Genomic DNA, 115,343 nt, shown 5'->3' with positions numbered 1-115,343 from the left:
CACCAACCCCCAATAGTTTAACTCACTGGTTAAAGTATAGGCAACTCACGTGGTATCTGCTTATCCATACCACGTCTCAATTTCTAGATGAGCAACGCAATAATACCGCCAATGGTCCCCGCGGCTTTTAACACTTGTCCTGCCGTGTAAGCGCCATCATCATTGTCTTTCACCGCGTCTGGGTGATCCATACCAAGCGCACCGTAAGTGAAGGACTTCACCTGCTTTTTACCTTCTTCACCCTCAACGCCTTCTGCACCTTTGGCTTTATCAGCGGCTTCGAGTTCAGCAACTTTGCGTTGCAACTCTGCGGAATCGGGCAGTTTATTGCTTGTTTCGACGGCTTTCTCTTCACCACTCGCAGGCTTCACCGTCGGCGTGCTCGTTGACGGTGTATATAGCGTAGATGATCCATTGACCGAATTAATCGTCATGACCCCGACACTCCTTCTTCAAAGCGACTCGTTAAAGTTTATCGACAACTGGGCTCATAAATTGAGAAAAAAGTGCCAACAAACTCCAATTAATGACATCAACACTGCGTTAACGTTGCGATTACGCTTGCAAAGGTAATGCCAACTAGCTGCATTTTTCATCACATCAAAGGCGACTTTCTGTCATGAAAGCCCGCAGCGCCTCAACGAACTCATCGGGATGTGAAATAAAGGGGGCATGCGAGGCTGCCTTAAAGACAACGGAGCGCGAATGCACGAATTCAGTATCCAGCTCAGCCGCGACTTTTACTGGCACCAAACCGTCTAAGCGACCATACATGCGTAACCAAGGCAAGTTGATGGCATCTAACTGGTTTCTAAGATCAATATCTGAAAGCCAATTCAAACCATGCTGCAACGCATCCGGGTGAGGTTGAGGGTAATCGAGTACGGCAGTTTTTAACAACTTGATGTCTTGACGCGCCGTTCGGCTCCCCATCGCTTGAATCGCCATAAATCGCTCAATTAAGGCTTGATAATCCTCTGCCAACTGCGATTTAAAGGTACCCAGTACATCTTGTTTGATGCCACGCCAGTCCTCTTGCTCCGCAAAACATGGGCTACTCGCAACCGTCACTAATCCAGCGAGTGCTGACGGATTCATGAGTGCTGCCTGCTTAGCAACCAGCCCACCCAAAGACCAACCAACCCAAACAGCCCCTTTGGGTAGCTCGGCCAATAATAGCGCGGCGACGGCTTCAATATCTTCCATCACTAAATGATGGTTATGCCCATACCCCGGCAAATCCACCAGATGTACCCGATAGTGTGGCGTTAAACTAGGCAGTAAATGCTGCCAAACCGCGGCATTCATTCCCCACCCATGAATGAGAACCAGATCGGAACCTTCTCCTTCTGTTCGCCAATTAAACGCCGTTGTCATCTACACTTTTCCTTTTCATTTCAATCTAGAAGGCTAGCAAGCGGCATGCTTACACTGCAATCGCAGAAAAACGTTCGCCATCAAGAAACTGGTTGCCACCTCTGCGATCAACCCTTACAGCAGCATGAATCCTTTTGCTGTAAACCGTGCACATCGCATATCACTGGCAGTGAACATTGCCAGCGTTGTGGGCTTCCTGCAACAGGCAATCCGTTGCAGTGTGGCGAATGCATAAGTTTGCCGCCAACATGGCAAACTTTAACCGCTTTGGGCCATTATCAGTTCCCACTCGATCAATTGATAAAACGCTACAAATATCAACACCAACCTTGGCTGGCTAAACCACTTGCACGCATGCTCGCAGACAAGATTACAGCGCCCGCGGAAATGCTTATCCCTGTCCCTATGCATTGGCGACGGCGATTACAACGCGGATACAACCAAAGCACCTTACTGGCACAGGCACTTGGTCAAGTGTTACAAATCCCAGTGAATGCCAATGTACTGAAACGCCAACGCCATACAGCGCCGCAACAGTCCCTCGATAAGAAAGCCCGATTAACCAATCTCAAGCGGGCTTTTCGTCTTCACTGTTCAACTGGGATAGCGAAACACGTGGCAATTGTCGACGATGTTGTCACCACAGGCACTACCGCGAATCAACTCGCTGGCCTGCTCCATGAAGCGGGGGCGCAGCGGGTTGATGTCTATTGTTTAAGCCGTACCCCAGCACAATAGTCTCGTCACGGATAGCAACAATAACCTGAGCAATTTAGGGGTGATAGATGGCTGACTTAGGAGTAGAATGGGTATAAAACATACTGGAAAAGTCAGGTATTCGTCGTGTCACAGATTATTATTACCGAAGAGGCTCAGGCCCATTTTGCAAAACTACTGGCGCAGCAAACTGAAGGCACAAACATCCGTGTTTTCGTCGTCAATCCAGGTACTCAAAGTGCTGAGTGCGGTGTCTCTTACTGTCCTCCAGAAGCCGTAGAAGCGTCGGATACAGAAATCAAATATGAGCACTTCTCCGCGTTTATTGATGAAACCAGTCTTCCGTTCCTAGAAGATGCGGAGATCGATTTCGCTACGGATAAGATGGGTTCACAGTTAACCTTGAAAGCGCCAAACGCGAAAGTGCGCCAAGTGGCTGATGATGCATCACTGATCGAACGTGTTGATTACATCATTCAGACAGAGGTAAACCCACAACTTGCAGGTCACGGCGGTAACGTGCGTGTCGTTGAAATCACCGAAGATGGTGTCGCAATTTTGCAGTTCGGCGGCGGCTGTAACGGCTGTTCTATGGTCGATGTCACCCTGAAAGAAGGGATTGAAAAGCAGTTACTTGCGCAGTTCGAAGGCGAGTTAACCGGTGTGCGTGATGTGACTGAGCACTCTCGTGGTGAGCACTCCTACTACTAATGCCCATTCGATTTAAAAAGCGCTGAGTTTTCAGCGCTTTTTTTGTAGGCAGATTACCGCTCTGTCACCAAAAAGGTATCAGCCTGCCAATGACGCCAAAAGACCCAAGCCAGCGTTAACCCGCGCATCGCCATAAAGCTCAGCATCGCTGCCCATAACGCATGATTCCCCCACGCGCTGCAAAGCCACCACACCAAGAAAAAACAACAGCTCGCCAAAAACATACTGTTGCGCATTTCTCTGCCTCGTGTTGCGCCAATAAAGATACCATCGAGGAGAAAACACCACATGGACACTAGCGGCATGGCCACTAACCATGGCAAATACTGACTAGCTTGCTGCTGCACCACATCAATCGACGAGATCAAGCCAATAATCGCTTGCCCCTGTAGACCAAAGACCAAGGCAATACCCAGCGCAATCACACCGCTCCATAACGTGGTGATCACCATGGCATACCAAAGTTCACGCCGATCTTTCGCCCCAACGGCTTTGCCCACCATCGCCTCGATGGCATAAGCGAATCCATCCATAGCAAAAGAGATGAGCATTAAAAAGCTCATCAGTACGGCATTGGCCGCAACAATGTCATCCCCCAGACTGGCACCTTGGAAGGTCATAAAGGTGAAAGCCGCTTGTAAGCTTAAGCTGCGTAAAAAGATATCGCGATTGAGTCTAACAAAACGACCTAGCCCTTCCACACTGTGACTGACCAATTGTGAAATTTTGGGTAGATTCAACCTGCGCCATTCACCTAATGCAAACCGCATCCCTATCAAGAAACCCAGATACTCAGCACAGACCGACGCTGCCGCCGCACCTTCAACCTTCCAATCGAAAACAAGCACAAACAGCAAATCGAAAACGATGTTAGCCGCATTGGTGATGATCAATAGCCACATAGGAACACGCGCATTTTGCAACCCAAGCAACCACCCCATTAACACAAGGTTTGCAAGCGCTGCCGGTGCTCCCCAAATACGGATAGAGAAGTAGGACTCCGCATGTAACTTCACCGCCTCACTGGCATCTGAGAAGTACATAACCGCATCCGCGACCCAAGGGTGAATCAGCAGTAAGGCCAAGGCAAAGCCCCATGCCATGATCAAACCCTGTACTAACACTCGCCCCTGCTGGTGACCGTCTCTCGCGCCAAATGCTTGGGCGCTGAGTCCTGTCGTCGCCATCCGTAGAAAGCCTAACAACCAAAACGTTACGCTGATCATGGTGCCGCCGACGGCCACACCACCTAAATACCAACTGTGTTCAAGGTGCCCAATCACAGCCGCATCGACCAAGCCAAGTAACGGCACAGTGATGTTAGAGAGCACCATAGGTAACGCTAAGACAAACACCTGACGATGCAGTGAGAGTTGAGATAAGAATGCGAAGTTTGCCAAGTTCTTCTCAGCCATGCGTAGTAAAGATGGCGCATAGTGTACTGAATCAAACCGAGATTATCAGGCAGAATTGTCGAACAGAGATAAATCGCGCTAAGCGCGAGTTGGAATGAGAAAACCCAGACGCCATTGAGAGAGCGGACTCGCTCCTCAGTCCCATACTCGCGCCTCAACATAGATAATCAGTGAGGCGCTGTTTTAAGGGTTTCGCGACCAAATCAAAGATAGTGATCACCCAATAGGGCGATAAACAAAATCATCAGATGCCAAATAGAGAACTTGAACGTCGGCCACGCATACGCATTATCACTGGCAAGCTTCAAGCGGAGTGCATAATAGATAAAGGCAAGGTTAGCACCACTCGCCACTACAAGGTAAAACAGACCACTCATTCCCGTCAGCCAAGGCAATAATCCAACCGCAAACAGAATCAAGGTGTAGAGCAAGACCATGGTCTTAGTAAAGTGAATACCGTGTGTCACCGGCAGCATAGGCACACCCGCCCGCGCATAGTCATCACGGCGGTGAATCGCTAACGCCCAAAAATGGGGTGGCGTCCAAGTGAAAACCAGCATCACGAGAATCAACGCATAGGAATGGATCTCCCCGGTCACCGCTGTCCACCCCAATAGAGGTGGCGCTGCACCGGCCAATCCACCAATCACAATATTCTGTGGGGTAGCATGCTTAAGCCAAACGGTATACACCAATGCATAGCCAATCAAACTGGCAAACGTTAACCAAGCGGTCAGTGCATTTAAACTGTATAGCAGCACAAACCCCAATACCATCAAGCCCACACCAAACGTGACTGCATTGCTAGTCGCCACACGTCCTTTGGCTAATGGGCGATGGTGGGTACGCGCCATCTGCTTATCAATACGCCGATCGAGGACATGGTTAAACACCGCAGCGGCGGCCGACTGAAAGCCGATACCCAACAGGCCAATCACCATGACGTGCCAAGGCGGCAATGCTGGCATCGCGAGACACATCCCAACCAAAGCGGTCAGTAATAGCATGGCAACGACTTTAGGTTTCGTCATCGTCAGATAATCACGCCACCCCATTGAAGTGGGAAGAAGTAGGGAATCAGACTTTGCCATAAGCACCTCCTTTTAATGCTGTTACCGACTGAGAGAGCCGAAGAGGATGAAAGGTGTAAAGCACGCTCAACAACAGTCCAAGCCCGACCACATTGTGAGCAACGGCATTGGCGAGTGGGAGAATAGAGACGACATTATTGATGCCCAAGCCTATCTGAACAGCTAACACCACAGACGGGATCACCCAGACCGAAGGGGAAGTCTGTTGTCGACTCAACAAAAACAGATACCCCAGCATCACCAGCAAGGTCACCCCAGCACCAATACGATGCGTGACATGAATCGTGACCCGTTGACCATAATCGAGCACTCCATATTGATAGGTATCATGCGGCGGTTGTACAAGAGCAAACGCGCTAGGATCATACATGGTTTGCCAATCCGCCTCGCAAAGCGGGAGCTGAGTGCACACCAAGGCCGCATAGTTGGTGGATGTCCAAGCACCCAGCGCAATCTGCGCAATGACAACAAACAGTGCCGCAAATCCGACATTTCTCACACGCGAAGGCGGTGGCTTTTGTTGTTTCTCATGGCACCTCAACCACTGCCACCACAGCAGAGAGACTGTGGCAAAGCCACCAAGAAGATGCGCCATCACAATGAAAGGGTTGAGGTTCATGGTCACCGTCCACATCCCCAGCATGGCTTGAAAAACCACAAGACCTAATGTGCTCAAGGGCAATAACAGAGGTTTTCCAGTACGCCATGCCACCACAGCCAACCCCAACACCAACAGCCCCAACATGCCTGCAAAGTAGCGGTGAATCATCTCGTACCAAGCTTTACTCGCTTCAACGGGCACCTCAGGATAGCGCGCCGCCGCCTGCTCTAGCTGAGCAGCACTGCTTGGGACAGTGAGAAAGCCATAGCAACCCGGCCAATCTGGACAGCCTAAACCCGCTTCAGTTAACCGCGTAAATGCGCCGAGTCCAACCACAATAACGCCGAACAACACACCAATAAGCAACCAATGACGATAGAGAGCCATATTGCCTCCTAGCCGATTTTCGAGACTTTCAGTAACCGCTTTAAATCACGCACGATATCTTTACCTTGGCTCAAGATGGCTTCTTTGCCTTCCACTAAGGGATAAGCCATCATGATATTGCCAAGAGGATCAACGATATAAATCGCCTCAGCCCCAAAGGGTAGGGCCGCCCATTCAACCTGCTGGGTTTCGGTCATCGCTTTGACTTGCGCCGCGCTTAACTCAGTCGATGCCGCGCTTGTCGCAGCCTCTGTCTCACCCAGTAGCAAGGTACTTTGTAATCGCTGCTCACTTTCACCAATCACTTGGGGAACTTGGCGCAAATTAAACAGCGCGCCTTGGCACAAAGGGTCGCAAGCTTGTGGTTGTTGATACACAAGTTGCCATTGCGGTTGTTCTGGCTGCAGCCAGCTCATTGCGACAGGCGATGGCAGCAAGTTACCGCGATTAGTCACGCCGCCTTCATACCATTGGAAACGCAACATCGCCCATGCGATTGCAATAGGGGCAACAAAGGCCAATAACAACAGCCACAAGTTCAACGATCGTCTCATCGAGATCTCCTTAACCAGATGAAGCCCGACACAGCCACAGCGAGTGACATCAAAAACCACTGCACTGCATAACCAATATGCTTTTGAGCTGACATCACCGTCGGCTGCCAGATAGGTTGTTGCGCAATAGGATGCGCACCATCGATATGCAACAAATAAGGCAACAGTGATATGTCTAAACGCGCCGCTAAATCAGCAATATCGACGCGCTGTACTCTTATCCCATCGACAAACCGCTCGTCTGTTTTCTCCGCCAACACAACATTCGCGCTAGGAGGCGAAAGTAAACCGCTTACCTTGAGGCTTTTTTCGACCGCGCGGCTCACGTTGTCAGGCAAAGTCGGCAGCCTATCCCGTGATGTGGGTGCGGCAACCCAGCCTAAATTAATCAACAACCAACCATCCGCAGTTTGAAAAGGAAAAAGTAACTGATAGCCAACTCGCCCTTGGAAAATCTGATTATCTAACCAAATGGGCGTCACGCCCCTCAATGCCCCTTCAACCTCGAGCCGATAAAAGGCCGCATCTTCCGGCAACAGAGAGACATCACGATAAACTTGCTCTGAACGCGCATTGAGCTGAGACGACAGCCGCGCTTTTTCTTCAGCGCGTGATAATTGCCACATCCCTAGCTTGACGAGCAGTGCAACCGCAACCAGAGTGAAAAGAGCAAACGTCAATTTCCTCAATGGAGTGCCTGTGTGGATTAAAGCCTTACTCATCATCTTGCTCGTGTTTGTTATCCTGAATCTGTTTCGCGCCCTACCCGCGTTACTGAAAGGAAAACAAGCCCAACCCCTCTCTCACTTTCTTGGCAAACGCCTGATTTTTTCAGTGCTTATATTTGCCCTGTTATTGGTTGCGATGGCGACAGGCATGATCACGCCAAATCCGCGGCCGTATTAACGCTTTATAAGATGTAAACAAAGACAAAAAGGCCCAACCAAACCACATCAACAAAGTGCCAATACCAAGCGCCTGCTTGAAACGCGAAGTGATTCTCGGTGGTAAAATGGCCTTTCACGACACGTAGCCAAACAATGAAGAGAATCAAGGTGCCCATGGTGACATGAAGACCATGAAAACCTGTGAGTAGATAGAAGGTGTTGCCATAAATGCCCGAGTCCAGTTTCAGGTTCATCTCTTGATAAGCGTGAATGTACTCTTCGGCTTGAAAGTAAACGAACAACGCGCCAAGCAACACAGTAAGCAACAGGAATAAGGTTAGCCGTTGGCGATTGCCTTTCTCGATCGCCACATGCGCAATGTGGACGGTCACCGATGACGTCAATAGAATCAGGGTATTAATCAGCGGCAAACCCATCGGCCCCATTCCTTGCGTCTCCGTCCCATCAGGGGTTGTGGTTAACGGCCACATCGCAATGAAATCCGGCCAAAGTACTGCATGCGTCATCGCATTGTTACCGGCTCCGCCTAACCATGGCACCGCAATCATCCGCGCATAAAATAGCGCGCCAAAAAAGGCGGCGAAAAACATCACCTCAGAAAAAATAAACCAGCTCATTCCCTGACGAAATGAACGATCCATTTGGGCACTGTAGAGCCCCGACATCGACTCATGAATCACATCACGAAACCAACCAAAGAGCATGATGAGCAGAATGCCGACGCCAGTGACCAACACCCACGGGCCATTACCGCCAAACATGCCGCCAACGGTGGAGCCAGCCCCCAATGCAATCAGAAATAGTGCAACCGCGCCAACAATAGGCCAGATGCTTTGCGCGGGAACATAATAGTGTTCATGCTGGTTCGACATAATTAACCTCGTTCATTACTCAGATGACGGCGACTCAAATAAGGTATAAGCCAGCGTCAACGTCGATATCTCTTCAGGTAGTTCAGGATCAATATAAAAAATCAGTGGCAATGAGGCAGACTCCCCTGCTTGCAAGGGCTGCCGATTAAAACAGAAGCATTCAATTTTATTGAAGTGTTTTGCCGCCAGACCCGGAGACACAGAAGGCACCGCTTGTCCTACTGCATCCTGACTACCGATGTTCTTGGCCGCATAAGCGATCGTGTGCGTTTCGCCGGGATGCACCGTCAAGCGTTTCACTTCAGGACCAAACTGCCAAGGCAAGCTGGGGTTGGTATAGGCAACAAACTCCACGGTTACCTCACGACTCGTATCAATCTCTTGGCTGACCACACTTGGCGCATCTTCTGTTTTTCCATTGATGCCAGTCACTTCACAAAACACGTCATAAAGCGGTACTAAGGCATAGGCAAAGCCAAACATCCCTAGTGCTGCAAAGACCAGTTTCCATGTGGAGCGTCGCGTGTCGTTCGCCATATCCGTGCCTACTAATCAATCTTGGGTGGCTTTTCAAATGTGTGTAGCGGCGCAGGCGATGGTACCGTCCACTCCAATCCTTCAGCGCCGTCCCAAGGTTTCGCCGCCGCCTTCTCACCCCCTCGCGCGCACTTAATCACGAGCCAGAGGAAGATCAGTTGCGAGAGGCCAAAGGCAAAGCCGCCAATACTGACAACAGCATTGATATCTGCAAACTGCAATGCGTAATCTGGAATACGGCGTGGCATGCCAGCAAGACCTAAGAAGTGCATCGGGAAAAACAGTACATTGACCGAAATGATCGAGCACCAGAAATGCCACTTGGCCAATCGCTCGTCATACATATACCCAGTCCATTTCGGCAACCAATAGTACGCCGCCGCCATAATCGAAAAGATGGCGCCAGAAACGAGCACATAGTGGAAATGCGCGACGACAAAATAGGTATCATGATATTGAAAATCTGCAGGGGTAATTGCCAGCATCAGTCCGGAGAAGCCACCAATGGTGAAGAGCACGATGAAGGCAATCGCAAACATCATCGGCATCTCAAAGGTTAGCGAGCCGCGCCACATGGTCGCTACCCAGTTAAACACTTTCACCCCAGTGGGCACCGAAATCAGCATGGTGCAATACATAAAGAACAACTCAGCTGCGACGGGCATACCTGTGGTAAACATATGGTGTGCCCACACCAAAAAGCTCAAGCCCGCAATCGACGCTGTTGCGTAAACCATGGAGGCGTAACCAAATAGCTTTTTGCGAGAAAAGGCAGGGACAATGGCTGAAATGATACCGAAGCTCGGCAGTATCATGATGTAGACTTCAGGGTGTCCAAAGAACCAGAAAATATGCTGGAAAAGGACTGGGTCTCCCCCACCTGCCGCATCGAAGAAGCTAGTCCCAAAATACTTATCTGTCAGCACCATGGTGACCGCACCTGCTAGCACTGGCATGACGGCAATCAATAAAAACGCCGTGATGAGCCACGTCCAAACAAAAAGCGGCATCTTCATGTAAGTCATGCCTGGTGCCCGCAAGTTCATGATGGTCACAATCACATTGATCGCGCCCATGATGGAACTGATTCCCATGATGTGAATAGCAAAAACAAACAGACCTGTGCTCTCCGGGCTATACGTCGTCGAGAGGGGCGCATAGAAGGTCCAACCAAAGTTTGGCCCTCCCCCTTCCATGAAGAGCGACATCAACAGCATCAAAAAGGCAAACGGCAGAATCCAGAAACTCCAGTTGTTCATCCGTGGCAATGCCATGTCTGGCGCACCGATCATCATCGGAATCATCCAGTTAGCGAGCCCTGTAAAAGCCGGCATCACCGCGCCAAACACCATGATCAAACCGTGTACCGTGGTCATCTGGTTAAAAAAGTTGGGTTCGACAAGTTGTAGACCAGGCTGAAACAGTTCTGCGCGAATGACCATCGCCATCGCACCACCGACCAGAAACATCGCAAAGCTGAACATCAAGTAGAGCGAACCGATCTCTTTGTGGTTTGTCGTTAGCACCCAGCGCATGATGCCAGTGGGTCCATGATGATGGTGGTCATCGTGATGATCATCCACGATGGTACTTTGCTGGCCGTCTTTTCCTATTGCTTCATTTTCAGGCAATGTATCGCTCATCACGTTGCTCCCTATAAAGAATCGCCATTTAACACTGCCTGCACTTCTGCAGCCTGCACCGTATCGCCCGTGTTGTTCCCCCAAGCATTGCGCTCATAGGTGATAACGGCGGCTAACTCTTTCAAACTCAATTGCGGACCAAATGCCTGCATCGCTGTGCCCGGCTTGCCATGTATCACAACACTCAGGTGCTCAAGCTTGCCATTGGGATCCACTGAGACCCCTTGGCCAGCAAGCCCTGGGAATGCGCCCGTTATCCCTTGTCCATTGGCTTGGTGGCACACCGCGCAGCGTGCGACATAAGTTTTTTCACCCAGCGCCATCAGCTCATCCATCTCCATGTTCATCGAGAGTAGACGTTGTTCTTCCTCGCGCGCTTGTTGTTGCTCTGCTTTGGTCTGTTGTAGCCATGCTTGATAGTCATCGGGCGCTTTGGCTATCACCACAATCGGCATGAAACCGTGGTCCTTACCACAAAGCTCGGCACACTGACCCCGATAGATCCCCGGCTCATCAACCCGTGTCCATGCTTCATTAATAAAGCCGGGGTTCGCGTCTTTCTTCACGGCAAAATCTGGCACCCACCATGAGTGGATGACATCAGTCGATGTGATGAGGAAACGAATTTTCTGCCCAGTAGGGACAACTAAGGGTCTATCGACTTCCAGCAAATAGTTCTTTCGCTTGTCTTTGTCGTTTTCGATTTCGGCAGTTTGTGTCGCGAGGAGAGAGAAGAACTCGACTTCATCGTCGAAATAGCGGTAATGCCACTTCCATTGCGAGCCTGTTACTTGAATCGTCATGTCAGGGTCAGTGGTATCTTCCATGGCGAGAAGGGTTTTCGTGGCGGGAATCGCCATCCCAATCAAGATGACAAAGGGAATCACGGTCCACAATATCTCCACTTTTGTGCTCTCATGGAAGCTCGCTGCGACCGCACCCCGCGATTTCCGATGATGAAATATCGCCCAAAACATCGCGCCGAACACCACCACGCCAATCACGACACAAATATAGAAAATCGTCATGTGCAATTCGTATACTTGCTGGCTCACCTGTGTGACACCCGGCGTCATGTTTAGGCGCATTTCCTCACTGAGCGCTGGAAAGCTAACCAATACAGTCGCGAATAACGCGGACAATTTCCAACGCCATTCCCCAATAAACAGACGACACACTCTCACCCCAACCTCCCTATCCTTCCCACCAAAATGCGTGAGTTAGAACATGAAAAGCCCGCACAAACAGGCAATTCAGTGCATACTTGCCTTAACTAACAAGAAACACACTTAGTAAATTTAACACTTTATTTACATTCAACTTAGGTCAGGAAATTGAAAAAGGACAACTTGAAGCGGGCAAAAAATCACCAAATCAAACACAAACAGTGATCTTAATTGCAGATACCAAAAGAGAATAATGAGAAATGGAAATCTATTTGCACATCCTTTGATAGCCATCTAGGCAGGAGAAAAAGAGACTTAACTTCTATCGATGTGGGAGAGATGACGAAGGGTCACTTGGCATAATCGCCAACTGAGTGCAAAAAAGGCAAAAGTAACGAGAAACTGACCCATTCAAGCCATATCACTCTGAAAAATGCAGTGATTAGCCTTGGATACCTCAAGAGACGGTGATGAGCAACACTTACCAGCGCAGATGCACCATCACGGGGGTAATTCGGTGTTTACAGCGCATTGCAAGCCAACGACGCCAAGGCTGCCAACGGCTGCAATCCACTGACAATGGCGATGCCACATCAACCAAAGACGCCCAAGGCAGCATCTGCAATAACTGTTGACCGGGCTTATTAAAGCCATGTTGGTAACTTTCGCAGCCCAGTGTTTTTCCTAATCGGGTATGGCACCAATCACCAGCTACCACCAACGCCGCTTCACCATGATCAAAATGACGACCAAGTTGGGCCATCAGAGCCGCAATTTGAAGTTTATCCATCTGCAATAGCGCTTGATCAATCAAGACGAGAACTGGGGCATCATTTGGCACAGAAATGGTAGATGGCCAATCTGGGGAGCTAATATCGATAGGTTGTGTATAGTAGCGCTCATTACGATGGAAAAGGCGCTGACGCCATACCAGAGTTTCACTGTTCTCTAGCTCTAACCAGCGACACAGACCGTTATCAAGGCGATAAAAGCGGGTATCCAGACCTGCGCCAATATTAATGACCCAACCTTTGGGGTGCTCGGTCAGAAATTGAGCGACGCGCTGATCGGTCAACTTGGTCAAGGTAGCATGGAGCAGTTGGCGTCCATTAACGTTGCCATCTAAACATTCACTGGCAAGCTCACAACGACGGCAAGCAGAGGCCGCCATAGGATCGTAAATAACGGCATTATCTACCAGGCTTTCTCGGCTACGTAGCCAAAGCGGTGCGATCAATTTGGCAGGAATTTTATAACGCGAACTCCGAGCGTCCCGGCCTTCGACGGGACGACCTTGATTCTGTTCACCACACCGCGGTGGGGATTGGGTCGCTACTGCCTTGATTTCACGTTTCATTAACATCCTCCAATGAAGATGATAATGACTATCATTTAGCAATGCAATAGCTTATCGCATTACATCCAGTCAGTATTGCGAATAACCCCTACTGCAATCCCTTCAATGTTGAACTGCTGGTGCTCCAGATCAACCACGATAGGCGCAAACTCATCGTTTTCGGCATGCAATAAAACCTGCGCGCCTTTGTGTTCAAGGCGCTTAACCGTCACGTCGTCTTCAACACGCGCAACCACCACCTGACCATTTCGGACATCTTGTGTTTTATGCACGGCAAGCAGATCGCCATCTAAAATACCAATGTCTTTCATACTCATCCCATTAACACGTAATAGGAAATCGGCAGAGGGCTTGAACAGGCTCGGATCCACTTGGTAATGGCTCTCGACATGTTCTTGCGCCAAAATCGGCTCACCTGCGGCCACGCGGCCGATCAGAGGCAGGCCTTCTGCATCATCATCGTTATCAGCTTCTAGTAGTAATCGAATACCACGAGACGCTCCCGGAATAATTTCAATCGCCCCTTTTTTTGCGAGGGCCTTTAAATGTTCTTCAGCAGCATTTGCTGAGCGGAAACCTAACTGACGCGCGATCTCTGCGCGCGTTGGTGGCATCCCTGAAGAGTCAATGTGTTCTTTGATTAGATCAAAAACTTCTTGTTGTCGCGGCGTCAACGGCTTCATAACTCACCTGTTTTTTTATACAGTTAGCTGTGAGTATATCCAGTGTATTGGCAATTGCAAAGTGATTAATTCGCCATCAATGCAAAAAAGACCGCGGACATGCCTATCAAATCCAACTCATGGCCGCTAACCGCGCCACAAGCTCCAAAGCGCTTCAGCCCACACATACGCCGCTAAAGCCAACGAGACCATGACCGCGGCCGAGCCTGTATCTTTTGCGCGGCCTGCCAACTCATGGTGTTCATACCCCACCCTATCCACCACCGCTTCCACTGCCGTATTGAGCAACTCGACGACCATCACGATCACCAACACGCTGACCATTGCTACCCGCTGCCAAGGTTCAACGTCTAAATAAAACGCCACTGGAATCAGGACTAATGCGAGGGCACACTCTTGACGAAAAGCGGCTTCAAATTGCCATGCACTGAGCAACCCTTGCAGGGAATATCGAGTAGCATTTACAACACGTTTTATTCCTGTCTCTTTCTTGATCATCATATCTTCTCGCGAGTTTGATAAGGCTCAATAATTGTTTAACTAAATCTAGTTCATATGACTATCCCTGCGATTTATTGCCATTTGACTGCAAACTCGACTTATTTTTCTGCTATCCTTGCCGCGCATAGAGCAACTGAGGCACGTCAATCCATGTCACGCGGGCTATCCCTTTATCACGCTTTACTGAAACTCCCATTGTCACTGTTGGTTAAACCCAATGCGGTCCCTACCGACCCAGTGAATGACTTAGGACTCGATCTCACCAAACCGATCGTGTACGTCCTACCGTTTCAGTCATCTACCGACTTACTGACATTACGTACTGGCTGTCAATCGCTAGGATTACCCGATCCACTTGAGCCACTCGACCTACATGGCACCCAAGTGCACCGGTATGTCTTTGTGGCGAAAGGGCCGAGCATTTTTGGCGATGATAACGCCTTACCTGCGGCATCTCTGCAGCGCTTCCAAACCTTGTTAGAACAGCACCGTTCAGACTCAGAGTTGGATGTGCAGCTGGTGCCTGCCTCTGTTCTTTGGGGACGCAAACCCGGCCGAGAGCAAGACCAAAGCCCACAATTGCGACCCTTAAACGGTCCTGAGAAGGCGTACAACATTCTGACTCAAGGTCGCGATACCTTGGTGCGTGTGAGTACACCCGTATCATTACGCTACATGGCTGATAACCACGGTACCGATGAGTCGATTGCTCATAAACTTGCCCGCGTTGCTAAGATTCATTTCTCTCGCCAACAGCTCGCCGCTTCTGGCCCTAAATTGCCAGACCGCCAAGCACTGTTTAAGCGTTTACTGCAATCCAAAGCGATTGAAAAAGTCATCCAAGACGAAGCGGCTAGCCGCAATGTCAGTGAAGATAAGGTCCGCAAAGAAGCGGTCGATATGATGGAAGAGATCGCCGCCGATTTCTCATACTCCTTGGTGAAGCACGGTGAGCGGGTTCTGGGTTGGTTGTGGAATCGCCTCTATCAAGGCATCAATGTGCAAAATGCCGAGCGTGTTCGTAAACTGGCTCAAGATGGCCAAGAGATTGTTTACGTGCCCTGTCACCGCAGCCATATGGACTATTTGTTGCTTTCCTACGTGCTTTACAAGCAAGGATTAGTCCCTCCGCATATCGCCGCGGGTATTAACCTAAACTTTTTCCCTGCTGGGCCGATTTTCCGTCGCGGCGGTGCATTCTTCATTCGTCGCAGCTTTAAGGGCAATAAGCTCTATTCCACCGTGTTTCGCGAGTATCTCGCCGAGCTGTTTGCGAAAGGGTACTCCGTTGAGTACTTCAGTGAAGGTGGCCGCTCACGCACAGGACGTTTGCTACCCGCAAAAACCGGTATGCTCTCCATGACGATTCAGGCCATGCTGCGCGGTTTGAAACGCCCAGTGACCTTAGTACCCGTATACATTGGGTATGAGCATGTCATGGAAGTCGGTACCTATGCCAAAGAGTTGCGCGGAAAGCGCAAAGAAAAAGAGAATTTTGGCCAAGTACTGCGCATGATTCGCAAGCTACGCAACCTTGGCGAAGGTTACGTTAACTTTGGTGAGCCTATTTCCGTTAACCAATTCCTCAATGAGGAAGTCCCAGCATGGCGTGAGGATATCAATCCGATTGAGCCTGCCAAGCCTCAATGGATGTCACCCGTGGTGAACAAGCTAGCGGTGAAAATGATGACAAACATCAATGACGCTGCCGCCACCAACGCCATGACACTCTGCGCAATGGCGTTGCTGTCATCACGCCAACGTGCCTTAAGCCGTGAGTCTTTGGAAGAACAAGTAGAATGCTACTTACAACTTCTGAAACATGCCCCTTATTCGAGCGAAGTTACCGTCCCCGAAGAGCCTGCAAGTAAGCTGGTTGCGCATGCCGAAGAGATGGATAAGTTTGTCGTTGATCGAGATAATCTCGGCGACATCATCTCGCTTGATCGTGAACAGTCGATTTTGATGACCTATTATCGCAACAACATTATCCATTTGTTTGCGATCCCATCATTAATCGCGCATGTCATTGTTCAGCACCACAGCTTGACCACAGACGAGCTCCAAGAGCAGGTCGAACTCCTCTACCCCTTCCTAAAAGCGGAACTGTTCTTACGGTTTGAAACAGATGCGATCAGCCCGCTCGTCGAAACGACGCTTAAAGAGCTTCATCGCCAACGCTTGATTGAGATAGATGGTATGCATGTCAGCCTCAATCAAAGCCGTATTGGCCCATTACAGCTCCTTGCACGCACGATCAGCGAGACATTGCAGCGTTACGCAATTACCGTAACACTTCTCAATGTCGAGCCTGAGATGCAGCGCAGTGATCTTGAACAACAAAGCCAAGTGCTCGCTCAACGACTCAGTCGACTGCATGGCATCAACGCCCCAGAGTTCTTCGACAAAGGGGTGTTCGCTATTTTAGTCCGCACACTGCGTCAACAGGGCTATCTCAATGACGAAGGCCAAGCATTGGCGAAGCCTGTAGCGAACCTCGCCACACTGCTAGGCGCACTGGTCTCGCCGGAAGTAAAACTGACTATCCAAGCGGTGATGAATAGAGAGCTGAGCCAAAAAGAGGAGCAGTAGCCTCCTCTGCTTTCAACCCTATAAAGCGTGCCTCTTGGCGCGCTTTTTTTATATGGCGTGACCAGCATGAAATCAACACCGCACAGCTTTTGACTTATGGTGTACCAAAAGCGCAATACGCTGTACGAGGCAGGCTGAGGAGCTTTTGGTCTACGGCAGCCCACCAACTCCAGAAGCTGCACAACATAAAATTAACCATAAAAATCAAACAGTTAATAAGTCCGACTTTTGAAGCGTGCACCTTTTAGAGTAGTTGATACATGGGTACACTAAAGCCCTAAGTGCTGTACAGCCATAAAAAAACGCACCCTGAGGTGCGTTTATCAAGCATAGAGAAAGCGCTGTTAATCCAGCAAACGGTCATCCGGCGTCAGAATCGCTCCCCAAGGCAACGTTTCGTCTCCGAGTGTAATGAAGTTAGGATTCTCAAGAGTCTCACGTTCATTGTAAGAAAGCGGGTTTAGGTGCGTGTTTAAAATGCGCCCCCCAGCTTCTTCAACAATGCACTGTGTAGCTGCTGTATCCCATTCCCCTGTCGGGCCTAGGCGCAGATAACAATCGACAGCCCCTTCTGCAACGAGACATGATTTTAATGCTGCTGAGCCCAATGGGACGAGATGGTAGTTCCACGCGGGATCAAGCCGATCGGTAATGGCGTTAATGTTTTGGCGACGACTGATCGCAACGGCAATATTGCGCGTGTCTTGACGGTGACGATGAGTAGAAATAGGAATAGTGCCCTCATCCGGCGTTATCTTAAACGCACCATCGCCTTCAAATGCGTAATAGACCACATCGGAAACCGGCCCATAGACAACCCCCATCACGGGACGATTGTTATCAATCAAAGCAATGATCGTGGCAAAATCACCACTGCCCGCAATAAACTCTTGGGTTCCATCCAGCGGGTCCACCAGCCAATACGTTTGCCACTGAGATCGCTCATGTAGCGGAATCCCCGCGGCCTCTTCAGACAGCACTGGAATATCGGGAGTCAATGCGCTAAGACGCGCGGTAATATGTTTATGTGCCGCAATGTCAGCACTTGTCACAGGGGTGTCGTCAGTCTTCGTTTCTGCGACATAATCCCCTTGCTCATAGATGTCGAGAATCAGTTTTCCGGCTTCTCGAGCAATCTCGACAACAGAAGGTAAATGTTGCTTCAAACTCATTCTGCCTCCTTCTGAGAGAAAAAACGTTGTGCTAGCACCAGGCCTACGATACTGCGGGCTTCAGCAAAGTCAGCATGACTTATCAACTCGTCGGCTTGGGCAAGCGGCCACTTCACTAACTGTAGCGGCTCAGGCTCATCCCCTTCCAGTTTTTCTGGATAAAGGTCTTCCGCGAGCAAAATTGTCATCGTACTGGAGAAATAGGAAGGCGCTAACACCACTTCTTTCAGCGGGGTCAGCACATTGGCACCAAAGCCGATCTCTTCCTTGAGTTCACGATTGGCGGCTTCTGCTACCGTCTCACCCGGGTCGATCAGGCCTTTCGGAAAACCCAGTTCATAGTTTTCCGTCCCCGCGGCATATTCTCGAATCAGCAACAGATCTCCATCCGTTGTCACCGGAACAATCATCACGGCATTGCGGCCCGAAGGCTTCATCCGCTCATAGGTGCGCTCGACACCGTTAGAAAACTGGAGGTCTAATGCTTCGATTTTAAATAGTCGCGACTGCGCGACGACTTGCTTTGAAACGATACGGGGTTTTTTATCTGCCATGCCACTTCCTGTCGCTTTGCCTATGCCAACATTTAAGGGCATGTCAGCGTTGAAATAAAGCTATTTTTACAAAAATGATCAAAGATGTGAGACTTCGAAACATTCACCAAACCCATCATCCGTTCCCCTGATTGGCGAAACCGTGCACGGTGAGATATTTGGCGCACAAACAAAACCCCCCGCTCAGTAAGCGGGGGGTTTTCAAAGCTTTCCCAGACTGCGTGTTATAAACGACCGGTAAACTTGATGGGGTAACGACCATTACTGTCAGGCCGCCCGACAAAACCTAACTGACCGCGTAAGGTCTCTGGAAACTCTGCGCCCGGCGTAAATCCGCCTTCAAGTTCATAACGCTGGTCAGGCTTTAATGTCACCGCCCAGTCACTAGCGATAGCGTCTGACTCTTGGTTTGCTTGCGCTTTCACCGAGCCGCTTTGACAATCGAGTGTTGCCATCGCCAAGCCCGGTGGAATATCACCCAGCGGCGTCCCAATTGCCCCAGATTGCCATGTCAAACGACCATCAAGTTCCTGACAGTAAGGCATTGCCCAAACATAAGACGGCACTGATAACTCCAAGTTACCTTCCAAAGTCACTGGCAAAGGCATTGGGGAGTAATCCATTAACTTGGCAATAGGCATAGAAGCAAACACATTCTCAGCATAAGCACCAGACAAGCCATAGCCCACAACACCACGGCCAGTCACGTTAAGATCACTGCCACGGCCAAAGCGCACATTGAACTCTGCTTTTCCAGTCAGTAATTTTGCTGGTGCCAACTGCCAATTCACTTGGCCCAAATTCTGTCGTTGCCAGCGGATGTTACTCGCACGCCCTTCAAACAAGGTGCCTTGTAGCCCTTCGATCTCAAGACCACGCACTGGAGGCACTTGCTGCATTACCCAAGACACAGGCATGTGTACAACCGCACTCACTAGCAAAACGATGACAAAGCTAAATGTGGTAAAGAGTTTAAATTTCACCTTAATTGCGCCCCAACTGAAGACGGTTTACTTCTATCAACCCATTGCGTTCACCACGGTTGATATCCAAGAACTGTGCATCAATGCCATGCACTTCACGGAGATGTGCTAACCAGTTAAGCAGGTCGTTGTAGGCCAAAGGTTGAATCCAGACTTGTAACTCTTCATTACGCGGCTGCATTCGAATCACACTCACCTTGTAGCGTCGCGCCGTTTCATTCACAACTTGGCTCAAGCCCTTGTCACTGAATGTGGACGCACCACCTTGTCCTCGATTAGCGATAATTTGGTTAGCCTTCTCTTGCACCCAGGTCAGCTGATTGCGTTGGCTAGACACGTTATTTTCAGCACTCGTCGCACGTTCAGTAACCGGTTGCCAGATCCCCCAATAGAGAATACCGACAACCAACACCAAGCCCATACCTAGCACTAATCGCTGTTCGCGCTCACTAATACTGCTCCACCACTGCTTCATGATTTCCTCCGCAGGGTCAGCATCCCTTGCACTTTCTCGTCGCGACGATTCAACTGGCCTTGCTCTACTTCATATTGCTCAGAGAGCAAGACGCGCATCTGTTCAAATGGCGCAAAATCATTTGCCTCACCTTGCAGACGCAGTTCACTGCGATTGTGGTCAAAACGCAACGAGGTCAAAGAAAATTGTGGCACTTTCTTAAAGCTAGGTTCCAGCTCCGCCAACCAAGGTAGAATGCCTTCACCACTGTCTTCACCCGTGAGACGAGACAGCTCACTCTCCATCTGACGGCGCATCCAAGATTGAGTCGGAATGCGGTTTACTGAAGGGAATAGACTGCGGAAGATGCGCTCACTTTCCGCTTGATATTGTGACGCCAACTGTTCACTGCGATAGATGCTAAGACCAAAGTCACCCGCAACCACTGCAAGCCAAAGCCCGACGACCACCGCCACTTTTCGCCAAGGCTTGAGGTGCTTCTTCCAACTTGGCGTTTGACGGTACGCACCGCTCAGCAGGTTCACCCCGCTATCGATCGCCCCCAGTGTCAGTAACTGCATGACAAGTTCTGGTGTCTCAGCCTTCCATTCACCCACCGCATTCGCAGGCTTAGGCGTGAAGTGGGCAACCACATTGTCTTCATGAAGCCACAAAGGTAACCACTCGCTATCTAGCGCCGCACCATGGTGTTCCTCAGTACGAACTAACCACTGCCCATCTAGCTCAGCGGCACTAAAAGCCTCTTCTCTTTTGGGCAAGCAGAGACAATCAGGCACAAACTTTTTCGCGGTTAACCCCGCGTCTTGCAGCGCTGCAATCCACGATGCCATCAATGTATGCTCAACGATAGCCACATCGCCTTGATCACCACGCTTCGCCAACAATTGGATATGTAGGCTATCAATATCTTGTGCTAACTCTTCTTCAAGCAAAAACGGCAACACTTGACCAATTTGACGTCCGCTTCCCGGCGGTAACGTTACCGAGGTTAACACCATTGCCGCAGCATCAACGAGAACGATGATCTGGCGCTGTGGGGCATACTCTTTCAGCTCGTCGAGCTGAGTAATAGAGCCCAAAGTGCCAGATGCGATCACTTCCTTCTGCTGTGGCGACCAGACAAGCCATGGCACCGCAGCATCACTGCGATTGCTCAGTCTTATCGTCAGAAATTCGCTCACTAAATCCTCCAAATCGGCGGCGTACTACCGCGACTTTATCAGCACTGTCTCGTTGTAACAGCGCTGCTATACGAAGTCGATTTCGTTCGACTTCCACTTCAGCGTCCAACTGAAAAAACTGGCTCGTAACAGCAAGTAAACCTGTCGCTCGCTCGCGGGTTTGCTCACTCAAACTTCCCAATTCACTCTGTGAAAGCACATCCTCAACACTTTGCCAGCCATCATAAGGGCGACCCTCGATAAGCCGAGTTGCATTATCTAAAGAGAGATCTGGCTGCAGTAACCCCACCAGAATTGGCGCTTGAGTCACGTGCAAAGTGTTGACATTAATTTTGAGTTCATCGCTTGGCACGGCGCATAGCAATGTACTGACTTTGTTATAAATTTCAGCAGTGACACCTGACACCGCGCGAAACTCCGTTTTATCTGCCATCCATCCGTTAGGCGGCAAGTAAGGGGGTTGCATACCTTCATAGGTACTGTCACCCGCTCCGAACGCGGATTGTGTTGCGGAGTCACCATTGACAAACTCCCAACTCGAATCAGCAATCACTTCAGCTTCGTAGCTTTCTACCCCTGCCTCTTCCAACAGTACCTGCAAACTGCGTACTTCAGGAGGGCGTTGATTCCCATCATTCGGAGGCTGCACATTCGCGAGTGCATTGAGGTTGAAACAGGCCTGATAGTCGTAAATTTGTCCCGTCGCCATGCCGTTATCAAGTGGGTACTTCTGATCTGGCGTTGCCCAGGCTTGACTCAAATTAACCACATCATCGTCATCAATACTCTGTTCAATCGCGACTCTCGCGAGCTCTTCAATGCTTAATGCATACCAATAGCTTTGTTGGCTAAACACCTGATTCTCAGCGCGGAAAAACGTGAGTCGTAATCGCTGTGTCATCGATAAAGCAATGGTGGTCATTAAAGCCAAAACGCTCAACACCAAGATCAATGCGACCCCTTTTTGGCGCTTCATCATGTGGTTGGCTCCTCAGTCTGCACCACCGACTTCGGTAATACGTAAATACGTTCAATCTCACCGTAGTCTTCAAGGGTCAAGGTGACACGCACCCCTTCAGGTAAGCTCCCCCCCTCGCTTAGGTTCGCCGACCAGTCATCGCCCTGATAAAATGCGAATTTCACTTCCGTGACCTGTTGAAGTAGCGGCGTCACCAAGGGCTCTTCACCGACCACACTATCCGGGTAGCGAAAATAAACGCGCTCCAGTGTGTCCTCAATAATGCGGTATCCAACCCGAACGACTTCACCGCGAGAAAACATCGCATTGGGGTTTTGCCAGCCACCACGGGTAAACATAATGCCGTTACTGCTCGAGTCGATAAGGTATTCACCGGCCAGTATTAATTCATTACTCGGTTTTTCATCACCCGGCATGCGCACTTTTCGCGCCACGATTTGCCGAAAGTCGTTATCCATCATCACCAGTGCGCGTTGCATCTCTTCAAGACGCTCACCACGCTCTTGCGAAATCTGATTACTCTTCTGCACACCACTGAGCGTTTGAAAGACCATTAAGCTCAACATCGCCATCACGGCAATGGCGACCAAGACTTCGATCAAGGTAAAACCTATCTGACGCTTCATTTAGCCTCCCAGATAGGTTCGTACAGAATGGACACTGTTCTTACGCTGTGAATCGGTATAGACAGTGACATCCACGGCTTTTAGCAGCCCTTCAGCGGTATCGACGCTCTGTACTCGCCAATACCATTCTACGCCCGCCAACTCTGTCTTCCCTTGTCGGGTCGAGCTTGGCGCACGTCCATCAATTTTTACCAGTGCCATCTGGTTATCCGCGACCATGGTCGCAAACATCTTTTGTTCAATATGGCTCATGCTGTTTAAGTGCTGGCCAACAGCAAACTGCACACCCAGTGCGGCCGTTGCAAAAACAACCAGCGATAGCATCACTTCCAGCAGTGTCATTCCCCGGCTACGGCGCATCTTCTTCAGGCTCCTCTCCCGGTGCCAACAACTGCAAGCGTCCTACTTCATTACCCAACAAACGCCATGGTGGCTCGGTGTTCGACCACTCTAACGTAATTTCAAACGGGGTGAGCTCCCCACTCGCCATGACAACAATTTGCGGGTCGTTTTTTCGTTCCTCTTCTTCATCGCGGAACATATCTTCATCAAAGAGCGAGCCCGGCTTAAAAAGTGTGCCACGCTGCTCCCAAGAAAAACCGAGCATATCCACACCCAGTTTCAAGTCTTGGTCTTCAAACTCAACCCGAGAAAAATAGGCTGAATCTTCAATGTTTTCCCAGCCATCTCGTGTCAAACGGCGAAACTCATACCCTTCGCGTCCCACCCAAATACCAAAATCGGTACCCGTTAACACCGCCTGCTCACCGAGTAAGCGGGTTAACTGATACATACGTCGCGCTTCTTCTTCGACGTTGTCTTCCTGACTCTGCGGGATCATCACTACCGCCGCCATGGCGATGCTGGCCATCAAGATAACCACGAGCATCACTTCAATCAGGGTAAACCCCGCCGAACGCGATCGCATTAGAAGTCCAACATATTCCAGTTGCCGATGTCAGTATTGATGCCTTCACCGCCCTCTTGGCCATCCGCGCCTAGGCTAAAGATATCAACCGCACCATGCTCACCCGGGTATACGTACTGGTAGTCGTTGCCCCAAGGGTCTTTCGGCAAACGGCGAATGTAGCCACCTTCGCGGTAGTTACGCGGCTCAGGGCTAGAACTCGGTTTAGAAACCAATGCATCCAGACCTTGGTCCGTTGATGGGTACACGCTGTTATCAAGACGATACATATCCAACGCACCTTCAAGTGCACTGATATCTGTGACCACTTTCTGTTGGTCGGCTTTCTCTTTGTTACCCAGCAGGTTAGGAACAACCATACTGGCTAGCACTCCTAAGATGACAATGACGACCATCACTTCTAAGAGTGTGAAGCCGCGTTGCTTTCGACGTTGCATGTTTTTCTCCAAAATAAACATCCCAGAGGGATTAAAAACCAACCATATTATTCATTTCAATAATCGGCATCAGTGTTGCGAAGACAATGAATGACACCATGCCAGCCATCAAGATAATCATTGCTGGCGTCAAGATACCAATCGCCATATTCACGGTAGCGTCAAACTGCTGATCCTGATTGTCCGCCGCACGCACTAACATCGATTCAAGTTCACCGCTTCGTTCACCACTGGCGATCATGTGCAGCATCATAGGCGGAAACAGCTTGGACTGGTCCAGTGCAAGTCGAAGACTTGAGCCCTCTCGCACCTTATCCGCCGCTTCCTCAATCTTCTGTTTTACGTAGCGATTTGTCATCACGTCACTGGCGACTTTCATACCATCCAACAATGGAATGGCGCTGGAGGCACAGATAGCCAGAGTTCGCGCAAAACGAGAGGTGTTTAAGCCTCGAGTCACTTTACCGAGTACAGGTACCGACAAGGTCGTTTTGTCCCAACGCAAGCGATTTTTCGGCACACGCAGCCAGAAGCGAAACAGCATGAATGCCACTAAGCCCACGACTAGCAGGATGGCACCCCAGTTTTGAACAAACTCACTCATCGCCAATAGCAGCTCAGTCAAAGGCGGCAACGCCTGACCAGACTGCAAAAACTGCTCAATGATGGGAGGAACAACAAACGCTAAGAGAATAGAGACAATCGCAATCGCAACAACCACTAGCACCACGGGATAAACCATGGCCTGAACCACTTTACTGCGGTTCTTTTGACGGTTCTCTACGTAGTCAGCAAGACGATTAAGAATGGAATCAAGATGACCGGATTTCTCACCGGCAGCCACCATAGCGCAGTACAGCTCATCAAAAGAGCCGGGATAGTCGCGCAGGCTATCCGCAAGGGTATATCCTTCAACGACGCGTGAACGGATACTCAAGATCATATTGCGAATACGGATCTTCTCACTCTGCTCTGCGACGGCTTTTAAGCACTCTTCAAGTGGCATACCCGCTTGAACTAGCGTTGCCAGCTGACGCGTCACCAAAGACAACTCATTGGTACTGATACCACGCTGGAATCGTACCGCCGATTTGCTTGACTGCTGTGCAATCGCTTTTTCGCGACCTTGTTGCACATCAACAGGCACAAGGCCTTGTTCGCGCAACTGCTGGCGTGCTTGACGAGCATTATCCGCTTCAATCACGCCTTTCTTGTTGCGCCCTTTACCATCCAGAGCTTTATATTCAAACGCCGCCATTAGCCCTCCCTGGTCGCTCGCATCACTTCTTCTAGGGTGGTAATGCCTTCACGCACTTTTTTCAGGCCATCATCACGGATGCTTGGTGTATGAGCTCGAATCGCGCGCTCAATCTCCAACTCACCCGCATCATTGTGGATAAGCTCTTGAACTTGATTATCAATAAGCAATAGCTCGTGAATACCAGTACGGCCACGGTAGCCCTTACCATTACAGCATTCACAGCCTTTCGCTTGATACAGTGTCAATGGCTCATGTGGCGCCAGTCCAAACATGGCTTTTTGCGTCGCGTCGGCTTCATAGGGTTCACGACAATCTTTACACAAGGTGCGGATTAATCGCTGAGCTAAGACGCCGAGCAAAGATGAAGAGACCATAAACGGTTCAATACCCATATCACGCAAACGGGTAATCGCACCGATCGCCGTGTTGGTGTGCAAGGTCGACATCACCAAGTGACCCGTTAGAGACGCTTGCACGGCAATTTGCGCCGTTTCTAAATCACGAATCTCACCCACCATCACCACATCAGGGTCTTGACGTAGAATCGCTCGCAGCCCCCGCGCAAAGGTCATATCCACCTTGGTATTCACCTGTGTTTGACCAATGCCATCAATATCAAATTCAATCGGGTCTTCAACCGTTAAGATATTGCGTTCTGCGCTATTAAGCTCTTGCAAGCCCGCATACAAGGTGGTCGATTTACCCGAGCCCGTGGGACCTGTCACCAAGATAATTCCGTGAGGACGCTGAATAATATGCTCAAAATCTTGGTGAATTTTTGGTGTCATACCGAGGCTGAGCAGATCCAGGCGCGTTGCATTCTTATCAAGTAGACGCAACACCACACGCTCACCGTGTGACGATGGCATCGTAGAAACACGCACATCCACCGCACGACCACCGATACGCAATGAAATACGGCCATCTTGCGGTACACGTTTTTCAGCGATATCCAACTTAGCCATGACTTTAATACGTGACACCAATAACGGTGCAAGTTTACGGCTTGGTGACAACACCTCACGTAACACACCATCGATGCGGAAGCGGATAGACAGGACTTTTTCGAATGTCTCGATATGGATATCCGACGCACCTTCTTTGATCGCTTCCGCCAGCATGGCGTTAATCAATTTGATGATCGGTGCGTCATCTTCTGATTCTAGTAAGTCTTCACTCTCTGGCAGCTCTTCTGCCAGCGCAAAGAAATCATCACTGTCAGAGCCAATGTCTTCCATTAACTGGCGAGCCTCAGACGAGTCGCGCTGGTACGCGTCAGTGAGGCGACTATCGAAAGTCTCTTCATCAAGTTGATGCGGCACAAAGGTCGTCGTCAAGAAACGACGCACCTCAGCTAACACCGCCGGTGGCGGCGTCTCTACATAAAGAAGCTGCCAGCCTTTCTCATCTTGCTCAAGCACCACGCGATGCCGCTTTGCAAAGGAAAACGGCAATCTGACGACGCGCTCATCAGCAAATGCGGAGATGTCACTCATTATTGATCCTTCAACTGCGACATAAATGCCTTCACTTCCGGCGGTAGGTCAATGTCTTGACCATACTCAGGTAGCACTGGTGTATCCGTGTTCGGCATTAAGCGTAGTCCTTGCTCTTGCTTATAAAGCTGCTCAGCACGGATATAGTTGTATTTACGTTGCGTAATACCATCCGCAGAAATACCATCACGAATAATGGTTGGCTTGATGAACACTACAAGGTTGGTCTTCGATTTCGTCGTATTGGTCGATTTAAACAGATGCCCTAAGACTGGGATATCACCAAGTAGCGGAATCTTGGATTCACTCTCGTTGGTCTCTTCATTGATCAAGCCGCCCAGAGCAATCAGTTGACCATCTTCCACTAAGACTTGCGTACTGAGCTGACGCTTAGCAAAACGGACGTCCACCGCACCATTGGCACCCAAGACATTCGATACTTCTTGCTCGATATCGAGCTTAACCGAGTTACCCTCGTTAATTTGTGGTACCACGTTAAGCTTGATACCCACTTCCTTACGCTCAACGGTCTGGAAAGGGTTTGAATTGCTTGAGCTGGCGGTCGAGCCGGTCACGACAGGCACTTCTTCACCGACGATGAATGACGCTTCACCATTATCAAGCACGGTAATACTCGGTGATGACAGAATGTTAGAATTACGATTGGTCGATACGGCGTTCACCAATACCGTCCAGTCTCCGGCAACTAACCCTAGGAACGCACCATTCGCACCGGCGAGCGCTGAAGCGAGAGTAGTAAAATCACCGGGTTCGTTAATCGTAACATCGTAATATTCATTTGTGGTCGAGTTGTAACGCGTTTCCGTTCTAGTCGTATCTCTTGCTTCCTCTAAACCAATCATGTACTGAGACACAGGTACAGAAGAGTTGCCAAACTGCATTACTCCGCCGCCATCGGTTGAGCCCACCTGAACACCAAGATTCACTCCATCACCTTCGGCGATTTCAACAATCATGGCTTCAATCAGGACCTGTGCGCGGCGAATATCCAATTGCGCAATGATTGATTCAAGAGAACGCATGATATCTGGCGGCGCGGTCAAAATAAGGGCATTGGTATCAGTATGAGCAGAGATAAGTACTTGACCATTACTGGTTGTTGGCGCTGCATTTCCGGCGGTTTTTTCTGCTTGAAGGTTATCAGAGACCCCTTGCAGTACGCTCACCAACTCTTCTGCATTGGCATACTTCAAATACACCACGCGGTTATTCCCCGTGGTCTGCATCTCTTTATCGAGCTGCTCAATTAAACCACGAAGACGTTTACGGACACTTGGCTCACCAGACAGCAGAATACTGTTAGTACGCTCATCGGCGACAAGCTTAGGTTGTAGGAAGTCAGGTTCACCTTTGTTGCCTGACTTATTCAGCGCTTCGACAATCCGCACCATTTCAGCCGCAGAGGCATTTCTTAGCTCAACCACTTCTACTTCATGGTCACCGGCTTGGTCGACACGTTCAATAATGTCAGCAAGGCGATCCACAACCTGGGCGCGACCTGTGATCATAATGACGTTAGATGGCTCATAGTGCACAACGTTACCTGCACCTGCATTATCATTGAGCTGGCGAAGTAGCGGTGACAGTTCACGTACCGAGACATTGCGCACTGGAATAACACGGGTGATCACCGCATCGGTTGGCGCGCTATCACCTTCCCCCAACACGGGAATCCCCGATGTTTTCGCATCTTTATCACGAATAACTTTGAGCACGCCGTTGTTCATCTCAACAACAGCAAAACCATAGACTTCAAGAACGTTGAGGAAAAAATCGTAGTACTGGTCTTTGGTTAGCGTATCGTAACTGCGCACATCCACGCGGCCACGTACCGCGGGATCAACAATGATTGTTTTTTGTAGGTTGTGACCGATTGTGGCGATGAACTCCTGAATATCAGTCCCTTTGAAGCTGGCACTAAACTCATCTTGAGCCCATGCAGAACTCATCATCAGTCCCGCAATCAGCAGAGCAGCTGTGCTCTTCCATTTTTTCACTCGAATCTCCTGCTTACGCATCGGTTATCGCTTGCTTTACTGCAAGTCGATGTAAATATCATGAAGTTGTCCATCACGCTCCACGCTCAACGACAAGCTCGTCGCTTGCTGCAATTCTTGGAACAGGGTTGCCATGGTAGAAGGATCGGTAAGGTCACTGCCATTCAGAGTCACCGCCAAATCATTTGGCATCAGTCCTACCGCATCAAACAGGGTTCGCTCTTTACCCGGGTTCACTCGATAGCCGAGTAAAGCACCCTCTTTCTTCACTTGTGACAGACGAATGTAATTAAACATATTTTGCGGATTTGCCATGATCTCCGCTTTAATCGCGCCCAGTTTTTCACCAAGTTGATCGACGTCATTGGCAGGTGCAGTGGCCGCGCGTTGAACTGGTCGCGATGGTGCCGCACTTTGCGAAGTAAACTTGTTACCGTCAAGCATCAAGGTTTCGTCGCGACCGCTGTTGCGAATAATGACACGATCAGCAAACACCGCCACTAACGTCGCACGCGTACCTTCAATCGGGTCATCAATTTTATAGGTGTTCTGTTGGTTGCGGTTGGCAATAATGGCAAGACTAGTCGTTGGGTTTGTACTGGCGACAACCCCAACGAGGTTCAAATTCAGTCGCGTCTCCGGTGCATTTTGCACCACTTCTTGTTTCACTGGCTCGGGTTTCGCTTGTGCTTCATATTTCCCGAACAACTCCATCTGTTGTAGCTGTCGAAGATTATATCGCGGCCCCGAGGTATTAGAGGCTGTCGCGACCGCGGTCGGTGACCATTTTGCGATCGGTTCTACGGGCTGTATCACTTGCCACACGAGTCGGCCCAGCAACCAAGCCAACATGACGACCACCAGCCAAGTCAACAGCCGAGCGATCGCCGCAAAAGGGAGTTGTGACGGATTTTGAAGCGCAGCGCGCCATTGTGTTGCCAACATATGGGTCTCAATTCGTATTTACATGTAATTCGAGGGCATAGTGCAGTGTGCATCAATGATCACTGGATTGCACTTCGACCCTCTAGGATAACGCGTTACGATGACGTTTGTGGGACTGATATGACGATAAATGCGTCAATAGTCTAGCCGATCACGGAAAAACTTTGATGTTACTTCAATGCGTTACGCTTTTTCATCATTTTTTTATCACAGAACCATTGAAAAAGCCTATTAGGGGCACAATTTCAGACCATCAATAGACAGAAAAATTTGGTCTTTGGCTAGACTAATTATGTGATCTTAGTCGCCATTAGTACCGAAACTGCAATCAAAACTCTCTGAAACTGAGGATTACCCCGTTGAAAGACAGCAATACCTTGCAAGTTCGTCTTGATAAATGGCTCTGGGCTGCACGTTTTTATAAAACACGTTCCATTGCCCGCACCATGATCGACGGCGGGAAAGTGCACTACAATAACCAACGCGCCAAGCCAAGTAAAATGGTAGAATTAGGCGCTGTGATCAAACTCCGTCAAGGTAATGACGAAAAGTCGGTCATCGTCGAAAAACTCTCTGATACCCGACGCGGCGCACCGGAAGCCCAAACGTTATACTCAGAAACCCCTGATAGCATTGCGCAGCGCGAAAAAAATGCGCAACTGCGCAAGATGAACGCTCTTGGCAGTCCGAGCCCGGCAAGCCGCCCGGACAAGAAGCAGCGTCGAGACATTATTCGCTTTAAAAGCAGTAACTAAAAGCTGGAGACACCCCATGGCAAAAAACAGCCTGCATCGTTACCTGTTTAACGATATTTCCGTGCGTGGAGAGCTGGTACAACTGGATAAACCTTACCAAGAAATCCTCAGCTCAAACGACTACCCTGAAGCCATTCAAAAACTGCTTGGTGAATTGCTGGTCGCTACTAGCCTGCTCACAGCAACGCTAAAATTTGAAGGTTCTATCACAGTACAATTGCAAGGGGATGGCCCAGTACGTTTAGCGGTTATCAATGGCAACCATAACCAACAAATGCGCGGTGTAGCGCGCTTTGAAGGCGATGTTAAAGACGGCACGATTCAGTCCCTGATGGGTAAAGGCCACTTAGTCATTACCATCGATCCAGTAAAAGGTGAACGTTACCAAGGCGTGGTTGGCCTTGAAGGGGAAACCCTTTCAGAGGTATTGGAAAACTACTTCGCAAACTCTGAGCAACTTCGCACTCGCCTTATCTTACGTACCGGCCAACACGACGGCCAAGCGAATGCGGCAGGCATGTTGCTGCAAGTACTGCCCGACGATAAAGGTAGCGAAGAGGACTTTGACCACTTGCTACAACTGACAGAAACCGTCAAAAACGATGAGCTGTTTGGCCTAGACGCGGAAGATGTGCTTTATCGCCTCTATCACCAAGAGAGTGTTCAGCTCTTTGAACCTCAACCTGTCGCCTTTAATTGCAGTTGCTCGCGTGAGCGCAGCGCATCGGCGATTCGTTCCATTGATCGTGCAGAAGTCGATCAGATTTTGGCGGAAGAAGGTGAAATTGCCCTTCATTGTGATTACTGCGGTACAAGTTACAAATTTGATAGGATTGATGTTGCCGCTTTATTCGAAAGTCCAATTAGCCAGACATCAGGCAATCAAGCACACTAAGCAAGACCATACATATAACATTCCCTAATGGAATACTAAAAAACCGACCAAAAGGTCGGTTTTTTATTTTGCGATAATAAAAAACCTCAAAACTTTCCGCCACATTCAGCCCGTGAATTCATTATAAATTTGCGCTGAGGCACATTTTTACCCCACCAAAGCCACTGATTTACCAGACTTATTTTTGAATAAATATTAATCAAATACGCTGGCGTATCCCTTTATGACAATTGTAAACTAAACAAGGGAAAAACAACGATAAAATATTACTTTCCCTTAACAAATTTGTGGTTATTTTTTGACTGGCCTCCCTGAAATTCCAGATTTTGGTTGCTAGCATGGATACCAGATAATGATTCTTACAACATCTTACCCAAGTTACCCTAAGGAGCACCTATGACAATTACAAACGTCGACAACAAGGTTGCAAATGCGCTGGACTTATCTCGCTATGGTATTGAAAATACTGTTGAAATCGTAAGAAACCCATCCTACGACATGCTGTTTGAAGAAGAGACTCGCAGTGACCTAGAAGGTTACGAGCGCGGTGTCATCACCGAGCTTGGTGCGGTGGCTGTCGACACAGGCATCTTTACAGGACGTTCGCCGAAGGACAAATACATTGTCAAAGACGCAACAACCGAGGAACACATGTGGTGGACCTCAGACGCTGTTAAAAATGATAACAAACCGATAAAACAAGATGTTTGGGATGACCTGAAAGCATTAGTCACAGGCCAGCTGTCTGGCAAGCGTTTATTCGTGATTGATGGATACTGTGGTGCCAATCCAGACACGCGCTTAAGCATTCGCATTATTACCGAAGTGGCATGGCAAGCTCACTTCGTGAAGAACATGTTCCTTCGTCCAACAGAAGACGAACTCAAAACCTTCGAGCCTGATTTTGTTGTCATGAATGGCGCTCGTTGCACCAACCAGAAATGGGAAGAGCATGGCCTGAATTCTGAAAACTTCACCGTATTTAACCTCACCGAACGTATGCAGTTGATTGGTGGTACTTGGTACGGTGGCGAGATGAAGAAAGGGATGTTCGCGATGATGAACTACTTCTTGCCGCTGAAAGACATAGCTTCAATGCACTGTTCGGCCAACATGGGCAAAGACGGTGATGTTGCGATCTTCTTCGGTCTATCTGGTACCGGGAAGACAACCCTCTCCACAGATCCAAAACGTGCGCTTATTGGTGATGACGAGCACGGCTGGGATGACGATGGTGTCTTTAACTTCGAAGGCGGCTGTTATGCGAAGACCATCAAGCTATCGAAAGAAGCTGAGCCAGACATCTACAATGCAATTCGTCGTGATGCGCTGTTAGAGAATGTGACCGTTCGTAATGATGGCTCTATCGACTTTGATGACGGTTCGAAAACGGAAAACACCCGTGTGTCTTACCCGATCAACCACATCGATAACATTGTCAAACCTGTCTCCAAGGGCGGTCATGCCAATAAAGTCATCTTCTTATCAGCCGATGCCTTTGGCGTACTTCCTCCGGTATCAAAACTGACACCAGAGCAAACCAAGTATCACTTCTTGTCTGGCTTCACCGCGAAACTTGCCGGTACCGAACGTGGCATTACTGAGCCAACACCAACGTTCTCGGCGTGTTTTGGCGCAGCGTTCTTGACCTTACACCCCACCAAGTATGCAGAAGTGCTCGTTAAACGCATGGAAGCCGCGGGTGCAGAAGCCTATCTGGTCAATACCGGCTGGAACGGTAGCGGCAAACGTATCTCTATCCAAGATACGCGCGGCATCATTGATGCTATTCTCGATGGCTCTATCGAAGAAGCAGAAATGAAAGACATCCCGATCTTCAATCTGCAAGTGCCAACATCGTTGCCAGGTGTAGATCCTGAAATCCTTGACCCGCGTGACACCTACGTGGATCCACTACAGTGGGAAAGCAAGGCAGAGGACTTGGCGCAACGCTTTATCAATAACTTCGAGAAGTACACGGATAACGCAGAAGGCAAGTCGCTTGTCGCTGCTGGCCCTCAACTAGACTAATCCGATTCTGAGAGTCTACTCACGGCGCGATCACTCATCGCGCCGTTTTTCTTTTCTGCCTATCCAACAGTTCATAGACTATTCTCTTGATATAGCGCTATTTTTACTTCAGTCTAATCGATGCCTTATATCAATAGGCAGGACTCAGAAGCGAGTTTGCCACAAGGAGAGTTGATGAAGTGGTTGTTGAAAGTCGTCGCGACGCTAGTAATCTTAACTTTCACCTCAATGGCCATCATAGTGGCAGGCCTTCACACAGCATATGCTCCTCAAATGGTCAATCAAGCGCTTGCTTGTCTCGGATACACCGATGTAAAAGTAAAACAGGTCGAGTATCATATTCGTCGCCCTTGGCATATCACCCTCACTCAGCTCCAAACAACCCAACATAACATTCCCCAAGTTAAAATCTGGCTAGATCCTGCTTCTCTGTGGCACAGGGAATGGCGCTTAGACGGTTTAAAAGTTGAAGGGAAACAGAGTACCGGATGGCTGACGCAGCTGCCGTCCATTCAAATAAAACGCTTAGCGCTCAAGAACACCAGTTTAGGCTTTCCTTCGTTAACCCTGACCAATGCCAATGTCGAGGTCGATAACTGGCACTTTGACGCTGAAACTGGACAGCACCAGTTTCAAGGGGCGTTCCAACTCACCGCGCCTCAGTGGCAATGGCGCCACTGGCAAGGTGAGCAATTGGTTGTCAGCGGTAGCTTCAATGATAACTTGTGGCGTATCCGTGCCCTTACCAGCCAATGGTTAGAAGGCGAGGTCAGTTTAAGCGGTGACATAGATAAACAGCAGGGTGGTTTCATTGATCAACTGACGCTGTCTAACCTAAAACTGCGCAATGATGAGGTGGTAAACACACTGCGATCAGCAGTTGATGAGCTGCGTGACTGGCCGATTGGCATCAACCGCGTTGATATAGTGCATAGCCATATCGACACGCCTGATCTCGTTGTCCAAAACATCAACCTGTCACTGCAGAAATGGCAATGGCCAGCGCCTTGGCATCAACAACAACGCGCAAAAGTCTCATTTAATGCCGATAGCATTCGCTATCAACAATGGTTAATCGAATCACCTCTGCTTGAAGCCAGTTATCAACCGCAGCAAGCAACGATAGATATCGCCACCGCGCGCACCATGGAAGGCTTCGCGTTAATGCGAGGCGCTTTCACACCGAATGAGTTGCTCGTTGATGAGCTTCGCCTTAATAATATTGACTGGATAATGTCAGAGACCCCCTACCAGCCGCTTCAATCCTGGTGGAGCAAGTTCCAAACCATCACTGTCGGTCAACTGCATGTCGGACAAAGTATGGTGACGGCCAATAACCCTGAATGGCCCGTGCAAATTCTTGGGGTTAACGCGAGTGGACAAGACCTCGTACTCAAAAATGAGGGTAAGTCTGGCTTGTGGCAAGGCGATCTCGAAATCAGTGCCGCACGCGCTAACCTCAATCATGTAATTACACAATACCCCAAGTTGACCATGCAGAGCCAAGCAGGCCATTGGCAACTCACCCAACTCGTGATGCCGTTTACCAGTGGGATTTTAGAGGGAGATGCAGATATTGATTTGCTTCAGGAAGGTCAACCATGGAGTGTGTCACTGCTCGGACAGAATATCCCGCTGACCATTGCCCATCAGTGGCTTGATCTCCCACTGGCAATCCAAGGTAGCAGCGATATTAGTCTCGTTGCCGCTGGGCTGGCTAACTCAAAGCTGCTAGCGCAACATAGTCTTGATGCCAGTGTTCGAGCCACGTTCAGAGATACCCAAGCCGACAATCAACAGCTCTTCTCACAATGGCAAAACAATCACGATACGACGGAAAAGAAGCAAGTTGAAGCGATCACCTTAACACCATTGCGTCTAAGCAGTGATCGTGGCCGTATTCAGCTCGCCCCGTGGCGCATTAGCAACCGCAGCCTGGATGCCACATTTGAAGGAAACTGGGATCTTGCCAATGACCAAGCACAGCAGCTTAGCCTAAAAGCAACATTAGGATGCCAAGCACTGACGCGTACTTGGCCTCAAGATGGCGTGTCGGTCTCTTCAGACTGTAGCGGCAATATCAAATAGTCACCAGTAAAACGGGTCACCACTTCATCACCGCTGTAAACGGCGATATCTAAGCTGACACGCACTTTTCGGCCGCGTTCCAAGCGGTCGAGGTCACCACTCATATTATCAAGCCCTACAACGGCTCGCGGGCGCTCTGCAACGGGCTGATGGTAACGAATATGGCTATCAACCAGCATAATTTCCCCGCTCAGTCCGCGTTCTTTCATCAGCATCCACATAAAGCCCCAGCCTGCGAGAGTGGCCATACTAAAGATGCTTCCCGCGAACATGGTCCCTTGCGGATTCAAATTCGCATTCAATAGCGCGCCAACTTCAAAACGGTAACCCGTGTATTGGTTGATTTTCATCCCCATCTTTTCACTGATCGGGATGGATTCACTCCAACGCTGCTGCAATTCAGCACACCATTCAGGGTGGCGGGCGACTTCATGATGCTCATCCAGTCGTTTCAGCATCTGCTGATGACGAACTGGGCCACGTTCATCACTCAGCTCACCTTGACTGGTGAACTTGTTCCGCACGTAAAATGGGATGGCATCTTCACGTGCATTACAGACGAGACGTTTTGCACCTTCTTGGCAAGCTAACGACTCCAGTGACATCAGCACTAAGGTCCCCATTCCTTTCTCACGATAATCGGGACTCACCGCCATATAGCGAATTTGACCATCATTATCCGGGGTCAAGTACAAACGTCCAACGGCAACCACATCACCTTTACCGTCAACAATCATCCGGTGATGACTCGCAACATCGTAAGCATCACGCTCCGAACCTAGCGGCATATTCCATGGCTCACGTAACATCTGCCAACGAAAATGATAGTACTTCTCCAACTCCATCTCAGAGTTTGGTGTGACTAATCGAAACATCGTATCCCTCAGTGTTTTATGCCGCCATTGCGACGGTGTAATTAGACCTGTAGCCAGAACGTCACTGGGCCATCATTAACCAATGCCACTTTCATGTCAGCACCAAATTGACCCGTCTCGACCTGAATCCCTGTCTCTCTGCATGCATCATTAAAAACTTCATAGAGACGGTTCGCCTCAGAAGGTTCAGCGCCCGCGGAAAAACCAGGACGCATACCCTTTTTCGTATCCGCAGCAAGCGTAAACTGCGACACCACTAACACACTGCCGCCAGCTTGCTGGACATTTAAATTCATCTTTCCCGCATCATCTTCAAAAATACGGTATCCAAGCACGCGCTCACGTAGGCGGCGCGCTTTTGCTTCATCATCGCCCTGCTCGACGCCTAGCAGAACCAATAACCCCTTATCAATTGCTCCGATGGTTTCTCCATCGACGTTTACACTGGCTTCACTGACCCGCTGAATCAAGGCTATCATTCTGTTTTTCCTCTAAGTTATCCGAGGCAATCTTCTCAGCTTGTCCACAGAGATGCAACGGCCGCCACGCTTCGCTCAACGATGCCGTGATTTCCGCACCAATAAGCACAATGCACCAACTCAGGTAAACCCAAACAAAAAGAATCGGGATAGCCGCCAGAGCGCCATAGATCACTTGATAAGAGGGGAAGTGCGCGAGGTAAAGAGCAAAGCCTTTTTTACTCACTTCAAACAGCAGTGTAGCAATCAACGCCCCAATGACCGCATGCTTTATCTGGATTTTTCTATTCGGCACCACCAAATAGAGGCCCGTGAACGCCAGTAGGGACATTAATGCGGGGAGATAACTCAAGCCTGTCCGCAGTGCATCCGTGGCCATTTCACTCCCCAACAGTGACAACGAGCCCAAGTAAGAGCTAATCGCTAAGCTACTGCCGACTAAAACAGGGCCGAGCGTGAGGATCATCCAATAAACAGAAAAGGATACCGCGATACGGCGTTTTTTCGTCGAACGGAAAATAAAGTTAAACGCATTGTCGATATTGAAAATCAGCATCATAGCAACGACAAACAGCGCGCTCACCCCAACAGCGGTCATACGTCCTGCATTCGACACAAAATAATCTAAATACTCACTGACCACCTGCCCAGCAGCCGGAACGAAGTTATCAATCACAAAGTTCTGTATCAGCTCACCAAACGCGGCAAACACCGGTGACGCTGACAAGGTGGTCAACACTACGGTCAGCAAAGGAACCAATGACAATAAAGTGACATACGCCAATGAACCCGCCGTGACAGTGAGGCGGTCCTCTTTAATACGGTGCAGTAAATGAAGGGCGAATGCCAATGCCACACGCGCGACAACGATAATTCTTTCTAGATATAATTTATTGCTCAAAGCGATATCCCTATCTATAGTGACAACGATATGTTAACAAGCTGGATGTCACGATGCGATTAGTTGTCTCCATTTTAGTTGTCTGGAGTATTCTCACTGGCTGTAGTTCTACTTACTATGCCGCCATGGAAAAAGTCGGCGTTCACAAGCGCGAAATCATGGTTGACCGCGTCGCGTCTGCCAATGAAGCACAACAAGATGCGCAACAGCAGTTTACAAGTGCCCTCGACGCGCTCCAACAACTGACTGGCCAACAAACAAGTGACTTGCAAAGCTGGTATCAACGTATCAGCCGTGAATATGATGCCAGTGTCGATGCGGCGGATGAAGTATCAGAAAGAATTGATGCGATCGAGCACGTAGCAGAAGCCTTGTTTGACGAATGGTATGAAGAGTTGTCGCTATACAGCGACTCAGCTTTGCGCAGAGACAGTGAGGCAAAGCTCAAACAAACTGAGAAGAATTACGGCTACATGCTAGAGGCAATGCGCCGCGCTGAACAGACCATGCAGCCTATCCTCGTTACCCTGCTCGACAATACTCTTTATCTTAAGCACAACCTCAACGCGCAAGCCATTGATGCATTGGAGAGGGAGTTTTCTTCCCTTGAACGTGACATCGAGTTAGCGATTAAACGGATGGAAATCGCCATCAATGAATCTAACCGATTTATCGCTGGACTTAAGTAGTAGTACGCCCCCCCTTGTTCAGCAATCAACATAAAAAAAGGCGAGCCAGAGGCTCGCCTTTCGCTATCAATCGTTAAGCAGTCAGTAATGACTTACTTATCCAGCATTACTTCGCAGCACGGCTCGCGCGCTTACGGTCCGTTTCAGTCAGAAGCTTCTTACGAATACGGATGCTTTCTGGTGTTACTTCTACCAGCTCGTCATCATCGATGAACTCTAGCGCTTGCTCTAGGGTGTAGATGATTGGCGGTGTAAGCACCTGCGCGTCATCAGTACCTGAAGCACGTACGTTAGTAAGCTGCTTACCTTTCAGTGCGTTAACGGTTAGGTCGTTGTCACGGCTGTGGATACCAATCACCATACCTTCGTACACTTCAACACCGTGGCCGATAAATAGGCGACCACGATCTTGCAGGTTAAATAGGGCGTTAGTTAGCGCTTTACCCGCCGCATTGGCAATCAATACACCATTGATACGTTGACCAATCTCGCCGCCTTTGTGAGGGCCGTAATGATCAAACGTGTGGTACATCAAGCCAGAACCTGAAGTTAGGGTCATGAATTCCGTTTGGAAACCAATCAAACCACGAGAAGGCATGACAAAGTCCATACGTACACGGCCTTTGCCATCTGGAGACATGTCTTTCAGCTCACCTTTACGTAGGCCGATGTTCTCCATGATGCCACCTTGGTGCTCTTCCATCACGTCGATAGTCACAGTCTCAAACGGTTCCATCAGCTGATCATCTTCTTCTTTGATGATAACTTCAGGACGCGATACCGCGAGCTCAAAGCCTTCACGACGCATGTTTTCTATCAAGATAGAAAGGTGAAGCTCACCACGGCCAGAAACGCGGAACTTATCTGGGTCTTCTGTCTCTTCTACACGCAGTGCAACGTTATGCACTAGCTCTTTTTGTAGACGCTCAAGGATATTACGTGAAGTTACGAACTTACCTTCTTTACCCGCGAACGGCGACGTGTTTACTTGGAAGGTCATGGTCACGGTTGGCTCATCAACAGAAAGCGGTGGTAAAGCTTCTGCATTGTTGATGTCACAGATGGTGTCAGAAATTTTCAGTTCACCTAGACCGGTAATCGCAATGATGTCACCTGCCGTTGCTGAGTCCACATCGTGACGCTCAAGGCCAAGGTAACCCATAACCGTACCGACTTTACCGTTGCGGGTTTTACCGTCTGCACCAACAATGGTCACTTGTTGATTTGGCTTCACACTACCGCGGGTAACACGGCCTACACCGATAACACCAACGTATGAGCTGTAATCTAACTGAGACACCTGCATCTGCAGTGAGCCTTCAGTATCAACTTGCGGCGCTTCAACTTCTTCAACGATAGTTTGGAACAGTGGTTCCATGTCATCGCCTACAGCACCTTCTTCTAGCGTCGCCCAGCCATTTAGCGCTGAGGCATAGACCACTTTAAAGTCTAGCTGCTCGTCAGAAGCACCTAGGTTGTCGAACAGGTCAAAGACTTGATCCATAACCCAATCAGGACGCGCACCTGGACGGTCAATTTTGTTGATAACAACAATCGGCTTCAAACCGTGTGCAAACGCCTTCTGTGTTACAAAACGCGTCTGAGGCATTGGGCCATCTACCGCATCAACAATCAGTAGTACTGAGTCAACCATCGACATGATGCGCTCAACTTCACCACCGAAGTCGGCGTGCCCCGGGGTATCAACGATATTAATGCGGTAGTCATTCCAGTTAATGGCGGTGTTTTTCGCCAAAATGGTAATGCCACGCTCTTTCTCGATGTCATTCGAGTCCATTACGCGCTCTTCGGCTTCACCGCGCGATTCAAGGGTGCCCGATTGTTGCAGCAGTTTATCAACCAAGGTGGTTTTGCCATGGTCAACGTGCGCAATAATAGCGATATTGCGTAGTTTATCGATCTGTGGAGTAGACATGTGGATTTGATTCACTCAGAACGTGCAGCGGCTACCAACTCGGCAACACAGCTACTGTGGTTAAAAAAACGGCTCATAATCTAACAGATTTTACGCCAAAACCAATCAAAGATGTGATTTAAGTCACCGCAAAGTCGCTTTTTTTACGTTTTCCCTTAGAAAAGGTCACTTTACTGGCGCACCTTTCCGTTTTCGGCACTTTTTTTCGCGCGCAGGAATTGACAAATTCCTTGCAAGAGTCCTGAATAGAAATGCACCTGAAGAATGCACTTGCACCATTAAGATCCGCAATTGCACCACAATAGTGCACAGAAGGAACTAAAACGGTGCTCAAGTGCGCTAATTCAGCGCATTTCAGGACTTTTAAAATTGGCACGATAATCGCATTAAGCTAATTAACTTATTGTAAAGCTTTGTTTCGCGCCTTTTGCCAAACTAACACCGGAGGTTAACCACCATGTCAGTAGAAAACGTATTAGCTATGATTCAGGAAAACGAAGTTAAGTTCGTTGACCTACGCTTCACAGACACTAAGGGTAAAGAGCAGCACATCTCTATCCCAGCTCACCAAATCGACGCAGACTTCTTCGAAGAAGGTAAAATGTTCGACGGCTCTTCTGTAGCTGGTTGGAAAGGTATCAACGAATCTGACATGGTGATGATGCCTGACGCGTCATCTGCAGTACTTGACCCATTCACTGAAGAAGCAACGCTAAACGTACGTTGTGACATCCTAGAGCCTGCAACGATGCAAGGCTACGACCGTGACCCACGCTCAATTGCAAAGCGTGCTGAAGAGTTCATGCGTGCGAGCGGTGTTGCAGATACCGTTCTTGTTGGTCCAGAGCCAGAGTTCTTCCTATTTGATGACGTGAAGTTCGCGACTGACATGTCGGGTTCTTTCTTCAAAATTGATGACGTAGAAGCAGCATGGAACACAGGTTCTGACTTCGAAGGCGGTAACAAAGGTCACCGTCCAGGCGTGAAAGGCGGTTACTTCCCAGTCGCACCTGTCGATTCATCACAAGACATTCGTTCTGCAATGTGTCTAGTAATGGAAGAGATGGGCCTTGTTGTTGAAGCTCACCACCACGAAGTCGCTACTGCAGGTCAGAATGAAATCGCAACGCGTTTCAACACTCTGACAAGCAAAGCTGATGAAATCCAAATCTACAAGTACGTAGTCCACAACGTTGCGCACGCATTTGGCAAAACGGCAACCTTCATGCCTAAGCCACTTGTTGGTGACAACGGTTCTGGTATGCACGTTCACATGTCTCTTGGTAAAGATGGTCAAAACCTGTTTGCTGGTGACAAGTACGGCGGCCTTTCTGAAACGGCACTTTACTACATCGGTGGTATCATCAAGCACGCGCGTGCGATCAACGCCTTCGCGAACGCCTCTACTAACTCTTACAAGCGTCTTGTTCCAGGCTTCGAAGCGCCAGTTATGCTTGCTTACTCAGCACGTAACCGTTCTGCTTCTATCCGTATCCCAGTGGTACCAAGCCCGAAAGCGCGTCGTATCGAAGTACGTTTTGGTGACCCAACAGCGAACCCATACCTTGCATTCTCTGCAATGCTAATGGCTGGTCTTGACGGTATTAAGAACAAGATCCACCCAGGTGAAGCAATGGACAAAGACCTGTACGACCTTCCTGCGGAAGAAGCGGCAGAGATCCCAACCGTTGCTGAATCACTACAGCAGGCGCTACAGGCACTGAGTGATGATCGTGAGTTCCTAACCGCTGGCGGTGTATTCTCAGACGATTTCATCGATTCTTACATCGATCTTAAAGGTCAAGATGTTGCTCAAGTTAACGCAACGACGCACCCACTTGAGTTTGAACTGTACTACTCAGTTTAAGCAACAAGCTGAAACAACAGCGTAATTCTACGGCCCACCTCACAGGTGGGCCGTTTTTTTATATCAGCTCAAATTCTGTAGTTAACAGTACACTCGCTCTCACGCTATAAACGTTATTATCCAATGCGCTTCATTTGAATCTCAACGACTTAGCAGTGCGGAAGCCCACAATGAAAATGATAAAAATCGGCACTACCCTCATCGCATTAACCCTGATGCCTGTCGCGGTTGCAACGACGATCTACTCGTGGAAAGATGCCAATGGTAAAACCGTCTTTTCCGATCACCCGCCGGAATCCGGCCAGTACGATCAACAGCACTATGACGATCCCCCGCCACCGCCGCCAGTGCTCGACGCCGAGGCTGAGCCATTGCCCCAACCTAGTGCAGAACCTGAACTGAAAAACCCACCACCGAGCAAAGTGTCTTTACTTACCCCAAACCACGAGCAAACAGTGCGCGACAATGCGGGTCGGTTAAGTGTCAGTGTATCGACAGATACACCGCTAAGAGAGCATTACCAAGTGCAGCTTTATGTTGCCGGGCAACCCTTTGGTCCACGTTCTTCGGTGAATCAATGGCAAGTGGAAAATGTCGATCGCGGGGCACATGAACTCAGCGTGAAGCTATTGAAAAACGGCAAGATTATTGCATCAACTAGTCCAGTAACCGTGTTCATGCACCGGGCGTCAAAAGGACAGCTACCTAGCCTCCCTAAAGTTGGGCAACCACCCGCAGAAGCTCTCTAGTCCTTTTCCCGTCGGTCACTATCACGTTACACTACTTGCACCATGTTGGTGCAAGTGGCAAGGAGGCAATCCCGTGACGATAGATCTGACGCAGGCAATACTGAACAATCAAACCACCGCACTGCTGCTGCTCGATGAAGAAATGAACATTAACTTTGTCAACAGCGCGGCAGAGCAGCTATTTTCGCTTAGTCAGCGAAAATTGAGCGGCCATAACTTTCGACAGCTTTTTCAACATACGTCGCTCGACTTGAGCCTGATTGAAGACACCTTATCTTCTGGTCAAGGGTTCTGCGATGGTGAAGTCACCTTTGTCATTGACGGCCAACCCACCATTGTTGAGCTCAACGCTTCACCGATGTCGTGGAAAAAACAACTCATGATTTTGCTGGAGCTAAAACCGATCGTAAAACAGCGCCGTATCAGCCAAGAGCTGGTGCAACATGCCCAGCAACAAGCAGCCAAAGAGCTCGTTCGCGGTCTTGCCCATGAAATAAAGAACCCGCTCGGCGGTTTGCGTGGTGCCGCTCAATTGTTAGAAAAGATGCTCCCAGACCCGAGTTTGAAAGAGTATACCCAAATCATTATCGAGCAGGCCGACCGCTTACGTAACTTAGTGGATCGCCTCCTTGGCCCACAACGCCCAGGGCAAAAGTCGCTCCACAACATTCACCAGATTCTTGAAAAGGTCCGCCAACTTGTCAGTTTGGAAGCGGGCGAACGCATTCACATTGTTCGCGATTATGACCCGAGCCTGCCAGACTTTGAGATGGATGATGATCAAATTCATCAAGCCTTGCTCAATGTCGTCAGCAATGCGGCGCTGGCACTCAAGCAAGTGAGTGGCGGCACCATCACACTCAAAACTCGCACGGATTACCAAACCTTGATTCATGGCACCCGCTACCGCTTGGCTGCCAAGATTGAAGTGATAGATGATGGCCCCGGTATTCCTCAAGACATTCAAGATACCCTGTTCTACCCCATGGTGACCGGGCGAGAAGGTGGTACTGGCCTCGGCCTTTCCATCGCACAGAATTTGATAGACCAACATAAAGGCAAAATTGAAGTGACGAGTTGGCCCGGCCATACCAAGTTCACTTTCTACCTGCCAATAAAATAATAATGACAAACACAAGGATTCACTATGAGTAGAGGGATTGTTTGGGTCGTCGACGACGACAGTTCAATTCGCTGGGTTTTAGAGAAAACGCTCTCCGCAGCCAATATTCTCTGCGAGACATTTGCCGATGCCGATAGTGCCATTGATGCACTCGAACGCAGCGTACCCGATGTCTTGGTCTCCGATATTCGTATGCCGGGCACCGACGGCTTATCACTCCTCAAGCATTTGCAAAGCCAGTATCCCACGTTACCCGTCATCATCATGACGGCACACTCAGATCTCGATGCTGCCGTCAACGCGTACCAACGTGGTGCATTTGAATACTTACCCAAACCCTTCGATATCGATGAAGCCCTCACCCTCGTCGAACGGGCCCTCACCCATAGCCAAGAGCAAAAACGCCAACAACAACCGAATAAGGATGAAAAGGCTGCACCGGAGATCATTGGCGAAGCCCCTGCCATGCAAGAAGTATTTCGTGCAATTGGCCGCCTCTCGCGCTCATCTATCTCAGTGTTGATTAATGGCGAGTCTGGTACAGGTAAAGAACTCGTTGCCCACGCACTGCATCGTCACAGCCCGCGTGCCAAGAAATCGTTTATCGCCCTGAACATGGCGGCGATACCAAAAGATCTGATTGAGTCTGAACTCTTTGGTCATGAGAAAGGCGCATTCACTGGCGCCAACAACGTTCGCCAAGGGCGATTCGAGCAAGCCAATGGCGGTACACTGTTTTTAGATGAAATTGGGGATATGCCCCTCGATATTCAAACCCGATTACTTCGCGTGCTTGCTGACGGCCAATTCTATCGGGTGGGCGGCCACTCGCCTGTCGAAGTGGATGTGCGTATCATTGCCGCTACCCACCAAAACCTCGAGAAGCAAGTGGCCGATGGCGATTTTCGTGAAGACCTCTTCCACCGCCTCAATGTCATTCGCGTTCATCTGCCTGCGCTCAAAGATCGTCGTCAAGATATTCCTCAACTCACAGAACACTTCTTAAAACGGGCTTCAAACGAGCTAGGGGTGGAAGTGAAATCCCTTCATCCCGACACCAGCGTGTTGCTTTCAGAGCTGGATTGGCCAGGCAATGTGCGTCAATTGGAAAACACCTGTCGGTGGTTAACGGTCATGGCAAGTGGCAATGAGATATTGCCTAACGATCTCCCCCCTGAGTTACTCAACCCTGCGCCAGCTCCCGGAGAAGATGCAGCGGGCGAAACTTGGCAACAGTTGTTGGCACAGTGGGCCAATCAGGCGTTACACAAGGGGCAAGATAACCTGTTACATGACGCACTGCCTGAGTTCGAGAAAATACTCCTATCGGTGGCGTTAGACTATACTCATGGACACAAGCAAGAAGCGGCGAAATTACTTGGCTGGGGCCGCAATACACTCACCCGTAAATTGAAAGAGCTCAATTTAGAGACAGATTAGGGTGTAAAAGGTCTGCCCTCAGTTGTTAATTTATGGTAAAAATGTGCCGCACTAACTCTGAGAGATTATCCTTATTCGATGAAGTATCCTCGCCTACTCCCATTGCGCACAGCCGTCATGCTACCTTTTGTTGTTCTTCTGGTAGTCACTCTCGGCATTATTGCCGCTGCTCAACACAGCAGTAATCAGCGCATGTTGGATGAGATGAGTACGCGGTTACTTCATTCCTATGCCGACAATATCACTACCGAGCTCAACGCCTTTCTATTTGCGCCATTTGCGGCCAACAACGCCATGCGCGACTCCATCGAGCGCTTCGGTTTACATACGCAAGATAGCCTCGAGAAACTCGATGGCTATCTTCTCAATATGTACAAAGACTACCGCGAAGAGTTTCCGCAGATCAGCGTGATCAGTTATGGCACCGAAGATGGGCTCTATCTCGGCTATCGAATTAACGATGACGACTCCATCTCGTTAATGTTGAAAGATAAACGCACTGACATGTCGCTCAACATTTACAAAGGGCTCGAACTAACACCGACTCCGAGTTTCCAGTATGAAGGGTATGACCCCACAATACGCCCTTGGTATGTCCCCGCAGCCACCTATCTCAGCTCAAAATGGTCATCGATTTACACCAATGCTGATGAAAAGCAGGAAATCACCATCACAGGCTCATCACCTGTCTTCAAAGACGACAAGTTCGCGGGTGTCCTTGCCACAGATATAAAGCTGAATCACATCAACCGTTTCCTTGCCGACCACAGCATTAGCTACAGTGGACTCACCTATATCATGGATCATCAAGGGCGCTTAATTGCCAGCTCTAAAGATGGCTATGGGATGATCAATGATGGCCAGCGACGCCATGCGAAAGAGAGCAACAACGCTGTCATTGCGGCGACAGGGGCACACATTGAGTCTCTGTTAGGAGCACCACTGTATGACGTTCAAGAGTTTGACCTCATCATTGACGAAAAACGCTTCTTCAATCTGCTAGTGCCTTATAAAGATAGCCATGGACTGAACTGGTATATCTTGGTGAGCATCTCTGAAAAGGCACTTTTGGGTGAAGTACCTGCAATTCAACGCGCAGGCTTGGCATCGGTTGCAGTGTTTGCTGTCATTGGCCTGTTGACCGCATTGATGCTCATATCCCGCTTGACTCAACCCGTGATTGAAATCGCCAACGCGGCACGCCGTCTTGCCGATGGCAGTTGGGAGTACCAAATTAAATCCAATGTGCGACTCAAAGAGACGGCAATGCTGACCTCTGCATTCCGAGACATGTCCGCACGTTTGCAGCACTCCTTCTTCACACTCCGCAAGCAAGTGCTTTATGATTCACTGACCGAGCTCTTCAGCCGCGAAGGTTTGCTCGATGAAATGCGCAAACCATCACTGAAAAAACAGTATTCTGCTCTCTACTTACTCGACCTCAATGCGTTTCGTAGCATTAACGATAGCCTGGGACATCTCACCGGTGATCGGTTACTGGTGGCCATTGCGCGCCGCCTCAAGGCGCGCTTACCGACTGATGTCACTTTAGCCCGTATCGGTGGGGATGAGTTTGCAGTTTTCCATCCCGACCTCGCCACGCCAGCAGCAACAGAAGAGTTCGCCCGCGCCTTAGTCGATATGTTTATTCAGCCGTTTCGTATTTATGATGATGAGGTGGTGATTCAAATTTCGATCGGTCTGGTGTCTGGCACACTCAAACCCAATACCGAAGTAGAATGGTTACGCAATGCGAGTTTGGCACTGAGCAAGGCCAAATTCCAAGAAAGCAGTCGAATCAGCAGCTTTGAACCCTTTATGGCTGATGAAACCATGGCGAAGACACGTCTGACAACGGAGATGAGTCGAGCGATCGAGAACCATGAGTTCTGCAATTTTTATCAACCCGTGGTGTCATTGAAAGATGGCTGTATTCATGGTGCCGAAGCCTTAGTACGTTGGCAAAGTCCTAGCCGAGGCCTTGTTCCACCAGGCAGTTTCATCCCCCTTGCGGAGGAGAATGGGATGATTGTCGACATCGGTCGACAAGTGCTACTTAAAGCTTGTCAGGACACCCAGCAAAACATAGACAGTGGCGAGTGGCCGCAAGACTTCTCCATGCACGTCAATCTCTCAGTACGCCAACTGATGCAGTCAGATTTTGTTGAGCAATTAAAGGATGTCATTCGACAAACGGAGATCAGCCCACAATCTTTGACCTTGGAGATCACTGAGTCACGTTTGGCCAGCAACAACAGTCAAATGATCACCGTCCTTCATCAAATTCGTCGCCTCGGCGTTAAAATAGCCATCGATGACTTTGGTACCGGTTATTCATCACTCGCCTATCTCAATCAATTGCCGTTTAACAAGGTGAAAATCGATCGCTCCTTCATTAGCGATTTGAACGACGATGCCCAGCGTCGAAACATCGTCAGTGCGATCATCAATATGACTAAAGGCTTTGGGGCAGAAATTGTCGCCGAGGGGGTAGAAACCCCTGCACAAGCCGCATTACTGAATAAACTGGGGTGTCATAACGCGCAAGGCTTCCTCTACAGTAAGCCGCTACCTCTCTCTCAATGGCCAACACTTAAAGTAAACATTGGCAGAATATCTCCGTATAACGACCAAATGTAAGCCCAAAGCCGCTGATTTATCACTACAGTTTATCTATACTCAGGCGCCAATCCCTAGTTGGTATAAAGGAAGCACAACGATGAACTACAAAGACCTCCCTATCACTGACCTGCATCGCCACCTTGATGGCAATGTTCGCAGTCAGACCATTCTTGAACTTGGTCAGCAATTTGGTATTGCGCTTCCTGCCGATAACTTAGAAGCCTTACGCCCTCACGTACAAGTGGTAGAAAACGAGCCCAGTTTGGTGGCTTTCCTCTCAAAACTAGATTGGGGGGTTGCGGTATTGGGCGACTTAGAGGCATGTCGCCGCATTGCTTACGAAAACGTGCAGGATGCGCTCAACGCGAGCATTGATTATGCAGAACTTCGCTTCTCACCCTACTACATGGCAATGAAGCACAACTTACCTGTTGCGGGTGTTGTTGAAGCCGTGGTTGATGGTGTTCAGGCGGGTAGCCGCGATTTTGGCGTGAAAACAAACCTTATCGGTATCATGAGCCGCACATTTGGTATTGATGCTTGCCAGAAAGAACTCGACGGCCTACTGACCCAAAAAGATCACCTTGTAGCGATTGATTTAGCCGGTGACGAACTCGGTCAGCCTGGTACACAGTTCGTTTCACACTTCAAACAGGTGCGTGATGCAGGCTTACGCGTTACCGTGCATGCGGGTGAAGCTGCGGGTGCAGAAAGTATGTGGCAAGCCATTAAAGAACTGGGTGCCGAGCGTATCGGTCATGGTGTAAAAGCCATCGAAGATCCCGCTTTGATGGATTACCTTGCTGAGCAAAAAATTGGTATCGAGTCCTGCCTGACATCTAACTTGCAAACCAGCACAGTGGCAAGCTTAGACGCACACCCGATCCGTCAATTCTTAAGTCATGGTATTCGTGTCAGCCTAAACACGGATGATCCTGCCGTTGAAGGCATTGAATTACCGCATGAGCTTGAAGTCATGGCGCCAAAAGCCGGACTGTCTGACGCTGATATCCGTCAATGTCTGCTGAATGGCGTTGATATGGCCTTTTTATCTGAAAGCGAGAAACAAGCGCTTCGAAAGATGGCTGCCGCTCGCTAGTTGACATTTCCCTAGACACAAAACGATGAATAATTGACCGATCTCAGTTTTTAACCTCTGTTTTGTGGCACAATAAAGCCGTTTACAATATTGCTTTATTTTCATCAGGCGCATTTCGATGCGCCTGATGTCGTCTTCACGCACAGCCGGAGAATACCCATGCTAGAGGGATTATTTTCATTATCAACGCAAGCCCCAGCGATCAGTGAGGCCGCAATGGCGAGCCCGAATCACTTAGTGGCGGGGACACTTGCCTTGGTAGCCGCCATCACAATGACAGGCTGGTAAGCCCGACATCGTGAGTGCTGATGGCAAGGATGACATCACACCGTTAGCAAAGAGGCGCTCAATGAGCGCCTCTTTTAATTCCTTTGCATGATAGCGTTCATTATATGACGCGTGAAAACTGCTGCTGACGCGCCTGTTTACGCAGGTATTTATCGAAACACATACAGATATTGCGGATCAGTAAACGTCCCTTCGGCGCAACCTCAATGTACTGCTCAGTCATCACCACTAACCCATCATCAATAAACGTCTGTAACAGCGCTAAGTCTTCTGCAAAGTAGTCTTTAACCTCGATACCAAACTCAGTCTCAATCTGAGCAATATCCAGTTGGAAGTTACAAATCAACGATTTGATCACTTCTCGGCGCAACTTATCATCCTCATCCAGCGACACACCTCGCCAGAGCGCGTGCTGATGAGATTCGACATCAGCGTAGTAATGCTTCAACTCTTTCTGGTTTTGGCTGTAGCTATCGCCAAGCATCGAAATCGCAGAGACACCCAAGCCCAGCAAGTCACACTCACCCTGCGTGGTATAACCTTGGAAATTTCGATGCAGTACACCTTCACGCTGCGCGACAGCGAGCTTATCCTCTGGCTTAGCAAAATGGTCCATACCAATAAACTGATAGCCAGCCTTTGTCAGCGTTTGAATGGTCTGCTGTAAGATAGCCAGCTTTTCTGTCGCACCCGGCATTTCTTCATCCTTCAACTTACGCTGCGCAGCAAACATACGTGGCATGTGGGCGTAATTGAACACAGACAAACGCCCCGGATCCAATGTCAGTACTTGCGATAACGTCTCAGCAAACGAGCTCGCGGTTTGCATTGGTAACCCATAGATAAGATCGAGGTTCGTCGAACGAAAACCCAAGGTCTTGGCGCGGGCGACCATGTCTCGAATAAACTGCTCATCTTGCGTACGGTTGATACGCGCTTGTACAGTTTTATCGAAGTCTTGTACGCCAATACTGATGCGGTTAAACCCTTCTTGGCGCAGATGGTCGAGCATCTCTAACTCAATCTCACGCGGATCGATTTCAATACTGATTTCAGCATCAGGTTGAATGCGAAAGCGCTGGCGCAATTGCCCCATTAAACGGCTGATCTGCACCGCGTCGAGAAACGTCGGTGTACCACCGCCCAAGTGAATTTGGGTGACTGAACGCTGGCCTAATTGTGTGGCGCGTAAATCAATCTCTCTGCTTAGCGCGTCAAGGTAGTGATCTGCTTTATGGCGATGACGTGTCACCACTTTATTACAACCACAGTAGTAACAAAGCTGATGGCAAAAGGGGATATGCAGATACAAAGATAATGGACGCTCGGGATAGCGCTGGCACTCTGTATCAAACTGCTCCGCCATAAAGTCGGTAGAGAACTCTAGAGCGGTTGGGTAAGAGGTATAACGTGGACCAGAGTAGTTGTACTTCTCAATCAGAGCCTGATCCCATTCAATGTTTGCGATATCCATACACGCGCGTTCAGTTACGAAAAAAGGCCTACAGTGTGCCATAAACCTCACACTCTGTAGACCTTTAGGATCACGCCCTGTGTAACCGACTGTGACCAAATATCGCGAATTTGTAGATTGGCGACGTGCAATGATTACGCGGCAAACGGTGCCAACTGCGCCATCGTCTCTTCACGTCGAGCGAGAATCACATTCAACTCTTCGTGAATGCTGTCTTGTAACTCCGCTTCTAACTTCATCCGAGTCACATCATTTCGCATCCGTTCTTTCTTCGGCTGCGCTTTACGCGCATCGCCACGGGGCATGTCACGCACACCCTCATACAAGGTGTTCAAGTTCGGATAAGCCTCAGCAAAATCGATACGTAAATCGCCTTGGACCAAATCAAACAGGACGCCTAAACGAATGGAAGCTTCCGACAAATCGCACTGCGCTTCTCGACCGGCATGGGCAATAATGAAGATACTGTCAAACAGCTTAAAATTACGCTGCCCAATGGCTTTCTCTTCCATTGCGGCTTGGCGCTTTGTTTGCTGGTGCAACTTCGCCAGCAGCATGCCCGCGTATCCCGCGAGCACAGCGACAACGATGCAACCTGTAATCCATAACCATGTCGGCATTGCGTTTACTCCTTGTCGAAGTCATCCACATCAAGTTGATTAAACTGCTCGAATCGTTCTTCATCAGTCAACGGTGCTGATGGGAAAAACTCGTCTTCGCTTTCCTCTTCCGGCGCGTCCTCAAGCAGGCCCAGTTGCGCCATGAGTTGCTCGATGCGATCCAGTTTTTCATCCACAGATTTCTGTAGGCCAGCCCCTAAGTTTTCACCTTCCTCAATGCGATCAAGCAATGCATTCAGTTGTGCATCATTCTCTAACTGCATCAACTCTTGCTCTGCACTTAGCTTACGTTGGCGCTTCGCTTCGTTTGATTTTGGATGCGGCTTGTCTTCAATCACCAAAGGGATCGGCTTCTTGCTGCCTAAACGTGGGTCACGCTTTTGGCCTTGTGCCTTCAGTTGGGTCACTTCTTCCGCTGAGTGACGGCTACCTGCTTTCAGCCCTTTACGTTTACGCGCTTTCTTACGCACTAGACCATCTTGGTCTTTCTGAGAAACAGATTTTTCTACAAATTGAGCTGGGCCTTCTGCGCCAAGCTTGCGTGTCTTTTTCTTACGTGACATTACTGGGGTTTCCTCAGCAAAATTACATCATTTCCAACAAACTCAACGTCTAAACCATCTCGCTCAGCCAGATAACTGAACGTCGCTTGGCTAAAGAAGCTGACGTGGGTCGGGTCATTCTTATAGTGCCAACGTGCAAAGGCATCATAATCCAGTGCGAGCTTCGTCATAATACCAAGCCAGCCACCGGGCTTTAACATACCAAGCAGTTGTTGCCACTCTTGATAAGGCGTATAGAAATGCTCAATCGCCTCAGTACAAGTAATAAAGTCATACGTTTGTGCCAGCACCGAGCGATCTGGCGCAAAGTACGGGTCGTATATCGCAACCTGATGCCCTGCTTCTGACATCATTACCGACAAAGTGGGTCCGGGCCCACTACCAAAATCGAGCCCCTTTAATGACTCTGCTGGCAGTTTATCCAAAAGCGGAGTGGCCACTCGGGATAAAAAGCGTCGATAACCGAGATCTTCACTGTTGTTTTCGTGTTGATCATAGACCTCTTTTTCCATCGCAGGATCCAGCCGTTTATCTGGATCAGCAAAAATCAATGAACATTGCTGACACTGAAAATAATCACGGCGAGCATCTTGATGATAGTGTGCGACGTCAGCCGCCTCACAGAGAGGACAGGTGTGCATCTCAATACCTCATTTGGTGCAGTGGCGGGAATGTACCAGATCCACCGCGAATAAAAAAGCGGCGCTGTCCACCAGCCCCGCTTTCTTTTTGTTCAGATTTCTTGTCGCCGTTACATCAGTGCAAACCACCAAGATAGCCTGCCAGTGCTTCTATCTCTTCATCGGTTAATTTTATCGCGACTGAACGCATCATTTCATTCATGTCATTGGCGCGCTCACCCGCTCGGAATTGCATGAGCTGCGCTTTGATATAATCCGCATGCTGCCCTGAAATACGTGGAAAACCGGACGATGCGGTACCATTACCCCGAGGGCCGTGACACGCAGTACACGCAGCAAGGCCTCGCTCTGGATCACCAGCGTAATAGAGTTGGTGTCCTACCTCGACTGAAGATTCTGGCGTCGTGCCGTCTGGTGGCGTTAGGCTTGCATAAAAAGCCGCGAGATCAGCAATGTCTTGATCGCTCAAACCAATCGACATTCCCCCCATCACCGCATTTACTCGCCCTTCCTTGCCACCACTGCTCATGCCGAGTTTGAATTCATGTAACTGCTTAGCCAAATAGTTCTCATGTTGACCAGCAAGGTTCGGATTTTCAGGAATCAGGCTTACACCATCACTACCGTGACAGGCAACGCACGTTTTCGAGGTTGCTAAAGCTTTGCCTGACTCTATGTCTCCTGCAGCCAGCACCGAGTGCGATGCAGCAAGAGCCAATATCAGCGCTAATTTCTTCATGACATTCCATTTATAATTATATCAATGCTTCCAGTACCACATCCATCGCCCTGCATCATGGTATAATGGCTGACCAATTGCTGAGCACTTGTACAGTTTACACCCTTTTACATAAAAGTAATCAAACGACTACACAAAGACATGACGGAGTTAACAGTGAATCAAACTCTCAACTACAGAAAGACAAAATTTATTATTAGTGCGCCGGATATCCGTCACCTTCCGGTCGATTCAGGGGTTGAGATTGCGTTTGCTGGCCGCTCCAACGCAGGTAAATCGAGCGCCCTCAATCGCCTAACGGACCAGAAAAGTTTAGCGCGTACGAGTAAAACGCCTGGCCGAACACAGCTCATCAACATGTTTGAAGTTGAAGAAGGCTGCAATCTGATCGACCTTCCCGGTTATGGCTATGCCCAAGTTCCTTTAGAAATGAAGAAGAAGTGGCAGAAATCGTTAGGGGAATACCTTCAGAAGCGAGAAACCCTGATCGGCTTAGTGGTATTGATGGATATCCGCCATCCGCTTAAAGATCTTGACCAACAAATGATCGACTGGGCTGTCGACAGCGGTTTACCGGTTTTAGTCCTGCTAACGAAAGCCGACAAACTCAAGCAGGGCGCGCGCAAATCAACCGTATTGAAAGTGCGCAAAGCACTGGCTGATATCGAAGGCGACATACAAGTAGAAGCCTTTTCCTCATTGAAAGGTGTCGGTGTTGATGCCGTGCATCGCAAACTGAATGCGTGGTTTTTTGAACACGTAGAATTTGTCGATGAAGATGAGCAATCTGACGTAGATAGCGGCTCTGAAGCGAGCTAATAATCGTACTCACCGTAACATAGAAACAAAAAACCCCACCTTAGGGTGGGGCAACGGGAGAGAAATTAGGAGGTTTCTTATTGTAATTGTTATTAAATGATCATTTATTTACCTGCTGGAAGCAAGTTTTTTGTGCTGTGAATGTTGCGAGATGTTAGCTTGCTCTACTTCCTCTGATTTTTCTCCTTACTTTCCCTCTTCCTATCTCTGTTTCTGACTGCGTACTGAAAACACCACACACCTTAGATCAACGAAAACCTTCTTCACTGCATGATTACGCAGCGCTTATGATCACCAGATACAGAAAAACGGACAAATTCTGGAATAAAATTACATTCTAGTACCTTAAAAACAAAAAAAAGCCGAGACCACTATGGGGCTCGGCTGAGTAGATATTTGCGGCGGCGCTCTCACCGTAAATAGACAGTGATCACGCAGCGGCAAGAACAAGAAGCAATATTCAGTATACTTATAATTTGCGCACTTTAAAGTAATAGCTCTAAAAAACCACCATTAAAAAGTGATGGTGATCTTTTTTTGAAAAGGTTTTTTAGAAGAAGTGTGATGGGAATAGACTTTTCTTTGGCGCAATAAAAAACGCCCCAGTTCATAGAACTGGGGCGGCTGAATCAGCCAAATCCAATAACGTGAAACAAAAGGTCTGAAAGATAGAACATCTTACCTCTGTACCCTACGCCAATTAATGTATAACAACTGCTCAGAAATTGAAAGTCATTTATGTAGTTTTTTTTCATTTATTCGCCAATCTAATCGACACAGCAACACCAATGTCACATAGCAATAATATTTCAAGGCGAAAAATAAAAAGCGCCATCATACGACGGCGCTTTTTAGTTAAGATAAACTTCTGTTTTATATGGCAAACTGTAGGTTAATGTGCTTCATCCCAGCTGTCGCCATGACCCGCTTCAGCGACCAATGGCACATCCAAATTCGCTGCGGAAGCCATGATCTCACAGATCTTCGCTTCGATATCAAGCAGCTTCTCTTCCCTAACTTCAAACACCAGTTCATCGTGAACTTGCATCAGCATCCGTACGTCGTCACCCTGCTGATCGACCCACTCAGCAACAAGGATCATCGCCTTCTTGATGATATCAGCGGCGGTACCCTGCATCGGTGCATTGATCGCTGCACGCTCTGCCGCCTTACGGCGCATACCGTTACGTGACTTAATTTCTGGCAGGTAGAGACGACGACCAAATAGGGTTTCAACATAACCCGTCTCCGTTGCTTGCGTACGCGTTCGCTCCATGTATTCCATCACGCCAGGATAACGCTGGAAGTAAGTATTCATGTAATCCTGCGCTTCTCCGCGAGGAATGCCCAGCTGCTTAGCAAGTCCAAAAGCTCTCATGCCGTAAATCAAACCAAAGTTAATCGCTTTCGCACGACGACGCTGTTCACTTGAGACTTCAGCAATATCCACCCCCATCACTTCCGCTGCGGTCGCTGAGTGAATATCTTTGCCATGAGCAAATGCATCAAGCAGGGCTTGGTCACCAGAAAGGTGTGCCATGATACGCAGTTCAATTTGCGAGTAGTCGACAGCCAGTACTTTGTAACCCTCAGGCGCAACGAACGCCTGACGAATGCGGCGTCCTTCTTGATTACGGATCGGGATATTCTGCAGGTTTGGATCGGTCGAAGATAAACGCCCTGTAGCGGTTACCGCTTGGTGGTAAGAGGTATGCACTCGTTTGGTTGCTGGATTAACCATCTTCGGCAGCTTGTCGGTATACGTCGACTTCAGCTTCGCCAAGCCACGGTACTCAAGAATACACTTAGGTAATGGATAATCTAACGCGAGTTCTTGCAACACTTCTTCATTTGTTGAGGGTGTACCTGATGGCGTTTTCTTCAGCACAGGCAGCCCCATCTTCTCGAACAAGATAGCCTGTAGCTGTTTGGGCGAACTCAAATTAAATTCTTCACCCGCGATGTCGTAAGCCTCTTTCTCAAGCTCTTTTAAACGCGTATCTAACTGCGCGGACTGCTCAAGTAGCTTGGCAGAATCAATCAAGACACCAGTACGTTCCATTTTCGACAACACAGGCACCAGCGGCACTTCAATGTCATCATAGACAGTGCGTAATGATGGTGTTGCTGACAATTTTTTATCTAACACATTATGAAGACGCAATGTTACGTCAGCATCTTCAGCGGCATAAGGCCCCGCCACATCTAAATCGATCTGGTTAAACGTTAACTGCTTTTTGCCTTTACCTGCGATTTCTTCAAATCCAATCGTATTGTGATTTAGATAACGCTGCGCCAAACTGTCCATATCATGACGACCATTGACGCTATTAAAGACATAAGAAGCCAGCATGGTGTCGTAACGAATCCCCGCCATCGCAATGTCATAACGCGCCAGGATACTCGCATCAAATTTTAGATTCTGGCCCACTTTTGCTTTTGTCGGACTTTCTAGAAGTGGCTTAAGCTTTTCAAGTACCCAGTCGCGATCGAGTTGTGCTGGCGCATCGAGATAATCGTGAGCAACCGGGACATACGCCGCTTTCCCCTCTTCTACAGCGAAAGAGACACCGACCAAGTTCGCCGTCATGTAGTCGAGGCCGTCGGTCTCGGTATCGAAGGCCACCACATCGGCTTTCTCTAGCGTTTCAAGCCAAGCGTTGAACGCCGCTTCTGTCAGAACAATCTCGTAGCCGCTGCGATCAATCGCGGCAATCTCAATCTCTTCTTCATCCTCGCTCGCGTCAGCTGTTGCTGATACGGTAGTTTCACTTCCGCCACGTTTTAACTCATCAATCCAGCGCTTAAAGGCCAGTTTGGTGTAGAGTGACATCAAGGTGTCCGTATCCGTGTCCCCTTTCACAAGCTGCTCGGGCGCTAAGTCCAAAGGGACGTCCAACTTGATTGTGGCTAAGGTGTAAGAAAGGTAGGCATTCTCTTTGTGCTCGACTAATTTCTTCGCCATGGTCTTTGAACCACGGAACCCAAGAGGCGCAATCGCATCTAAATTGGCATAGATCTCATCAAGGCTACCGATGCCTTGAAGTAGCGCTTTCGCTGTCTTCTCACCGACACCCGGCACACCTGGAATGTTATCGACCTTATCTCCCATCAGCGCAAGGTAGTCGATGATCAGTTCAGGGCCAATCTCAAACTTATCCACAACACCTTGTGGATCCATTATTACATTGGTCATGGTGTTGATCAGGGTGACATTCTCATCCACCAGCTGCGCCATGTCTTTATCACCTGTCGAAATCAGTACTGGCATCCCGGCTTTAGAGGCTTGGGTGGCTAACGTACCAATCACGTCATCGGCTTCTACCCCTTCAATCGCGATCAAAGGTAACCCCATCGCTTTGATCAATGCGTGTAATGGCTCAATTTGGCTACGAAGATCATCCGGCATAGGCGGTCGATTCGCCTTGTACTCAGGATAAATGTCATCGCGAAATGTCTTACCCTTCGCATCAAAAATAACCGCAATATGATCGGTTTCTACCTGACGAAGCAGGCTTTTTATCATATTAATGACGCCATACACCGCCCCTGTCGGCTCACCGTCAGCATTAGTGAAGTTGGGCGCAGCATGATAAGCACGATAAAGATAAGATGAACCGTCAATCAGAATGAGCGGCTTTTCTGGGATAGAGGCCATGGTGAGGAGAATTCCTTAGGTTTTTAGAATGGTGTCTAGGATGCCACGAGATCAATTTACTGTTAAGTGATCACGAAGATTTGTCAGACATAAATCGCACACCACCCTGTGGATAAGTATGTGTGTATTTATTTTAGATGAAAAGATCCTTTCAGACACCAGCAACCCCAGAGCATATAAAACTCAATATAATCATAAATTTGCAAGATCGCCTTTTGCTCGATCTCAGATCGAAAGATGATCAATTAATGTGGAAAAAGTTAACATGTCGCTCAATCAAGCATGATCTAAACTCATTAAAAATAGCAGAGACAAGGAGTCAGATATGAAAAAGATCGCCGTAATTTTGTCCGGTTGCGGAGTATTTGATGGTGCGGAGTGCAATGAGGTCATACTCAGCTTACTCGCTATCGAGCAGCAAGACGCCAAATGGGACTGTTTTGCACCCGATAAAACGCAGCATCATGTACTCAATCATCACAGCGGAGAGGAAATCGCAGAGCCTCGCAATGTCATGGTTGAGGCGGGTCGCTTAGTGCGAGGGAGCATTGCACCACTTTCGACACTTGATGCCAATGACTACGATGCTCTGCTTGTGCCAGGTGGATTCGGCGTGGCTAAAAACCTCTCCGACTTTGCCTTTAAAGGTGCTGAGTGCCAGCTTGACCCCGACTTCAAACGTGCGACGAAAGCCTTTGCCAGTGCAGAAAAACCCGCCGGTTATCTCTGCATCGCACCGGCGCTCCTCCCCTTGATTTATGGACCCGGTGTAAAAGCGACGTTGGGCAACGATGACGATGAGGCTGTTGGCGCATTTACTCAGCTAGGTGGCGAGCATGTCGCCTGTCCCGTCAACGATTTTGTCTTAGACCAAAGCCGACGCTTGCTGAGTTCACCCGCCTACATGCTGGCTGGTAGCATTAAAGAAGCACAAACAGGAATCAGTAAATTGGTAGAAAAACTGGTGGCGTTGGCGTAACTAGCGCCTAAGGTTCGGTATAAAAGGGCGTGGGGCGATTTTCCATACGCCAGAAAGAAAAAAGCGGCATCCCTATTTTGAGATGCCGCTCAGCATATGAGCAACGATAACAGCCTAGCGGCGATATCCTTATCAGCCAATGCTGAATTACACTGGAAGCAATGTGAGCAATGTCGTGCCTTCAGAGCCGCCTCACCTTGGTGAGGTTTCCCCCTCAGGACAGGGTTAATAATAAGCATTCTCATTTAATATGCAAGCACTAATTGAGAATAATTTTCATTTTCTTTTAAATTATTGATTTGCTGAAGTAAATTCGGTTAAATTCCACCCGCTCTTTGACCTCACAGTGTGTAATGACATAGCCGTTTCGCAATAATAAGCGCAACATTGCAGGGTAACGGTTCTGAGATTTTACAGTGAGAGCTTGATAACCTTGTTCAACAACCCACTTCTCTTGCACTTCGAGCAGTAGCTGCGCAACCCCTTTACCACGATGATCTGGCGCGACGCCTCCTAGCCAGCTGTAAAAGGTTGTGCTGTTTTCCGCATACCCAAGCTTCACGCCAGCTATCTCATCATGGCAGTAAGCGATCAACAACAGTGCAGGTTTATCAGCAATCCGAGCCGCTAAACTCGCTGCCGTTTCTTCACCTAATTCTGGGATCAAGGTTAATGCTGTCGCCGCTTGATCAACGTGGCATTCAGTGACTCGAATCATCATCACTCCTAAGACGTTACCTAACATGAAGAACAAGAAACAAAAAACCGGCCTCAGCCGGTTTCCTTTTCACTCAAACAACCCTTTTATTGTCGGTCACACTTGCTGAGACTGCAATGGTTGACGCACCGCGGTAAGCTTCTTGACCAGAAAATTCAATAGCACACCATAAAGCGGGACAAACAGGCCCAAACTGATAAGGATCTTAAAACCGTAATCGACAAGTGCGATTTCTACCCAGTGCTCAGCCATAAAAGCATCTGGACTGTTATAAAAAGCGATACCGAAGAATGCCAATGTATCCAATGCATTCCCCAGCAATGTTGAGCATGTTGGCGCAACCCACCAAGCTTTGTTCTCACGTAAGCGGTTGAAAATCTGCACATCTAAAATCTGTCCCAACAGATATGCCATAAAACTCGCCACGGCAATACGCGCAACAAACAGATTAAACTCACTTAACGGTGCGAAGCCTTGATACTCACCGTTATAGAACACCACCGACAAGGTGTAAGACAGTATCAATGCCGGTAGCATAACCACACCGATAATACGTCGCGCGAGTGGCGCACCAAAAATACGGACCGTTAAGTCTGTTGCCAGAAAGATGAATGGGAAGGTAAACGCCCCCCAAGTGGTGTGCAAACCGAATATCGTAAAGGGCAACTGCACAAGGTAGTTACTTGAAGCAATGATCAGTAAGTGAAAGCTCACTAACCACAATAGGGCCTGACGCTGTTGCGCGGCAGAAAAATGCGTCGTCATACAGAGACCTTTTTGTTAATTGGGGGTGAGGGAACCCAAATAAAAAACTGTTTTGGCGTGCTGTCTTCTCACCGCAGCACGGCTCTGCTATCAAGTATACTCAAACCGCCTCAAGATGCTTGTTCAGCGAGAGTTTCTAGGCTTGTCAACAAGGCACTGTTTTGAAGATCTAGTGGACTAAATCAAAAAACAGTAACGACGGTGGCGAGCCTAGAAACTCGCCCTTCGGGAAGCGACTAGCGCCCCGATTTCTGCGTTAAAGGTGTTTGAAAGGGAAATCCATTCCTTCACCCCTTTGCCTTGAACTCGACGCGCTAGGCCGCTTCTGAATCCTGCATCTTGAGGTGGTTTGAGTATATTATGCAGAGGGCGGCGATTATACAAAACTGGATAAAAATTCCCACTACTTATTGAATGGTTACTTTCAATCCCCCAGCCTATTTTAGCCAATTAGCGAGAAACATCAGGACTTCCTCATCCTCCTTGCTCAATGCCTCCAACCAACAACTTTGACTGTAGCCTTCGCTCTTAAGCATTAAGTGGGTACCTTTAAAATCCAACAGCCACAAATGCATATCACTGTCTTGCTGCTGTTCAAGAATTCGACATCCTAACTGGGCAACGATCTCTTTGCCCAGCGTAGGGAATGAGTCCACATCAAATTCAGGGGTACGTAAAACCAATGTGCGAGTTTCTGGATAAAAGGCGTATAGAGAAATCATCATTCACATCCTAGATTGTAAGCGGGTGTTGCGGAGGGTATCAAAGCGTGTGTTTAGCCTACCGTAGCACGGAGAAACATGGTCTGATGGTAAGCGTTCGCACCGTCTGTCCCGTGTGCGGCAAGAGGTGCATAACGCACCGTTACGCAAGCTATTTATCACGCTACTCGCGTGTATTTAACCGGACCTTCGTCCGGTTTTTTTTATTCTGCACTTTGAATAAGGTGCGCTTCGATCACATCTAAAAACTGATCGCCAAACTTCTCTAACTTACGTTGTCCGACACCGTTCACCGCGAGCATCTCTCCCGGCGAGGTCGGTAACATCTCTGCCATTTCCATCAGGCTAGCATCATTGAAGACAACATAGGGTGGAATATTCTCATCATCGGCAATTTGCTTGCGGAGCTGACGCAGTTTCGCGAAGAGTTTTTTGTCATAGTGGCGTATTGCCAACTTATCTTGCTTGCGACTACGTGCAGTGAGATCGAGTCTCGGTACCGCAAGCTCCAGAGGCATCTCCCCTCGCAATAAGGGACGCGCTTCTTCGGTGAGTTGCAATGTCGAACTACGGGTGATGTTCTGCACCAAGAAGCCGCGATGAATCAACTGACGCAAAATACTGACCCAGTACTCATGGCTATGTTCGCGCCCGATGCCATATGTCGTCAGCTTTTCATGGCCATGATCTCTCACTCGCTGGTTCGACATGCCACGCAGTACGTCAACAACGTACCCAATACCGAAGCTTTGATTCACGCGATAAACACAAGAGAGCGCTTTCTGAGCCACTTCGACCCCATCAAACTTTTTAGGTGGGTCAAGGCAGATGTCGCAATTACCACAAGGCTCTTCACGGAACTCACCAAAATAGTTCAGTAATACCTGACGACGGCAAGTTTGCGCTTCGGCAAATGCCCCCATCGCATTGAGCTTATGGCTTTCAATTTGCTTTTGCGCGCCCTCTTCTTTTTCGTCGAGCATACGGCGCAACCATGCCAAATCGGAAGGGTCATACAACATCATGGCTTCAGCGGGTAGACCATCTCGCCCTGCACGCCCTGTTTCCTGATAGTAAGATTCAATATTACGCGGAATATCGTAATGCACCACATAGCGAACATTAGGTTTATTGATACCCATCCCGAAGGCAACGGTTGCCACGACAACGTGCAGATCATCGCGTTGGAAGGCTTCTTGTACCCGTTGGCGCTCTGTGTTTTCCAGCCCTGCATGGTATGCCGCCGCACGAACATGGTTATCACAGAGCTTTTCGGTGAGTTGCTCGACACGCTTACGCGAATTGCAGTAAATGATGCCGCACTGGCCCCGCAAGTTAGTGACATAGCGAACAAGCTGCGCCAGCGGTTTGTGCTTCTCAACCAAGTTATAACGAATATTGGGACGATCGAAACTGCCCATGTGGACGAGTGGGTCTTTCATCGACAAGCGATGTAAAATATCCCCCCGTGTCGCTTCATCCGCAGTGGCCGTCAAGGCCATCACAGGCACCTGCTGAAAGTGCTCGCGAATACGCCCCAAAGCGGCGTATTCCGGGCGGAAGTCATGCCCCCATTGCGAGATACAATGGGCTTCATCCACCGCAATTAAGGAGAGAGGGAGTTGATAAAGGTGATCAATAAAGTCGGGCATTAACACCCGCTCTGGCGAAACATAGACCAGCTTCAACTCACCGTTGTACATGGCGTTAAAGGTATCAATGAGTTCTTCCCGCGCCATCGTCGAGTTAATACAAGCAGCCGCCACACCGTTTGCACGTAGCTGATCAACTTGGTCTTTCATCAATGAGATGAGGGGAGAAATGACTAAGGTAAGTCCACGCCTGACCAAAGCAGGCACTTGGTAACACAACGACTTACCGCCACCTGTCGGCATAATCACAAGGCAGTCGCGACCTTCAACAGCAGCCTCAATGACATCCGCCTGTCCATCACGAAATGAATCGTAGCCAAAGACCTCCTCCAGCACTTGCTGAGGGGTTGGGGCATCACTCATGGCTAAAGCCGCTTCACTCATTTCGTTTATCTCTCGCTTTGAAGGTCGGCCATTTTAACCGCTTCCCTGTCTCTCACCAACCTTTGCTGCCAATCTTTGTACAGCCAATAACCACATTACTTTTGTCTGAACTCGGTACACAGGCCTGACTTTCAATCTTGCGTGTCGAGATGGCTTGAATCTAGATACCAGTAAATGCTTCTCACTACTGCCGCTTTGCAATAATTGGGTATATACTGCTCAATCCGCTGCAATCCGTTTTTTTCTCTTCTTTTTTGCAGCGATACCGTTAGAGATCAGCTGTAATGAACCAACAACAACAGACTCGTCGTGGTGTAGTACTGGCCATTTCCGCCTACACCATGTGGGGTATTGCCCCTATTTACTTTAAAGCGATTGCCCATGTCGATGCGGCAGAGATCCTGAGTCATCGCGTGATATGGTCTTTTGTCTTACTCGGTCTATTACTGACTGTAATGAAGGCCTGGCCTCAAGTCATGCAGATACTGCGCAATCCTGCCCAGATGAAGTTTCTCGTCGCGTCCGCGCTGCTCGTCGGTGGAAACTGGCTATTGTTTATCTGGTCGGTTGCGAACAACTATATGCTCGAAGCAAGCCTCGGCTATTTCATTAATCCTATCTTGAATGTCATTTTAGGTATGGTCTTTTTGAATGAAAGACTGCGCGCGTTGCAGTGGGCGGCGGTGGGTTTATCGTTTATCGGCGTTGCCATTCAGGTCGCAACCTTCGGCTCTCTGCCGTGGATATCTCTGGTGCTGGCAAGTAGCTTTGGATGCTATGGTTTGCTGCGTAAGAAAGTCAGCGTCGGTGCCCATGAGGGATTATTTATTGAAACCGCGGTCATGTTACCACTGGCACTCGGCTATCTGATGATGGCAACCTCTAGTACCGCCAACCTGCTCGCGAACCCACTCTCACTCAATCTACTGTTAATGGCAGCAGGTGTGGTCACGACCCTTCCTCTGCTCTGCTTTACTGGGGCGGCAACTAAACTCAACCTTTCCACCTTGGGCTTTTTCCAATACATCGGCCCAAGTTTGATGTTCATTCTCGCAGTCACCCTTTACGACGAACGTTTGGAGCCTGAAAATGTCTCCACATTCGGTTTTATTTGGTTAGCACTTGCACTGTTTACCTTTGACGCGGTAAAACATACCCGACGCCAACGTAAATTACGTGCTGCTTAAATTCATAACGGAGAGCTGAGGATGGATAAGGTTACCCACCAAGTCACTGATGTCAGTGCAATCAACCTCATTGATGCCCAGTTCTCTGAGTTTGCATTTAAGCGCCACTACCACTTGGATTACCACATTGGTTTAATCACCAGCGGGCACCAACACTACTTTTATCGTGGCGCACGCCATATTGCTGGCCCAGGGCACGTTGTCTTATTGCCTCCAGATGAAATCCATGATGGTCAAGCGGCGAACCATGATGGCTACCAAGTTAAAATCTTCGACATTGAGCCCGATTGGTTACATGACCAAGCAGGGATTGATACTCGTTCGCTGTCGTTCCTTGCCCACAACATCGACGACAAACCGCTCTTTGCTGAACTCGGCTACTTACATGGTGTGTTGCACGATGCCAACTTCTCAAACTTAGGTAAAGATTGTTTAAGTTGGCATGCGTTTTCGAGTCTATTCGACCGCTACGCCACGCGAAAATCTCCCACACATCATCAGCTAGGTAGCCGCTCTCTGGGGCAGATCCGCGAGTTTATGGATGCGCATTTAAGTGAAAAAATCACCCTTGATGAGCTTGCCGATCTTTGCCAGCTCAGCCACACGCAACTCTTGCGTCAGTTTAAAAAATCGACCCAGATGACCCCCTACGCCTACTTGGCTCGACTGCGTTTGGAGCGTGCGATGCAATTAATTCGGCGAGGGGAGCGCAGCACAGATGTGGCCCATCTTGTCGGTTTTTATGACCAAGCACATTTCGTGAAAGCCTTTAAGCAAACTTTTGGTATCACCCCTGGCCAATTGCAGCGCTAACCCAACCGCTAAGCGCGCGTGCGTTCATACCCTTTTAAGTGACTGGGGTCACTTTTTTACAAGTCAACGCTATCTCACTGCGGCACACTCATAGCATCACAAGGAGATCGCTATGACTGAAATCGCTTCATTGTTCACCCTTTTTACTGTGCATTTTGTCGCACTGATGAGCCCAGGTCCCGACTTTGCGCTGGTCGTGCAGAATGCCAGTCGCTATGGCCGTAGTACGGGCATTATGATCGCCTTTGGCCTCTCTATCGGTATTTTACTGCACTCGACATTCAGCTTAACGGGGATCAGTCTGCTGGTTTCAAATCAGCCAATGCTCTTTAACCTCCTGCAGTTGGCAGGCGGTAGTTATCTCATCTGGCTCGGCTTTGGCGCGTTAATGAGCCTACGTCAACCGCGCACTCAACTCCCTGATGGCGATAAAGAACAGCTGTTACAGAGCAAAAAGCAGGCGTTTACGAAAGGGTTTACCACGAACATTCTCAATCCAAAAGCGCTGGTGTTTTTTGTCAGTCTCGTGTCGACCTTGGTGCCTGCTGATCTCTCCAACGGCGGAAAAATCACCGCGATTACGGTGCTGTGGGCGCTATCATTTAGCTGGTTCGCCTTCTTAGCATGGGTGCTGACCGGGAAAAAGATGCAGCATCTATTAGCGAAGTTAGTACCTTACATTGATGGCGCATGCGGGGCGCTTTTCACGGCGGTAGGTGGCGGGTTAATCTGGCAAACCTTGAGTTAATCCCAAACAAAAATGGCCACACGCGGTGGCCATTTTCTTCTTTCCATTCCGATTAGGCGCTACCTGAGTAGGCATGATGCCAATCTTTCCAAACCACTTGGAAACCACGTTGTTGCACAGCTTGGGCGACTTGCGCCGCGCTGCGCTCATCACTGATCGCAAACTGCTCCAATTCGGGTTCGTCATCGGCATATCCGCCGGGTTGAGTTTTTGAACCAGCCGACATGGTCGTTACACCGAGAGGCAAAACGTTATCGCGGAAGCTCGGCGATTCTCGCGTTGACAGCGATAACTCCACTTCTGGATTCAGCAAACGATAAGCACACAAGAGCTGCACCAGTTGGCGATCATCCATCACGGATTTCACTTCTACCCCACCCTCGCAGGGGCGGAGCCGTGGAAACGAAATAGAGTAGCGCGTTTTCCAGTAGGTGCGTTCCAAGTAATCAAGGTGCGCAGCGACATAAAAACAGTCGGTCCGCCATTCATCAAGACCGATCAAAGCGCCAATACCGATTTTATCGATACCCGCCCGCGCGAGGCGATCCGGCGTCTGCAAACGGTAATGGAAGTCTGTTTTATTGCCTCGTAAATGATGTTCGCCATACGTCCGCGGATTATACGTCTCCTGATACACCATCACGGCATCCAGCCCCAGTGTTTTCAGCTCTGCATACTCATCTTGATCCAGCGGCTGTACTTCCATAGCTAAGTAACTGAAATGGGATTTGATCGCAGGCACGGCTTCACGAAAGTACCCCATCCCCACTTTGCGTTCATGCTCTCCGGTAACGAGTAGGATATTGTCAAAGTTGAGGCGTTTTATCGCTTCACACTCCCGCTCTACTTCCTCAAGATCCAGCGTGCGGCGCTTAATGCGGTTTTCCATTGAAAAACCGCAGTAAGTACAGGCATTGGCACATAGGTTCGAAAGATACAAAGGGACGTAGAAGCCAATCGTATTACCAAAACGCTTACGGGTTAACGCTGCTGACAGCTGCGCCATCTGCTCAAGGTAGGGCTCGGCCGCAGGGGAGATCAACGCCTTAAAGTCTTCAAGATCACGCTTCGGCTTACGCAACGCTTTCTCGACATCTTGCGCCGTTTTACTGTAGATCGACATTCGAATGTCGTCCCAGTCCATGCGTTCAAAGTGCTCTGAAAAAGTCATGGGTTTAGTCCAAAAATGCCGTCAATGGGCTTGATGCGATTGCGTGGTTCACTGTACCTGCCAATCCAGCCTCAAAGGCCATGCGGCCACTTTCAACAGCCAGCTTAAACGCTTTCCCCATCGCGATAGGGTCAGCGGCCGCGGCAATCGCCGTGTTCACTAATACCGCATCAGCGCCCATTTCCATCGCTTCCGCAGCATGTGAAGGCGCACCAATACCAGCATCCACGATCACAGGGACATTCGCTTGGTCAATGATAATCTCTAAAAAGTCGCGGCTCGCTAGTCCTTTGTTAGAACCAATTGGCGCGCCTAATGGCATCACTGCCGCACAGCCCACTTCCTCTAAACGCTTACACAGCACAGGGTCAGCATGACAGTAGGGTAAGACAATGAAGCCTTCCTTCACTAAGGACTCCGCCGCCGCCAGCGTCTCGATCGGGTCAGGCATTAAATACTTAGGATCAGGGTGAATCTCTAGCTTGAGCCAGTTCGTCCCCAGCGCCTCACGCGCTAATTGAGCAGCAAAGATCGCTTCTTTGGCATTCTTGGCGCCCGACGTGTTGGGCAGTAAATTCACACCGGCTTCACGCAGCGGAGAGAGAATGTCATCATCGCGAGCATCGATATCAACGCGCTTCAGCGCCATTGTCACCAGCTCGGAGCCAGATGCGATGATTGAGTCTGCCATAGCATGACGGTTTGCATACTTACCCGTACCAGTAAAAAGGCGAGATTGAAACGTTTTATTGGCAATCGTTAGCATGCTTAACCCCCTGCGATAGCTTGAAAGAGTGCAATTTGGTCACCCTCGTTCAAAATGGTTTCAGGCCATTTTTCACGGGCGATAATCTCTTGGTTTACCGCAACCGCAGCGGCACCTTGAGGCAGCTCGAGTTGAGCAACCAGCGCTTCGACACTGGCATTAGCCGCAATCGTTAGCGGCTTATCATTAACGTGCACCACACACTGGGTCATACGTTGTCCTTACTACTCACGGAACATTGAGGAACGAATATCTAAGTTGCGTTGCCACAGACAGTACACTGTGGGTTAACGGGTAAACGAAAGCTTTGCCAATCAAGGCTTAAGCCATCAAACTGTTTGAGCATTCCAAACGCAGGCTCACCAGCTTGCGTAATCACCTTGACCGCTTCTAACGCTTGCATTGTGCCCATAATACCGACAACAGGCCCAGCGATCCCGGATGTACTGCAGTTCTGAGGCTCTTCTGCTCCACCCTCTGGAACGAGGCAATGATAACAAGGGCCCTGTTGCTGTCGAAAATCAAAAGGCATTAGCTGCCCCTGCCAACGAATCGCAGCCCCTGAAATCAAGACTTTCCGGTGCAAAAAACACGCCCGATTCACAGCATGACGTGTCGCGAAGTTATCACTGCAATCCAAGATCACATCCGCCATGCTGATTTCAATGCTTAGCCGCTGTTCATTTAAAGCAGCGTCAACAGCGCGTACTTTGATGAGCGGGTTCAATGCCAGCATCGCTTTCGCCGCAGTTGCCGCCTTGCTCTTACCCTGATCGGCATCACGGTAGATCACTTGGCGTTGTAAGTTAGATGCATCTATCGTGTCGCCATCGGCAATCACAATGTTGCCAACACCGGCACCCGCAAGATAGAGTGCTGCAGGCGAGCCTAATCCGCCGGCACCAATGATCAGAACCCGGCTTTTCTCTAAAGCAAGTTGGCCTTGTTCATCAACTTCAGGTAACCGAATTTGCCGGTTATAGCGCATAAATGCCTGATCAGTGAGCATGATGGCGACTCCTGTTATCGCGTCAGTTTTTGATCGAATGCAGCAACAACACTTGCTAAGTCATCGGCATGCGTAATCGCTCTCACTACCGCAATACTGCTGACACCCGTCGCCCATACATGCTCGACATTACTCAGGTCGATACCACCAATAGCCACTGTCGGATAACGGTTTGCAACGGTTTTTACGTGTTCAGCCAATTGCGCAACCCCTTGAGGTGGCGTCGGCATCTCTTTGGTAGGCGTCGGAAAGATATGGCCAATCGCGAGGTAGCTAGGAATAATACTCAGGCCACGATCTAACTCATCAGCAGTGCGGGTTGAAACACCTAAACGCATACCCGAGGCACGCAGCGTTTCCAAATCAGCACTATCTAAATCTTCTTGACCCAGGTGGATACCATACGCCTGATGCTTCAATGCAAGTTGCCAATAATCATTGATGTAGACTTGCGCACCGTATTCACGTCCGAGGCGGATTGCTTCGATAATCTGCGCTTCTAAATCTGCCTGTTGCGGATCTTTGATCCGCAACTGAACTGTCTTCACCCCAAGCGGCAACAGCTTGGCGATCCAATCAACATGGTCAACAACTGGGTAGAGCGGCCCCATGCCGCCCTCGATAGTTGGGAATGAAATCATACTTTCTCCACTTGGTGATAGAGCTCACTGCCTCTATCTCGGAACTCTTCAGCTTTTTCTCGCATTCCCTGCATTGGATCTTCTTCAACAATCTCAATTGTCTGGCCACTGGCAGCGAAGTCTCGCACCTCTTGCGAAATCTTCATTGAACAGAACTTCGGACCACACATTGAGCAGAAGTGCGCGACCTTGCCAGATTCCTGTGGCAGGGTTTCATCGTGATAAGCGCGCGCCGTTTCCGGGTCAAGACCCAGGTTAAACTGATCTTCCCAACGGAACTCAAAACGCGCTTTTGACAAGGCATTATCACGCACTTGTGCACCCGGGTGACCTTTAGCAAGGTCAGCAGCATGCGCGCAGAGCTTGTAGGTAATAAGCCCCGTCTTAACGTCTTCTTTGTTAGGCAAGCCTAAGTGTTCTTTTGGCGTGACATAACATAGCATTGCACAGCCATACCAACCAATCATGGCTGCACCAATACCTGAGGTAATGTGATCGTAACCCGGCGCAATGTCTGTCGTCAGAGGACCAAGCGTATAGAATGGTGCTTCGTGGCAATGCTTAAGTTGCTCATCCATGTTCTCTTTGATCATATGCATTGGTACGTGTCCTGGACCTTCAATCATGACCTGAACATCGTATTCCCATGCAATCTTGGTCAGCTCACCAAGGGTGCGTAATTCACTGAATTGCGCTTCATCATTGGCATCAGCAACCGAGCCCGGACGTAGACCATCACCAAGCGACAGTGAAATATCATATTGCGCACAGATTTCACAAATCTCGCGGAAGTGCACATAGAGGAAACTCTCTTTATGGTGCGCTAAACACCATTTCGCCATAATGGAGCCACCACGAGAAACGATGCCAGTTACACGCTTCGCGGTCATTGGTACGTAGCGTAAAAGTACACCGGCGTGAATGGTAAAGTAATCGACACCTTGCTCCGCTTGCTCTAGTAACGTATCTCGGAACACTTCCCAAGTCAGGTTCTCAGCAACACCATTCACTTTTTCTAGCGCTTGATACATTGGAACGGTACCGATTGGTACTGGGCTATTACGTAGAATCCACTCACGTGTTTCATGGATATTACGCCCCGTCGACAGATCCATCACGGTGTCGCCACCCCAGCGGGTTGACCATACCAGCTTTTCAACTTCTTCTTCTATCGATGAGCTTACCGCTGAGTTACCAATGTTAGAGTTGACCTTCACAAGGAAGTTTCGACCAATAATCATCGGCTCTGATTCAGGGTGGTTGATATTGGCAGGAATGATCGCTCGACCTTCTGCCACTTCTTTACGCACAAATTCTGGCGTAATTTCTTTCGGCAAGTTTGCGCCAAAGCTGACACCGGGATGCTGCTGGTTTAACACTTCATCACGATACTTTGCACGACCCATGTTCTCACGAATGGCGATGTACTCCATCTCTGGGGTAATGATGCCTTTACGCGCATAGTGCAACTGAGTGACACATTGACCCGGCTTCGCACGACGAATACGAGCACGCAGGTTAAAACGCAAATCATCCAAGGTGTCATCCGCCATACGTTCACGACTATAGGCAGAGCTCTGTTCATCAAGAAGCTCAGTGTCATTGCGCTCTTCAATCCAGTTCTCACGAACGAAGTTTAGGCCGGAGTAAATATCAATGTTCTGTTCAGGGTCTGTGTAATAGCCCGAGGTGTCATACACACGCACTGGCTCATTAGGTTCAAACTGTGGGTTCTCTTTCGTACCGCCAACGAGGCTATCGCTGACAGAGATCTCGCGCATAGGAACACGAATATCTTCACGGCTACCAGTGACATAGACTTTCTGAGAATTTGGATAAGGTTGCACCGTTAGGGAGTCAATAAATTGTTTTGCATCCAAACGGGCTTGTTTACGGCTCGACATAGCAATTTCCTTTTTGTCCTTGTAAGGGAAAATGCTTGCCGGAAAGGTGCTAGATGAGCAAAAGATAGATCTACTGCGAGATATACAGCATTCTTGCTCTTGTTCCCTTCGCAGGTATTAGCCTGATCAGGTTCAACGGATCCCGTTATTACGGTCTCAGCCAAATGGCACTCCGACAAGTTCACGGAGCGAGTATAAGTTACTCAACCTCCATCCAGCAAGCCAGAGACAAGATAATGTGACGTTTTTTAACAATGTGCTGAAAAGAGCGTGCAATGATGAGAAACGATCTTAATTAGCACGCAAGATTGGCTAGATACGAGGCCTGTCTGCCTAAGTAAACAAACAGGCTGGTTCGCATTCTTAAAAGTCCGGTTTGAACTGGAATGTCGATAGCTCTTTTCTGAGCTGTCGATAATAGAGTGGTATACAGACCCAGCTATAGACAACGATACCTAGCCAGACAAAAGCAGTCGCAGTGGACAGGCTCTGATAACCAAAATCGGTTAATAATTGTGACAATAAATTGAACAGGAGATAGCCGCCGATGAGCACGAGCGCGGAGCCCACGTCACTTAGCGCAGTCACTTTATTGTTAAATTGCCACCACAACCCCAAGAGCCAACTTTGGCGTGCTTTTATATCTGCGAGCAGTTGTAACGCAATTTCAGAGTGAGGATTCTGGAGGATTGCAAACTTTGCGTGATAAGCAGCATCATCGACATTTCCAGCTGCAAGCTGCGCGCTTCCCATCAAAACGTTTGCAGAGGCATTTTCAGGCTCTAATTTTAGCGCTTGCAATGCAAATTCAATCGCCAGTTCAACCTCGCCAACAGTTAAGTGGTAATCGCCAAGGCTAGCAAGTACTTGTGCTGAATCTGGTTCATGGCGCAGCGCTTCAACTAAGACATCTTTCGCCGGCGCTCTCTTGTCCAACAACATATATATCTGGCTTTGTAACAGCAACGCCTCTACACAGTCCGGCTCAACCGACAGGGCTTCGTCGCAAGCTTGAAGCGCCTGCTGAAGTTGTTTCTTAAAAATCAGTGTTCTAGCTAATATCAGTTTGAGCAAAACCAAATTAGGTTCGATACTTAATGCAATGTTGAGTTCATGTTCCGCTGCATATAGTCGGCGTTCAGACAACAAACAGGAAGCCAAAAGGCCATGTGCAATAGCGCTATCTGGCCAAGAAGCCAGTAATTCCTTCAACGACTCTATGGCTTTTTCATGTTGCTCAGTTCGATAATAGTATTGCGCCTGCTCTAATTTTTGTTCGAGCATTTACTCTCTCCCTTCCCCGATGTACTGAAACAGACTAAATGATTTCATCTGCGAAAAAGCGGCAAGAAGCAGCGTAAGGAAAAGTATGGTGTTAAGTGCCAACCGCAAGTAGTTAAACCAACCAATTGTCGTATTCTCTATCACTTCGTGCGGAATTTGTGCAAAGCCAATAAAGACTGCCAATAACGCCAAACAACCAACCAAGCAAGTCACCACCTCACGTTTAAATGTGGCACTCCCCATGATGTAACCATTAACACATATCCATACTAAGGGCACCCAATATCGTCCAGCAAAGGGCGGCGCCCAAATGATGGGGACTATCATGGTCGCAAAAATAATCACCATGGGGTTCATTACCAAAAAGTCCCACTTGGTTGCCTTTGGTTCATCAATAATATGGTAGCGCGGTGTTTTACTTTCCATGTCTGTTCAAAAACTCCAGTACGTCATCATATCGACCGCCATCATTGGCATAACGCGCGTAATTTCGAGCCGTTGTTAACCATTCCAATGTGGTCGGCCTCAGTTGTGCTAGCGCTTCTCGCAAGTGCGAGAAAGAGATATCTACTTCCGATTCAGTCAGCAGGGTTTCATCTATTGCTTCATCTGCGGCAGTATCCACTAAATTAGAAAGATCCGCGCCAGAAAAACCAACGGTTTTTTTCGCCAATAACGCCGTATCGATCCCTGCTTCAACGGGTCGTTCCTTAAGGTAGTACTCTAGGATATCTCGACGAGCTGGCGCATCTGGTGGCGCGACAAAAAACATACGTTCGAAACGACCTGGTCGTAAAAATGCCGAGTCAATTGACCAAGGGACATTGGTAGAGGCAAGCACTAACACACCTTCGTTATTTTGCGCAAAGCCATCCAGCTCAGTCAAAAACTGACTCACTACGTTATTTCCATGACCTCTACCCTGCTCTCTCTTTCCTGCTAGGGCTTCTAGTTCATCAAAAAAGAGCACGCATGGCGTGTTGTGACGGGCTTTCTCGAAGATAGCATGCAGTTTCTGCTCGGACTCTCCGATATACATATCCAATACGTCCGAAATATTAATGTTATAAAACTCTGCATTACATTCGCCCGCCGCAGCCCTTGCGAGTAAGGTCTTTCCACACCCAGGCGGACCATACAGTAACACTCCGCCACCCGAGCGTTTCTTAAAACGTTGAAAAAGGCTTGGCTTCTGAAACGGTAGAATGATTTTTTTGTGGATCTGCTTTTTAATATGCGAAAGCCCAACGACATCATCGAACTTCGTTGTCTTCTGTCGGTATTCACTAAGATGAGTAAGCTCAAATGCCTCAGGCTTTTCAATCACCTTCAATTTCACTTTAGGCTCATCGGATACTGGGACAATATCAAGTATCTGATTCAACCTCTGACTCTGCAATTCAGGTTCATGGTTAATGACTTCTAAATACAACGGCTTCGCATCAACTAAATCGTCACACGCGACAAGCAACTCTACATATTTCAATTTCTGAGCTGGGTAACTTAGATCTAATAGCGTTTTAGCGACCTCGGCTTGTTGGTTGTCTATCAAGAAATCTGCCAATGCAATCGCGTCTTCATCTTCAAGCGGTTTAGTCAAGTAAGGAAGAAAGCGCATGATATTCTCTGCCGCCTCTCCAAGAGAATGCATGACAATAATATGTGCTAACTCTGCTGATGGCGCGGCTTGGAAAGCAACCTTCAATCCTTCTAACGTCTTCTTGTCCAAACTCGACTATCCTCCTGATATTTCAAATGGCACCACACATTAAAAAGTAATTCTCAGATCAACTTTAAAATTACCGTTCCATATCATACCGTTAACAATAAGAATCCTATTCTAAGCGGTACAATTATGTGAGATAAGCCGAGGTTATACACAGGTGATCATTCAATTAGCGCAACATTGACGCATTAGCCCGAACCGATGCCAGCATCATGACAAGATCACTGCCATATAAAGTACTCAACAACAAAAGAGCGCTCTATCGTCTGTATGTCGAAGCGAGGACGTGGTAGCCAATGTGCCAACCTTTATGATGGGGGATAACCTGAGGCTTAGAGTAATCTAAAGGCGTCGACCAAGACTAAGGAGATTCAACAAAGCTTGCTACCAAGCAAGTGGAATATCAATGACGAAGGTTGTTTTACAGAAATGACAAAAACAAAAAGCCTCAGGCTTTATACGGGGACGCCTAGTCTGAGGCTATTACGCAGTAATACCAATCTGGAAAATTAACTGGTCAGTTTAATCCAGTCTCTGGTGCACATTTTGGTCACTCTATCTGCACGCTTCAAGAATCGATTCCATGCAGTGCATACTTTCGACACAATATCTTCGTAGTCGGTAAAACTCTGATTGGCAAGATAGTGTTGTCTGAGCCAACTCCACACTTGTTCTATAGGATTTAGCTCTGGTGAATATGGCGGGAGCTTGATGATACTGACATTACTGAACTGTTCTGCAATGTCATTTGTATGCCAGCCAGCACCATCCATAATGATCACTGCGTGACGACCTTTTTCGGTCACCGCGGAGATCTGCTTAAGGTGCTCAACCATAATGTCCTTGTTAACCCAAGGAACGACCAGCGCCTCGCCAATACCTCTAGCGGGACATACTGAGCCAAACAAATACGCATATTCAAACTGCTGCTGTTTAACTGCTCTTGGTCTTGATCCCCGTTTAGCCCAAAGTCGAGTTGTCGTGTTTTGCTGACCAAATCTTGCTTCATCTTGAAACCAGACATCGACGTTATCAAGCCCCATGTGACCGGGGATCTTAAGGATCGTTTCAATTTTGAATTTTTTTAAAATCGTCTTGGATTTGCTGGGATTGACGAGGGTGCTTGGAGCGTGATGTTATCCAAGAGAAGCCCATGTGACTAAGCAAATAGTAGATAGAGTCTGGGTGGTAGTGTTTACCAAACTCTTTCACGATATAAGCATGAATATCAGTACCTGTTAACCTCCCCCCAGATGAATCTTCGGCACGTGCCTTTATAAACAGGCTTAGCTGTTCACGTTGCTGAGTATTGAGGAATGCTGGGCGACCCGTTCTTGGTTTCTCTTGCAGCCCATCAAGCCCTTCTTCAAGGAATGTTTGTACCCACTTATTCACACTCGTTCTGCTTACCTTAAGGAACTTAGCAATTTGGGTTCGAGAGTGACCATCTTTAAAGTGTGCCAATGCGAGCAATCGCATCTTCATCTGAATAGATTTTTGTTGGCTAGCAAGCTTTTTGAAATCAATGGTATCGAGGCTGTCCATAGCGTCTTTTTTCATGAAGAAGTAACAGCCTCAATTAGATCATATTTTTACTTAGAATGGTATAACACAAACTTAAATTTGGCACACACGAAAAAGGCTCCAGCATTTCTGCTAGAGCCTTGAAGGTGGCAGGGGTGGACCGGGCTGGCGCCCCAGCTCCCAACATTGCTTCGTAGAAGCAACAGGTGCAAAAAAGCTCCAGTCTTTAGACGGGGACGCCTAGTCTGAGCCTATAACGCAGAAACACAAGCTTAAATTTGGCACATACGAAAAAGGCTCCAGCATTTCTGCTAGAGCCTTGAAGGTGGCAGGGGTGGAGAGATTCGAACTCCCAACACGCGGATTTGGAATCCGCTGCTCTGCCAATTGGAGCTACACCCCTGTTGTTCGTGTTTAACGAGACGACGCTCGAATAAAGTGGCGGAGCGGACGGGACTCGAACCCGCGACCCCCGGCGTGACAGGCCGGTATTCTAACCAACTGAACTACCGCTCCACACGGTGCTTTGATTGAAGTCTTACACTTTCTGCTTCAAACAAGCAATGTTCAAAGCCTGGCGATGTCCTACTCTCACATGGGGAGACCCCACACTACCATCGGCGCTATTGCGTTTCACTACTGAGTTCGGCATGGAATCAGGTGGGTCCACAATGCTATGGTCGCCAAGCAAAATTTTTTCAAACTAAGAAAGCTGATTCGTTTTGTTCTCAACACACTCAAGTGCGATTAAGTCCGATAAAACACCTTGGGTGTTGTATGGTTAAGCCTCACGGGCAATTAGTACAGGTTAGCTCAACGCCTCACAACGCTTACACACCCTGCCTATCAACGTCGTAGTCTACGACAACCCTTTAGGACAGTTAAACTGCCAGGGAGAACTCATCTCAAGGCTCGCTTCCCGCTTAGATGCTTTCAGCGGTTATCGATTCCGAACTTAGCTACCGGGCAATGCGTCTGGCGACACAACCCGAACACCAGAGGTTCGTCCACTCCGGTCCTCTCGTACTAGGAGCAGCCCCTTTCAATTCTCCAACGCCCACGGCAGATAGGGACCGAACTGTCTCACGACGTTCTAAACCCAGCTCGCGTACCACTTTAAATGGCGAACAGCCATACCCTTGGGACCGACTTCAGCCCCAGGATGTGATGAGCCGACATCGAGGTGCCAAACACCGCCGTCGATATGAACTCTTGGGCGGTATCAGCCTGTTATCCCCGGAGTACCTTTTATCCGTTGAGCGATGGCCCTTCCATTCAGAACCACCGGATCACTATGACCTGCTTTCGCACCTGCTCGACTTGTCAGTCTCGCAGTCAAGCGGGCTTATGCCATTGCACTAACCTCACGATGTCCGACCGTGATTAGCCCACCTTCGTGCTCCTCCGTTACGCTTTGGGAGGAGACCGCCCCAGTCAAACTACCCACCAGGCACTGTCCTCACCCCAGATAATGGGGCCAAGTTAGAACATCAAACATACAAGGGTGGTATTTCAAGGATGACTCCACGCTATCTGGCGACAACGCTTCAAAGTCTCCCACCTATCCTACACATGTAGGCTCAATGTTCAGTGCCAAGCTGTAGTAAAGGTTCACGGGGTCTTTCCGTCTAGCCGCGGGTACACAGCATCTTCACTGCGATTTCAATTTCACTGAGTCTCGGGTGGAGACAGCGTGGCCATCATTACGCCATTCGTGCAGGTCGGAACTTACCCGACAAGGAATTTCGCTACCTTAGGACCGTTATAGTTACGGCCGCCGTTTACCGGGGCTTCGATCAAGAGCTTCGACCGAAGTCTAACCCCATCAATTAACCTTCCGGCACCGGGCAGGCGTCACACCGTATACGTCATCTTTCGATTTTGCACAGTGCTGTGTTTTTAATAAACAGTTGCAGCCACCTGGTATCTGCGACTCCCGTTAGCTCCATCCGCGAGGGACTTCACCGACAGGAGCGTACCTTCTCCCGAAGTTACGGTACCATTTTGCCTAGTTCCTTCACCCGAGTTCTCTCAAGCGCCTTGGTATTCTCTACCCGACCACCTGTGTCGGTTTGGGGTACGATTCCTTACAATCTGAAGCTTAGAAGCTTTTCCCGGAAGCATGGCATCAATGACTTCACTGCCGTAGCAGCTCGACGTCGTATCTCAGTCTTAGGTGTCCGGATTTGCCTAAACACCCAACCTACATACTTGAACCTGGACAACCGTCGCCAGGCCCACCTAGCCTTCTCCGTCCCTCCATCGCAATTGTAAGAAGTACGGGAATATTAACCCGTTTCCCATCGACTACGCTCTTCAGCCTCGCCTTAGGGGTCGACTTACCCTGCCCCGATTAACGTTGGACAGGAACCCTTGGTCTTCCGGCGAGGGGGTTTTTCACCCCCTTTATCGTTACTCATGTCAGCATTCGCACTTCTGATACCTCCAGCATGCCTTACAGCACACCTTCAACAGCTTACAGAACGCTCCCCTACCCAATACACATAAGCGTATTGCCGCAGCTTCGGTTTACTACTTAGCCCCGTTACATCTTCCGCGCAGGCCGACTCGACCAGTGAGCTATTACGCTTTCTTTAAATGATGGCTGCTTCTAAGCCAACATCCTGGCTGTCTGAGCCTTCCCACATCGTTTCCCACTTAGTAGTAATTTGGGACCTTAGCTGGCGGTCTGGGTTGTTTCCCTCTCCACGACGGACGTTAGCACCCGCCGTGTGTCTCCCGGATAGTACTTACTGGTATTCGGAGTTTGCAAAGGGTTGGTAAGTCGGGATGACCCCCTAGCCTTAACAGTGCTCTACCCCCAGTAGTATTCGTCCGAGGCGCTACCTAAATAGCTTTCGGGGAGAACCAGCTATCTCCAGGTTTGATTGGCCTTTCACCCCCAGCCACAAGTCATCCGCTAATTTTTCAACATTAGTCGGTTCGGTCCTCCAGTAAGTGTTACCTCACCTTCAACCTGCCCATGGCTAGATCACCTGGTTTCGGGTCTACACCCTGCAACTGTACGCCCAGTTAAGACTCGGTTTCCCTACGGCTCCCCTATTCGGTTAACCTTGCTACAGAATGTAAGTCGCTGACCCATTATACAAAAGGTACGCAGTCACCCCGAAGGGCTCCCACTGCTTGTACGTACACGGTTTCAGGTTCTATTTCACTCCCCTCACAGGGGTTCTTTTCGCCTTTCCCTCACGGTACTGGTTCACTATCGGTCAGTCAGGAGTATTTAGCCTTGGAGGATGGTCCCCCCCTATTCAGACAACGTTTCACGTGCGCCGTCCTACTCGATTTCACTGATAAGGGATTGTCGGTTACGGGGCTATCACCCTGTATCGCGGCACTTTCCAGAGCCTTCACCTAATCCCAAACCAGCTTAAGGGCTACTCCGATTTCGCTCGCCGCTACTTTCGGAATCTCTGTTGATGTCTTTTCCTTCGGGTACTTAGATGTTTCAGTTCCCCGAGTTCGCCTCATAACGCTATGTATTCACGTTATGATGACCGCTTATGCGGCCGGGTTTCCCATTCGGAAATCCATGAGTATAGTGACTCTTACCGTCTTCTCATGGCTTATCGCAGGTTAGCACGTCCTTCATCGCCTCTGACTGCCAAGGCATCCACCGTGTACGCTTAGTCACTTAACCATACAACCCCAAGGCGTCTTTATTTCACTTTAGAAAAGTGAAGACACATAGGCGTATGACAGCAACCAAGGTTTACATGTTTTCGCCGGACTCAATACAAGACACTTGAATGTGTTTGTTGTATTTACTTGCGTAAATACGATTTGAGAACTTGTTCATTTTTCAATGAACGATTCAATCTATTCGATTGAATTTACTAGTCAGCTTTCCAGTTTGTTAAAGAGCATGTGATTCTTTGAAACCACTTTTTAACGATTCTCAGCGTCGACAAAACGATCCAACATTGATACTAACTGTTGAATCCGCTTATGAGATGCGAAAAACCTTTAAAGAGTGGTGGAGCTAGGCGGGATCGAACCGCCGACCTCTTGCATGCCATGCAAGCGCTCTCCCAGCTGAGCTATAGCCCCGAATCTGGGTTTCTCGAAAAGAGAAAGAATGGTGGGCGATACCGGGCTCGAACCAGTGACCCCCTCCTTGTAAGGGAGGTGCTCTCCCAACTGAGCTAATCGCCCACGGTAGTTTTACATCTTCGTGGCAGAAGATGGTGGGTCGTGCAGGATTCGAACCTGCGACCAATTGATTAAAAGTCAACTGCTCTACCAACTGAGCTAACGACCCAATGGCGTCCCATAGGGGAGTCGAACCCCTGTTACCGCCGTGAAAGGGCGGTGTCCTAGGCCTCTAGACGAATGGGACTTAGGTTTTACTAGTGTGTTGGGCACACTAATAGGGATAGTGCAAAACACTACCCGACACTCTTCACATTACAACCAAGCAATCTGTGTGGACACTGCATTTAACAGCAGTCTTATCGTTAAGGAGGTGATCCAGCCCCAGGTTCCCCTAGGGCTACCTTGTTACGACTTCACCCCAGTCATGAACCACACCGTGGTAAACGCCCTCCCGAAGGTTAAGCTATCTACTTCTGGTGCAGCCCACTCCCATGGTGTGACGGGCGGTGTGTACAAGGCCCGGGAACGTATTCACCGTAGCATTCTGATCTACGATTACTAGCGATTCCGACTTCATGGAGTCGAGTTGCAGACTCCAATCCGGACTACGACGCACTTTTTGGGATTCGCTCACTTTCGCAAGTTGGCCGCCCTCTGTATGCGCCATTGTAGCACGTGTGTAGCCCTACTCGTAAGGGCCATGATGACTTGACGTCGTCCCCACCTTCCTCCGGTTTATCACCGGCAGTCTCCCTGGAGTTCCCACCCGAAGTGCTGGCAAACAAGGATAAGGGTTGCGCTCGTTGCGGGACTTAACCCAACATTTCACAACACGAGCTGACGACAGCCATGCAGCACCTGTCTTACAGTTCCCGAAGGCACACTCGAATCTCTTCAAGCTTCTGTAGATGTCAAGAGTAGGTAAGGTTCTTCGCGTTGCATCGAATTAAACCACATGCTCCACCGCTTGTGCGGGCCCCCGTCAATTCATTTGAGTTTTAATCTTGCGACCGTACTCCCCAGGCGGTCTACTTAACGCGTTAGCTCCGAAAGCCAGAATTCAAGATTCCAACCTCCAAGTAGACATCGTTTACGGCGTGGACTACCAGGGTATCTAATCCTGTTTGCTCCCCACGCTTTCGCATCTGAGCGTCAGTCTTTGTCCAGGGGGCCGCCTTCGCCACCGGTATTCCTTCAGATCTCTACGCATTTCACCGCTACACCTGAAATTCTACCCCCCTCTACAAGACTCTAGCCTGCCAGTTTCAAATGCGGTTCCGAGGTTAAGCCCCGGGCTTTCACATCTGACTTAACAGACCGCCTGCATGCGCTTTACGCCCAGTAATTCCGATTAACGCTCGCACCCTCCGTATTACCGCGGCTGCTGGCACGGAGTTAGCCGGTGCTTCTTCTGCAGCTAACGTCAAATCTAGCAGGTATTAACTACTAAACCTTCCTCACTGCTGAAAGTACTTTACAACCCGAAGGCCTTCTTCATACACGCGGCATGGCTGCATCAGGGTTTCCCCCATTGTGCAATATTCCCCACTGCTGCCTCCCGTAGGAGTCTGGACCGTGTCTCAGTTCCAGTGTGGCTGATCATCCTCTCAAACCAGCTAGGGATCGTCGCCTAGGTGAGCCGTTACCTCACCTACTAGCTAATCCCAACTGGGCCCATCCTAACGCGAGAAGCCCGAAGGTCCTCCTCTTTGCTCCGTAGAGATTATGCGGTATTAGCCATCGTTTCCAATGGTTATCCCCCTCGTTAGGGCAGGTTCCCAGCCATTACTCACCCGTCCGCCGCTCGACACCCTTAACGTCACTCGAAGGCTCAGTTAAGTCGTTTCCGCTCGACTTGCATGTGTTAGGCCTGCCGCCAGCGTTCAATCTGAGCCATGATCAAACTCTTCAATTAAAGTTTTGTTGGTCTTTCGACCGGCTCAATGAATACTGATATTACTTATTGCTAAGTAATGAATTGACTGTGCTAAGACCGAAGTCTTGATTTGGTCACTAGTATCATTGATAAATCTTTAGACTATCTATTCAACGAGTGCCCACACAGATTGCATGGTCATATTGTTAAAGAACTTTTCATCTTGCGATGAGGTTGGTTATTCTAATCATTCCGACTTGGGTGTCAACACCTAAATTGAAGATTTTTCTAACCAATCTTACCGAGCACCACCGCCTTAGAGACCGTGTTTCCGTGTCGGTGAAGCGGCATTATAGGGAGTAAATCTACGCTGACAAGTCTTTTTCTTTACTTTTTCATCGTTCGAGCAAAAAAGCACCAGAACACGTTAAAACCATTACTTTTCGATGAAAGTTTCACCAAATGCTCCCACCTTTTGCCAGTCGGTATACTCCACTTCTTTACGTGTATCGGTCTCACCGCCGGTCATTTTCATAATGAGCTGAATCATGACTCGATCGAACCAACGGTATTTCGGATACCGTAGCGCGCCAGCGAAGATCGCAATTTGCTTGGGTTGCCAAGGAGATTGCTTTAAGAACTTTTTAATATAGACACTATTTTCGGGTAAGTCTTTACCGGGTTTTCTTGCCGTCAGGTTTACACAAAGGAATGCCGCAGGCATCTGACCCAACTCTAGCTGGTACTGTGACACAAACTGATAGACACACTGATGAAAGCGACCATAACGAATAGATGCAGCGACAATTACACGGTCATACTGCGCCCAGTTCACCTCGCTGTCTCCATGAAGATCGTACCAATCGCAGTTTGCCTCTTGCGCCCATTGCTTTTCGAGTTGGGTTAATATCTTTTGAGTTTGGCCATCTCGGCTAGAATAGGCCAACAATATCTTTTGCATTTGAATCCCTGTTAACTACGCCAAAAGGTCGGTGTAAAGAGAACTAATAAGGTAAAGACTTCTAATCGTCCAAATAGCATCGCGATTATCAGTACCCACTTCGCCGCACTATTTATTTCGCCAAAGTGGACCGCGACTTCTCCTAGCCCCGGCCCTAAGTTATTCAGTGTAGCGGCAACCGCAGAGAATGCGGTGAGTTCATCAACACCTGTGGCAATAATTGCCAACATGCATACGGCAAATACCAAGGTATAAGCAGAGAAAAAACCCCATACCGCATCAACCACTCGCTGAGGAAGCGCATTTTTGCCGATCTTAATCGTATAAACAGCACGAGGGTGAACAAGACGCTTTAATTCTCGAGACCCTTGGAGAGAAAGTAGAAGCATTCGAATCACTTTCATCCCGCCCCCTGTAGAGCCCGCACATCCGCCAATAAAGGAAGAAAACAGTAGCAATACTGGCAGGAACAGGGGCCACTCTGAGAAACTTGTTGTCGTAAAACCCGCAGTGGTCGATATAGAGACCGCTTGAAACAGCGCTTGATCAGCAGCCTCACCAACAGTAAATGCATCATGATGCCCCACCAGCATGCCAAAACAGATTGCAAATAGTAGTAGCTGGATAAAGACAAACGCCCGAAGCTCAGGATCTCGCCAGTAGGTACGTAAATGAATGCCTCGCGTTGAAAAAGCCGCGAAGTGAAGTGAAAAATTCACCGCCGAAATCAACAGAAAGACAACAGTAATCAAGTTAATCGTTGGACTATTGAAATAGCCCATACTGGCATCATGGGTTGAGAATCCACCTATCGCAACCGTCGAGAAACTATGTGATATCGCATCAAAGGGCGTCATTCCCGCCAGCCAAAACGCCACAGCACAAGCAATCGTCAAAGTGAGGTAGATATACCATAGCGCTTTTGCTGTTTCAGCGATGCGCGGGGTCATTTTACTGTCTTTAACAGGTCCGGGGATCTCTGCGCGATAGAGCTGCATCCCACCGATCCCAAGCACAGGCAGAATCGCCACCGCCAAAACAATGATACCCATGCCACCAAACCACTGTAACAACTGGCGATAAAAGAGGATCGCCTTTGGTAAGGCATCAAGCCCAGTGATCACCGTGGCTCCAGTGGTAGTAAGTCCAGAAAAGGACTCAAACATAGAATCAGTAAAAGAGAGATCAGGATTTTCAGAGAGAATGAAAGGTAAAGCCCCGGCACTGCCGATAACCGTCCAAAACAGCACAACGATGAGGAAACCATCCCTCGCTTTCAACTCATGCTTATGGCGTCGATTAGGTACCCACAGCACACCGCCAAAGAAAAGTAGCAAAAGGAAGGTGACGACAAATGGAAAGCCCGCACCATCACGATAGATAAACGCCACCAAGGCCGGTGCTAGCATAGTGAAACTAAACAACGCCAGTAACAAACCAACGATGCGAATAATTGAACGAATTTGCATTATTTAATAAGTGTTATTTTGAGGTCTTTTCAAATGAGACCGTAATTTGCCCACTGCTGCGTTCAAAGAGGTGCGTAGCAAAGCGCTCTGAGACACGTTTTTCTAACTCACAGCACATCACAACATCTTGTCCATAATCAGTATCGACCAGCTTACCTTTATACTGTGATAAAAGAGACTCGACATCAGCAACTTGTGAGTAGGCGCACCTTAACTGTCCACGTACAGTAATCTGCTTCTCTATCGTTTGTAACGATGTCAAAGCAATCTGTACACCACCACCATATGCTTTCACCAATCCGCCCGTGCCCAGTTTTATTCCACCAGAGTAGCGAGTAACAACCGCGGTGATCTCCCCCACCCCGCTGCCACTCAGTTGCGCCAATATCGGCTTACCTGCGGTGCCTGAAGGTTCTCCATCATCACTGAATCCCCAAAGCATAGAGTTTTCTGGTCGGCCAGCCACAAAAGCCCAACAGTTATGTCGCGCCGCCGCATGTTCACGCTTCACTTGATCCACGAACGCCTTGGCAGCTTCCACTGTCGGCGTATGCGCTAAATGGGTAATGAAGCGGCTTTTCTTGATCTCTTCTTCGGTAATAACCGCTGCTGCGGGCACTAAATAAGGTAAATCGCTCATAATCTCGCGGTTAACAAAGCTGCAATCTGATTTTTCGTATTGGCGACAGCATACCACAGCTCGTCAAGAAGACCGCCCTCACTGACGATCACGACTCTCGTTAAAAACCCACCTAATTAACATTTTAACAACAACCCTCACTGCTAACAGTAAAACTAAAAGTCTTTAAAACACAAAACACTAAGCTAATAACAGAATCATCAAACCACAAAAAGTTAAACAATTGTTTAAAAGTTACATTGAAAACTGCCCGATCTCGGTACACACTAAAATAACAACTGGTCTAACCAGCATTCTATTCGCTTTCGAATTACATGGAGAACAAGCGATGGTGTATCACTCAGACAAGCTGTCCGTCAGTATGAATGATCAGCAGATAGCCACATTGACCTTTCATGCTCCCGGTTCAGTCAACAAATTCGATCTCGCTACGCTCAATACGCTCGACAGCGCACTTGATGCCATCGAAGCAAACACAAACATAAAAGGACTTATCTTAAGCTCTAGCAAATCAGCCTTTATTGTCGGTGCGGACATCACCGAGTTCCTCGGTCTGTTTGAACTTGGCCATCAGCAACTCTCAGTCTGGTTGGCCGATGCCAATCGCATTTTTAACCGTATTGAAGATCTCCCTTATCCAACTTTGTCCGCCATCAAAGGCTACGCGCTAGGAGGCGGCTGTGAGTGTGTACTTACTACTGACTTTCGTATCGCTGATTCATCCATCGTCATTGGCTTGCCTGAAACCAAACTCGGAATCATGCCGGGATTTGGTGGCAGTGTGCGTATGCCACGCCTGATTGGCGCTGACAATGCGATGAGCCTCATTGCAACAGGGCAAGAATGTCGAAGCGCGGAAGCACTGCAATTGGGTTTGATTGATGCCATTGTCGAAAGCGAACAGCTAGATGATATCGCAACACACATGGTACAAGACGCTATCGATGAGAAACTCGATTGGCAATCTCGTCGCCAACAGAAGCAGCGCCCTCTCTCCTTGAGTACTATCGAAGCCACCATGAGTTTCTCAACGGCAAAAGCTATGGTGGCGCAACAAGCAGGTAAACACTACCCCGCACCGATGGCGGCAATAAAGGCAATAGAAGCGTCGGCTAATAGCCATCGTGAACAAGCACTAGAAATCGAAAACCGTTACTTTGTCGAACTCACAGGCACACCAGTCGCCAAAGCATTGGTTAATCTTTATCTTAATGATCAAACCATTAAAGGCCTAGCCAAGCACGCGGCTAAGCAAGCCCCACCCTTAAATGCTGCCGCCGTGCTAGGGGCCGGTATTATGGGCGGCGGCATAGCCTATCAATCCGCCTTAAAAGGCGTACCCGTTGTCATGAAAGACATTGCACCAAACGCTTTAAATATTGGTATGCAAGAAGCGAGTAAACTCCTTAATAACCGTGTCCAACGCGGTCGAATGGATACATTGGGCATGGCAAGTGTGCTGTCAGCGATTACTCCAGCCCTTCACTACGAGGCAATGACCAACGCTAATATTGTCATCGAAGCTGTGGTCGAGAACCCAAAAGTGAAGGCGGCAGTATTAGCAGAAACAGAGCAACACGTCAGCCTCGATACGGTATTAGCCTCAAACACTTCGACTATCCCCATCAACTCTCTCTCTGCATCACTAAAACGCCCAGAAAACTTCTGCGGTATGCACTTTTTCAATCCCGTGCACCGCATGCCACTTGTTGAGATTATTCGTGGCGATAAGACAAGCCAGTCAACAATCGATACCGTCGTCGCCTACGCGACAAAAATGGGCAAATCCCCGGTTGTGGTCAACGATTGTCCCGGCTTTTTCGTCAACCGAGTCCTCTTCCCGTACTTTGCTGGTTTTAATTTGCTCCTTAAAGAAGGTGCCAGTTTTACCCAAATTGACGAGGTGATGGAGAAACATTTTGGCTGGCCGATGGGACCCGCTTATCTCTTAGATGTGGTCGGTATTGATACAGCTCATCATGCACAAGCCGTCATGGCAGAGGGTTATCCCAGCCGCATGGGCAAAACTGAAAAAGATGCCATTGACGCCCTGTTTGACGCTAAGCGCTTTGGACAGAAAAATGGTGCAGGTTTCTATCGTTATGAAGCCGATCGCAAAGGCAAACCAAGAAAACTTGCCGATAGCCAGGTCGATACCCTGCTTGCACCGATTCAATCCAAACTGCAACCTTTTGACAATGACACCATCATCGCAAGAATGATGATTCCTATGGTGAATGAAACCATTCGCTGTCTCGAAGAAGGCATTATTGGCTCTCCACGCGAAGCTGATATCGCCTTGGTTTACGGTTTAGGCTTCCCTCCCTTCCATGGGGGGGCGTGCCATTACCTCGATACCTTTGGTTTAGCGAACTATGTTGCCCTCGCGGATCGTTTCGCCGGACTTGGTGAAATCTATCAGGTACCTGATGGATTAAGGCAAAAAGCATTAACCGAGACGACCTATTATCCGCGACCAGCCGACATCACACGTCAGTTGAAAGGAGAAGCATCATGAACCAAGTTGTCATTGTCGATTGTATTCGAACCCCAATGGGCCGCTCCAAGGGCGGCGCGTATCGTCATGTTCGCGCGGAAGATCTATCCGCTCACCTGATGGCGGGGCTATTAAAACGCAACCCAAGTTTAGCCGCAGACGCCATCGATGATATTTATTGGGGGTGCGTACAACAAACACTCGAACAGGGCTTCAACATTGGTCGGAATGCAGCCCTTCTTGCAGGTATTCCGCATACGGTGCCAGCCACCACCGTCAATCGACTGTGTGGTTCATCAATGCAAGCCCTTCATGATGCTACGCGTGCCATTATGGTGGGTGATGCCGAGGTATGTCTTATCGGTGGCGTTGAACACATGGGTCATATCCCCATGACCCACGGTGTCGACTTTCATCCCGGCTTGTCAAAATCTGTGGCCAAAGCCGCAGGCATGATGGGCCTAACCGCGGAGTTACTATCCCGACAGCATGGCATTAGCCGAGAGCAACAAGATACCTTTGCGCTGCGCTCCCACGAGCGGGCTCACAAAGCAACAGTCGCAGGTCATTTTGACCAAGAGATCTACCCTATCGAAGGCCATGATGAATCTGGCCGTCGCCGATTGATCACGTCAGACGAGGTGATTCGCAGTGATGCGAGCCTCGCGGCGCTATCTAATCTCAAACCTGTCTTCGATCCTGTTAACGGCACCGTGACTGCCGGGACTTCTTCCGCCCTCTCTGACGGTGCGGCAGCCATGCTCGTAATGAGTGAAGCCAAGGCAAACGCACTACAGATGCCTATTCGTGCGAAAGTAAGATCAATGGCAGTCGCTGGTTGCGAACCCTCGATTATGGGCATTGGTCCAGTACCCGCGACACAAAAGGCACTCGCCCGTGCTGGCCTCTCCATTGACGACATCGACCTATTCGAGATCAACGAGGCCTTTGCCGCACAATCCCTACCATGTATACAACGCCTTGGCCTACAGGAAGTAGCCGATGATAAAGTCAACCTGAATGGTGGTGCAATTGCGCTCGGTCACCCACTTGGCTGCTCTGGCGCGCGAATCTCGACAACACTCATTCATCTCATGGAAGCGAAACAGGCCAAACTGGGCGTTGCAACCATGTGTATCGGCCTCGGACAAGGTATTGCTACCATCTTTGAGCGTAACTAGTCTGCGCAAAACCTCGACCGAGCATGAGGTCGGTCGGGGTCCCTACCCATTGACGGTTTGCCGTGCTGAGTAAAAAGGCAGCCAAATACTAATCGCTCCGACAAACCAATACATGCATCGAAAGCATAGCATTCATGCCAAAGTTTCATTTTTCTCATAGATGCACTCGGACTACACTTACCTCTCTGTTCCTGTTTCATTTCTCGAGGCCTTTATGTTCAAAGCATTAGTTCTAGAACAACAAGAAAAAACGACCCTTGCATCCATCCAGTCACTTCAAGATGACCAACTGCCTGAAGGTGATGTCACCATTGCAGTCGATTACTCTTCTTTGAACTACAAAGATGGTTTAGCTATTACGGGAAAAGGTCGCATTGTGCGTCAGTTTCCGATGGTGCCAGGGATTGATCTCGCAGGAACCGTATTGAACTCGCAAGATGCCCGCTATCAAGAGGGCGACAACGTCGTGCTCACTGGTTGGGGTGTTGGCGAAGGTCACTGGGGCGGCATGGCCGAAAAAGCACGCTTAAAAGCGGATTGGCTTGTGCCGTTACCAAAAGGGCTTGATGGTAAGCAAGCCATGATGATTGGTACTGCAGGCCTGACTGCGATGCTTTGTGTACAAGCACTGCAAGACGCAGGTATCACACCCGAAAAAGGGCCAGTACTTGTCACCGGCGCAAGCGGCGGCGTGGGCTCTGTTGCGGTAACCCTACTCGCCGAGCTCGGTTATGACGTTACAGCATTAACTGGCCGCGTTGAAGAGAATGGCCCGCTACTGACGCAACTTGGTGCTAAGCAGATTATCGATCGCCGTGACTTTGAAGAACCAGCGCGCCCACTTGAGAAACAGATTTGGGCCGGTGTAGTTGACACCGTAGGCAGTAAAATATTGGCAAAAGCCTTAGCACAAGTTGATTATGAAGGTGCCGTTGCAGCATGTGGTTTGGCAGGTGGTTTTGATCTTCCGACGACGGTTATGCCATTTATCCTTCGTGGCGTGAATCTGCTAGGGGTTGACTCTGTAATGAGCCCCTTTGAAAAACGACAAGCTGCATGGCAGCGCTTGGTTGAATTACTGCCAGCCAGCTATTACGAGCAAGCTTGCCAAGAAGTTAGCTTAGATGAAGTACCGACTAAAGCGGAAGCGATCACCAATGGCCAAGTGACGGGGCGTGTCGTCATCAAGCTTTAACCGTGTGTTTCATTGATAATCACAGGCAGCCGTCGGCTGCCTGTACATCACGTATCCGCTAACCCCATCGCATGAATACGACTGTTAATCAATTTTCCACACTCTTCTTGAATCATCCGTCGTAACCACTGCTGAGCAGGTGAATGCTCGTTTCTCGGATGCCATAATAACGAGTAGTCAAACGGCTTAAAAGGAAATGGCATAGGCTTGATAATCAAGTCATGTTTTTCAGCTTTTAAATAGGCCAAATCTGCCGGCACGGTAATGATCAAAGGTACTTGCTCAACCACCGCCAACGCTGCTTCTAGATGGTATGCCCTCAATACTTCTCGCCGATCAGGGTAGTCCTGAAGCGCATCATCAATGAGCCGCTTTACCCCATCGCTAATGGCAATAGTAGCATGTGGATATGAGAGGTAATCGTCTAAGGTCATCTCTTTATTCGCTAAAGGGTGATCGCGTGACAACAGGCAAAAAACACTCACTGGTCCCAACACACTCTGTTGCAACTCTTCTACCGCGTACGCAGGTCGACAAATCGCCATATCACATCCCCCTTGCGTCAACTGCTCCGCTAAGCGCTGGTGTTGCAACGGCACGAAGTTTAACGAAATGTTCGGTGCCTCTTGATAAATACGCGATAACGCAAAAGGTAGGATAGTTTGAATCGCATAGTCGGTCGTGGCGATATTAAACGCTTGTTCACAGTCTTGTGGAACAAAGTCCTGTGGGGTTAAGGCAATACGCAGGGACTCAAGCGGAACGTTAAGCGCTTGATTCAGTTCGAGTGCGCGCTGAGTGGGTATCAGCTTCTGCCCTTCTCGAATAAACAGCGGGTCATTGACCAGCGCACGTAGTCGAGCCAGCACACGACTCATCGCAGACTGGCTCAAGTTCAAACGTAACGCCGCGCGACTCACGCTTCCTTCATCAATCAGGATTCGCAGCGCAACTAGCAGGTTAAGATCGCGACGATAGATTTCTTCTAATTCCATACTCAGCTCAGACGACTACTTGGCTATTCGGCTAAGCCTACAAGTATGCCAGCTTTCGTTCACTTCGGATCACTTTCTGGTGCCATGAGATATTCCACCGAAAGTCCAATAATCAAAGCGAGGATCCCTATAAGCTTTGATAAGGTAAGACTTCTTGATGGATCAACAAACACGGCGACGAACGCAATAAAAAGCAAAACGAGATACAGGGTCATGCGGTGAATATAGTTCATCTCTTCCCCCTTAGTACATGTGAGTATGCGGTGTAAACAGAGCAACACAGTCGATCAGTTAAGACGAGATTGATTATTCTCTCGCCGTAGGTATGATCTCCTCCCCGATTGGAGGCAACAAACATGACAAGTCCATTTGACAACCCAACACAACACTTACAAGCCGAGGGGTTACGCTGCCCAGAACCGGTCATGATGGTGAGGAAAACCGTTCGAAAGATGACGAACGGCGAGACATTGCTGATTACAGCTGATGATCCATCAACTGCACGCGACATTCCAAGCTTTTGTCGTTTTATGGACCACACCTTGGTTGCCGCACAAACAGAGCAAATGCCTTTTCAGTTTTTGATCAAAGTAGGCCAATAACTACTTAGACCGCAGCGATTCAATCTCACTGCGCAGCTGTGCTATCTCAGCCGACATCGGCTCGACGTAGCGCAGCCGCACGATAGCTTCTACCGAGAGATAAGTCGTAATAATGGCGCCGACCACCATAGGTATCCATAAGTCGGTTAACACCATCCCCAAGATATTGAGTATTAAGCCAAAGTTAAATAAGCGCACTTGGCTTTGTAGCGACATTGCGGTGAACCTGATCATAAGCTCTCCAACTGATTTCCTTGCCACGAATTGAGTGTACCAAGTCCCAGTATCGCAATCTGATTTGCGGATCACGGATAGCAGTTTTCGCAGACTAAGATTGCAAAATTGATAAGTATTTCACAGCTTTATTGGAGAGCGTCGAGCAATTAAACGGGTGAACCGAATGCCGTCACTACGCCTAAGCAGACAAACAGAAGCGCCGTCACTTTGCGTATCGCATTCAAAGGTAACTTGTCTGCAGATAGCTTACCCAGCCACACGACAGGCACATTCGCAATCAACATACCGATCGTAGTACCCACTACCACTAACCAAATTGCCTCTGCATAATGCGCACCCAATACCGATGTTGCGACTTGCGTCTTATCGCCAATTTCAGCGATAAAGAAAGCAATAAAACTGGCCACAAATGGGCCTTTGGCGGAAACAGGAGTATCTTCATCAAGCTTATCAGGAATGAGCACCCACAGTGCCATCGCAATAAAGCTCATCACTAACACCCATTTCAACATAGCGGGCGCAATATGATCGGCCAGCACGACCCCCAACCAAGCAGCGACAGCATGATTAAGCAGTGTTGCTAGAAAGATAGCCGCAATGATGGGTAGCGGTTTCTTATACCGACTCGCCAGAAGAAAAGAAAGAAGTTGAGTCTTGTCGCCAATTTCCGCCAGTGCAACGGAAGCAACAGAGATAAAAAGAACGCTCATTTTGCTCACAACAAGGGTGGGATGAGTAACCATAAGCAAACCGTACATCCCACCCTGGTCTGCACTGGTTTACCTAAGGTCTTGCCAAACTCGCACTCTGTGGCGCTTAGTGAGTCATACATACCATGAAGATTTTGCTTCAATTATGTTGATATGTATCGTAATGGCTTCCAAGTCATTACGAGGCTACTCCCCAAAGGAGCGCTGATTCTAAAAACATCGCGCTAAAAACGCAACGCTTTATTAACAGCACTCCTTGCATTACGGCAAGCGGTTATTGTGCTATTGGCGACAACACGATCTCTACACGACGGTTTTCTGCTCGGCCTTGCTCAGTATTGTTGTTCGCAATCGGGCTAGACTCACCACGACCAATAGCAACAACACGCGAAGGTGAAACACCTTCAGCAATCAACTGGCTACGCACCTCATTCGCACGGCGTTGTGAAAGCTCCTGGTTATAAGCGGCTGAGCCCGTGCTATCAGTATGACCAAGCACGTTCAACATGGTTTGATCGTACTCATTCACCACAAGTGCAACGTTACGCAGGGCAAGTCGAGCACGCGAGTCGAGGTTAGTTTCATTGACGCGGAAAGTGATTTCATTCGGCATGTTGAGAATAATATTATCGCCGTCACGGATCACAGTAATACCGGATGCCGCTAACTGCTCACGCAACTTCGCTTCTTGCACATCCATGTAGTAGCCGATACCGCCACCGACAGCAGCACCCGATGCAGCACCAATCAAAATACCTTTCTTGCGATCACCGCGGCTTGAAGATGCTGCGCCTACAGCGGCACCCGCAACAGCACCGATGACGGAACCAGTTGTTGCCTTCGCCGTTTGTTGTTCACCCGTGTAAGGATTGGTCGTTGTACAACCTGTCGCGGTAACCGCAGCAATGACTGCTGCAAGTACTAACTTTTTCATGAGAGCTCCGAGCCAAAAATGGAATATTCAAAACCGTGATTATAGCAACACGTAAGTAAAGCCCGTTAAATCCATGTCAGGAAAAGTAACAAACTGTTTTGTCTCAACCTTTGCACGCACTTCTTCGAGTTAACTCTCTTTGCTGTTCAAGCTCCGATGAACACGCCATTAAGCAAACAGTTCTATTCGCCACGTAATGGCGATAAAAAACCCAATTACCCTACTCCCGCTTGACTTAGCCATGTATAATCGAGTGTTATTTTCTCTTTTTAATCCACCATATTCACGCGAAGTAGACAATGCACAAATACGACATCAAGACCTTTCAGGGCATGATCCTCGCGCTGCAGGATTACTGGGGCCAGCAGGGCTGTACCATCGTACAACCACTGGACATGGAAGTGGGTGCAGGTACCTCTCACCCAATGACATGTCTACGCGCACTGGGTCCAGAGCCAATCGCTGCGGCTTATGTTCAACCATCACGTCGTCCTACCGACGGTCGTTATGGCGAAAACCCTAACCGCCTCCAACATTACTACCAGTTCCAAGTGATCCTTAAGCCATCTCCAGACAATATTCAGGAGTTGTACTTGGGCTCCCTAGAAGCACTTGGTATTGATACACAAGTTCATGACATCCGCTTCGTAGAAGACAACTGGGAGAACCCGACGCTTGGGGCTTGGGGTCTTGGTTGGGAAGTGTGGCTTAACGGTATGGAAGTCACTCAGTTCACTTATTTCCAGCAGGTGGGTGGCTTAGAGTGTAAACCGGTAACTGGTGAAATCACTTATGGTATCGAACGTCTGGCTATGTACATTCAAGGGGTTGATTCTGTTTATGACCTTGTTTGGACAGACGGCCCATTTGGTAAAGTCACTTACGGCGATATCTTCCATCAGAATGAAGTTGAGCAATCGACTTACAACTTTGAACATGCTGATGTCGACTTCCTTTTCTCTTTCTTCGATCAATGTGAAAAAGAGTGTCAGGAACTTCTCGCGCTAGAAACACCGCTGTCACTGCCTGCTTATGAGCGCATTCTTAAGGCTGGCCATGCATTTAACTTGTTAGATGCCCGCAAAGCGATCTCTGTGACCGAACGACAGCGCTATATCCTCCGCATTCGCAACCTCACTAAACAGGTAGCGGAAGCCTACTACGCCTCTCGTGAAGCGCTTGGCTTCCCGATGTGTAAGAAATAAGGAGTACCCATGAGCAACCGTAATTTTTTGATTGAACTGGGTACCGAAGAGCTACCACCAACACAACTGCGTACGCTTGCAGAAGCCTTCAAGAATAATTTTGAGGCTGAGCTTGCGAACGCTGAGCTTGCCTTTGAAGCGATCGAATGGTTTGCAACACCGCGTCGTATGGCGATAAAGATTCAAGCACTTGCTGAACAACAAGCCGATAAGGTGGTTGAGAAGCGTGGTCCAGCTGTTGCTGCCGCCTTTGATGCAGACGGTAACCCGACTAAAGCTGCAATGGGCTGGGCGCGTGGCAACGGCATTGCTGTTGAAGATGCCGACCGCCTAAAAACTGACAAAGGCGAGTGGCTTCTTTACAAGCAAGAAGTGAAGGGCCAACAAGCCAAAGCACTCGTCGTTGACCTTGCTGCGAAAGCGCTTGCGCAACTTCCTATCGCTAAGCCTATGCGTTGGGGCGACAAAGAAACCCAGTTTATCCGCCCAGTTAAAACATTGACGATTTTACTTGGTGACGAGTTGATCGAAGGAAGCATTTTGGGTGTTGCTTCAGGTCGCACTCTGCGTGGTCACCGCTTCATGGGAGAAAGTGAGTTCACCATTGATAACGCTGATCAGTACCCTGCCATTCTCGAAGAGAAGGGTAAAGTGCTAGCTGATTACGAAGCCCGTAAAGCAATGATCATTGCCGGTGCTCAAGAAGCTGCGGCAAAAGTAGGTGGTATCGCAGACTTGGAAGATGACTTGGTCGAAGAAGTGACGTCTTTGGTCGAATGGCCTGTTGTCCTTACTGCTAAGTTTGAAGAAGAGTTTTTAAAAGTCCCTTCGGAAGCCTTGGTATACACCATGAAGGGTGACCAAAAATATTTCCCAGTTTATGACGATAACAAGCGTCTTCTGCCTAACTTTATCTTCGTTTCAAACATCGAATCAAAAGAGCCACGCCACGTTATCGAAGGTAACGAGAAGGTTGTCCGCCCACGCTTGGCCGATGCTGAGTTCTTCTTTAATACTGACCGTAAGCGCCCTTTGATTGATCGTTTGTCTGAGCTAGATTCAGCGATTTTCCAAAAGCAACTCGGTACCATCAAAGATAAGACCGATCGCATTACCGAGCTAGCAGGCTACATTGCTGACAAAATTGGCACTGATGTAGAGAAAGCCAAGCGCGCTGGATTACTTGCAAAGTGTGACTTGATGACCTCGATGGTGTTCGAGTTTACCGACACGCAAGGTGTCATGGGTATGCACTATGCACGCCATGATGGTGAAGCCGAAGAGGTTGCCGTTGCACTCAATGAGCAATACATGCCTCGCTTTGCAGGTGACGATTTACCAACAAATGGTATCTCTTCAGCCGTTGCAATGGCCGACAAGCTTGACACTATCGTAGGTATCTTCGGTATTGGCCAAGCACCTAAAGGCTCTGACCCATTTGCGCTACGCCGTGCCTCTCTTGGTGTGCTACGCATTATCGTTGAATACGGTTATGACCTCGACTTAGTTGATCTCATCGCGAAAGCAAAATCCCTGTTTGCTGAGAAGCTAACTAACGATAATGTTGAAGCTGACGTTATCGAGTTTATGCTAGGCCGTTTCAGAGCTTGGTACCAAGATGAAGGCTTTAGTGTCGACGTCATTCAAGCCGTTCTAGCGCGTCGCCCTACTCGCCCAGCAGACTTTGATAAGCGTGTTAAAGCAGTGTCTCACTTCCGTTCTCTTGATGCGGCAGAATCACTCGCAGCGGCTAACAAGCGTGTTGGTAACATCCTTGCCAAGTTTGAAGGTGAACTTAACCAAGGTATCGACGAAGCGCTACTGACTGAAAGCGCAGAGAAGGCGTTGGCAGAGAGCATCACTTCCGTGATAGCAAAACTTGCCCCTATCTTTGCGGAAGGTAACTACCAGCAAGCGCTGACAGAACTCGCAACATTGCGTGAAGCCGTGGATACTTTCTTCGATAAAGTGATGGTAATGGCCGATGATGAAGCGTTGAAGGTGAATCGCCTGACGATGCTGAATCTACTGCGTGAGCAGTTCCTTCAGATTGCAGACATCTCTGTACTCCAAAAGTAAGCCTTAACATCTACTCTTAAGCCTCGCAGGTGCGAGGCTTTTTTGTTTCTGCTTCGCTACCTCTTACCTCTTACCTCTTACCTCTTACCTCTTACCTCTTACCTCTTATTCTCTCCTCATCATATTCTGGCTCTAATTCTCATTGATACATGACTGCGTATGACTTTTAATGGCAAGCTTCTTATCCATCGCTTACCCTACTCATGCCACTTATAAAATGCAGGATGTAAAAACGCTCTAACGCTTTCAGTTCAACGCAAGGCAGACAAACAGACAAACAGACAAACAGACAAACAGGCAAACAGGCAAACAGGCAAACAGGCAAACAGGCAAACAGGCAAACAGGCAAACAGGCAAACAGGCAAAAGTGTGAAGGAATGGCTTTCACCATTCAAGCACGGTTCACGTTCAAATCGGAACGCTACAGAGCCCCCTTGGCATGTATTTTCTAGCCTCACGTCGCTGGTGTTGATCTAGAAAAAGCACAACCAGCCTCCCAAAAGCATCTTGCTAACGAGTCTAAAATTGTCAATCAACAAGGGCCTTAGGCTTAGCAAAGCGGGAATATCTACACCCTGCTCGCCTATCAACTCATTGCCGAAAGTCCACCAGCCTTTATCCCTTTTCAGCCCTTGTGACTCCAGCACTAGCGATTCTGCTACGTATTCATATTGAATTCAAATCTAGTCAACTATTGGGTCTTTCGCTGTTTCACGTGAAACGTACAATCAACGCCTAAAAGGAGCCAACCTAAATCTGTAGAAGAGGGAAAGATTGTATCGAGAATAGTAGCAGCACGACTTCATCGGAAATCACAGCAACGACAGATAAGCAGATTTTATGATCCTAAATGCGCTTAGATAGATTGAATAGCAGGCCTCTTTATCGGCACACGAAGAAACTAAACAAAGAGATTTAAACTTAGGATACGCTTCAATCATGGCTTTAAACCTTAAGCCTCTTTGACATCGCATGCAGTGTTTCACGTGAAACAGAAAAAATTACAACGCATTCCATCGAAACTAAGCATTATTCCGTGTCTCACGGTACAGCAGAGAAACTTGTTCAAATAACCTTTTTGTCAAGATAAGGAATTTACCCTGACATTGTGCCTACTCCCTAGAAGCACTCTGGAAATGAACCGGCGACACTACACCTCTTCACACAAGACATTTAAGATTAGCAGCCTCAACTCGCGAATACCCTTCTTGAGTCGCTTCCTTACGAGGTGATTGTCACCTTCATAACGCCAACTATGAAGTGCGCACTGAGCAGGCCTTACAGAAAGCAAACACTACAGTCGTTATCTGTTTCACGTGAAACAGACCAAGAAGGCGAAAGTACCGCCGCACTGAAAGACCAAAGTCACTCCATGATGCATGTTCAGCAACAACGTCTACATTGGTTTACAAGGCACCTCTTTGATGGTCTTAAGAGCAAAACAAAGAAGCAGTCACTAAGATGATTAACCTAGAGAACTCGGTCAAAGGAGCGCGACCTACACTCCGCTTAATTTGTAAATAGAGGCATGAAAGGAAAAGTTATTATTCCCTCGCTTGCAATTGATTCGCTGCGCTAAGCCGCTTCCGAATTCTGCATATTGAGGTGGTTTGAGCCTGTCTGGCAAGATATGCAAGGCTAATTACCAAACGGCTAAACACCCTATTGAACCCCAACATGATGTAACATCATTAGAGCTTACCCTACCCTCACAATGAACACTTTGCTCACCCTCTTCTACCGACAGAAATAGTTTATCGATCCATTTGGAAACCGGCCGAATCAAGTCACCGGAGTACGACGTGAAAAGAGGCTTTTTTAATCACTCAACATCGGTTATGTTGATTGGTCTAACTAATTCTAGAGACATGAATTAGCCTTACTAAAGAACTAAGAATTACAGACACAACAATAGGTGAGCAGCAGTTATGGATTACTCTTCATTTGGCGATAAGTTTGGGCGTCTATCAGGTATCACTCAATTGATGGATGACCTCAATGAGGGCCTGCAAAACCCTGACGCCATTATGTTAGGCGGTGGTAATCCGGCACAGATACCAGCAATGATTGAGTATTTTGATCAACTTAATCAACGTCTGGCAGCAACCGGTGCCCTAACCCAAGCAATGACTAATTATGATGGCCCACAAGGTAAAGATGTATTCATTTCGGCCCTTGCTACATTGCTTAAGCGCACCTACGGGTGGGACATATCAGAGAAGAACATCACCCTCACCAACGGCTCACAAAGTGCGTTTTTCAACTTATTCAATCTGTTTGCTGGCAAATGCCCAAACGGGACTAACAAAAAAATCCTCCTCCCCCTAGCGCCAGAGTATATTGGCTATGCCGATGCTGGACTCAGCGATGATATGTTTGTTAGCTACAAACCGGAGATTGAGTTCATAGACAATCGCCAGTTCAAGTATCACGTGGATTTTGAACAACTCACTGTTGATGAGTCAATCGGAGCGATATGTGTATCTCGTCCAACCAATCCAACGGGCAACGTGTTAACGGATGAGGAAATGCAGCGCCTTGATGCTTTAGCTCAGCACCATCAGATTCCTTTGATCGTCGACAATGCTTATGGCCTTCCTTTTCCCGATATCATCTTTGAAGATGTAAGGCCCTTCTGGAACGCCAATACAGTTTTGTGTATGAGCCTATCCAAACTAGGCTTACCGGGTTTACGATGCGGTATTGTTATTGCTTCAGAAGCGATTACAAAGGCAATGACAAACATTAATGGTGTATTAAGCCTGTCACCTGGCAGTATTGGTCCACTACTCGGCCATGAAATAATTAAAGAAAACCAGCTGCTCGCACTTAGCGCGAATGTCATTAAACCTTTTTATCAGGAGAGAAATGCGATTGCCTTTGATTATTTACAGCAATCGATCCCAGACAAACGCTTTCGAATTCACAAGCCAGAAGGTGCTATTTTTCTGTGGCTCTGGTTTGAAGACCTGCCTATTACAACGGTTGAGCTATACCAAAGACTAAAAAAGCGCGGCGTGCTAATCGTACCAGGCGAGTACTTTTTCATTGGTATCGACGACCAACAATGGCCTCACCAGCGCGAATGCTTGCGTATGAACTACGTACAAGATATCGAAGCAATGAAAAAAGGTATCGATATCATTGCTGAAGAGGTTAAGAACGCTTACGAAGGCTAGCGTATTATGAGTGGGGTGACAGCCCCACTCATCACCTTCATGAGTTTGGCCACACTATCAATACTGCCCTGCTACCCACCAGCTCTCATCGCTTACTGCCACTCTTACTTGTATTAAACAGTCTCTACCACCACCCTAAGAGATACACTTACATAACTTAGCCTGCTTGCTCCATTGATAAACTATGTTTCACGTGGAACACGGATTGTGCTCCCAGCTACGTAAATCATTGGCATATCATGAACCTTACCTTGGACATCATCGAATGGCGCTAACTGGCACACCTTGTTTAAAAAGCTTTTCCAATCCCCCAGCTTGCCAATCATAAAGCGGTATGTAAAAAACACTTATAATGTGAGTAGCGGACTACCATCAAAGCTAAATTGAATAGAGAAAGAGGCCAATATCAGACAAATAGTGTTGAAAATTGTGCGGGAGAATCATGGCAAAATTAGCGAGATTTTGTGACGCACAACGTCACTTTGTATACCTTCAAGGCAATACTTAATCGATGGACTCATTGAAAAAGGATCGCACCCAGCGCGAATAGATCAAAGAAAAAACAGAACAAAGAAAAATCGTCGCGCAGATCAAAAACGCCCACGTGAGTGGGCGTTAGCAGTCAGATGAAAAAGCGACTTATTCAGTATCACCTTCAATCAGATCTCGATTACCAATCGAAATCTTACGTGGTTTCATCTCTTCGGGAATCTCACGCTCTAGCTCAATGTGCAGTAGACCATTTTCCATAGCAGCACCGACAACATTGACGTGATCAGCTAGTTGAAACTTACGCTCAAAATTACGATCCGCGATGCCTTGATACAGGAAGCGACGCTCGGCATTCAGCTCGGCCGCTTTATTGCCTTTTACTAATAGCATGTTTTGCTGTTGGGTGATGTCCAATTGCTCTTCAGCAAAGCCAGCCACAGCCATGGTAATTCGGTAGTGGTTCTCATCCTGCTGCTCGATATTGTATGGTGGGTAGCCACCATTGTTATTTGGCGTGTTGTTTTCAACCAAATTAAAGAGACGATCAAAGCCAATAGCAGAACGGTATAGGGGTGTGAAATCGATATTACGCATAATAGTCATCCTTCTTAGAAGCAATGTTTAAAGTTAATTTGTTTAGAAGCGCGACTCTCCTCTTGGACGAGTATGCTGAGACCCTAGCGGCGTCTCGTTGCTTCATTAATAGATATGGGATCAATTCTGACAATCCCAACCCCTAAACAAAAAAATTCATATAAAAAAACGCCGCGTTAAGCGGCGTTTTATAACAGAGTGGAATAATGACTAGACGTCTAGGTTAGCCACATTCAAGGCATTCGCTTCGATAAACTGACGACGAGGCTCTACGTGATCCCCCATCAGCGTTGTAAATAGCTCATCAGCGGCAACCGCATCTTGGATAGTAACCTGCATCATACGACGAGTTTCTGGATCCATCGTCGTCTCCCACAACTGGTCAGGGTTCATCTCACCAAGACCTTTGTAACGCTGTAGAGAGAAGCCACGACGCGATTCTTTAGTCAACCATGCCAGTGCTTCTTGGAAGCTCTTCACAGGCTGTTTACGCTCGCCACGCTGCACATAGGCATCTTCTTCTAGAAGGCCATTGAGGGTTTCACCCAACTTAGCCAGCTTGTCGTACTCCTTCGAATGTAAGAAGTCGAATGACAACACATACTCATAGTTAACACCGTGGGTACGAACAGTAATCTTAGGCAGGCGAACACCATGCTCTTCATCACGAACCAGTTCAAAATCATATTGGCTCTCACCCGATTGCTTAGCATTCAAGCGTGCGACAAAGGCGTCGGTCCACTCATCAAGCTGGGCCTCATCACCTAATACTGTTTCAGTTAGACGCGATGAATAAGCCAGCTCATTCAATAGTAGCGTTGGGAAACGACGTGATAGGCGGTCAATCAACTTCAAGGTGCGATTGTATTGACGAACTAAGTCTTCAAGCGCAACCCCGGCAATCGCAGGCGCACCTTCATTCGCAAACAAAGACGCGTTATCTAACGCAAGCGCGATTTGGTATTGCGCCATATCTTCATCGTCTTTGATGTACTGCTCTTGCTTACCTTTTTTCACTTTATACAGTGGTGGCTGTGCAATATAAATGTGACCACGCTCGATAAGCTCAGGCATTTGACGGTAGAAGAACGTCAGCAACAGCGTTCGAATGTGCGAGCCATCGACATCAGCATCGGTCATAATGATGATATTGTGGTAACGCAACTTGTCCGGGTTGTATTCGTCGCGGCCGATACCACAACCCATCGCAGTGATTAGTGTTGCAACCTCTTGAGATGAAAGCATTTTATCAAAACGCGCTTTCTCTACGTTGAGGATCTTACCTTTCAGCGGCAGAATCGCCTGATTCTTACGGTTACGGCCTTGCTTGGCAGAACCACCCGCTGAGTCACCCTCCACTATGTAGAGTTCAGACAGTGCAGGATCTTTTTCCTGACAATCGGCAAGCTTGCCTGGCAAGCCCGCTAAATCGAGGGCACCTTTACGGCGCGTCATCTCACGCGCTTTTCGCGCCGCTTCACGCGCACGCGCAGCATCGATAATCTTATTACAAACAATCTTGGCGTCACCTGGGTTTTCAAGTAGGAAGTCGGTTAACTTCTCACCCATCGCAGATTCAACTGCTGGTTTCACTTCGCTAGAGACGAGCTTATCTTTGGTCTGGCTTGAGAACTTAGGATCAGGCACTTTCACTGAAACAACAGCAGTTAGACCTTCACGTGCATCGTCTCCTGACGTTGACGCCTTCTCTTTCTTGCCAAACCCTTCTTTATCCATGTAGTTATTTAACGTTCGCGTTAATGCACTACGGAAACCTGCAAGGTGGGTACCACCATCGCGCTGTGGGATGTTGTTAGTAAAACAGTAGATATTCTCTTGGAAGCTATCGTTCCATTGCATCGCAACTTCTACTGAAATGCCGTCTTCGCGTTCAAATTCGAAATGGAAGGCTTTCTGATGAATAGGCGTTTTATTGCGATTCAGGTGCTCAACGAAGGCGCGAATACCCCCTTCGTACATGAAGTGATCCTGTTTGCCTTCTTCACGCTCATCACCGAGCTTAATGGAGACGCCAGAGTTAAGGAAAGAAAGCTCACGAAGGCGTTTAGCAAGAATCTCGTATTGGAATACAACATTAGTGAAGGTCTCTTCACTTGGCCAAAAACGGATTCGAGTCCCGGTCTTTTCAGTCTCACCAATGACAGACAACGGACCTTGCGGCTCACCATGATGGTAGATCTGCTGGTGGATCTGACCGCCACGATGAATCGTTAATTCAACTTTTTCAGACAGGGCATTTACCACCGACACACCTACACCGTGCAAGCCACCAGACACTTTATAGGAGTTGTCATCAAACTTACCACCTGCGTGGAGGACCGTCATAATAACTTCGGCAGCCGATACACCCTCTTCTGGGTGCATTTCAGTAGGAATACCACGACCGTCATCACTCACAGAGACAGAGTTATCTTCGTGGATGGTAACGACAATGTCTTCACAGTGACCAGCTAGAGCTTCGTCGATAGAGTTATCGACTACCTCAAAAACCATATGGTGTAAGCCAGTACCGTCATCGGTATCACCAATGTACATCCCTGGACGCTTACGTACCGCATCAAGTCCTTTTAGAACCTTGATACTCGATGAATCATAATTGTTGGACATTGAGTTACTCTCGCTATATTTATCCTGCGGTTATTTTACCGTTTTCAACATAAAACATCTTGCCATTTTCGCTGCTCATTTCGCCTATTTGCGCCTCATTTATCGCACTGATAAAGACTTGGGCACCGGTTTGGGCAAGTGATTGCGCTAGCAAGCCGCGTTTTTGACTATCCAGTTCTGAAGCAAAGTCGTCGATCAGGTACAAACACTGCTTACCTGTTTTCTCGGTAAGGTGTAATCCCTGCGCCAACCGAAGAGCGCATACCATTAACTTTAACTGCCCCCTGGACAGGACATCTTCCACCGGTATCGCACCAATTTTAATGCGTAGATCAGCCTTATGGGCACCACTGACGGTGTACCCTAGCTGACAGTCGCGTTCAAAGTTATCCGCCAATAGCTGGCGATATTCACTCTCTTTGTCCCAGCCCCGGTAATAGCTAAGACGAATTTCAAAATCGGGTAAAAAAGCGTGGCAAATTTCGGCGGCGCGGGCGGTTACTGCCTCAACATAGTCACGCCGCCACGCATCGATTTGCTCACATAACAACGCAAGCTCCGCATCCCAATAAGCAACTTCACGATACTGGGTCGCGCGCTTTAACTGTGCGTTGCGTTGCTTGGTGAGGCGCGTTAATCGACTCCAAGCGTTATAGAACTCAGGATGAAGGTAAAACACCCCCCAGTCGATAAACGAACGGCGAAATTTCGGTCCACCCGTCAACAACTCAAACCCTTCAGGGGTGATCAGTTGCATCGGTACAATTTGCGCGAGCTGGGCCAACTTTTGATTCGTTTGCCCGGCTATTTTAACTTCTGTGACGCCATCTCGACGCTTGGTTATTCCAACGGGGAGTGGCGACTGATCTGCTTGGTGTATCTTGCCATGAACGAACAACGCTTCTTGCTCGTGGCGGATAACACGTTTGGTCAAGTGGCTACGAAAAGACCGCCCATGACCCAAAAAGTGAATTGCCTCAAGGACACTGGTTTTACCGCTACCATTATCTCCAATCAAGTAGTTGAAGCCGTCGCTGAGGGTAAGATCGCAATCTGCAAGATTGCGAAAATCTTTAATGATGAGGCGTTCGAGAGACATAGTGAGGTGTTACAGCCTGATCGGCATCACCACGTAGCTTGCATCGTCGTTAGCAACGTCTTCGATCAGTGCACTGGCATTTGCGTCAGTAAGCATTAACTTCACTTCATCACACTTCAATGTGTTCAACACATCTAAGACATAACTGACGTTAAAGCCAATCTCCAACGCATCACCTTCATAATCTACATCCACAAACTCTTCCGCTTCTTCCTGCTCTGGGTTATTGGCAGAAATACGCATCTGGCCACTTTCTAAGTTCACGCGAACGCCACGGAATTTTTCATTAGATAAAATGGCTGCCCGAGAAAAGGCTTGTTTCAGTGTTTCGCAAGACGCGACGACGGTTTTATCGCTACTTTGTGGCATTACCCGTTGGTAGTCAGGAAAGCGACCATCAACCAATTTAGAGGTAAAGACGAAGCCATTGACCGAAGTACGAATATTTGCTCCGCCAATTTGCAACATCACTTGCTCATCAGAATGCTCTAATAGGCGCACCAGCTCTAAGATACCTTTACGAGGTACAATAACCTGCTTCTCAGGCGCTTCAACCGCAAGTTGCGCTTGGCAAACGGCCATACGGTGACCATCGGTGGCAACCGTTCGCACCGTTGAGCCTTTAACTTCAACCAGCATACCATTGAGGTAGTAACGCACATCTTGGTTTGCCATCGAGAACTGGGTGCTCTCTATCAAACGACGCAATGCGGTTTGAGACAAGGCAAACTCCACTTCACTTTGCCAATCTTCAATATTGGGAAAGTCACGTGCGGGTAGCGTCGCTAATGAATAGCGGCTTCGACCGGAACGAATGATTAATCGATCCCCTTCCAGGGTCAGGGTGATATTGACACCATCAGGCAGCCCACGACAGATATCGAGAAACTTACGCGACGGGATCGTCGTTTCACCAGGCTGAAACTCACCTTCGAGTTGCACCTGGCCGATCAGTTCGACTTCAAGATCGGTGCCCGTCAACGAAAGCATGCCGTCTGGTGACACCTGTACCAATACGTTACCCAAAATTGGCAAAGATGGTCGGCCGCCTAATGCGCCTGAGACTTGTTGAAGCGGTTTTAGTAACCGCGAACGTTCAATAGCAACTTTCATAATATTACGATGACAAGGTCCGGATCAGGTTTGAATAATCTTCTTTAATGTCGTGACTCTCTTCGCGCAGTTGCTCAATCTTACGACAAGCATGCAGCACGGTAGTATGGTCACGGCCACCAAATGCGTCGCCTATTTCAGGCAAGCTATGGTTGGTCAGCTCTTTTGCTAGCGCCATCGCTAACTGACGAGGACGAGCAACTGAGCGAGAACGGCGCTTGGACAATAAATCCGCCAGCTTAATTTTATAGTACTCAGCGACTGTCTTTTGAATATTGTCGATGGTGACGAGTTTTTCTTGCAGTGCCAGCAAGTCACGCAAGGCTTCGCGGACAAAATCGATCGTAATCGCACGTCCCGTAAAGTTAGCATTGGCGATGACACGGTTCAGCGCACCTTCTAGCTCACGGACGTTAGAACGTAAACGCTTCGCGATAAAGAAGGCCACTTCGTCGGCAAGGCGAATATTGTGGTCTTCCGCTTTCTTCATCAAAATCGCAACTCGGGTTTCGAGTTCTGGCGGCTCAATAGCCACGGTCAAACCCCAACCAAAGCGGGATTTAAGGCGATCTTCTACACCACTGATCTCTTTCGGGTAGCGATCAGAGGTCAAAATAATCTGCTGATTGCCTTCAAGTAAGGCATTAAAGGTATGGAAAAACTCTTCTTGCGAACGCTCTTTGTTAGCAAAGAATTGGATGTCATCAATAAGCAATGCATCCACACTGCGATAGTAACGTTTAAATTCTTCTATCTGGTTATTTTGTAGGGCTTTAACCATGTCTTGCACAAAGCGCTCAGAGTGCATATAAACAACACGCGCATCCTGTTTACGCGCCATGATGGCATTGCCAACCGCATGCAATAAGTGCGTTTTACCTAAGCCCGTCCCCCCATACAGGAACAACGGGTTATAAGCCGCGCCCGGATTATCAGAAACCTGACGTGCCGCCGCTAAACCTAACTGGTTTGACTTACCCTCAACAAAGTTGGTGAACTTGTGCTTCGGATTCACATTCGAGCGATAGTTCGCTGCAGGCTGAACTGGTGAAGGTGCGGGCTCCCAAGGTTGACGAACGGGCTCATTACCGGGCGCAGTAGCAGGTTGCGCTGGGGCAGCCGTTGCAATGGGTTTTGGCGCAGCGGCCACGGGACGAGAGCCGACTTCAAAACGCAGCATCGGGACATCGTTCCCACAAAATTCATGCAGCAGACGGTTAATATTGTTTAAGTACTTATCCCGAACCCAATCCAACACGAATCGGTTAGGGGCAAATAAGGTTAACGTATTGTCGTTTAACTCAGCTTGAAGTGGGCGCACCCACATACTGAATTCTGTCGCGGGCAGCTCTTCCTGCAAGCGCTCAAGACACTGAGTCCATAGCGAAGATGACACGTTTCTCTCCACAAACAATTCTGCTACTAAAGGGGATCAATTTTACCTGCGACTGGGGCGGATCGCCAGCATAAGATCGTTGTTTCAGTGAATAAGATCAAAGTTATTCACAGCGATCACACATAAAAAACGCAGATCAGCACAACTATTTCCCATCTTAATCCCGTTCTCATCCACATTTCCACAGCTTATAAAAACATCAATCAACCTACGATTTAGTTATTTGAAATAACGTAATGATATTTACTGTGTAATCTCTCAACAAAGTAGACTGGCGTCACAACATAATTCACTGCTATTCACGGAGATTATAATATGAACAACTGGATTAAGCGTTCACTGACCGTCGCTGCCCTCAGTTTAGCAACCATTACAAGTGCCTACGCGGCAACAGACGTTAAAGTGGGCATGTCAGGCCGCTACTTCCCGTTCACGTTCGTGAAGCAAGATGTCCTTCAAGGCTTCGAAGTTGACCTTTGGGATGAGATTGGCCGCCGCAACGACTACAACGTTGAGTATGTCACCGCTAACTTCTCTGGTCTTTTTGGTTTACTTGAAACAGGTCGCATCGACACTATCTCTAACCAAATCACCATGACTGAAGCTCGCCAAGCGAAATACCTCTTTGCTGACCCGTACGTGGTAGATGGTGCACAAGTCACCGTGCGTAAAGGCAACAAAGAGATCAATGGCGTTGAAGACCTCAATGGCAAAACCGTCGCAGTGAACCTTGGTTCTAACTTTGAGCAGCTTCTACGCCAGTTGCCAAATGCTGAAGCGATCAATATTAAAACCTACGACACAGGTATCGAGCACGACGTTGCACTTGGCCGTGCCGACGCGTTCATTATGGATCGCCTATCAACACTGCAGCTGATTAAAGAGTCAGGCCTACCACTGCAACTTGCAGGCGAACCGTTTGAAACCATTCAAAATGCATGGCCATTTGTCGATAACGACAACGGCAAGAAGCTACAAGCCGAAGTCAACAAAGCACTTGCTGAGATGCGCGCTGACGGTACACTAGCGAAAATTTCAGAAAAATGGTTTGGCGCGGATATCACCCAATAATTCTAAACGCGTTAAAAACCGCTTAAACATCGCAATCATCAGGCGCTTTGCGTCTGATGATTTTTCTTTCTAAAGACCCCAATACGCAACAAAGTAAGTAGTTACTTACCAATTAGACAGGTTAAGACATGGGATTCGATTTTGATTACATGCTGGGACTCATTCCCCTGCTACTCCGCTACCTCTCTACCACGATGGAGATGGCAGTATGGGGACTTATCTTTGCACTGGCGCTTGCGGTGACACTGGCCGTCATTCGTGTCTACCGTTTTTGGGGCTTGAATGCGCTGACCCAGCTCTATATTAGCTTCTTTCGTGGCACGCCCTTGCTGGTGCAACTCTTTTTGCTCTATTACGGCTTACCGCAAGTTATGCCGATCTTCATTGGGATGGATGCCTTCACCGCCGCAGTCATTGGTTTAACCCTTCACTTTGCAGCCTATATGGCAGAAAGCATTCGTGCCGCGATTATTGGTGTCGATCGTAGCCAACGCGAAGCCGCGCTATCCATCGGTATGACCGAATCACAAGCAATGCGCCGCATCATCTTGCCGCAAGCTGCGCGTGTCGCCCTGCCCTCACTCATGAACTATTTCATCGACATGATCAAATCAACGTCACTGGCCTTTACGTTAGGTGTCGCTGAAATTATGGCCAAAGCGCAAATGGAAGCCTCATCAAGTTTCAAATTCTTCGAAGCTTTTTTGGCCGTCGCGCTAATCTATTGGGGCGTAGTGGTATTGCTTACTCGTGTGCAACTCTGGGCCGAAAACAAACTCAATAAGGCGTATCAGCGATGATAAAACTAAAAAACATAACGAAGCGCTTTGGTGACAACACAATTTTTTCTGGCGTCGATATCGAGATCAAACAAGGTGAGATTGTCGTCATTATTGGCCCATCAGGCACAGGAAAATCAACGCTTTTACGCTGTATTAACTACTTAGAGCGCGCAGATGCCGGCACGATCGAGATCGATGATGTCCATGTTGACGCCCCTACAGCCAACAAAACAGATGTCTTAGCACTGCGCCGTAAGACAGGATTTGTTTTCCAAAACTATGCCTTATTTGCGCACAAAACCGCCGCAGAAAACATTGCGGAAGGGCTTACCGTCGTGCGTGGTTGGAACAAAGCTGAAGCGATGGCACGCGCCAACGCCCTGTTAGAAGAGATAGGCCTAGGTGATAAAACCGAGAGCTATCCCGCCGCGCTATCAGGCGGTCAGCAACAACGCGTTGGCATTGGACGCGCGATGGCGTTACAACCTGAGTTGCTACTCTTTGATGAGCCCACTTCCGCGTTAGACCCTGAATGGGTGGGTGAAGTCCTACAGTTGATGAAAAAACTCGCTGCTGAACGCCAAACGATGCTCGTTGTCACCCATGAAATGCAATTTGCCAAAGAGGTCGCTGACCGCGTGATCTTTATGGCTGATGGCGGTATTGTCGAACAAGGTCCACCGGATCAGTTATTTGACAATCCGCAAGATCCCCGCCTACAGCGCTTTTTACGCCAAGTTGGGATCCAATAAGATCGTTGTTTTGATCTTGCACTTAGCAATAAGCAACGTATAATTCGCCACCCGGTAGCGTGATTAACCACCAAACACATTGACTCGGACGTAGTCAATGATTACAATTCCGCCTCTTTTGAGATGCGGTTACGGTGTTAATCACTGTACTGGGTATCAAAACTTAAAAACTGATCAGTAAATTTTTTAAGGTACAACCATGAAACGCACTTTCCAACCTTCAGTTCTTAAGCGCAAGCGCTCACACGGTTTCCGTGCTCGCATGGCGACTAAGAACGGTCGTAAAGTAATTAACGCACGTCGTGCGAAAGGTCGTAAGCGTCTAGCTTGCTAATAATCGCTACTGATTATTTGTGAGTAAGTTCGCTTTCCGTCGGGAGTTACGTCTGTTAACTCCCGAACATTACCGATATGTTTTCCAGCAAGCTCACCGTGCTGGCTCTCCCCACTTAACTATTCTGGCCCGTAACAATGACCTCGGACATCCTCGTCTAGGTTTAGCTGTGCCGAAAAAGCAAATCAAAACCGCCGTTGACCGAAATCGGTTTAAACGCTTGGTCCGCGAAAGCTTTCGTCTACGTCAAGACACACTGCCTGCTAAAGACTTTGTTGTGATCGCCAAAAAAAGTGCCAATGAGCTCAGTAATGAAGAGCTAAACAAAGTATTACATAAATTATGGCATCGCCTGTCTCGCCCTTCGCGTGGCTGATCATAGGATTAGTGCGCTTTTATCAGCTCGCTATTAGTCCACTCATTGGACCGCGTTGTCGCTTCACTCCAACCTGCTCCCAATATGCTATCGAGGCAATTAAATTGCATGGAGGGGTAAAAGGGAGTTGGTTAGCGGCCAAACGTCTATTAAGATGTCATCCTTTAAACGACGGGGGATTTGATCCCGTTCCGCCAATCAAGCAAAAAGACAGAGACCAATAACGATGGATTCCCAACGCAATATTCTGTTGATTGCCCTACTGTTCGTGACTTTCCTGCTTTATCAATCATGGAATGTCGATAACAGCCCTCAACCGCAGGGTGTAGCGCAAACTCAAACCAGTGGTGACGTTCCGTCACACAGTGAAGATACTAGTCTGACCACTGACGGTGAGGTATCTGACCAACTTATTTCCGTGACGACCGACGTATTCGATATCACTATCGATACTCGCGGTGGTGACATCATTGCAGCGAATCTACTTCAGTACGATGCCGAACTAGACTCTGAAGACCCCTTTGTTCTTCTACAAAACACCGCAACTCACAGCTTTGTGGCGCAAAGCGGCTTGATTGGCACACACGGCATCGATACCAACACAGGTCGTGCACAGTTCTCTGCAGACGCAGACAGCTTTACCCTTGCTGACGGTGAAAATGAACTCCGTGTTCCAATGACACTGCAGCAAAACGGTATCACCTATACAAAGACGTTCATTCTCACTCGCGGCAGCTACGCAGTAGATGTTGAGTACCATATCGACAACCAATCAGACCAAGCTGCAAGTGTTCAAATGTACGCGCAACTTCGTCAGAACCTTGTTGATGACAGCGGTAACTTGGCAATGCCAACCTACCGTGGTGCAGCATTCTCTGCCGATGATACCAAGTATAAGAAATACAGCTTTGATGACATGGCCAAGCGTAACTTGAACATGACCATCACTGAAGGTTGGGCAGCGATGCTTCAACACTACTTCACTGTGGCTTGGATCCCGCGTGCAGAAGGTGAATCAAATCTGTTTACTCGTGTTGCGGGTAACCAAGGTTACATTGGCGTGCGTATGCCAACAACGAGCGTCGCACCGAATACAGATGTCACGCTTAAAGCATCACTGTGGGCTGGTCCTAAGCTTCAAAATGAAATGCGTGCGACCGCCAAGCACCTCGACCTCACCGTCGATTACGGCTGGCTATGGTTCCTAGCAAGTCCAATTCACAAGCTGCTATCCTTCATTCAAGGTATTGTTGTGAACTGGGGTGTGGCGATTATTATCCTTACCTTCATCATCCGTGGTGCGATGTACCCGCTGACGAAAGCGCAATACACCTCGATGGCGAAGATGCGTATGCTGCAACCAAAACTGCAAGACATGCGTGAGCAATTTGGTGATGACCGTCAGCGTATGAGCCAAGCGATGATGGAGCTCTACAAAAAAGAGAAAGTAAACCCACTGGGTGGTTGTTTACCTATCTTGCTGCAAATGCCTATCTTTATTGCCTTCTACTGGGCATTGATGGAGTCAGTACAGTTGCGCCACGCACCGTTCTTCCTTTGGATTAACGATCTATCAGCACAGGATCCTTACTTTATCCTGCCGCTACTGATGGGTGGTTCAATGTTCATGATTCAGAAGATGAGCCCAACGACCATCACCGATCCTATGCAGCAGAAGATCATGACCTTCATGCCAGTGATGTTCACTTTCTTCTTCCTATGGTTCCCTTCAGGTCTGGTTCTATACTGGCTAACGTCTAACATCGTTACCTTGATCCAGCAGACGCTGATTTACCGTGCCCTTGAGAAAAAAGGTCTGCACAGCAAGTAAATCATCGCCTTTATGGTGAATCTTAAAAAGGCGGCTCATTGCCGCCTTTTTTAATTTCTTCAATTTACGCGTACACTATCGCGAAATGAAAAACGCTTCTCGTGAAGCAGTTGCGGACAACTATTATGAATCACAGCATCGATACGATTGTGGCTCAAGCCACTCCTCCAGGCCGCGGCGGCGTGGGCATTATTCGCGTGTCTGGCCCTTTGGCAACCCAAGTTGCCGACGCGGTAACTGGAAAAACACTGCGTCCTCGTTACGCGGAATACTTGCCTTTTAGCAGTGCGGATGGTCATGTGCTCGACCAAGGCATTGCGCTCTTCTTTAAAGGCCCGCATTCCTTCACTGGCGAAGACGTACTTGAGCTACAAGGTCATGGTGGCCCAGTTGTAATGGACATGCTGATTAAGCGTATCCTTACTCTACCGGGTATCCGTCCTGCGCGCCCAGGCGAGTTCTCTGAGCGTGCCTTTATGAACGACAAACTCGACCTCGCTCAAGCAGAAGCCATCGCTGACTTGATCGATGCCAGCAGTGAAGAGGCGGCAAAATCGGCGCTTAACTCACTGCAAGGTGCATTTTCTAACGAGATCAACACGCTGGTGGAGCAGTTGATTCACTTGCGGATGTACGTCGAAGCGGCTATCGACTTCCCAGAAGAAGAGATCGATTTTCTCTCTGATGGAAAAGTAAGTAATGACTTACAAACAATCATCAATCAACTGACTTCAGTACGTACTGCCGCTAATCAAGGCGCGCTAATGCGAGAAGGCATGAAGGTGGTCATCGCAGGTCGTCCAAATGCGGGCAAATCAAGCCTGCTTAACGCCCTATCCGGTAAAGACAGTGCCATCGTCACCGATATCGCTGGTACCACCCGTGACGTCCTCAGAGAGCATATCCACATTGATGGCATGCCATTGCACATTATCGATACCGCAGGGCTGCGTGATGCTTCTGACGAGGTCGAACGCATTGGTATCGAACGTGCTTGGGAAGAGATAGCGCAAGCCGACCGCGTGTTGTTTATGGTTGATGGCACGACAACTGATGCCACCGATCCAAAACAAATTTGGCCAGACTTTATCGATCGATTACCGAAAGAGATCGGCATGACCGTCATCCGTAACAAAGCTGAGCTGACGCATGAAGAGATTGGCATTTGCCATGCTAGCAACCCTACCCTTATCCGCTTGTCAGCGCGCACTGGCGAAGGCGTTGATAGCCTCAAACGTCATTTGAAAGAGTGTATGGGCTTTACTGGCACGACAGAAGGCGGCTTCATGGCTCGACGTCGACATCTCGATGCTTTAGAGAACGCTGCACACCATCTCGATATCGGACAGCAACAGCTCGAAGGCTACATGGCAGGAGAGATACTTGCTGAGGAGCTGCGTTTAGCACAACAACATCTCAGTGAAATCACGGGTGAGTTTACCTCTGATGACCTACTGGGCCATATCTTTACGTCCTTCTGTATTGGTAAATAACGCCGAGAGACGAAAGGCTGCCAGCCGGTAGCCTTTGCGCCATTCCCGCCCTAACCCATACCTTTTGTGTCTGTTACTCAACGTACAAATGCGTAAAATAAGCGCAAACAACAGACCGAAAAGGATCATCATGTCACATCTACACCTCATTACAGGCAGTACCTTAGGGGGTGCTGAATACGTCGCTGACCACCTTAGCGATCTTCTTAACGATCAAGGCATTGAAACAAGCATTCACAACGAAGCGGATCTTCAGGCACTCGATCCTACTCAACCATGGCTATTGATCAGTTCAACCCATGGGGCTGGTGAACTCCCTGAAAATATCCAACCTTTCTACGCCCAGCTTCAAGCCAGTGAGCCATTGACCAAGTTGCGCTACGCCATTATTGGTATCGGTGACAGTAGTTACGACACTTTCTGTGCGGCTGCGCATCAACTTGATGACGTGCTCAGCCACCAGCAAGCGCATCGACTCACCCCAGTATTTACTATCGATGTCACACAAGTTCCCGTGCCTGAAGATGAAGCCGAAGCGTGGTTATCCACTTTTCTCTCAGCGCTATGTGAATAACTTGGATCAAAAACCGTAAACTTTTCTATCCATTTTTGCTTTTTCACTTGTGGATAACTATAGATCTAAACGGTGATCAACCTATAGTTATCCATTTAATACAATTGTTGATTCCTTACCCCTGTGCATAAGTAGCTATTTTGATCCCAAGTAATACCGAATTAGATCCCGTCTCCCCCACAAGAAACGATCCTTAATAAACACCTGATCATGTTGATCATTTATCACTTATCCACACGATCGAGCGATCCTAATAAAAGATCTAACAGAAGATCTCTTTAAAAAGATCTTATATATATTTAAGTCAGACTGGATCCAACAAGATGATCAGGATTGATTCTCAAAGCGCGTGAAAAGAGATAAAATGCCCGTCTTTTGCAAGATCCTAAACTTTGGTCAGTGTTTAACCTGAGGTCACTCC

At 48.6% G+C, this 115,343-nt stretch carries 102 protein-coding genes, 6 tRNA genes, 3 rRNA genes and 1 riboswitch; of the genes, 37 read left to right on the top strand and 74 right to left on the bottom strand.

All coding sequences use genetic code 11. From position 1 onward, the window contains the following. Positions 1-83 precede the first annotated feature (83 nt). A complete protein-coding gene (locus TSUB_RS00545) occupies positions 84-434 on the bottom strand; it encodes a hypothetical protein (RefSeq protein ID WP_087023325.1) in 351 nt (116 codons plus the stop codon). A gap of 166 nt (positions 435-600) precedes the next feature. Further along, a complete protein-coding gene (gene bioH, locus TSUB_RS00540) occupies positions 601-1,377 on the bottom strand; it encodes a pimeloyl-ACP methyl ester esterase BioH (RefSeq protein WP_087023323.1) in 777 nt (258 codons plus the stop codon). Positions 1,378-1,422: 45 nt separating this feature from the next. Here bioH and TSUB_RS00535 point away from each other — a divergent pair, with 45 nt between their 5' ends. Then, a complete protein-coding gene (locus TSUB_RS00535; protein ID WP_087023321.1) occupies positions 1,423-2,115 on the top strand; it encodes a ComF family protein in 693 nt (230 codons plus the stop codon). 105 nt (positions 2,116-2,220) lie between these two features. After that, the gene (nfuA, locus tag TSUB_RS00530) at positions 2,221-2,805 is read left to right on the top strand and encodes a Fe-S biogenesis protein NfuA (protein ID WP_087023319.1); all 585 of its coding nucleotides are present in this window, start codon (positions 2,221-2,223) and stop codon (positions 2,803-2,805) included. A 53-nt stretch (positions 2,806-2,858) separates the two neighbouring features. Here the strand turns inward: nfuA and dinF are convergent, their stop codons facing one another. The 5 genes from dinF to TSUB_RS00505 all read right to left on the bottom strand — a co-directional run bounded on the left by dinF (position 2,859) and on the right by TSUB_RS00505 (position 7,533). Beyond that, a complete protein-coding gene (dinF, locus tag TSUB_RS00525) occupies positions 2,859-4,220 on the bottom strand; it encodes an MATE family efflux transporter DinF (protein WP_087023317.1) in 1,362 nt (453 codons plus the stop codon). A gap of 203 nt (positions 4,221-4,423) precedes the next feature. Further along, complete coding sequence (gene cyoE, locus TSUB_RS00520; RefSeq protein WP_087023315.1) at positions 4,424-5,311, bottom strand: heme o synthase; 888 nt, start codon at positions 5,309-5,311, stop codon at positions 4,424-4,426. Beyond that, complete coding sequence (locus TSUB_RS00515; RefSeq protein WP_087023313.1) at positions 5,298-6,299, bottom strand: COX15/CtaA family protein; 1,002 nt, start codon at positions 6,297-6,299, stop codon at positions 5,298-5,300. The genes cyoE and TSUB_RS00515 overlap by 14 nt, the downstream gene beginning before the upstream one ends. Positions 6,300-6,307: 8 nt before the next feature. After that, positions 6,308-6,853, bottom strand: coding sequence for a hypothetical protein (locus tag TSUB_RS00510; RefSeq protein WP_087023311.1), 546 nt, complete (start codon positions 6,851-6,853; stop codon positions 6,308-6,310). Further along, complete coding sequence (locus TSUB_RS00505; protein ID WP_159064962.1) at positions 6,850-7,533, bottom strand: SURF1 family protein; 684 nt, start codon at positions 7,531-7,533, stop codon at positions 6,850-6,852. The genes TSUB_RS00510 and TSUB_RS00505 overlap by 4 nt, the downstream gene beginning before the upstream one ends. Positions 7,534-7,552: 19 nt before the next feature. Between TSUB_RS00505 and TSUB_RS00500 the strand changes: the two genes are divergently transcribed. Further along, positions 7,553-7,759, top strand: coding sequence for a DUF2909 domain-containing protein (locus tag TSUB_RS00500; RefSeq protein WP_087023307.1), 207 nt, complete (start codon positions 7,553-7,555; stop codon positions 7,757-7,759). 4 nt (positions 7,760-7,763) lie between these two features. On the opposite strand, the gene TSUB_RS00495 is transcribed toward TSUB_RS00500, so the two are convergent. The 7 genes from TSUB_RS00495 to TSUB_RS00465 all read right to left on the bottom strand — a co-directional run bounded on the left by TSUB_RS00495 (position 7,764) and on the right by TSUB_RS00465 (position 14,520). Then, positions 7,764-8,633: a cytochrome c oxidase subunit 3 gene (locus TSUB_RS00495; protein ID WP_087023306.1), complete on the bottom strand. Its 870-nt coding sequence runs from the start codon at positions 8,631-8,633 to the stop codon at positions 7,764-7,766. Between the two features lie 15 nt (positions 8,634-8,648). Continuing rightward, positions 8,649-9,170 (bottom strand): cytochrome c oxidase assembly protein, encoded by a 522-nt coding sequence (locus tag TSUB_RS00490; protein WP_087023305.1) that lies wholly within the window; start codon positions 9,168-9,170, stop codon positions 8,649-8,651. 11 nt (positions 9,171-9,181) lie between these two features. Continuing rightward, positions 9,182-10,813 (bottom strand): cytochrome c oxidase subunit I, encoded by a 1,632-nt coding sequence (gene ctaD, locus TSUB_RS00485; protein ID WP_414718351.1) that lies wholly within the window; start codon positions 10,811-10,813, stop codon positions 9,182-9,184. An 11-nt stretch (positions 10,814-10,824) separates the two neighbouring features. Further along, positions 10,825-11,901: a cytochrome c oxidase subunit II gene (gene coxB / locus TSUB_RS00480; protein ID WP_087023491.1), complete on the bottom strand. Its 1,077-nt coding sequence runs from the start codon at positions 11,899-11,901 to the stop codon at positions 10,825-10,827. 559 nt (positions 11,902-12,460) lie between these two features. Further along, a complete protein-coding gene (locus TSUB_RS00475; RefSeq protein WP_087023303.1) occupies positions 12,461-13,336 on the bottom strand; it encodes a class I SAM-dependent methyltransferase in 876 nt (291 codons plus the stop codon). Between the two features lie 59 nt (positions 13,337-13,395). Further along, a complete protein-coding gene (gene lexA / locus TSUB_RS00470) occupies positions 13,396-14,019 on the bottom strand; it encodes a transcriptional repressor LexA (protein ID WP_087023301.1) in 624 nt (207 codons plus the stop codon). Between the two features lie 126 nt (positions 14,020-14,145). Next, complete coding sequence (locus tag TSUB_RS00465; RefSeq protein WP_202819766.1) at positions 14,146-14,520, bottom strand: diacylglycerol kinase; 375 nt, start codon at positions 14,518-14,520, stop codon at positions 14,146-14,148. A gap of 150 nt (positions 14,521-14,670) precedes the next feature. Here TSUB_RS00465 and plsB point away from each other — a divergent pair, with 150 nt between their 5' ends. Next, positions 14,671-17,112 (top strand): glycerol-3-phosphate 1-O-acyltransferase PlsB, encoded by a 2,442-nt coding sequence (gene plsB / locus TSUB_RS00460; RefSeq protein ID WP_087023299.1) that lies wholly within the window; start codon positions 14,671-14,673, stop codon positions 17,110-17,112. A 344-nt stretch (positions 17,113-17,456) separates the two neighbouring features. Here plsB and cysQ read toward each other — a convergent pair whose 3' ends face one another. The 14 genes from cysQ to gspC form a co-directional block, all read right to left on the bottom strand. Further along, positions 17,457-18,284, bottom strand: a complete 828-nt coding sequence (gene cysQ / locus TSUB_RS00455) for a 3'(2'),5'-bisphosphate nucleotidase CysQ (RefSeq protein ID WP_087023297.1) — start codon at positions 18,282-18,284, stop codon at positions 17,457-17,459. Next, on the bottom strand, positions 18,281-18,838 hold the full coding sequence (gene nudE, locus TSUB_RS00450; protein ID WP_087023295.1) for an ADP compounds hydrolase NudE: 558 nt from the start codon (positions 18,836-18,838) through the stop codon (positions 18,281-18,283). Before nudE ends, cysQ begins: the two co-directional genes overlap by 4 nt. A 224-nt stretch (positions 18,839-19,062) precedes the next feature. Beyond that, complete coding sequence (locus TSUB_RS00445) at positions 19,063-19,821, bottom strand: type II secretion system protein N (RefSeq protein WP_087023293.1); 759 nt, start codon at positions 19,819-19,821, stop codon at positions 19,063-19,065. 1 nt (position 19,822) lies between these two features. Next, positions 19,823-20,296, bottom strand: coding sequence for a type II secretion system protein M (locus TSUB_RS00440; protein WP_087023291.1), 474 nt, complete (start codon positions 20,294-20,296; stop codon positions 19,823-19,825). Further along, entirely contained in the window at positions 20,293-21,477 is a 1,185-nt protein-coding gene (gene gspL / locus TSUB_RS00435) for a type II secretion system protein GspL (protein WP_087023289.1), read from the bottom strand. Before gspL ends, TSUB_RS00440 begins: the two co-directional genes overlap by 4 nt. Then, the gene (gene gspK / locus TSUB_RS00430) at positions 21,437-22,456 is read right to left on the bottom strand and encodes a type II secretion system minor pseudopilin GspK (protein WP_087023287.1); all 1,020 of its coding nucleotides are present in this window, start codon (positions 22,454-22,456) and stop codon (positions 21,437-21,439) included. The genes gspL and gspK overlap by 41 nt, the downstream gene beginning before the upstream one ends. Further along, the gene (gene gspJ / locus TSUB_RS00425; protein WP_087023285.1) at positions 22,453-23,082 is read right to left on the bottom strand and encodes a type II secretion system minor pseudopilin GspJ; all 630 of its coding nucleotides are present in this window, start codon (positions 23,080-23,082) and stop codon (positions 22,453-22,455) included. The genes gspK and gspJ overlap by 4 nt, the downstream gene beginning before the upstream one ends. Further along, positions 23,083-23,442: a type II secretion system minor pseudopilin GspI gene (gspI, locus tag TSUB_RS00420; protein WP_087023283.1), complete on the bottom strand. Its 360-nt coding sequence runs from the start codon at positions 23,440-23,442 to the stop codon at positions 23,083-23,085. It abuts the gene before it with no gap. After that, entirely contained in the window at positions 23,432-24,010 is a 579-nt protein-coding gene (gene gspH, locus TSUB_RS00415; RefSeq protein ID WP_087023281.1) for a type II secretion system minor pseudopilin GspH, read from the bottom strand. The genes gspI and gspH overlap by 11 nt, the downstream gene beginning before the upstream one ends. After that, the gene (gene gspG, locus TSUB_RS00410; RefSeq protein ID WP_087023487.1) at positions 24,010-24,447 is read right to left on the bottom strand and encodes a type II secretion system major pseudopilin GspG; all 438 of its coding nucleotides are present in this window, start codon (positions 24,445-24,447) and stop codon (positions 24,010-24,012) included. Before gspG ends, gspH begins: the two co-directional genes overlap by 1 nt. 31 nt (positions 24,448-24,478) lie before the next feature. Further along, entirely contained in the window at positions 24,479-25,705 is a 1,227-nt protein-coding gene (gene gspF / locus TSUB_RS00405; protein WP_087023280.1) for a type II secretion system inner membrane protein GspF, read from the bottom strand. Further along, a complete protein-coding gene (gene gspE / locus TSUB_RS00400; protein WP_087023278.1) occupies positions 25,705-27,204 on the bottom strand; it encodes a type II secretion system ATPase GspE in 1,500 nt (499 codons plus the stop codon). Before gspE ends, gspF begins: the two co-directional genes overlap by 1 nt. Continuing rightward, positions 27,204-29,222 carry a type II secretion system secretin GspD gene (gene gspD, locus TSUB_RS00395; RefSeq protein WP_087023276.1) on the bottom strand — a complete coding sequence of 673 codons (2,019 nt, stop codon included), beginning with the start codon at positions 29,220-29,222 and terminating at the stop codon, positions 27,204-27,206. The genes gspE and gspD overlap by 1 nt, the downstream gene beginning before the upstream one ends. Before the next feature lie 36 nt (positions 29,223-29,258). Next, a complete protein-coding gene (gene gspC, locus TSUB_RS00390) occupies positions 29,259-30,167 on the bottom strand; it encodes a type II secretion system protein GspC (RefSeq protein ID WP_087023274.1) in 909 nt (302 codons plus the stop codon). A 359-nt stretch (positions 30,168-30,526) separates the two neighbouring features. Here gspC and hslR point away from each other — a divergent pair, with 359 nt between their 5' ends. The 4 genes from hslR to TSUB_RS00370 all read left to right on the top strand — a co-directional run bounded on the left by hslR (position 30,527) and on the right by TSUB_RS00370 (position 35,936). Then, positions 30,527-30,922, top strand: a complete 396-nt coding sequence (gene hslR / locus TSUB_RS00385) for a ribosome-associated heat shock protein Hsp15 (RefSeq protein ID WP_087023272.1) — start codon at positions 30,527-30,529, stop codon at positions 30,920-30,922. Between the two features lie 16 nt (positions 30,923-30,938). Then, on the top strand, positions 30,939-31,817 hold the full coding sequence (hslO, locus tag TSUB_RS00380; protein ID WP_087023270.1) for an Hsp33 family molecular chaperone HslO: 879 nt from the start codon (positions 30,939-30,941) through the stop codon (positions 31,815-31,817). A 396-nt stretch (positions 31,818-32,213) separates the two neighbouring features. After that, the gene (gene pckA / locus TSUB_RS00375; RefSeq protein WP_414718350.1) at positions 32,214-33,848 is read left to right on the top strand and encodes a phosphoenolpyruvate carboxykinase (ATP); all 1,635 of its coding nucleotides are present in this window, start codon (positions 32,214-32,216) and stop codon (positions 33,846-33,848) included. A 174-nt stretch (positions 33,849-34,022) separates the two neighbouring features. After that, positions 34,023-35,936, top strand: coding sequence for an AsmA family protein (locus TSUB_RS00370; RefSeq protein WP_159064961.1), 1,914 nt, complete (start codon positions 34,023-34,025; stop codon positions 35,934-35,936). Here the strand turns inward: TSUB_RS00370 and TSUB_RS00365 are convergent. Genes TSUB_RS00365 through TSUB_RS00355 form a run of 3 tightly spaced genes read right to left on the bottom strand, consistent with a single transcriptional unit; the run spans position 35,888 to position 38,191 of the window. Further along, positions 35,888-36,811: a bifunctional GNAT family N-acetyltransferase/hotdog fold thioesterase gene (locus TSUB_RS00365; protein ID WP_087023266.1), complete on the bottom strand. Its 924-nt coding sequence runs from the start codon at positions 36,809-36,811 to the stop codon at positions 35,888-35,890. The two genes, TSUB_RS00370 and TSUB_RS00365, sit on opposite strands and share 49 nt — an antisense overlap. Positions 36,812-36,852: 41 nt before the next feature. Further along, a complete protein-coding gene (gene dtd, locus TSUB_RS00360; RefSeq protein ID WP_087023264.1) occupies positions 36,853-37,290 on the bottom strand; it encodes a D-aminoacyl-tRNA deacylase in 438 nt (145 codons plus the stop codon). Continuing rightward, positions 37,262-38,191 (bottom strand): virulence factor BrkB family protein, encoded by a 930-nt coding sequence (locus tag TSUB_RS00355; protein WP_246616381.1) that lies wholly within the window; start codon positions 38,189-38,191, stop codon positions 37,262-37,264. The genes dtd and TSUB_RS00355 overlap by 29 nt, the downstream gene beginning before the upstream one ends. A gap of 53 nt (positions 38,192-38,244) precedes the next feature. On the opposite strand from TSUB_RS00355, the gene TSUB_RS00350 reads away from it, so the two are divergent. After that, positions 38,245-38,880, top strand: coding sequence for a DUF2959 domain-containing protein (locus tag TSUB_RS00350; protein ID WP_087023260.1), 636 nt, complete (start codon positions 38,245-38,247; stop codon positions 38,878-38,880). Between the two features lie 106 nt (positions 38,881-38,986). On the opposite strand, the gene typA is transcribed toward TSUB_RS00350, so the two are convergent. Then, positions 38,987-40,816 (bottom strand): translational GTPase TypA, encoded by a 1,830-nt coding sequence (gene typA, locus TSUB_RS00345; RefSeq protein ID WP_087023258.1) that lies wholly within the window; start codon positions 40,814-40,816, stop codon positions 38,987-38,989. Positions 40,817-41,273: 457 nt separating this feature from the next. On the opposite strand from typA, the gene glnA reads away from it, so the two are divergent. The 7 genes from glnA to TSUB_RS25160 all read left to right on the top strand — a co-directional run bounded on the left by glnA (position 41,274) and on the right by TSUB_RS25160 (position 50,004). After that, on the top strand, positions 41,274-42,683 hold the full coding sequence (glnA, locus tag TSUB_RS00340; RefSeq protein ID WP_087023256.1) for a glutamate--ammonia ligase: 1,410 nt from the start codon (positions 41,274-41,276) through the stop codon (positions 42,681-42,683). Positions 42,684-42,853: 170 nt separating this feature from the next. Next, complete coding sequence (locus tag TSUB_RS00335) at positions 42,854-43,432, top strand: DUF4124 domain-containing protein (RefSeq protein WP_087023254.1); 579 nt, start codon at positions 42,854-42,856, stop codon at positions 43,430-43,432. 73 nt (positions 43,433-43,505) lie between these two features. Further along, complete coding sequence (gene glnL, locus TSUB_RS00330) at positions 43,506-44,555, top strand: nitrogen regulation protein NR(II) (RefSeq protein WP_087023252.1); 1,050 nt, start codon at positions 43,506-43,508, stop codon at positions 44,553-44,555. Between the two features lie 24 nt (positions 44,556-44,579). Further along, complete coding sequence (glnG, locus tag TSUB_RS00325) at positions 44,580-45,995, top strand: nitrogen regulation protein NR(I) (protein ID WP_087023250.1); 1,416 nt, start codon at positions 44,580-44,582, stop codon at positions 45,993-45,995. 78 nt (positions 45,996-46,073) lie between these two features. Further along, complete coding sequence (locus tag TSUB_RS00320) at positions 46,074-48,635, top strand: bifunctional diguanylate cyclase/phosphodiesterase (protein ID WP_087023248.1); 2,562 nt, start codon at positions 46,074-46,076, stop codon at positions 48,633-48,635. Positions 48,636-48,714: 79 nt separating this feature from the next. Beyond that, positions 48,715-49,716 carry an adenosine deaminase gene (gene add, locus TSUB_RS00315; protein WP_087023246.1) on the top strand — a complete coding sequence of 334 codons (1,002 nt, stop codon included), beginning with the start codon at positions 48,715-48,717 and terminating at the stop codon, positions 49,714-49,716. 159 nt (positions 49,717-49,875) lie between these two features. Then, positions 49,876-50,004 carry a hypothetical protein gene (locus TSUB_RS25160; RefSeq protein WP_281422916.1) on the top strand — a complete coding sequence of 43 codons (129 nt, stop codon included), beginning with the start codon at positions 49,876-49,878 and terminating at the stop codon, positions 50,002-50,004. A gap of 100 nt (positions 50,005-50,104) precedes the next feature. Here the strand turns inward: TSUB_RS25160 and hemN are convergent, their stop codons facing one another. The 5 genes from hemN to TSUB_RS00290 form a co-directional block, all read right to left on the bottom strand. After that, positions 50,105-51,478 carry an oxygen-independent coproporphyrinogen III oxidase gene (gene hemN, locus TSUB_RS00310; protein WP_087023244.1) on the bottom strand — a complete coding sequence of 458 codons (1,374 nt, stop codon included), beginning with the start codon at positions 51,476-51,478 and terminating at the stop codon, positions 50,105-50,107. A gap of 134 nt (positions 51,479-51,612) precedes the next feature. Further along, positions 51,613-52,098 (bottom strand): DUF2489 domain-containing protein, encoded by a 486-nt coding sequence (locus TSUB_RS00305; RefSeq protein ID WP_087023242.1) that lies wholly within the window; start codon positions 52,096-52,098, stop codon positions 51,613-51,615. A gap of 5 nt (positions 52,099-52,103) precedes the next feature. Beyond that, positions 52,104-52,661, bottom strand: a complete 558-nt coding sequence (yihI, locus tag TSUB_RS00300; protein ID WP_087023240.1) for a Der GTPase-activating protein YihI — start codon at positions 52,659-52,661, stop codon at positions 52,104-52,106. Then, positions 52,661-53,302, bottom strand: a complete 642-nt coding sequence (locus tag TSUB_RS00295; RefSeq protein ID WP_087023238.1) for a class I SAM-dependent methyltransferase — start codon at positions 53,300-53,302, stop codon at positions 52,661-52,663. Before TSUB_RS00295 ends, yihI begins: the two co-directional genes overlap by 1 nt. Positions 53,303-53,417: 115 nt before the next feature. Then, entirely contained in the window at positions 53,418-54,041 is a 624-nt protein-coding gene (locus TSUB_RS00290) for a c-type cytochrome (RefSeq protein WP_087023237.1), read from the bottom strand. 156 nt (positions 54,042-54,197) lie between these two features. Between TSUB_RS00290 and yihA the strand changes: the two genes are divergently transcribed. Beyond that, positions 54,198-54,860 carry a ribosome biogenesis GTP-binding protein YihA/YsxC gene (gene yihA, locus TSUB_RS00285; RefSeq protein ID WP_087023235.1) on the top strand — a complete coding sequence of 221 codons (663 nt, stop codon included), beginning with the start codon at positions 54,198-54,200 and terminating at the stop codon, positions 54,858-54,860. A 629-nt stretch (positions 54,861-55,489) separates the two neighbouring features. On the opposite strand, the gene spfP is transcribed toward yihA, so the two are convergent. Further along, a complete protein-coding gene (spfP, locus tag TSUB_RS25315) occupies positions 55,490-55,537 on the bottom strand; it encodes a small protein SpfP (protein ID WP_438616993.1) in 48 nt (15 codons plus the stop codon). 215 nt (positions 55,538-55,752) lie between these two features. Then, positions 55,753-58,518: a DNA polymerase I gene (gene polA, locus TSUB_RS00280; protein ID WP_087023233.1), complete on the bottom strand. Its 2,766-nt coding sequence runs from the start codon at positions 58,516-58,518 to the stop codon at positions 55,753-55,755. 325 nt (positions 58,519-58,843) lie between these two features. On the opposite strand from polA, the gene elbB reads away from it, so the two are divergent. Further along, the gene (gene elbB / locus TSUB_RS00275) at positions 58,844-59,497 is read left to right on the top strand and encodes an isoprenoid biosynthesis glyoxalase ElbB (protein ID WP_087023232.1); all 654 of its coding nucleotides are present in this window, start codon (positions 58,844-58,846) and stop codon (positions 59,495-59,497) included. Positions 59,498-59,783: 286 nt separating this feature from the next. Here the strand turns inward: elbB and TSUB_RS00270 are convergent, their stop codons facing one another. The 4 genes from TSUB_RS00270 to recQ all read right to left on the bottom strand — a co-directional run bounded on the left by TSUB_RS00270 (position 59,784) and on the right by recQ (position 63,738). Further along, complete coding sequence (locus tag TSUB_RS00270; RefSeq protein ID WP_087023230.1) at positions 59,784-60,218, bottom strand: GNAT family N-acetyltransferase; 435 nt, start codon at positions 60,216-60,218, stop codon at positions 59,784-59,786. A gap of 93 nt (positions 60,219-60,311) precedes the next feature. After that, positions 60,312-60,980, bottom strand: coding sequence for a 7-cyano-7-deazaguanine/7-aminomethyl-7-deazaguanine transporter (locus TSUB_RS00265; protein ID WP_087023228.1), 669 nt, complete (start codon positions 60,978-60,980; stop codon positions 60,312-60,314). A 437-nt stretch (positions 60,981-61,417) separates the two neighbouring features. Then, positions 61,418-61,705 (bottom strand): DUF3630 family protein, encoded by a 288-nt coding sequence (locus tag TSUB_RS00260; protein WP_087023226.1) that lies wholly within the window; start codon positions 61,703-61,705, stop codon positions 61,418-61,420. Between the two features lie 200 nt (positions 61,706-61,905). Continuing rightward, on the bottom strand, positions 61,906-63,738 hold the full coding sequence (gene recQ, locus TSUB_RS00255) for an ATP-dependent DNA helicase RecQ (protein ID WP_087023224.1): 1,833 nt from the start codon (positions 63,736-63,738) through the stop codon (positions 61,906-61,908). Between the two features lie 284 nt (positions 63,739-64,022). Here recQ and rarD point away from each other — a divergent pair, with 284 nt between their 5' ends. From rarD to TSUB_RS00240, 3 genes are all read left to right on the top strand, one after another. After that, positions 64,023-64,925: an EamA family transporter RarD gene (rarD, locus tag TSUB_RS00250; protein WP_087023222.1), complete on the top strand. Its 903-nt coding sequence runs from the start codon at positions 64,023-64,025 to the stop codon at positions 64,923-64,925. 21 nt (positions 64,926-64,946) lie between these two features. After that, positions 64,947-65,738: an AraC family transcriptional regulator gene (locus tag TSUB_RS00245; protein WP_087023220.1), complete on the top strand. Its 792-nt coding sequence runs from the start codon at positions 64,947-64,949 to the stop codon at positions 65,736-65,738. Positions 65,739-65,850: 112 nt separating this feature from the next. Next, on the top strand, positions 65,851-66,486 hold the full coding sequence (locus TSUB_RS00240) for a LysE family translocator (protein ID WP_087023218.1): 636 nt from the start codon (positions 65,851-65,853) through the stop codon (positions 66,484-66,486). A gap of 52 nt (positions 66,487-66,538) precedes the next feature. Here the strand turns inward: TSUB_RS00240 and thiH are convergent, their stop codons facing one another. From thiH to TSUB_RS00130, 22 genes are all read right to left on the bottom strand, one after another. After that, the gene (gene thiH, locus TSUB_RS00235) at positions 66,539-67,657 is read right to left on the bottom strand and encodes a 2-iminoacetate synthase ThiH (RefSeq protein ID WP_087023216.1); all 1,119 of its coding nucleotides are present in this window, start codon (positions 67,655-67,657) and stop codon (positions 66,539-66,541) included. A gap of 4 nt (positions 67,658-67,661) precedes the next feature. After that, a complete protein-coding gene (locus TSUB_RS00230) occupies positions 67,662-68,423 on the bottom strand; it encodes a thiazole synthase (RefSeq protein ID WP_087023214.1) in 762 nt (253 codons plus the stop codon). Positions 68,424-68,425: 2 nt separating this feature from the next. Beyond that, complete coding sequence (gene thiS / locus TSUB_RS00225; RefSeq protein ID WP_087023212.1) at positions 68,426-68,635, bottom strand: sulfur carrier protein ThiS; 210 nt, start codon at positions 68,633-68,635, stop codon at positions 68,426-68,428. 41 nt (positions 68,636-68,676) lie between these two features. After that, a complete protein-coding gene (locus TSUB_RS00220; RefSeq protein ID WP_087023210.1) occupies positions 68,677-69,432 on the bottom strand; it encodes a HesA/MoeB/ThiF family protein in 756 nt (251 codons plus the stop codon). Positions 69,433-69,446: 14 nt separating this feature from the next. Continuing rightward, positions 69,447-70,073 (bottom strand): thiamine phosphate synthase, encoded by a 627-nt coding sequence (gene thiE, locus TSUB_RS00215; RefSeq protein WP_087023208.1) that lies wholly within the window; start codon positions 70,071-70,073, stop codon positions 69,447-69,449. After that, positions 70,070-71,977, bottom strand: coding sequence for a phosphomethylpyrimidine synthase ThiC (gene thiC, locus TSUB_RS00210; protein ID WP_087023206.1), 1,908 nt, complete (start codon positions 71,975-71,977; stop codon positions 70,070-70,072). Before thiC ends, thiE begins: the two co-directional genes overlap by 4 nt. A gap of 86 nt (positions 71,978-72,063) precedes the next feature. Further along, positions 72,064-72,162, bottom strand: a riboswitch (TPP riboswitch). A gap of 178 nt (positions 72,163-72,340) precedes the next feature. Beyond that, entirely contained in the window at positions 72,341-73,261 is a 921-nt protein-coding gene (locus TSUB_RS00205; protein ID WP_087023204.1) for a tetratricopeptide repeat protein, read from the bottom strand. Beyond that, a complete protein-coding gene (locus TSUB_RS00200; RefSeq protein WP_087023202.1) occupies positions 73,262-73,687 on the bottom strand; it encodes a hypothetical protein in 426 nt (141 codons plus the stop codon). It lies immediately after the preceding gene. Further along, complete coding sequence (locus tag TSUB_RS00195; RefSeq protein WP_202819765.1) at positions 73,677-74,990, bottom strand: ATP-binding protein; 1,314 nt, start codon at positions 74,988-74,990, stop codon at positions 73,677-73,679. The genes TSUB_RS00200 and TSUB_RS00195 overlap by 11 nt, the downstream gene beginning before the upstream one ends. A gap of 506 nt (positions 74,991-75,496) precedes the next feature. Further along, positions 75,497-76,532, bottom strand: a protein-coding gene (locus tag TSUB_RS00190) for an IS630 family transposase (RefSeq protein ID WP_221274584.1) whose coding sequence is annotated in 2 segments (ribosomal slippage) — positions 75,497-76,072 and positions 76,074-76,532 — 1,035 coding nt in all. Because the reading frame shifts where the segments join, the coding sequence is not laid out codon by codon here. 305 nt (positions 76,533-76,837) lie between these two features. Next, a tRNA-Trp gene (locus tag TSUB_RS00185) sits at positions 76,838-76,914 on the bottom strand. A gap of 36 nt (positions 76,915-76,950) precedes the next feature. Beyond that, positions 76,951-77,027 (bottom strand) — tRNA-Asp (locus TSUB_RS00180). Positions 77,028-77,083: 56 nt separating this feature from the next. Further along, a 5S ribosomal RNA gene (gene rrf / locus TSUB_RS00175) occupies positions 77,084-77,199 on the bottom strand. An 89-nt stretch (positions 77,200-77,288) separates the two neighbouring features. Continuing rightward, positions 77,289-80,172 (bottom strand): 23S ribosomal RNA (locus tag TSUB_RS00170). 334 nt (positions 80,173-80,506) lie between these two features. Then, positions 80,507-80,582: transfer RNA gene (locus TSUB_RS00165), tRNA-Ala, on the bottom strand. Between the two features lie 29 nt (positions 80,583-80,611). Then, a tRNA-Val gene (locus tag TSUB_RS00160) sits at positions 80,612-80,687 on the bottom strand. Between the two features lie 30 nt (positions 80,688-80,717). Next, positions 80,718-80,793: transfer RNA gene (locus TSUB_RS00155), tRNA-Lys, on the bottom strand. Positions 80,794-80,795: 2 nt separating this feature from the next. After that, positions 80,796-80,871: transfer RNA gene (locus TSUB_RS00150), tRNA-Glu, on the bottom strand. 119 nt (positions 80,872-80,990) lie between these two features. Next, a 16S ribosomal RNA gene (locus TSUB_RS00145) occupies positions 80,991-82,542 on the bottom strand. Together the 16S, 23S and 5S rRNA genes with 6 tRNA genes alongside form the textbook arrangement of a ribosomal RNA operon. 397 nt (positions 82,543-82,939) lie before the next feature. Continuing rightward, the gene (hemG, locus tag TSUB_RS00140) at positions 82,940-83,464 is read right to left on the bottom strand and encodes a menaquinone-dependent protoporphyrinogen IX dehydrogenase (RefSeq protein ID WP_087023703.1); all 525 of its coding nucleotides are present in this window, start codon (positions 83,462-83,464) and stop codon (positions 82,940-82,942) included. 11 nt (positions 83,465-83,475) lie between these two features. Continuing rightward, positions 83,476-84,933, bottom strand: coding sequence for a TrkH family potassium uptake protein (locus tag TSUB_RS00135; RefSeq protein WP_087023701.1), 1,458 nt, complete (start codon positions 84,931-84,933; stop codon positions 83,476-83,478). Between the two features lie 13 nt (positions 84,934-84,946). Beyond that, a complete protein-coding gene (locus TSUB_RS00130; RefSeq protein ID WP_087023699.1) occupies positions 84,947-85,573 on the bottom strand; it encodes a YigZ family protein in 627 nt (208 codons plus the stop codon). A 328-nt stretch (positions 85,574-85,901) separates the two neighbouring features. Here TSUB_RS00130 and fadB point away from each other — a divergent pair, with 328 nt between their 5' ends. The 3 genes from fadB (at position 85,902) to acuI (ending at position 90,446) form a co-directional block, all read left to right on the top strand. After that, positions 85,902-88,091, top strand: a complete 2,190-nt coding sequence (fadB, locus tag TSUB_RS00125; protein WP_087023697.1) for a fatty acid oxidation complex subunit alpha FadB — start codon at positions 85,902-85,904, stop codon at positions 88,089-88,091. Then, complete coding sequence (fadA, locus tag TSUB_RS00120) at positions 88,088-89,251, top strand: acetyl-CoA C-acyltransferase FadA (protein WP_087023695.1); 1,164 nt, start codon at positions 88,088-88,090, stop codon at positions 89,249-89,251. The genes fadB and fadA overlap by 4 nt, the downstream gene beginning before the upstream one ends. Positions 89,252-89,465: 214 nt before the next feature. Next, entirely contained in the window at positions 89,466-90,446 is a 981-nt protein-coding gene (acuI, locus tag TSUB_RS00115; protein ID WP_087023693.1) for an acrylyl-CoA reductase (NADPH), read from the top strand. Between the two features lie 47 nt (positions 90,447-90,493). Here acuI and TSUB_RS00110 read toward each other — a convergent pair whose 3' ends face one another. Continuing rightward, the gene (locus TSUB_RS00110; protein WP_087023691.1) at positions 90,494-91,441 is read right to left on the bottom strand and encodes a LysR family transcriptional regulator; all 948 of its coding nucleotides are present in this window, start codon (positions 91,439-91,441) and stop codon (positions 90,494-90,496) included. A 356-nt stretch (positions 91,442-91,797) separates the two neighbouring features. Here TSUB_RS00110 and tusA point away from each other — a divergent pair, with 356 nt between their 5' ends. Beyond that, on the top strand, positions 91,798-92,043 hold the full coding sequence (gene tusA / locus TSUB_RS00105) for a sulfurtransferase TusA (protein ID WP_087023690.1): 246 nt from the start codon (positions 91,798-91,800) through the stop codon (positions 92,041-92,043). Here the strand turns inward: tusA and TSUB_RS00100 are convergent, their stop codons facing one another. From TSUB_RS00100 to TSUB_RS00090, 3 genes are all read right to left on the bottom strand, one after another. Beyond that, complete coding sequence (locus TSUB_RS00100) at positions 92,044-92,277, bottom strand: hypothetical protein (RefSeq protein ID WP_087023688.1); 234 nt, start codon at positions 92,275-92,277, stop codon at positions 92,044-92,046. A gap of 149 nt (positions 92,278-92,426) precedes the next feature. Continuing rightward, positions 92,427-92,990, bottom strand: a complete 564-nt coding sequence (locus tag TSUB_RS00095) for a TMEM165/GDT1 family protein (protein WP_087023705.1) — start codon at positions 92,988-92,990, stop codon at positions 92,427-92,429. A 274-nt stretch (positions 92,991-93,264) separates the two neighbouring features. Then, the gene (locus TSUB_RS00090; RefSeq protein ID WP_087023686.1) at positions 93,265-93,924 is read right to left on the bottom strand and encodes a YiaD family glycine zipper/OmpA-like lipoprotein; all 660 of its coding nucleotides are present in this window, start codon (positions 93,922-93,924) and stop codon (positions 93,265-93,267) included. Positions 93,925-94,223: 299 nt separating this feature from the next. On the opposite strand from TSUB_RS00090, the gene glyQ reads away from it, so the two are divergent. From glyQ to TSUB_RS00075, 3 genes are all read left to right on the top strand, one after another. Then, positions 94,224-95,129, top strand: coding sequence for a glycine--tRNA ligase subunit alpha (gene glyQ, locus TSUB_RS00085; protein WP_087023684.1), 906 nt, complete (start codon positions 94,224-94,226; stop codon positions 95,127-95,129). Between the two features lie 9 nt (positions 95,130-95,138). Continuing rightward, complete coding sequence (gene glyS, locus TSUB_RS00080; RefSeq protein ID WP_087023682.1) at positions 95,139-97,208, top strand: glycine--tRNA ligase subunit beta; 2,070 nt, start codon at positions 95,139-95,141, stop codon at positions 97,206-97,208. A gap of 1,928 nt (positions 97,209-99,136) precedes the next feature. After that, positions 99,137-100,387, top strand: coding sequence for a valine--pyruvate transaminase (locus TSUB_RS00075; protein ID WP_087023680.1), 1,251 nt, complete (start codon positions 99,137-99,139; stop codon positions 100,385-100,387). Between the two features lie 639 nt (positions 100,388-101,026). Here the strand turns inward: TSUB_RS00075 and ibpA are convergent. The 5 genes from ibpA to dnaA all read right to left on the bottom strand — a co-directional run bounded on the left by ibpA (position 101,027) and on the right by dnaA (position 107,709). Beyond that, entirely contained in the window at positions 101,027-101,473 is a 447-nt protein-coding gene (ibpA, locus tag TSUB_RS00070) for a small heat shock chaperone IbpA (protein ID WP_087023678.1), read from the bottom strand. A gap of 210 nt (positions 101,474-101,683) precedes the next feature. Continuing rightward, the gene (gene gyrB / locus TSUB_RS00065; RefSeq protein WP_087023676.1) at positions 101,684-104,101 is read right to left on the bottom strand and encodes a DNA topoisomerase (ATP-hydrolyzing) subunit B; all 2,418 of its coding nucleotides are present in this window, start codon (positions 104,099-104,101) and stop codon (positions 101,684-101,686) included. Positions 104,102-104,120: 19 nt separating this feature from the next. Next, positions 104,121-105,200 carry a DNA replication/repair protein RecF gene (recF, locus tag TSUB_RS00060; protein ID WP_087023674.1) on the bottom strand — a complete coding sequence of 360 codons (1,080 nt, stop codon included), beginning with the start codon at positions 105,198-105,200 and terminating at the stop codon, positions 104,121-104,123. A gap of 9 nt (positions 105,201-105,209) precedes the next feature. Next, positions 105,210-106,313 carry a DNA polymerase III subunit beta gene (gene dnaN / locus TSUB_RS00055; protein ID WP_087023672.1) on the bottom strand — a complete coding sequence of 368 codons (1,104 nt, stop codon included), beginning with the start codon at positions 106,311-106,313 and terminating at the stop codon, positions 105,210-105,212. Between the two features lie 4 nt (positions 106,314-106,317). Continuing rightward, on the bottom strand, positions 106,318-107,709 hold the full coding sequence (gene dnaA / locus TSUB_RS00050; RefSeq protein WP_087023670.1) for a chromosomal replication initiator protein DnaA: 1,392 nt from the start codon (positions 107,707-107,709) through the stop codon (positions 106,318-106,320). Between the two features lie 315 nt (positions 107,710-108,024). Between dnaA and TSUB_RS00045 the strand changes: the two genes are divergently transcribed. From TSUB_RS00045 to mioC, 9 genes are all read left to right on the top strand, one after another. After that, positions 108,025-108,780 carry an amino acid ABC transporter substrate-binding protein gene (locus TSUB_RS00045; protein ID WP_087023668.1) on the top strand — a complete coding sequence of 252 codons (756 nt, stop codon included), beginning with the start codon at positions 108,025-108,027 and terminating at the stop codon, positions 108,778-108,780. Between the two features lie 128 nt (positions 108,781-108,908). Next, positions 108,909-109,580 carry an amino acid ABC transporter permease gene (locus tag TSUB_RS00040; protein WP_087023666.1) on the top strand — a complete coding sequence of 224 codons (672 nt, stop codon included), beginning with the start codon at positions 108,909-108,911 and terminating at the stop codon, positions 109,578-109,580. Then, positions 109,577-110,314, top strand: a complete 738-nt coding sequence (locus TSUB_RS00035) for an amino acid ABC transporter ATP-binding protein (RefSeq protein ID WP_087023663.1) — start codon at positions 109,577-109,579, stop codon at positions 110,312-110,314. Before TSUB_RS00040 ends, TSUB_RS00035 begins: the two co-directional genes overlap by 4 nt. A gap of 199 nt (positions 110,315-110,513) precedes the next feature. Then, complete coding sequence (gene rpmH, locus TSUB_RS00030; RefSeq protein WP_087023661.1) at positions 110,514-110,648, top strand: 50S ribosomal protein L34; 135 nt, start codon at positions 110,514-110,516, stop codon at positions 110,646-110,648. 19 nt (positions 110,649-110,667) lie between these two features. Then, complete coding sequence (gene rnpA, locus TSUB_RS00025) at positions 110,668-111,024, top strand: ribonuclease P protein component (RefSeq protein ID WP_087023659.1); 357 nt, start codon at positions 110,668-110,670, stop codon at positions 111,022-111,024. Continuing rightward, the gene (gene yidD, locus TSUB_RS00020; RefSeq protein ID WP_087023657.1) at positions 110,991-111,248 is read left to right on the top strand and encodes a membrane protein insertion efficiency factor YidD; all 258 of its coding nucleotides are present in this window, start codon (positions 110,991-110,993) and stop codon (positions 111,246-111,248) included. Before rnpA ends, yidD begins: the two co-directional genes overlap by 34 nt. A gap of 2 nt (positions 111,249-111,250) precedes the next feature. Further along, positions 111,251-112,855 carry a membrane protein insertase YidC gene (gene yidC, locus TSUB_RS00015; RefSeq protein WP_087023655.1) on the top strand — a complete coding sequence of 535 codons (1,605 nt, stop codon included), beginning with the start codon at positions 111,251-111,253 and terminating at the stop codon, positions 112,853-112,855. A 125-nt stretch (positions 112,856-112,980) separates the two neighbouring features. Beyond that, positions 112,981-114,348, top strand: a complete 1,368-nt coding sequence (gene mnmE, locus TSUB_RS00010) for a tRNA uridine-5-carboxymethylaminomethyl(34) synthesis GTPase MnmE (RefSeq protein ID WP_087023653.1) — start codon at positions 112,981-112,983, stop codon at positions 114,346-114,348. A gap of 130 nt (positions 114,349-114,478) precedes the next feature. Then, positions 114,479-114,922: an FMN-binding protein MioC gene (gene mioC, locus TSUB_RS00005; RefSeq protein WP_087023651.1), complete on the top strand. Its 444-nt coding sequence runs from the start codon at positions 114,479-114,481 to the stop codon at positions 114,920-114,922. Positions 114,923-115,343 lie beyond the last annotated feature (421 nt).

The sequence above is a fragment of the Thaumasiovibrio subtropicus genome (assembly GCF_019703835.1).
Taxonomy (GTDB): domain Bacteria; phylum Pseudomonadota; class Gammaproteobacteria; order Enterobacterales; family Vibrionaceae; genus Thaumasiovibrio; species Thaumasiovibrio subtropicus.
Note: the sequence above shows the minus strand (reverse complement) of the source record. Positions and strands in the feature narration are given on the sequence as shown.

Coding starts and splice junctions, on each gene's coding strand:
- TSUB_RS00545 (WP_087023325.1), bottom strand. CDS start 434: ATGACGATTAATTCGGTCAATGGATCATCTACGCTATATACACCGTCA.
- bioH (WP_087023323.1), bottom strand. CDS start 1,377: ATGACAACGGCGTTTAATTGGCGAACAGAAGGAGAAGGTTCCGATCTG.
- TSUB_RS00535 (WP_087023321.1), top strand. CDS start 1,423: ATGCTTACACTGCAATCGCAGAAAAACGTTCGCCATCAAGAAACTGGT.
- dinF (WP_087023317.1), bottom strand. CDS start 4,220: ATGGCTGAGAAGAACTTGGCAAACTTCGCATTCTTATCTCAACTCTCA.
- cyoE (WP_087023315.1), bottom strand. CDS start 5,311: ATGGCAAAGTCTGATTCCCTACTTCTTCCCACTTCAATGGGGTGGCGT.
- TSUB_RS00515 (WP_087023313.1), bottom strand. CDS start 6,299: ATGGCTCTCTATCGTCATTGGTTGCTTATTGGTGTGTTGTTCGGCGTT.
- TSUB_RS00510 (WP_087023311.1), bottom strand. CDS start 6,853: ATGAGACGATCGTTGAACTTGTGGCTGTTGTTATTGGCCTTTGTTGCC.
- TSUB_RS00495 (WP_087023306.1), bottom strand. CDS start 8,633: ATGTCGAACCAGCATGAACACTATTATGTTCCCGCGCAAAGCATCTGG.
- TSUB_RS00490 (WP_087023305.1), bottom strand. CDS start 9,170: ATGGCGAACGACACGCGACGCTCCACATGGAAACTGGTCTTTGCAGCA.
- ctaD (WP_414718351.1), bottom strand. CDS start 10,813: ATGAGCGATACATTGCCTGAAAATGAAGCAATAGGAAAAGACGGCCAG.
- coxB (WP_087023491.1), bottom strand. CDS start 11,901: ATGCGCCTAAACATGACGCCGGGTGTCACACAGGTGAGCCAGCAAGTA.
- TSUB_RS00475 (WP_087023303.1), bottom strand. CDS start 13,336: ATGAAACGTGAAATCAAGGCAGTAGCGACCCAATCCCCACCGCGGTGT.
- lexA (WP_087023301.1), bottom strand. CDS start 14,019: ATGAAGCCGTTGACGCCGCGACAACAAGAAGTTTTTGATCTAATCAAA.
- TSUB_RS00465 (WP_202819766.1), bottom strand. CDS start 14,520: ATGATGATCAAGAAAGAGACAGGAATAAAACGTGTTGTAAATGCTACT.
- plsB (WP_087023299.1), top strand. CDS start 14,671: ATGTCACGCGGGCTATCCCTTTATCACGCTTTACTGAAACTCCCATTG.
- cysQ (WP_087023297.1), bottom strand. CDS start 18,284: ATGAGTTTGAAGCAACATTTACCTTCTGTTGTCGAGATTGCTCGAGAA.
- nudE (WP_087023295.1), bottom strand. CDS start 18,838: ATGGCAGATAAAAAACCCCGTATCGTTTCAAAGCAAGTCGTCGCGCAG.
- TSUB_RS00440 (WP_087023291.1), bottom strand. CDS start 20,296: ATGAAGCAGTGGTGGAGCAGTATTAGTGAGCGCGAACAGCGATTAGTG.
- gspK (WP_087023287.1), bottom strand. CDS start 22,456: ATGATGAAGCGCCAAAAAGGGGTCGCATTGATCTTGGTGTTGAGCGTT.
- gspJ (WP_087023285.1), bottom strand. CDS start 23,082: ATGAAGCGTCAGATAGGTTTTACCTTGATCGAAGTCTTGGTCGCCATT.
- gspI (WP_087023283.1), bottom strand. CDS start 23,442: ATGCGCCGTAGCCGGGGAATGACACTGCTGGAAGTGATGCTATCGCTG.
- gspH (WP_087023281.1), bottom strand. CDS start 24,010: ATGCGATCGCGTTCGGCGGGGTTTACCCTGATTGAAGTGATGCTCGTG.
- gspG (WP_087023487.1), bottom strand. CDS start 24,447: ATGCAACGTCGAAAGCAACGCGGCTTCACACTCTTAGAAGTGATGGTC.
- gspF (WP_087023280.1), bottom strand. CDS start 25,705: ATGGCGGCGTTTGAATATAAAGCTCTGGATGGTAAAGGGCGCAACAAG.
- gspE (WP_087023278.1), bottom strand. CDS start 27,204: ATGAGTGACATCTCCGCATTTGCTGATGAGCGCGTCGTCAGATTGCCG.
- gspC (WP_087023274.1), bottom strand. CDS start 30,167: ATGTTGGCAACACAATGGCGCGCTGCGCTTCAAAATCCGTCACAACTC.
- hslO (WP_087023270.1), top strand. CDS start 30,939: ATGGCAAAAAACAGCCTGCATCGTTACCTGTTTAACGATATTTCCGTG.
- pckA (WP_414718350.1), top strand. CDS start 32,214: ATGACAATTACAAACGTCGACAACAAGGTTGCAAATGCGCTGGACTTA.
- TSUB_RS00370 (WP_159064961.1), top strand. CDS start 34,023: ATGAAGTGGTTGTTGAAAGTCGTCGCGACGCTAGTAATCTTAACTTTC.
- TSUB_RS00365 (WP_087023266.1), bottom strand. CDS start 36,811: ATGTTTCGATTAGTCACACCAAACTCTGAGATGGAGTTGGAGAAGTAC.
- dtd (WP_087023264.1), bottom strand. CDS start 37,290: ATGATAGCCTTGATTCAGCGGGTCAGTGAAGCCAGTGTAAACGTCGAT.
- TSUB_RS00350 (WP_087023260.1), top strand. CDS start 38,245: ATGCGATTAGTTGTCTCCATTTTAGTTGTCTGGAGTATTCTCACTGGC.
- typA (WP_087023258.1), bottom strand. CDS start 40,816: ATGTCTACTCCACAGATCGATAAACTACGCAATATCGCTATTATTGCG.
- glnA (WP_087023256.1), top strand. CDS start 41,274: ATGTCAGTAGAAAACGTATTAGCTATGATTCAGGAAAACGAAGTTAAG.
- TSUB_RS00335 (WP_087023254.1), top strand. CDS start 42,854: ATGAAAATGATAAAAATCGGCACTACCCTCATCGCATTAACCCTGATG.
- glnG (WP_087023250.1), top strand. CDS start 44,580: ATGAGTAGAGGGATTGTTTGGGTCGTCGACGACGACAGTTCAATTCGC.
- TSUB_RS00320 (WP_087023248.1), top strand. CDS start 46,074: ATGAAGTATCCTCGCCTACTCCCATTGCGCACAGCCGTCATGCTACCT.
- add (WP_087023246.1), top strand. CDS start 48,715: ATGAACTACAAAGACCTCCCTATCACTGACCTGCATCGCCACCTTGAT.
- TSUB_RS25160 (WP_281422916.1), top strand. CDS start 49,876: ATGCTAGAGGGATTATTTTCATTATCAACGCAAGCCCCAGCGATCAGT.
- hemN (WP_087023244.1), bottom strand. CDS start 51,478: ATGGATATCGCAAACATTGAATGGGATCAGGCTCTGATTGAGAAGTAC.
- TSUB_RS00305 (WP_087023242.1), bottom strand. CDS start 52,098: ATGCCGACATGGTTATGGATTACAGGTTGCATCGTTGTCGCTGTGCTC.
- yihI (WP_087023240.1), bottom strand. CDS start 52,661: ATGTCACGTAAGAAAAAGACACGCAAGCTTGGCGCAGAAGGCCCAGCT.
- TSUB_RS00295 (WP_087023238.1), bottom strand. CDS start 53,302: ATGCACACCTGTCCTCTCTGTGAGGCGGCTGACGTCGCACACTATCAT.
- TSUB_RS00290 (WP_087023237.1), bottom strand. CDS start 54,041: ATGAAGAAATTAGCGCTGATATTGGCTCTTGCTGCATCGCACTCGGTG.
- polA (WP_087023233.1), bottom strand. CDS start 58,518: ATGGCCTCTATCCCAGAAAAGCCGCTCATTCTGATTGACGGTTCATCT.
- elbB (WP_087023232.1), top strand. CDS start 58,844: ATGAAAAAGATCGCCGTAATTTTGTCCGGTTGCGGAGTATTTGATGGT.
- TSUB_RS00270 (WP_087023230.1), bottom strand. CDS start 60,218: ATGATGATTCGAGTCACTGAATGCCACGTTGATCAAGCGGCGACAGCA.
- TSUB_RS00265 (WP_087023228.1), bottom strand. CDS start 60,980: ATGACGACGCATTTTTCTGCCGCGCAACAGCGTCAGGCCCTATTGTGG.
- TSUB_RS00260 (WP_087023226.1), bottom strand. CDS start 61,705: ATGATGATTTCTCTATACGCCTTTTATCCAGAAACTCGCACATTGGTT.
- recQ (WP_087023224.1), bottom strand. CDS start 63,738: ATGAGTGAAGCGGCTTTAGCCATGAGTGATGCCCCAACCCCTCAGCAA.
- rarD (WP_087023222.1), top strand. CDS start 64,023: ATGAACCAACAACAACAGACTCGTCGTGGTGTAGTACTGGCCATTTCC.
- TSUB_RS00245 (WP_087023220.1), top strand. CDS start 64,947: ATGGATAAGGTTACCCACCAAGTCACTGATGTCAGTGCAATCAACCTC.
- TSUB_RS00240 (WP_087023218.1), top strand. CDS start 65,851: ATGACTGAAATCGCTTCATTGTTCACCCTTTTTACTGTGCATTTTGTC.
- thiH (WP_087023216.1), bottom strand. CDS start 67,657: ATGACTTTTTCAGAGCACTTTGAACGCATGGACTGGGACGACATTCGA.
- TSUB_RS00230 (WP_087023214.1), bottom strand. CDS start 68,423: ATGCTAACGATTGCCAATAAAACGTTTCAATCTCGCCTTTTTACTGGT.
- thiS (WP_087023212.1), bottom strand. CDS start 68,635: ATGACCCAGTGTGTGGTGCACGTTAATGATAAGCCGCTAACGATTGCG.
- TSUB_RS00220 (WP_087023210.1), bottom strand. CDS start 69,432: ATGCTCACTGATCAGGCATTTATGCGCTATAACCGGCAAATTCGGTTA.
- thiE (WP_087023208.1), bottom strand. CDS start 70,073: ATGATTTCATTCCCAACTATCGAGGGCGGCATGGGGCCGCTCTACCCA.
- thiC (WP_087023206.1), bottom strand. CDS start 71,977: ATGTCGAGCCGTAAACAAGCCCGTTTGGATGCAAAACAATTTATTGAC.
- TSUB_RS00205 (WP_087023204.1), bottom strand. CDS start 73,261: ATGCTCGAACAAAAATTAGAGCAGGCGCAATACTATTATCGAACTGAG.
- TSUB_RS00200 (WP_087023202.1), bottom strand. CDS start 73,687: ATGGAAAGTAAAACACCGCGCTACCATATTATTGATGAACCAAAGGCA.
- hemG (WP_087023703.1), bottom strand. CDS start 83,464: ATGCAAAAGATATTGTTGGCCTATTCTAGCCGAGATGGCCAAACTCAA.
- TSUB_RS00135 (WP_087023701.1), bottom strand. CDS start 84,933: ATGCAAATTCGTTCAATTATTCGCATCGTTGGTTTGTTACTGGCGTTG.
- TSUB_RS00130 (WP_087023699.1), bottom strand. CDS start 85,573: ATGAGCGATTTACCTTATTTAGTGCCCGCAGCAGCGGTTATTACCGAA.
- fadB (WP_087023697.1), top strand. CDS start 85,902: ATGGTGTATCACTCAGACAAGCTGTCCGTCAGTATGAATGATCAGCAG.
- fadA (WP_087023695.1), top strand. CDS start 88,088: ATGAACCAAGTTGTCATTGTCGATTGTATTCGAACCCCAATGGGCCGC.
- acuI (WP_087023693.1), top strand. CDS start 89,466: ATGTTCAAAGCATTAGTTCTAGAACAACAAGAAAAAACGACCCTTGCA.
- TSUB_RS00110 (WP_087023691.1), bottom strand. CDS start 91,441: ATGGAATTAGAAGAAATCTATCGTCGCGATCTTAACCTGCTAGTTGCG.
- tusA (WP_087023690.1), top strand. CDS start 91,798: ATGACAAGTCCATTTGACAACCCAACACAACACTTACAAGCCGAGGGG.
- TSUB_RS00100 (WP_087023688.1), bottom strand. CDS start 92,277: ATGATCAGGTTCACCGCAATGTCGCTACAAAGCCAAGTGCGCTTATTT.
- TSUB_RS00095 (WP_087023705.1), bottom strand. CDS start 92,990: ATGAGCGTTCTTTTTATCTCTGTTGCTTCCGTTGCACTGGCGGAAATT.
- TSUB_RS00090 (WP_087023686.1), bottom strand. CDS start 93,924: ATGAAAAAGTTAGTACTTGCAGCAGTCATTGCTGCGGTTACCGCGACA.
- glyQ (WP_087023684.1), top strand. CDS start 94,224: ATGCACAAATACGACATCAAGACCTTTCAGGGCATGATCCTCGCGCTG.
- glyS (WP_087023682.1), top strand. CDS start 95,139: ATGAGCAACCGTAATTTTTTGATTGAACTGGGTACCGAAGAGCTACCA.
- TSUB_RS00075 (WP_087023680.1), top strand. CDS start 99,137: ATGGATTACTCTTCATTTGGCGATAAGTTTGGGCGTCTATCAGGTATC.
- ibpA (WP_087023678.1), bottom strand. CDS start 101,473: ATGCGTAATATCGATTTCACACCCCTATACCGTTCTGCTATTGGCTTT.
- gyrB (WP_087023676.1), bottom strand. CDS start 104,101: ATGTCCAACAATTATGATTCATCGAGTATCAAGGTTCTAAAAGGACTT.
- recF (WP_087023674.1), bottom strand. CDS start 105,200: ATGTCTCTCGAACGCCTCATCATTAAAGATTTTCGCAATCTTGCAGAT.
- dnaN (WP_087023672.1), bottom strand. CDS start 106,313: ATGAAAGTTGCTATTGAACGTTCGCGGTTACTAAAACCGCTTCAACAA.
- TSUB_RS00045 (WP_087023668.1), top strand. CDS start 108,025: ATGAACAACTGGATTAAGCGTTCACTGACCGTCGCTGCCCTCAGTTTA.
- TSUB_RS00040 (WP_087023666.1), top strand. CDS start 108,909: ATGGGATTCGATTTTGATTACATGCTGGGACTCATTCCCCTGCTACTC.
- TSUB_RS00035 (WP_087023663.1), top strand. CDS start 109,577: ATGATAAAACTAAAAAACATAACGAAGCGCTTTGGTGACAACACAATT.
- rpmH (WP_087023661.1), top strand. CDS start 110,514: ATGAAACGCACTTTCCAACCTTCAGTTCTTAAGCGCAAGCGCTCACAC.
- yidD (WP_087023657.1), top strand. CDS start 110,991: ATGGCATCGCCTGTCTCGCCCTTCGCGTGGCTGATCATAGGATTAGTG.
- yidC (WP_087023655.1), top strand. CDS start 111,251: ATGGATTCCCAACGCAATATTCTGTTGATTGCCCTACTGTTCGTGACT.
- mnmE (WP_087023653.1), top strand. CDS start 112,981: ATGAATCACAGCATCGATACGATTGTGGCTCAAGCCACTCCTCCAGGC.
- mioC (WP_087023651.1), top strand. CDS start 114,479: ATGTCACATCTACACCTCATTACAGGCAGTACCTTAGGGGGTGCTGAA.